The organism is Kerstersia gyiorum, from assembly GCF_004216755.1.
Taxonomy (GTDB): domain Bacteria; phylum Pseudomonadota; class Gammaproteobacteria; order Burkholderiales; family Burkholderiaceae_B; genus Kerstersia; species Kerstersia gyiorum.
The window spans coordinates 1-114259 of record NZ_SGWZ01000002.1; the positions used below are offsets into that span (position 1 = coordinate 1).

A 114259-nucleotide genomic window follows, 5' to 3' on the forward strand; every position below is an offset into this window, starting at 1 on the left:
GGTTTGCCTGCCCAGGTGCCGCAAGGCCTCCACGACCTGACTCAGCAGCAAACGACCCAGGCCATGGCCTTCGTCTTCCGGTAGCAAAGCCAGCATCATGATTTCGCCTGTGCTTCTGTCAGCAAAGCAGTAACCGGCCATGCGTGTGCCAGCCCAGGCGATCAGGCCAATCAGTTCTCCGCTTTCGACACCTGCCCGCCAACTTGCTTCCGTGATGCCCTGCATGTCACTTACGGTTTTCCGGAGCGTCCCACTGATAGCCAGGCCCTGAGGGCGGGTTCGATCAATGAATTCAATGCCTGTTTGGATGCGCCATCACGTGCCTGGAATGAAATGGCCTGCATTACGCCGTGCAGAAACATTGCCATTTGCTCTGTGTCGGTATCGGGGTCAAGCTCGCCTTCTGCCTGGCCACGTTTGAGCCGGGTGTTGATGAGTTCGCGGGTTTGGCGGCGTGCGTCTAACAGGTGCTGTCTGGCGATAGTATTGTCCGGCAGATCATCGACGGCGCCGAGGACAAGCAGATAGCCACCAGGCCGCCGGGAAAGGGCAACTTCTATACTGCCCTCGAGCATGCCCTGGAGTCCCAGGCGCAAATCCGGTGCGTTTTCCAGGGCCAGCATGGGGGGATTTGCCCACAGTGGTCGACGGCTTCGCAGAATGCGGCGGCTTTCGAGCCGAATGCCGCGTAGAAGCTGGGCGGTGCGATGCCGGCGGCTGCCGTCAGTTCCACCAGTGTGGCAGCCTTCTATGCGCAACTGCGCACCCAGATCAGTTCCGAGCGTTTCGAGCTGAAAGACACCCTGGCGCAGGGGACGCGGGTGCTGGGCATTGGTGAGTTGGCGTCCCGAGTGAAGCGCACAGGAAAACTGATCGAGTCGGAATTCATTTTCGATTTCACGGTCGAGCGTGGCCTCATTACGCGCGTGCGTCTCTTTGAGGATAGCCATGCAGTCGCGCAGGCATGCCGCTGATTCCTGTTGTGTGACGTAGCGCTTGTACGCTGCCGAACGCTGGACGGGCAAAGAAAAAGCCCTTTGCAGTGGCTGCAAAGGGCTTTTCGAATTTGGCTCCCCGACCTGGGCTCGAACCAGGGACCTGCGGATTAACAGTCCGTCGCTCTACCGACTGAGCTATCGGGGAATTGAAGAAAAGGATATTAGCACGACTCTCGTTTTTTTGCCAGGTGTGAGCCGTTTTTTTTGATCCCATCCATCTGATGGTACGCCATTGCTGGCGGGGAGGGCACGGCGTGGTGGGCGATGCCTTGCCCTCCGCTGAATGGTGCCGCGTTTCTCATTGATAGGGGGCAAAGAAAAAGCCCTTTGCAGTGGCTGCAAAGGGCTTTTCGAATTTGGCTCCCCGACCTGGGCTCGAACCAGGGACCTGCGGATTAACAGTCCGTCGCTCTACCGACTGAGCTATCGGGGAATTGAGAAAAAGATAATAGCATGCTTTTTTTATAAAGTGCAAGTCGCGTTCGCCCCAACAGTAGAAAATTCGTGCTGGTGACATAATGGAAGCCCTTTATGCTGCAATGCAGCGAAGCGTGGGCGACTATGTACCAGCTATATATTGCCAACAAAAATTATTCCTCCTGGTCTCTGCGGCCGTGGCTGCTGATGCGCGAGTTGCGCATCCCGTTCGAAGAGCGGCAGGCGCCGTTTTCCGGCGTTCACAGCTATGATGCGTTCCGCGTTTTTTCACCGACGGGGAAGGTGCCCTGCCTGGTGGATGACGATCTGGTTGTTTGGGATTCGATGGGGATTATTGAATTCCTGGCGGAGCGCCATCCGGATGTCTGGCCGCATGGGCTGGAAGCTCGCACCTGGGCCCGCTGCGCTGCTGCCGAGATGCACGCGGAGTTCGTTGCAATGAAGGAAGCCTGCCCGTTCAATTGCGGCATCAAAGTGCGTTTGGGGCAGATGGGCGAAGGCCTGGAGCAGGATCTGGCGCGTATCACAGAGTTGTGGTGCGAGGGCTTGGACCGCTTTGGGGGGCCGTTCCTGGCCGGGCCCCGCTTCGGTGCGGTGGATGCCTGCTATGCACCGCTGGCATTCAGCCTGCAGACTTACGGATTGAGCCTGCGTTCGGCACGGGCGGATGAGTATGCGGCCCGTTTGCGGGCGCTGGCGTCGATGCGGATCTGGTATGTGGAGGCGCTTTCCGAGACCTTGAGGGAGTCCGCCCACGAAGAGCGCGCCCGTCAGGCGGGCGAATGGCTGTCGGATCAGCGTGCCACGCGCAGCTTGCTGGCACCGGGCTGATGTTTGCCGCCGCTTGCCTTGGGGCAGCCCTGCCAACGGCTGATTTGCCAGTCATGCAGGCAGACGTTCTGATTAGTACGCAGCACGCGCATGAATGGCCTGGCGTTTCCGGTTCTCGCTTGAATGAGACACGATTTTTGACGCTTCTTGATTCGGGCTGGGCGAGTGTGGTGGGTTCAAGCGGCTACGATGGGTCTATCGCCGTGCTTTCTGGCGTACTGGATGTGGCCGGCAGGGTTCTGTCTGTCGCATTGTCCTGGCATTCAAGGAGAAATCAGCATGAAAAAATCATTCCGTCTGGCCCTGGGTCTGGCTGCCGCGCTGGCATTCGCATCGGGTGCCGCGCAGGCGCAATTGCTCGATAGCGTGAAGGGCGCCTTGGGTGGTTCTTCGTCCGGCTCCGCGCAAGAGGCGCCGGCGGCGTCTTCCGGTGGCAGCGGGCTGTCCGGGCTGGGCAATCTGGGGTCCGTCGGCAATCTGGCCGGAGATGCCGCCGGTTTGGGCCTGCCTTCGCTGGCGTCTGCCGGTACGGGCAATGTGGCCGGCCTGCTGCAGTTCTGCGTCAAGAATAACTATCTGTCCGGCAATGCCGTCGAAAATGTCCAGGAGAAACTGCTGGGTTCGCTTGGGGGGCAGAAGAAAGCCGAGAGCAATCCGGATTTCCTGAGCGGCCTGCAAGGCAAGGTGCTGGGTAGTGATGGCAGCGTTGATCTTAGCGGTGGCGGTTTCAAGGAAGAGCTGACCCGAAAGGCGTGCGATCAGGTGCTGGAACATGCTGGTTCGCTGATCTGAAACACGTATTCTGGCGTTTTCATGGTGCCAGAATACAGAGTTTCGGTTTCAAGTCTTTGGTGCCGATGGCATAAGGCTTGAAACCGTACGCGAGACACGCGCGCAGCGGGTTATCGCAGGAACAATCCAAGAATCCTGTCTCCCGTGGTAGGCCCCTATGCCGCTTGGGCCGACGCCGCCAAAAGGCAGGTCTTCCTGCGCGTAGTGCGTGAGCGATCCATTGACCGTGACATTGCCAGAGGTCGTGCGCGACAGTACTTTGCGCCGATCGTCGTCGTCATGGCCAAAGTAATAGAGGGCAAGAGGGCGCGGATGTGAATTGACATAAGCGATTGCCTCATCGAGCGAATGGTAGGTCTTGATTGGCAGGACCGGTCCGAATATCTCTTCCTGCATGATTTTCATGTCATCGGTCACGTTCAGAATGAAGGTCGGTGCTAGCGTGTGTGCGCTGGCTGCTTTCATGACTGCGCGGCCAACTGCCGTGCTGCCGGTAAACACCTGGTGATCGAATGGCAGCGCCGAAAAGGCAGCACCCGTTCGTGCATCGCCTTGTATTACTGCCATTTGCTCTTCCGAAAAAATGTCAGCCAGTAGCCTGGCCAGCGCCACGCGGCGGCGCGTCGGCCACATGGCGGCGCAGGTGCTTGTGTAGATAGTCGATTCCCATGATGAGCGTCATCAACTTCATGATGGCAGTCTCGTATCGAGAGCGATGCCCGAAATCGCTGCTGATCGCCGTGGTGATCTCGTCCTTGTTGGCCAGGATGGCGCTGCGCAGCTTTGTCAGGTCGGCTCGGCGACGTTCCAGTGATGAGGCATGGTCACGCAGGAAGGCTGTGCGCTGCCGCATGAGGGTACGTTCGAGCTGAAGGGCATCGTCATTTTTATTCATGGCGGATTCTTATGTTGACAGTGACAACATTGTGGGGCCTATGCGCTTGAAAGTGACTTGTGTCAACATCGAGTTGTCAGGAGATAGCTATCAAGGAAACCAATGTCGAACATTGTCGATCGTCCTTATCACCACGGAGATCTGAAGCGTGCGCTGATTGACACCGCCATGGCGATGTTGCATGAGGACAAAAATTGGCAATTCACCCTGCGTGAGGTGGCGCGTCGAGCGCAAGTCAGTCATGCCGCGCCCTACACGCATTTTGCGGATAAAGCCGCGTTGCTGAAAGAGGTCTCGCGCATCGGTTTCGATCAGTTGCGGGCGGCCCTGGCTCGTGCGACCGATGCCGGAGAGGCCTCTTTGCGTGTAGCGATTTTCGCGATGGCACAAGGCTATATTTGTTTTGCCACCACTAACCCAGGCCTGTACCGTCTGATGTTCAGTGCGGATGCCGGCTCCGGGACGGAGATTCATTTGAGCGAGCGGGCGCTTTCCACGCTGGGCGTTTTGGTGGATTTACTGGAGCGCGGCCAGGCCGACGGGCAATTGCGTCCAGGCGACGTACGCGCCCAGGTGGCGGCATGCTGGGCGATGGTGCATGGCTTGGCCTTGCTCAGTATGGATGGGCTGCTTTTGCCTGAGAAAGTTGGACCCCATGCGCTGGAAGGTGCGCTGACGGTCCTGTTTGATGGGCTGGGGAATGTCTAGGCCAGTCATGCCTGCAGTGCCCTGGGGCGTGGCAGGCCGCAGGCAGAAGCCGGAGCGTGTTGCGCCGCCGCCGTCCATGCAGGAGCATGCACGGCGGTAGGTGGGTTCAGTGCCAGCGGCGCGCGCGGTAATGATTGGCGAGCATGAGCAGCAGCACGCCGCCTACCAGCGGAAAGACCAGCAGGTTGAGGCTGTCCCATCCGGAGGTGCTGAGCAACTGGCCGGACGAGAACGACGCAATGGCGACCACGCCGAACATAATGAAGTCGTTGGCGGCCTGGACTTTGGCGCGTTCCGCATGGGTATGCGTGGCGGTGATCATGTCGGTGGCGCCGATGAAACTGAAATTCCAGCCTACGCCCAGCAGTACCAGCGCCAGCCAGAAGTGAGACACGCTCATGCCGTTGAGGGCCGTGGCTGCAGAAGCGCCAATCAGGATCAGCCCCAGTGCGGCGATGTTGACGCTGCCGAAGCGCTGTATCAATTTACCTGTGAAGAAGCTGGGGCCAAACATGGCCAGGATATGCCACTGGATGCCCAGCGAAGCATCTTTCAGGGAATGGTCGTGACCGACCATCGCCATGGGCGCGGCCGTCATCAGGAAGCTCATCAGGCCGTAGGAGGCGACACCTGTGGCGATGGCAGTAATGAATGGCAGCGAGCTGGCGATTTCGCGCAGCGGCCTGGCGGCTGGCGCGTCCTCGGTCGGGTGGATTTTGTTTTTTTCCGGGGCCCGCAATATGGCGAGCAGGGGCAGCGCCAACAGGGCCAATACCGATTGGCCGATGAAGCTGGCGGCAAAAGGGGTGTCAGGCCAGATGTCACGGGTCAGGATGACGATCTGCGGGCCGATGATGGCCGCGGCCAGGCCGCCTACCATGATCCATGAAATGGCGCGCGGACGTTGGATGGCATCGAGTCCGTCGGTGGCGGCAAAACGGTAGCTTTGCACGTAGGCGCTATAGAGTCCGGCAATGATGGTGCCCAGGCAGAATAGCGCGAACCAGCCGGACAGAATGGCATAGGCGGCAAGCAGTCCGCTGATGATGCCCATGCAGGCGCCGATGAGGTAGGCATTCCTGCGGCCCAATCGGTGCATCAGGTAGGCGGCGGGCAATGTGCCGAGCGCCAGTCCCGCCTGGAAAGTGCTGACGGGCAGCGTGGCGAGCGCCGGGTTGGCGGAGAGGTTCTGGCCGACTAATCCTCCCAGTGAAATGATGATGGCGGGGCTGGCGGCGCCCAGCGCCTGGGCGCCGGTAAGCACGGCGACATTGCGCTGACGAGTCGGAGAAAGTGTGGCGGGCATGGGAAATGGGATGGGATAAATTTATAAATAAATTATATATTGAAATATATATTGTTATGGGTTTGCTTATGTGCCATCCGATGAAAGATAGCCGATTTGCGTGCGCGGCAGGAAGCCATGGAATACGCGTGGCGTACTGGTTTGGGTGGGAGCGGATGGGGCGCGTGGGAGGCGTTGCCAGGCTAGGTGGCAGCGTTGGGCGGGGCGGTGCTCGCGGCCGGCATGTGGCGGACGTCCGAGCTATGCCTGAAGAGAAAGGCCTGGCATGTGGATGGCAGGCATGCTGCAGCTCAGGGGCAGGCGCCGAGACGCCGCCCTCTGGTGTCCCGCAGCAGAGTTGCTGCGGGCGATGGTGAGTCGCATATCCCGATAGATGTGGGCTGCGATAGTGGGTCTTAAGTGATGGGACTCAGAGGATGCGGGCGGCTTCGTCGAAGGGCAAGCGGGGGCCGCGCGGGAAGCCCGCACCAGGAGCGGCATAGCCGAGGTTGACCAGGAAGTTGCTTTTCCATTTGCCGTCGGGGAAGAATTCGGCGTCCAGCTTGGCTGCATCGAAGCCGCTCATGGCGCCGACCGACAGGCCCAGGGCGCGGGCGGCGATGATCAGATAGGCGCCTTGCAGCGAGCTGTTGCGGAAAGCCGTCGGGTCGAGCAGGCCGGGATTGTTGATGAACAGGCTGCGCGCGTCGTAGCCGGGGAACTGGGTCGGCAGTTGTTCGTGGAACGCGGAGTCCTGGGCGATGATGACGGTGACCGGTGCGGCCAGCGTCTTGTCCAGGTTGCCTGCGGCCAGCGCTGGCGCGAGACGTTGCTTGGCTTCCTGGCTGCGTACGAAGACATAGCGGCCGGGCTGCGCGTTGAACGCGGTGGGGCCCCACTTCAGCAGTTCATAAAGCTGGTGCAGGGTGTCGTCAGTGACGGGCTGGCTGGTGAACTGATGGATGCTGTGCGCATCAGTGAACAATTGCGCGATGGCATCCTGCGGCAGAGGTGTGCTCATGGAGAGTGTGTCCTGTCTCGATCTGTGTGATGAGGAAATGCGTTTTTATTGTATCTGGGCGGTGTGTTTCCGATAGGGTGTTAGCTTATTACCGCAAGGGAAATAGAAACGGTTTTGAAGGCGCCTGCAACAGCTGTTGGGCGTTGGATGAATGGGTTGCACACAGCTTGAGGCATTGCCGTTATAATTCGCCCATAGAAAGCAGGGTTTCTGTATGCGCCGCTTGCCGGTAGCTGCGTCCATCGGACGCCGCCGGCGGTGTATCCATGCATCGTCCTGCTGTTTTCCAGGCGCCGCCCCTGAGCAGTTTCAGCAGGGTTCTTGACGGGTCTGGATTCCGGTAATTGAAAGTAGCAACTACTCCGACATCTGCCTTAACGGCAGAATGGAAGTGGTCTGCACCTGCCGATAGATAAAGTTTTGCGTCCAGGTTTGTGCCGTTCTTCCCCGTCCTGCGGGGAGGTTGCGACGGTACATGCGTTGCCTTACGCATTGGGATTTCATGAACGACGACGAGGCTGTAGTAGTGCTCGAGGCGGCGCTGTTATGCGCAGAGGCGCCTATGTCGCTTGCTGAATTGCGCAAGCTATTCGGTGCGCCATTGGTCGAGAGTGCCCAGGTGCGTGCCTGGCTGGAGCATTTGCAGGTGCGTTGGGAGGGGCGGGGTCTGGTCCTGACGGAGCTGGCTTCGGGTTGGCGCTTCCAGTCCACGCCGGCGATGCAGCCTTTCCTTGAGCGGCTGAACCCCGAGCGTTCGCCCCGGTACTCGCGGGCCGTGATGGAAACCCTGGCCATCATTGCATGGCGCCAGCCAGTCACCCGGGGTGATATTGAAGATATTCGCGGCGTGACGGTGTCGACGCAGATTATCCGGGTGCTGGAAGAACGCGGCTGGATAGAGGTCGTGGGTCATCGTGAGGCGCCGGGGCGGCCAGCACTGCTGGCGACCACGCGGCAGTTTCTGGACGATCTTGGCCTGCGTGCGCTGGACGAATTGCCGGATCTGCGTGCGCTGGATGATGCCGAACTGGCTGCCATAGGGCAAGGTTTGCTGGACGCGGCGCCGGAAGCGGCGGGCAGCGTGGAAATGGCTGAAGCAGGACAGCAGGACGATGTGCCCAGCCAGGCTGTTGGCGCATCGGAAACCGGAGATCCCGGTTTGCCGGCAGGAATCAATTCTGCGCATCAGGCAGAAGCTGATGGCATGAGCCGTGCGCAAGCTGCCGGCCAGTTGCCCCTGCAGCACGAAATGGAAATGCATGAGGCGCCCGAAGCAACGGGCGTCGCCGAAGCGGATGGCGCTGCAACAGCAGCCGATGCCGCCGGGGCTGACAATAAACAAGATAATTGAAATACGGAGTTTGGGTCGATATGGACAATGACTTGCAGCAGGACGGCGTGGTAGCCGAAGCCGGGTCTGGCGATGCGCCCGAAGGCGTGGCGCGTACTCGGGGGCGAAAATTGCGCACGCCGTTCCGCCGTCGCCGCACGGATAAGGGGGCGTCCTCGCAGCCTGGTGAGGGTGCCGAAAGTGCTGAGGGCGGCGTGACTGCAGTTGCTCAGGACGGCACGGCTGCGCCCGCTGCAGAGGGGGGTGCTCCTGCTGCCCCGCGCCGCCAGCCTCGGGCCCGCTCGGCGGGCAAGGGTGGGGCAGCCCGCTCGAAGGCGGGGGCTCAGGCGGCGCCGGCGGAAGGCAAGGCAGTGGTTGCCGGCACTGAAAAAGAAGCCCAGGAAGCGCTGGCCTATCTGGAGAGCTCTGCGCAGACGGCTCAACGGCTGGGCAAGTTCATGTCCAGCGATGCCGTGATGCCCAAGCTGCACAAGGTGCTGGCGGATGCGGGCATCGGTTCTCGCCGCGACATGGAAGAGTTGATCGTTGCCGGCCGTGTGTCCGTCAATGGCGAGCCGGCGCACATCGGCCAGCGCGTCAAGCCTGATGACCTGGTGCGTGTGAATGGCAAGCCGATCACGCGCCCCAACGCCAAGAAGCCGCCGCGCGTCATCCTGTATCACAAGCCCGCAGGGGAAATCGTCAGTCATGATGATCCGGCTGGCCGCGCCAATGTGTTCGCGCGCCTGCCCAAAATGAAGGTCGGCAAATGGCTGTCCGTTGGTCGCCTGGACCTGAATACCGAAGGGCTGCTGATTCTGACGACTTCCGGCGATATGGCCAATCGCCTGATGCACCCCCGCTATGGTGCGGAACGTGAATATGCGGTGCGTGTCCTTGGTGATCTGGGCGACGATCAGCGCCAGGCGCTGCTTGATGGGGTTGAGCTCGAGGATGGGCGTGCCGCATTCAACAGCCTTGAATTCATCGGTGGAGAAGGCAGCAATCGCTGGTATCGCGTCACCCTCAACGAGGGCCGTAATCGCGAAGTGCGGCGCATGTTCGAGCAGGCCGGCGTGACCGTCAGCCGGCTGATCCGCACCCGCTTCGGTGATGTCGTGCTCCCGCGCAATCTGAAGCGTGGTCGCTGGGAAGAGCTGGATGCGCAGGTCGTGACGGCCTTGCTGGTCAGTATGGGGCTGCTGCGCGATGAAGAAGGAACGGGCAAGGGGCGGCGCCCCGCCCAGCCTCTGTCGCATGACAGTGCGCTGCCGCCGGGATTCGGCACGATGGAGCGCAATGGCATGAGCGGCGCACGGGTAGGCAAGCGCGGCAAGTTGCAGGGTGGCCGCAAGGATGGCAGCCTGGATCCGTTTACGTCGGGTTTGATGATTTCCGGTGGTTATGCCAATGGGCATCCGCTGGCCGGGCAATCTCAAGGTGCTGGCAAGCCCAAGGGGGGTGCCGGTCGCGTGGCCAAGCCGGGTGGCCGGGCCGGCAAGCCGGCGCAGGGGCAAGGTCAGGGGCGTGGCCCGCGTGCTGCCGCTGAGGGGGATGCCGTGGCGACCCAGTCTCAGCAACCGCGTCGCCGCGCAGGTGCCGGCGGCAAGCCGGCCGCCAAACAGGCAGCCAAGTCGGGGACAGGCGCCGCACCGCGCCAGCAGAAGGCCGCCAAGCCGCAGTCCCAGGGCCGCAAGCCGCAAGGCCGCGCCCGCGACAAGGGTGATGATTGGCAGCCCAAGGGGCCGGCGGCGCACGAGTCGCGCCTGGGCTTCCTGTCCGGCGGCCGCGAAGGGCGCTAAGCATTTCCGCGGCCCGTGGCGGGAGTGCCTGATGATGTTGCAGGCGCCTGCCCATGGCAGGCAGGTGTCTTGCGGCGGGCCGTAGCGTTCATGCTTTCGCGGTGGATGGCATCTTGCTGCTGCAGGCCGCCGGATTCTGTGGTTTTGGTACATCGAACGCCTACTTTAGGCGTTCAGTGGCGATTTCTGCTAAAATCCACTGTTTTCATGGTCTTGTCGGATTTTGTCTGCGCTGCATTGGTTGGCGTGGCAGACGGCAGGCGCCATGCGCAGGAGCAGCGCCGGTCGTCGGCGTGCATCCGGCCTTCAGGCTGGCGCGCCGCTGCCGGCTCCAGGTAATTCCTGGTCGCTCTCAACGGCAATGATGGTGCCTGGCACAGGCGCAACATATGGGCTGGGCGATCACAGCCCATTTTTTTTGAATATGGCAGATTTATACGCATTGACGGAAGCTGCCCTGGCGGGCATGGGTGTCGAATTGGTCGACGTCGAACGTGCCGCCCAGGGGTTGCTGCGAGTAACCATTGACCGCGAAGGCGGTGTGACCCTGGAAGACTGCGAGCAGGTATCCAGGCAGCTTTCGCGCGTTTTCGAGGTCGAGAACATCGACTACCAGCGGCTGGAGGTCAGTTCTCCCGGCGTCGACCGGCCGTTGCGCCGTGAGGCGGATTTCGTCCGTTTTGCGGGCGAGCGGGTCGAAATCAAACTGCGCGAGCCGCTGGAGAACCGCAAGGTGTTTTCTGGCGTGTTGCGAGTGGCCGAAGCCGAGGGCGGCGACGCCGCCGGGTTTGAGCTGGAATTTGAGGCAAAGAAGGGCGAGGTTCAGGTCTTGAAGTTCGTGTTCGACGACGTCGAGCGCGCCAAGCTGGATCCGCTTCTGAATTTCAAGGGCAAAAAGCGATGAGTCGCGAAATTCTTTTGTTGGTCGATGCGCTGGCGCGTGAAAAGAACGTGGCCCGTGAAGTGGTCTTCGAAGCCGTCGAGGGCGCCTTGGCCTCGGCCATGAAGAAACGTTTCAAGGACGACGCGGACATCCGCGTGTCGATTGATCGTACGACGGGCGAGCACGAAGGCTTCCGCCGGTGGCTGGTTGTGCCCGACGAGGCCGGCCTGCAGGCACCGGATCGCGAAGAACTGCTGTCCGACGCGGAAGAGGCCGTGCCTGGCATTCAGGTGGGCGAGTACATCGAAGAGCCGCTCGAGCCGGTCGAGTTCGGGCGCATCGGCGCCCAGGCAGCCAAGCAGGCTATTCTGCAGAAGATCCGCGACGCAGAGCGCGAACAGGTGCTCAATGACTTCCTAGAGCGCGGTGAAAGCATCGTGTCCGGCGCGGTCAAGCGTATGGACAAGGGTGATTGCATCATCGACCTGGGCCGTATTGAGGCGCGCCTGCCGCGCTCCGAGATGATCCCCAAGGAAAACCTGCGCATCGGCGACCGCGTGCGTGCCTATGTGAAGACGGTGGATCATGCTGCACGTGGCCAGCAGGTCATTCTGTCGCGCACGTCGCCCGAATTCATCAAGGAACTGTTCGAGAATGAAGTGCCCGAAATCGAACAGGGCCTGCTGGAAATCAAGGCGGCCGCGCGTGACGCCGGCATGCGTGCCAAGATTGCGGTGGTCGCCTATGACAAGCGCATCGACCCCATCGGTACCTGCGTTGGCATGCGCGGTTCGCGCGTGACCGCCGTGCGCAACGAGCTGGGCGGAGAACAGGTCGACATCGTGTTGTGGTCGGAAGATCCGGCGCAGTTCGTCATCGGTGCCCTGGCGCCGGCCAATGTCGAATCCATTGTGGTCGATGAAGACCGCCATGCCATGGATGTCGTGGTGGACGAAGAAAACCTGCCCAAGGCCATCGGCGCCAAGGGCCAGAACGTGCGTCTGGCCTCCGAGCTGACCGGCTGGCAGATCAATATCATGACGCCGCAGGAAAGCCAGGACCGTGCCGAGACCGAACGTGCGGCCTGGCGTGAGATCTTCATGGGCAAGCTGGATGTGGATGAGGAAATCGCCAACATCCTGATCGACGAAGGCTTTACCGGCCTCGAGGAAGTGGCCTATGTGCCCATCCACGAGCTGCTGGAAATTGAGGCCTTCGACGAAGATACCGTCAACGAATTGCGTGCCCGTGCCCGCAATGCGCTGCAAGAAGAAGCCGAGCGCAACGCCAGCCAGGAGCCGGATCTGGCCCTGGACACGCTGGAAGGCGTGACGCCGGAACTGTTGGCAGTTCTGGGTGCGCATGGTGTGAAGGACCGCGATGATCTTGCGGAACTGGCGACCGACGAATTGGCCGAACTGGCCGGTATCGACGCCGAGACCGCCAGCGAGCTGATCATGCGCGCCCGGGCCCACTGGTTCAATGATGAGGGCAGCGCGTCTGCTGATTGACGCGTGTCTGCTGTCATGAGCCATAGATAGAATAGAAGTCATCAGGTTGAGAGAGAGCCGAATGTCGAGTAATACCGTCGCCCAGTTCGCTAGTGAGCTGAAAATATCTGCAACTGTGCTGCTTGAGCAGTTCAGGGGAGCAGGTGTTGACCTCAAATCGGTAGACGATGCCGTCACTGATAGCGATAAGGCGAAGCGGTCGGATTGGATGCGCCGCAAGGAAGGTTCTGCGGAGGGGGGGCGGAAAATCACGCTGACCCGTCGGCAGACTTCCGAAATCCGCCAGGCCGATGCCAGCGGACGTTCGCGCACGATTTCCGTGGAAGTCCGCAAGAAGCGGGTTTTCGTGAAGCGCGATACGCTGGATACGTCGGCGGCGCCTGCCGAAGCGGCAGTTGCTCCCACACCGGTAGTCGCGCCGGAATCGGCTGCTCCCGCACCTGTCGTGGCGGCCAAGCCTGACGCTGCTCCGGTCCAGGCCGCACCGGTTGATACGCCGGTGGCTGAGTCCGTGGCTCAACCTGAAGTCCAGACGCCGGCGCAGGCGCCCGAACCCGTTGCGGTGGAAGCCGCACCGGCGGCGCCCGAAGTCGTCAAGCAACCCGAGGTGCCGGCCGAGCCCGCGCCCGTGGTTGAAAGTGCCGCTGCCGAGCCCGCAGCGGTAGTTCCAGAAGAGAAACAGGAACCGGAAGCTCCTTTGAATAAGATTGTTGCGCCGTCCGTCGCGGATCGCGGCGAGACCCAGTCGTCCAGGCAAGATCATGAAGCCGGCCGCGCTGCTGCGCCCCAGGCACGGCAGGAAAACAAGAAACCTGCAGCGGCTGCACAGCCTGCTGCGGGCCGTCCTGCCGCGCCTGCGGCAGGCGCTCCGGCCGGTGCCCGCAAGCCCGCGCTCAGCCCGTTGCGCAATCTGCGCCGTGGCGAGCCGCCTGCTTCCGCACCGCGTGCCGCTGCAACTGAAAACGAAGGTGGCAATTCCGATCGCGAAGCGGCTCGCCGCCGCGCCGAAGCGGAAGCTGCCGCCCTGCGCGAGATGCTGAACCGTCCGCGCAAGGTGTTGCGTGCGCCGGAACCGGAAACGAAGCCGGCGACGACGCTGCACAAGCCTGCTGCTGGCAAGGGCAAGGAAAAGGACAAGGCCGCCAAGGAAGAAACCGGTGGCAAGAAGGTCGTCAAGGCAGCCGAGCTGTCTTCGTCCTGGTCCGATGAAAGCGCCCGCAAGAAGCCGGCCGACAAGGCCGCTCCCGGCGCCCGCGAAGGCTGGCGTGCCGGTGGCAAGGCAGGCAAGGGCAGCAAGGGTGGCAAGGGCGGCCGTCGTGGTCAGGGTGACCGCAATTCGGCGCAGCAGCCCGCTCAGGCAGAATTCATTTCGCGTGAAGTCCACGTGCCGGAAACCATCACTGTGGCCGACCTGGCCCACAAGATGGCCGTGAAGGCAGCCGAGGTCATCAAGCAATTGATGAAGCTGGGCCAGATGGTGACGATCAACCAGGTGCTGGATCAGGAAACCGCGATGATCGTGGTCGAAGAGCTCGGCCACAAGGCAATCGCCGCCAAGCTGGATGATCCGGAAGCCTTCCTGATCGACCAGGAAGCGGAACAATCCGAAGTGATCGAGCTGCCGCGTGCGCCGGTCGTGACCGTCATGGGCCACGTCGACCACGGCAAGACCTCGCTGCTGGATTACATCCGCCGCACCAAGGTTGCCACTGGCGAAGCCGGCGGCATCACCCAGCATATCGGCGCGTACAGCGTGGATACGGAACGTGGCATGGTGACCTTCCTGGACACCCCGGGCCACGAAGCCTTTACCGCAATGCGTGCCCGTGGCGCCAAGGCCACTGACATCGTCATCCTGGTGGTGGCGGCGGACGACGGCGTGATGCCGCAGACCCGCGAAGCCATTCACCACGCCAAGGCGGCGGGCGTGCCCATCGTCGTGGCGATCAACAAGGTCGACAAACCCGAAGCCAACCCCGAGCGCGTCAAGCAGGAGTTGGTGGCAGAGGAAGTCGTGCCGGAAGAATACGGCGGCGATATCCCGTTCGTGCCTGTGTCTGCCAAGACCGGCCAGGGCATCGACGACCTGCTGGAAAACGTGCTGCTGCAGGCAGAAATGCTGGAGCTCAAGGCGCCGGTCGATGCACCGGCCAAGGGCCTGGTCATCGAAGCCCGCCTGGACAAGGGCCGTGGCGCCGTGGCAACCATCCTGGTGCTGAGCGGCACCCTGCATCGTGGTGACGCCGTGTTGGCGGGTGCCAGCTACGGCCGTGTCCGCGCCATGCTCGATGATACGGGCAAGCCGACCAACTCGGCCGGTCCCGCCATCCCGGTGGAAATCCAGGGCCTGACCGAAGTTCCTGCCGCTGGCGATGAACTGATGGTGCTGAACGACGAGCGCAAGGCGCGTGAAATCGCGCTGTTCCGCCAAGGCAAGTTCCGTGACGTCAAACTGGCGCGTCAGCAGGCTGCCAAGCTGGAATCCATGTTCGACAACATGCGCGAAGGCACGCAGACTCTGTCGCTCATCATCAAGACCGACGTGCAGGGTTCGCAGGAAGCACTGGCGCAGTCGCTGCTCAAGCTGGCAACCGACGAGGTCCGAGTGCAGGTGGTCCACGCCGGCGTGGGTGGCATCAGCGAAAGCGACATCAACCTGGCCATCGCCTCCGGCGCCGTCGTCATCGGCTTCAATGTCCGTGCCGACCAGAGCGCCAAGAAGCTGGCCGAAAGCAACGATGTGGACGTGCGCTACTACAACATCATCTACGACGCCGTGGATGAGGTGAAGGCTGCCATGTCCGGCATGCTGGCACCGGAAAAGCGCGAAGAGATCATCGGCCTGGTCGAGATCCGCGAGATCTTCAGTGTGTCGCGAGTGGGCAACATCGCCGGTTGTATGGTGCTGGAAGGCCTGGTGCGCCGCGATTCGCAAGTGCGCCTGTTGCGCCGCAACGTGGTTCAATGGACCGGCCAGCTGGATTCGCTGCGCCGCTTCAAGGACGACGTCAAGGAAGTCAAGTCTGGCTTCGATTGCGGTCTGACGCTGCGTGGTTACAACGATATTGAAGTGGGCGACCAGCTCGAAGTCTTCGAGATCAAGGAAATTGCCCGGACGCTGTAAGAACGAATGAGCCGACATAAAAGCAAGTCCATCCCAGGCCGCAACCTCAGGCTGGCCGAACAGATCCAGAAGGATCTGGCCGGCCTGATCCAGCGCGAGTTCGACGTATCTCGCGTCGGCCTGATCACGCTGTCCGGTGTCGAGCTGACGCCGGACTACGCCCATGCCAAGGTGTATTTCACCGTGCTGGGCGCCGAACCCGACGCCACCCAGGTCCTGCTCAACGAGAAGGCTGGCTGGCTGCACTCGCAGCTGTATCGCATGCTGCACATCCACACCGTGCCGACGCTGCATTTCCTGCATGACGACCAGATCGTCCGCGGCCTGGAAATGTCCCAGCTGATCGACCGTGCCATGCGCTCGGGTCCCGACAGCGGCGTGCCTGACGAGCCTGACGACAAGGCCTGAGCGGCCGTCGTTTGCATTTCCAAACTTTCCGGACAAACAAGATGGCCAGACGACGCGGGCAGATGCTCGATGGAGTGCTGTTGCTGGACAAACCCGTGGGCCTGTCCAGCAACCACGCCTTGCAGCGCGCCAAGCGTGCGCTGGATGCGGCCAAGGCCGGTCATACCGGCACGCTGGATCCCTTTGCCACGGGCTTGTTGATCTGCTGCATGGGCAAGGCGACCAAAATTGCCGGTGCCATGCTGGATGCCGACAAGACCTATGTGGCAACCCTCGCTTTTGGCGAGGAAACCGACAGTGGCGACCTGACTGGCAATATCGTCAGCCAGGCGCCCGAGTCGTTCAGCGGTGTTGAAGCGGCGGCGCTGGACGAAGTGTTGTCACGATTCCGTGGCACATTGCAGCAAATACCGCCTATGTATTCCGCCCTGAAGAAGGACGGCAAGCCGTTGTATGAGTATGCGCGTGCGGGGGTTGAAATTGAACGTCCTCCGCGCACCGTCACGATTCACCGGCTGGAGTTGCTGGAATTCGACGGTCGCAGCGCCGTCATCGAGGTGGCCTGCAGCAAGGGCACCTATATCCGCACACTGGCCCAGGATATCGGCCGGGAGTTGGGCTGCGGCGCTCACCTGACGGCATTGCGCCGGACCCAGGCGGGGCCTTTCACACTGGATCGTGCCGTGGAACTGGAAGCATTGCAGTCCATGGACGATCCCAAGCAGGCCCTGATCGGCCTGGAAGAATTACCCGCGGGCCTATCCCCCGCGTCTCGAACCTAAAGGACTTTCTATGACCCGCGCATTGCGTAATGTTGCCATCATCGCTCACGTCGATCACGGCAAGACCACGCTCGTCGATCAACTGTTGCGCCAATCGGGCACGTTCCGTGAGAACCAGCACCTCGATGAGCGTGTGATGGACTCCGGCGATATCGAAAAAGAACGTGGCATCACGATTCTGGCCAAGAACTGTGCGGTGGAGTACGAAGGGACGCATATCAACATCGTCGACACCCCGGGGCACGCGGACTTCGGTGGCGAAGTCGAACGCGTGCTGTCCATGGTCGATGGCGTGCTGCTGCTGGTGGACGCGGTCGAAGGCCCCATGCCGCAAACCCGTTTCGTGACGCGCAAGGCGCTGGAACTGGGCCTGAAGCCCATCGTGGTGGTCAACAAGATCGACCGTCCGGGCGCGCGTCCGGATTTCGCCATCAACGCAACGTTCGACCTGTTCGACAAGCTGGGCGCGACCGAAGAGCAGCTGGACTTCCCGGTGATCTACGCATCGGGCCTGTCGGGCTATGCCGGCCTGACCGAAGACGTGCGCGACGGCGACATGCGTCCGCTGTACGACGCCATCCTAAAGTACGTGCCGCAACGTAACGATGACCCCAACGGCCCGCTGCAACTGCAGATCGTGTCGCTGGACTACAGCAGCTACGTCGGCAAGATCGGCGTGGGCCGCATCAATCGCGGCCGCGTGCGTCCCGGGATGGATGTGGTTTATCGTTTCGGCCCCGACGGCGAAACGGGCAAGGGCCGTATCAACCAGGTGCTGAAGTTCCGTGGTCTGGACCGCGTGCTGGTGGATGAGGCCGAAGCTGGCGACATCGTACTGATCAACGGTATCGAAGAGCTGGGTATCGGCTGCACGGTCGTGGACCCGCTGAACCAGGAACCGCTGCCGCTGCTGCGCATCGACGAGCCGACGCTGGTCATGAACTTCATGGTCAATACCTCGCCGCTGGCAGGTCGCGAAGGCAAGTTCGTCACCAGCCGCCAGATCCGCGAGCGCCTGGACCGCGAACTGAAGTCCAACGTCGCGCTGCGCGTGCGTGATACCGACGACGATACCGTGTTCGAAGTGGCGGGCCGGGGCGAATTGCACCTGACCATTCTGCTGGAAAACATGCGCCGCGAAGGTTATGAGCTGGCGGTTTCGCGCCCGCGTGTGGTGTTCAAGGAAATCGACGGCGTGCGTCACGAGCCGTTCGAAATGCTGACGGTGGACCTGGAAGACGGCCATCAGGGCAGCGTCATGGAAGAGCTGGGCCGCCGCAAGGGTGACCTGCAGAACATGGTGCCGGACGGCCGTGGCCGTACGCGCCTGGAATACCGTATTCCGGCCCGTGGCCTGATCGGCTTCCAGAGCGAGTTTCTGACCCTGACCCGCGGCACCGGCCTGATGAGCCACATTTTCGACAGCTATGACGTCGTGCGCGAAGGTAGCGTGGGTGAGCGTCGCAATGGCGTGCTGATCAGCCAGGACGATGGCGAGGCCGTGGCCTACGCCCTCTGGAAGCTGCAGGATCGCGGTCGTATGTTCGTGAACCCGGGCGATCCCCTGTATGAAGGCATGATTATCGGTATCCATAGCCGAGAGAATGACCTGGTGGTCAACCCCGTGCGCGAAAAGAAGCTCACCAACGTGCGTGCTTCCGGTAAGGACGAACACATCGACCTGGTGCCGACGATCAAGCTGACGCTGGAATATGCAGTCGAGTTCATCGACGACGACGAGCTGGTGGAAGTGACGCCGAAGTCGATCCGTCTGCGCAAGCGTTACCTGCAAGAGCATGAGCGTCGCCGTATGGCGCGCGAAGGCGCGAATTAAGCGGCCGCGAGTTAAGCTGCCGTTACGCGCGCAGTCGCGCTGAGCTCATGCCAGGACAGTCCCGTCAGGGACGTCCGGCAGCCGTATCCGAAACCGGGCGCCCGTACAGGCGCCCGGTTTCGTTTTCTTCGCCAGTCCCTGCGGCTGGCGTGGTTTTTCCTGTCGCCGGGCACTATCCTGGGGCAAGCTGTCGGCACGGCCGGACAGCCGGTTCCAACAGGGCGCGGTCTTTTTTAGCGGGGTTACATGTTTCGATGGTTCGAGAAGAAGCTGCCGCCTTTCAGTGCGGCGGAATCCGCTGCGGCGCAGGCCAGTGGCCGGCCCTTGCCAACCGGCGTGATGTCGTTCATATGGGCTTGCACGGCAGGTGCGCGGGGCTGGCTGTTGTTGATGGTGCTGTTCACGGCGCTTTGCGGCGCCTTCGAAGCTGCACTGTATGCAATGCTCGGCAATCTGGTGGACTGGATCGCCAAGGTCCAGCCCGACCGGCTCTGGCCTGACGAGGGCGGGACACTGCTGTTGCTGGGGGCGGTGATCCTCGGCAGCATTGTGCTGATCGCCTTGCAGACGGTCATCAAGCATCAGGTGTTGGCCGGCAATTTCCCCATGATGCTGCGCTGGCGCTTCCATCGCTGGCTGCTGGACCAGAGCCTGGCATTCTTCCAGGACGAATTCGCCGGACGAGTGTCGGCCAAGGTCATGCAAACGGCGCTGGCCGTGCGGGATATCTGCATCATCATCGGCGACGTGCTGGTGTTCATGTTGATCACCGCCACGACCATGGCCTATGTGATCGGCGGCTTCGATGCGATATTGCTGTTGCCCTTCGGGCTATGGGCGCTGCTGTATCTCAGTTGCATCGTGTGGTTCGTGCCGCGGCTGGCGCGCACGGCGTCGGCGCAGGCCAGCGCCCGTTCGCTGATGACGGGCCGGATTACCGATGCCTATACCAATATTGCGACGGTCAAGCTGTTTTCCCATGCCGGTCGCGAGGCGGGATATGCGCGTTCGGCAATGACGGAGTTCCTGTCTACGGTGTACCGGCAGATGCGCCTGGTCAGCGGTTTCGAGATCGTCAATCACTCGCTGATGGTGCTGCTGATCCTGTCTACCGCCGGCATGGCGTTGTGGCTGTGGGTGCAGGGTCAGGTCGGCCCGGGGGCAGTGGCGGCGGCCACGGCGATGGCCTTGCGCCTGATCGGCCTGTCGCACTGGATTCTGTGGGAAGTGGCGGCCTTGTTCGAACACCTGGGAACGGTGCAGGATGGTCTGAATACCATTGCCAGGGAGCAAAGCATCCGCGATGCCAAAGACGCCCAGCCACTGCGCATCGCACGCGGGCACGTGCAGATCGAGTCCGTGTCCTTCGCCTATGATGCCCGGCATGATCACGAGTCTGGCAAGAAGCAGGGCGGTGAGCCCTATTCGGGCCGCCTGGTGCTGGACGATCTCAGCCTGGATATCCGGCCCGGTGAAAAAATCGGCCTGGTCGGCCGTTCCGGGGCAGGCAAGTCGACGCTGGTGAATCTGTTGCTGCGCTTTCACGATGTCAGCGCGGGCCGCATTCTGATCGACGGCCAGGATATTGCGTCCGTTACCCAGGAAAGCCTGCGGGCGCAGATCGGTATGGTGACGCAGGATACGTCCTTGCTGCATCGCAGTATCCGCGAAAACATCCTGTATGGCCGTCCGCATGCCAGCGACGAGGAAATGATGGCTGCGGCGCGCCAGGCCGAGGCCCATGATTTCATCATGACGCTGCGCGATGCGCAGGGCCGCACCGGCTACGATGTGCAAGTGGGGGAACGCGGCGTGAAGCTGTCCGGTGGGCAGCGCCAGCGTATTGCCATTGCGCGTGTCATGCTGAAGAACGCGCCGATTCTCCTGCTGGACGAAGCCACCAGCGCGCTGGATTCTGAGGTGGAGCAGGCGATCCAGTCCAGCCTGGATACCCTGATGGAAGGCAAGACGGTGATTGCAATTGCCCACCGCCTGTCGACCATCGCTGCCATGGACCGGCTGATCGTGCTGGAGCGTGGCAGGATCGTGGAAATGGGATCACATGCTGAATTGCTGGTCCAGGGCGGCATCTATGCCCGGCTGTGGAAGCACCAGAGCGGCGGCTTCCTGACCGAGGAACAGGCCGAGGTGTAATGAGGGCAGCAGGCGCCGCCACGGCAGCGGACTGCTGCCGTGGCGGCGGCAGGGCCTCTCAGGTGGGCATGGTCGGGGCGTAGTCGACGCTGGAAGGCAGGCAGTTGCAGCATTCGGTGATGTGCTTGACTACCTGTTCCGGGTCGTCGGCCAAGAACAGCAGATCGGCTTCTTCCTGGCGGATGGTGCCGGTTTCCACCATCTTGGTGCGGACCCATTCGATCATGCCGGCCCAGTATTCGCTGCCCATCAGCACGATCGGGCCCTTGGGGATCTTGTTGGTCTGGATCAGCGTCAGGGCCTCGAACAATTCGTCAAGCGTGCCAAAGCCGCCGGGCAGCGTGATATATGCGGCGCTATGCATGAAAAACGTGGCCTTGCGCGAGTTGAAATACTCGAAGGTCAGCGCGATGGTCTGGTAGCCGTTGTGATGCTGCTCATGCGGCAGCACGATGTTCAGGCCGATACTGGTGCCATTGGCTTCGATGGCGCCTTTGTTTGCGGCTTCCATGATGCCGGGGCCGCCACCGGCGATAATGGCGAAACCCGCCTTGGCCAGCCGCTGGCTGATATCTTCGGCCATGGCATAGTAGGGGGAGTCCCGGTGAATGCGGGCACTGCCAAAAATGCTGACAGCCGGCCCTACGTGGGCCAGGGCTTCAGCTGCTGTTTCTATCTCTGACATAATGCCGGGTGTTTGCCGGCCGACCGGTGTAGCCGTCTGTTTTTTTTGAGTGGTCATGAATAAAACCTTGTTGCTGGTCGATGGATCGAGCTATCTCTACCGCGCCTATCACGCCATGCCGGATCTGCGCAACGCCCAGGGCGAGCCCACAGGGGCATTGTATGGGGTGATCAATATGCTGCGGCGGTTGACTCAGGATTATCAGGCGGATTATGCGGCTTGTATATTCGATGCGAAAGGAAAAACCTTCCGCGACGACCTTTATCCCGAGTACAAGGCGCAGCGTCCTTCCATGCCGGAGGACCTCGCCGCCCAGATCGAGGCGATTCACGAAACCGTGCGGGCGCTGGGCTGGCCGGTGCTCAGCATAGGGGGCGTCGAAGCCGATGACGTGATCGGCACGCTGGCCTTGCAGGGTGAGCAGGCCGGCATGGATGTGGTGGTTTCAACTGGTGACAAAGACCTGGCGCAGTTGGTGACGCCCAAGGTCACGCTGGTCAACACCATGAGCGGCGAAGTGCTGGACCCGGAAGGCGTGAAGCAGAAGTTCGGCGTCGATCCAGACCACATCGTCGATTACCTGATGCTGATCGGCGATACCGTCGACAACGTGCCGGGCGTGACCAAGGTCGGGCCCAAGACGGCCGTGAAGTGGCTGGACGCGCATGGCGACATCGCCGGGCTGGTTGCAGCGGCGGCCACGATCAAAGGCGTGGCCGGCGAGAACCTGCGGCAGGCCATCGACCAGTTCGGCATGACCCGAGAACTGCTGACGGTGAAAACGGATTGTGCGCTGGACCCGGCCATCGCCAGCCTGGACGCGCTGAAAATGCGTGCGCCGGATACCGACAAGCTGATCTCCCTGTATGACCGCTACGGGTTCCGTACCTGGCTGCGCGACCTCAGCGGCGACCAGGCACGCATTCCGGAGGGTGATAGCCGCATTGCCGTTGAATCGGTGGCCCCGTCCGCCGTGCAGGCCGAGTACGAAACCGTGACGACGCCCGAGCAGTTGCAGGCCTGGGTGGACCGCATCAACCAGGCGGAACTGGTGGCCCTGGACACGGAAACCACCTCGCTGGATGCGATGCAGGCCCGGCTGGTTGGTCTTTCGCTGGCGGTGCGGCCGGGCCAGGCTTGCTACATTCCGGTGGCGCACCGAGGCCCTGACCAACCTGAACAATTGCCGTTGGCACAGGTGCTCGGTGCTCTGCGTCCCTGGCTGGAAGACCCGTCCAAGGCCAAGCTGCTGCACCATGCCAAGTACGATACCCATGTGCTGGCCAATGAAGGCGTCCGCTTGCTGGGCGTCAGGCACGACACCATGCTGCAGGCCTATGCGCTGGAATCACATCGCAGCGTCGGCATGAACGAGCTGGCGCAGCGCTGGCTGGGACGTTCGGGCGTGGCCTACGAAGACCTGTGCGGCAAAGGTGCCAAGCAGATCGGTTTCGACGAGGTGCCGCTGGAACAGGCCGCGCACTATGCCAGCGAAGATGCGGATTTCACTTACGCCCTGCATGAAGCGCTGTATCCGAAGGTGTGCGAGCAGAAGGGCCTGTTGGCCATCTACGAACTGGAAATGCTGGTGTTCCACGTGTTGTGGCAGGTGGAGCGCAACGGTGTGCTGATAGACGCCGCCGAACTGGGGCGCCAGAGCCACGAAATCGGCCAGCAACTGGTGACGCTCGAGCAGCGGGCCTATGAAATTGCCGGCCAGCCGTTCAACCTCAACTCACCCAAGCAACTGGGGGAAATCCTGTTTGGCCGCATGCAACTGCCCGTGGTGCGCAAGACGGCAGGCGGCGCCCCGTCGACGGACGAAGAAGTGCTGACCAAGCTGGCGCAGGACTATCCGCTGCCGCAAGTGCTGCTGGAATACCGTGGCCTGGCCAAGCTGAAATCCACCTACACCGACAAGTTGCCGCGCATGATCAACCCGGCCACCGGGCGTGTGCATACCAACTATGCCCAGGCTGCCGTCATCACAGGCAGGTTGGCCTCGTCCGACCCCAACCTGCAGAATATTCCCGTGCGTACCGAAGCCGGACGGCGGGTGCGGCGGGCGTTCATCGCGCCGGCCGGGCGCGTCATTCTGTCGGCTGACTATTCACAGATCGAATTGCGCGTCATGGCGCATATTTCTGGCGACAAGAACCTGCAGCAGGCGTTTGCCGACGGCAAGGACATTCACCGTGCCACGGCCTCGGAAGTGTTCGGGGTGCCGCTCGAAGCGGTGTCGGCCGAGCAGCGGCGCGCCGCCAAGGCGATCAATTTTGGCCTGATCTATGGCATGAGCGCCTTCGGGCTGGCGGGCAACCTGGGTATTACCCGCGACGCCGCGCAATCGTATATCGACCGCTATTTCCATCGCTATCCCGGTGTCGCCCGCTACATGGACGAAATCCGCCAGCAGGCGCGTGAACAGGGTTATGTGGAAACGGTGTTCGGCCGCCGTCTTTGGCTGCCGGAAATTCGTGGCGGCTCTGGTCCACGTCGTCAGGCTGCCGAACGGGCGGCCATCAATGCGCCCATGCAAGGCACTGCGGCAGACCTGATCAAGAAGGCGATGGTTGCGGTACAGGATTGGCTGGTTCAGGAAAAGCTCGACAGCCTGCTGATCATGCAGGTGCATGACGAACTGGTGCTGGAAGTGCCTGAGGCCGAACTGGAGCGGGTGCGCCAGCAATTGCCGGGCCTGATGTGCGATGTGGCGACGCTGGCCGTGCCGCTGGTGGCCGAAGTGGGCGCCGGGCAGGATTGGGAACACGCGCACTGAGTCTTCGTGCCTGGGGCCAGGCGTGTGTCTGGCCTTGTCGTGCCTGCTCATCGCCTGGCCGCTGCATATGAAAAAGCCGGGTCCCCAAAAAAGCGGGGAACCGGCTTTTTTGCAAGTTCTGGCGCCAGGACAGTTGCGTCAGGGTTGGTTGTTTTGTTGCAGGGCCTCGATCCGCTCGGGGATGGGCGGGTGGGTGGCGAACAGGGCAGCGATGCCCTTGCCGCCAGTGATACCCGAAGCTTCGAAGTTCTTGGGCAATTCACCAGCCTCGACGCCGCCCAGGCGGCGCAGCGCACGAATCATGGGTTCGCGTCCGCCCAGCAGGCGGGCGGAACCAGCGTCGGCACGGAATTCGCGTTGGCGCGAGAACCAGGCCACGATGATAGAGGCCAGGATGCCGAACAGGATCTCACAGACGATGGTGGTGGCGAAATAACCGATGCCGCCACCCTCTCGGTCATTCTTCAGCAACACGCGGTCCACGAAATAGGCCACGATGCGGGCGAAGAAAACCACGAAAGTATTGACCACGCCCTGAATCAGGGTCAGCGTCACCATGTCGCCATTGGCAATATGCGCGACTTCATGGGCCAGCACGGCCGCGACTTCTTCTTCCGTCATGCTTTGCAGCAGGCCGGTGGATACGGCGACCAGGGAGTCGTTGCGGAATGCGCCAGTGGCGAAGGCATTCGGTGCGCCCTCGTAGATGGCGACCTCGGGGCGGCCGATGCCGGCTCGGTCAGCCAGTTGGTGCACGGTTTCGACCAGCCATGCCTCGCGGCCGTTGGCAGGGGCCATCGGGTCGATGACGCGCGCGCCAGTGCTGAATTTGGCCATGGGCTTGCTGATCAGCAGCGAAATGATGGCGCCGGTGAAGCCGACAACCAGCGAAAAGACCAGCAGCGCGCCGAAATCCAGGCCTTGCTGAGTCATGTAGCGGTCTACGCCCAGCAAGCGCAAGGTGATGCTGAGCACGACGATGACCGCCAGGTTGGTCAGGAGGAATAGAGCGATTCGTTTCATGGCATGTTTTCTGTTTTGCTTGAGTCGGACAGGTTCCCGCGTTGGACCTGTTACGGCTGGAGGTGTTCCGTGGCGTGGCGGTAGGGCATCTGTGGCGCGATGGCAGCCATGCGCCGTTTCCTGGATCGGAGTGCTTCACGCTCGACACGGAGCAAGAGTATAGTAGGGTCGTTATGCCATTTTGCAATGGTCATATGTCGCATTTTTAGGGCCGCTGCCCCTCATTTTTCTGGATTACGCCGCAATATGCAGGCCTTGTGGATGCTGCTGGCCTCGGCCATGTTTGCCCTGATGGGGGCGTTCGTCAAACTGTCCTCGGAACATGGCGCATCACTGGCCCAGGTTGTGCTGCTGCGTGGGCTGCCCTCGGTGGTCTTTCTGTTGATCTGGGCCAACATCAATCACTACAGCATTGCTCCCAAGCGCTGGAAGCCGCATATCCTGCGCAATCTCGCCGGGGTGACCTCCATGTGGTTGGGGTTCTATGCGCTGTCGCAATTGCCATTGGCCACGGCGACCAGCCTCAGCTACACCGCACCGCTGTTCATTGCCGTATTCCTGATGGTATCGGATGGCAAGAGCCGCGACTGGATGCGGATAGTGGCAGTGCTGCTGGGCTTCGTGGGCGTCTTGGCGGTGTTGCGCCCCAGCATCGGGCCACAACAGTTGGTGGCCGCTGGCGCCGGCATGGCCTCTGGTGCACTGGCGGCCATCGCCATGTTGCAGATCCGCCAGTTGGGCCGGGAAGGGGAGGCTGAATGGCGTACTGTGCTGTTTTTTTCCTGTGCGGTGTGCCTGAGCAGCGTAGTCGGGTTCTGGATCACCGGCTGGGGTGAAACCGACTGGAAGGGCTGGTTGATGCTGCTGGGGGTCGGCAGCAGCGGACTGGTCGGGCAATTGGCCATGACGCGCGCCTTCGGCGCGGGCGCTGCATTGCTGACGGCAGCCCTGCAATACACCACGATCATTTTTTCCGCCTTGACTGGCATGGCGCTGTGGCATGACGTTCCGGATGCCATGGCCTGGGCCGGTATGCTGGGCATCATTGCCGCCGGCTTGCTGTCGGCTTGGCGCACCATGGTGGAAAGCAAGCGGGCCCTGGCCCGGGCCGATGCCGAAGCCGAGGCCTCCGCTGCCGCAGCGCTGGCGGCGGAGGTCGTGGAAACGTCCACGGTGTCGATTGCCGAGGCAGAGCCGGGCGCACCGGCGGCGCGAGTGTCCGCGCCTTAAACTGGCTTGCTGGCTGGGTGCTGGCTTGGGCCGCTGCGCCGGGCAACAGGCAGACGGATCGCCGGCCTTGCCTGGCGTCCGTCCTGTCACCGCCTGCTGTTATTCCCCGGCATGGCCCATGGCGGGATCGCTGATGGCATCCTTGCCCGTTTCCACCCGGCCGGCAAAACGTCGCGTCCAGCCTTCCAGGCCTTCCACGGTGACGCTGAAGTCATACCAGTGGCCACAGCCTGACAAGTCCCAGTGCAGTTGCGCGGGTGTGTCCCCGGCGGGAACGTCGATTTCCCGCGTGGCTTCGTCTCCGAGATAGGCATTGGCGCGCACGGTTGCGCGATACGGTTCACTGCCCCGGTTGAGCAATTCCAGGTAGACATCGCCGCTGGCGATGTCGTAGCAGACACGAATCTCCGGTGCCGCCACGCCGGGCAGCATCTGCTGGTTGGTATTGCCCTGGAAATGGCGGTGGAAGCCGTTGGGGCCCAGTACCCAGAGGTCGTAGCGGCCGTTGTCCTGGTCCACGGTATTCCAGAAACCGTTGAGCTGCCGGTTTGCGCCCACGGTATAGCGGCGCGGCACGCGATCCAGGTGCAGCTTGTCATAAACGTGGAAGACGCCGGCCTGGGTACCGGTATTGGAGAACAGCAGCCAGATGCCGCCGGCGGCAGGTTCCGTCCTGGCGCTGGTATGCATTTCATAGGGCAGCGCGCGCGATGGCCGGATGGCCAGCGCTTGCACCGGTGTCGACTGCGCGCTGACCGATGGCACGGGAACCGGCAGTTTCAGCGCCTGCGACAGGCGAATGCGGTCGGCTGCTTCTTTTTCCAGTTTCACCAGTTCCGGCAGGGGGCCGGTATTGGGGCTGCTGAAATCAAAGCAGCTGCTCAGGTCGCCCATGACGGCACGGCGCCACGGGCTGATGTTGCTTTCGGCAACGCCGAAGCGTGCTTCCAGGAAGCGCAGCACGGAAGTGTGGTCGAAGGCCTGGGAGTTTACCCAGCCACCACGGCTCCAGGGCGATACGACATACATGGGTACGCGCGGGCCCGGGCCGTAGACCTTGCCATCGGCCTTGTCGTGCGCGGAGTCGACGCGGTGGTATTCGGCGGAGGTATCTTCAGTCGAGTCGCCGGCCACGCTGCCATCCGGGTTCAATGAGGGCGCGGCGGGGGAAGGCACGTGGTCGAAGAAACCGTCGTTCTCGTCGAAGTTGATGATCAGGACGGTCTTGCTCCATACCTCAGGGTTGGCGGTCAGGGCATCCAGGACTTCAGAGATGTACCAGGCGCCCTGGATCGGGCTGGAAGGCAAGGGGTGTTCGGAATAGAACGCGGGGGCGACGATCCACGATACCTGGGGCAGCATGCCGCTGGCGATATCCTCACGCAGGGATTGCAGGAATCCGCCGTCGGGCATGGTGTTGGCCACGCCCTTGTAGAGCGGATTGCCGGCGTCGAAGGCAGGCTGCCAGGCGGGGTAGGGAAGGCCGCCGTTCAGGTTGCCATGGTCCTTGTTGGCCTGGCGGTACTGCTGGAATCCAGCCAGCGGGTTGTCGGTGAAGTTGTCCGGCAGGTTCTGGTAGAGCTTCCAGCTGACACCGGCTTCCTGCAGCCGTTCGGGATAGGTTTTCCAGGTCCAGCCGCTGCGCGGGGAGTCCAGCGAATCGAAACGGTTGCGGGTGGATGGGCCATTGCCCTGGCCGTAGGGGTCGTTGGTGCCGCTCCAGTGAAACAGGCGGTTGGTGTTGGTGCCGCCGTGGAAGGCGCAATGGTAGGCGTCGCAAATTGTGAAGGCGTCGGCCAGGGCAGCCTGGAATTCGACTTCCTGCTCCTGGTAATAGCCCATGGAACGGTCGGTTTTCTCGGCTGGCCATTGCGTCATGCGTCCGCCGTCCCAGGCCTTTTGGGCATCCGGGTAATCGTGCGGTGTGCCCAGTACGCGCTGGGCATTGCCTTTCTCGCTGTCCAGGTGATAGGGCATGACGATGCGCTTGCCGTTGGACTGTTCCCAGACGCTGCGGCCTTCGGGCAGCGGAATGGTGATGCGGTCGGCAAAGCCGCGCACGCCGGGAAGCGTGCCGAAGTAGTGGTCGAAGGAGCGGTTTTCCTGCATCAGGATGACCACGTGCTCGACGTCGCGGATGGTGCCGGTGCGGTTGTTGGCCGGAATGGCCAGCGCCTTGCGGATGGCGGGGGGAAAGGCGGCCAGGGCGGCGCTGCCGCCCGCACCATACAGCGTGTTGCGCAGGAAGCTGCGCTTGTGGCGGGAGAATGCCTGGGATGCTTCGTGTTTCATCGTTTCGTCGCAAAGGTCTGGAGTCAGGGCATATGGTCGGCGTCACGGGTGAAGCAGGCATGACGGCGAAGGCAAAAATCCTGATCGTCTAATCAAGTATTTTTCAATGTGCCAGAATAAAAAAAGCAGGCAGCCAGCCCGGCCTGAGGGGACGGGAGGCTGCCTGCAAAGCCGCCGCCGCCAGTTTGGCGGGTGCCTTTCGGGCGACGGCGGAAGGGGACGAATAAACTTTGAAGGGATGGGCTGGCGGATCAGGCGTGGCCCATGGCCGGGTCGCTGATGGCGTCGCGGCCGGTTTCGACACGGCCGGCGTAGCGGCGGCTCCAGCCGGCGGCGCCATCCACGGTGACCGTGAAGTCATACCAGTGGCCGCAGTCCGACAGGTCCCAATGCTGCTCTGCCAGGCTCAGCGCAGCGACGTCCAGCTCCCACGACGCATCGGCGAAATAGGCATTGGCCTGGATGCGTGCGCGGAAATCGGTGTTGCCGCGGTTGAGGACTTGCAGATAGACATTACCGTTGGCGATGTCGTAGCACACACGGACTTCCGGGTTGACGGCCTCAGGCAGCGCCAGTTCGTTCACATTGCCCTGGAAGTGGCGATGGAAGCCGTTGGGGCCCAGCACCCAGAGGTCGTAGGCGCCACTGTCCTGTTCCACCGTGTTCCAGAAGCCGTTGAGCTGTTTGCCCGGTTCCACGGTGTAGCGACGCGGCACGCGATCCAGGTGCAGCTTGTCATAAACGTGGAAGACGCCGGCCTGGGTGCCTGTGTTGGAGAACATCAGCCAGATGCCGCCAGCCGAGACATCGGCGCGGGCGCTGGTGTGCATTTCATAGGGCAGCGCGCGCGACGGGCGGATGGCCAGCGGTTGTACCGGTAGCGATTGGTTGTTGACGCTGGGCACGGGCACCTGGGACAGACTGCCCTGGGCGGCGCGAATTTGATCGACTGCCTGCTTTTCCAGCTTGACCAGTTCCGGTAGCGGGCCGTTGTTGGGAGTGGAGAAATCAAAGCAGCTGCTCAAGTCACCCAGCACGGCGCGACGCCACGGGCTGATATTGGTTTCCGGCACACCGAAGCGTGCTTCCAGGAAGCGCAGCACGGAAGTGTGGTCGAATGCCTGGGAGTTGACCCAGCCGCCGCGGCTCCAGGGCGACACGACATACATGGGCACGCGCGGGCCGGGGCCGTAGACCTTGCCGTCCGGGCCATCCTGGCGCGACGCGACCAGGTGGTGGTCCAGCGTGGAATCCACGGTGGTATCGCCGATCAGGTTGCCGTCGGCATCCATGGAAGGCGCCGCAGGCGGCGGCACGTGGTCGAAGAAGCCATCGTTCTCGTCGAAGTTGATGAGCAGGACGGTCTTGCTCCATACCTCGGGGTTGGCGGTCAGCGCATCCAGGACTTCGGAGATATACCACGCGCCCTGGATCGGGCTGGAAGGCCCGGGGTGTTCGGAATACGTGGCCGGCGCGACGATCCAGGATACCTGCGGCAGCGTGCCGTTGGCGACGTCGTCGCGCAGGGATTGCAGGAAGCCGCCATCGGGCATGGTGTTGGCCACACCCTTGTAGAGCGGGTTGGCCGCGTCGAAGGCGGGTTCCCAGGCGGGGTAGGGGCTGCCGTTGCTCTGGTTGCCGTGCTGCTCATTGGCACGGCGGTACTGGCGGAAACCGGCCAGCGAGTTGTCGGTGAAGTTGTCCGGCAGGTTCTGGTAGAGCTTCCAGCTGACGCCCGCTTCCTGCAGGCGCTCGGGGTAGGTGGTCCAGGTCCAGCCGCTGCTGGACGAACCCAGCGAGTCGTCCTGGTTCTGGGTCGAGGGGCCGCCGTGCGTGCCTTGCGGATCGTTGGTGCCGGTCCACAGGAACAGGCGGTTGGTGTTGGTGCCGCCGTGGGTGGAACAGTGATAGGCATCACAGATCGTGAAGGCATCGGCCAGGGCAACCTGGAACGCAACTTCCTGTTCCTTGAAGTAACCCATGGAGGTGTTGGTCTTGTGACGTGGCCATTGTTCCATGCGGCCGCTGTCCCAGGCCTTCTGGGCATCCGGGTAGTTGTGCGGCGTGCCGCTGACGCGCTGGGCGTTGCCTTGCTCGCTATTCAGGTGATAAGGCAGGACGATGCGGCTGCCATTGGACTGCTCCCAGACGCTGCGGCCTTCGGGCAGCGGAATGGTGATGCGGTCGGCAAAGCCGCGCACGCCGGGAAGCGTGCCGAAGTAGTTGTCGAAAGACCGGTTTTCCTGCATCAGGATGACGACGTATTCGACGTCATTGATGGTGCCGGTGCGGTTGTTGGCCGGAATGGCCAGCGCCTTGCGGATCGCGGGCGGGAAGGCGGCCAGGGCCGCGCTGCCGCCTGCGCCGTACAGGGCGCTGCGCAGGAAGTGCCGCTTGGGAGCGGAAGTGGGGGCGTTGTTCTTTGCCATGGTCATCGTATTCAGCTGTGGCCGCTCGCTCAGGGGGCGCAACGCAGTTCGGGGCGCGGCGTTTCCGGATCGGTGGGGTTGGTGGGCGTTTCGGGGTCGCCGCCGTTGCCATTGCCATTGCCGTTATCGTCGTCGCTGCCGCCACCGCCGCAGGCGGCCAGCAGGGTGATCAGTGCCGCGGAAGCCAGTGCCATGGGAACCCGGCGCAGCCAGGCAGGAGTGTGGGTAGAGAGGGTCATGATCTTTGCTCGCTTTATTGCAGGAGTTCGCGCACGGATTTGCCGGACAGGGCCAGGGAACGGATTTCTTCCTCGCTCAGGGCGCGGCCCCAGAACGTCAGGTCGGAGAAGTCCATGGTGTAGGCGCCTTTTTCATAGCTGCCCAGCACGTTGTAGGTACCCTTGCCGTCTTCGTTCAGGCCGAAGTGGGCGCCCAGGACACCCGCCAGCTTGCTCAGGTCGACCGCGCCGGTGGACGTCGAGCGCACGCTCAGGCCGTTGGTCGGGTCAAAGACCGCTGCCGTCATTTTCTTGCTGGTCTTGTCGATGCTGAACAGCAGGTAGGCCCATTCGTTGGGCGTGAAATAGAAGCCGTTCAGGTCGGCGCGGCCGCTGCCGCCGATGTTGAAGCGGACTTCATTGCCGTTCCACTGGGCGATGGTGATGCCGGCGTTGCCGCCACTGTTGTAGTCCTTGTTCGCGACGATGGGCTTGTCGTTGGCATCGCCCTTGGAGCGGTACCACAGGCCGATGGTGACGGCATCCAGCGAGTCCAGGCTGCCGGCCGGGTATTCGAGCTTGTAGCCGCCCAGATTGATGTTCTCGCTGCGGCGGTCCTTGCGCTCGGCACGGAAAGCCTTGCCGAAGGGGCCGTCATCCAGGAACACCGGTTGCTGTGAACCATCGAACGGCACGATCTGGGTCTGGCCGCCGATGTCGTTGATGTTCTGGTCGAACGAGTAATGCATCAGCACGCCTACCTTCAGGCTGGGCATGAGCAGCACGGGCTTGGTGTACGGAATCTGCGTGCTGATGGACAGCGAGCTGTCGTCGGCGCGGATTTCGTAGTTCAAGGTATGCAGGCCATCTTCCTCGAAGGCGAAGCTGTCGTCGGTGTACTCGCTGGTGCCGGACTCGAGCGTGGCCAGCACTTCGCCGTCGCGCAGGAGGGTGACATTGCCGGCGGGCTGGCCTACGGTCGTCCAGGAGATGGTGACGCTCTTGTAGTCTTCCGCCGGCGTGGCGCGGGGGCGGCGCAGCGCACCCGGCGCGGCAAGGTTGCTGCCCGACAGGGCAGGCATGCCGCTGGCGGCATCGAGGTGGGCCAGGACGGTAGGCGCGAGGTCGGCTGCCGATGGCAGAGTTTCCCAGGCGTTGTCCCAGGCGGCATTCAGGTCCACGGCCTGCTGGTCAGCACCCAGGATGGTGGGCAGGCTGGTGGCGTAGAAGGTGGTCTTGCTGCTGGTGCGCGGCAGGCCATCGTAATTACCGCCGTCCCCCAGGCCGGCAGCCGAGGTCACGATGACTTGCCAGTCTTCGCCGCTGTGCTGGCGCTGGCGTTCGCGCACGGCGTCCAGCAAGCTGCCCAGCGCCTTGTCGGTCTGCTCGACAGTGGCCTTGTAGGTGGCGCTGCTGGCCGGGCCGCGCAGATTGGCCAGCGGCGCGGCGAACTGGGCCAGCACGACATCGTAGCCGGAGGAAATCATCTGGCCGGCGGCATCGGTAACACAGGCGTCGATCTGGGCGCAGTCCGTGAGTGTATCCAGGTAGCCCGCGCTGCGCTCGGCGCTCAGCAGGCTGGCCAGGCTGGCGCTGTGCACGGCGCTGCCGGTCTTGCTGCCGGGCAGGGTGTTCTTGACCTGTTCGAACAGGGTGGTGGCGCGGCTTTGCTGGTTCAGGGCGTCGGATCGCACCTCATGCACGGTGGCCCAGGAGCCCGTCAGCAGCGTGGCCCAACCCGGGGTGAGCAGCGTGGGTTGCTGCGTGCCGGTTTCCAGGGTGCCACCGGTCCAGGCGCGGCTCAGCGTCAGCGACGCCAGATTGGGCAGGCGATTCTGCTCGATCCCGGCCAGCAAGGCGTCGTAGCGTACGCCGTCCATGCCGATGACCAGGGTCTTGGGCTGGCGCGGCTCTTGCGGCGTTTCCGGGTCGGTAGGCTGGGCGGGGTCCGAATCGTTGCTGGAACCGCAACCCGCCAGCGCGAACGCGGCGACCAGGCAGTAAACCAGCTTCTTCATGTGTGCGAGGGGCATTTCGTCATCTCCAATCACAGACCCGAGAAAGGCCTGTACGGGGAGCAATGCTCGCCCCTGGGGATGAAGCCCCCATGACGGGACAAACAAAAATCCCGATCATCTGATCGGGATTTTGTGGCTATGGCCTCCTGGTGCAGGCCAGGCAGAGGGGAGAGGGCGCTTGCCAGGCCATTGCCGGGCAACTGGCCGTATCATATGACTGTCGTGGAAATGCAACATTTCCAGCTGTCTGAACCGGCAGCGCCGCAGCCTGAGCGCCACGACTGGCGATAGCTGGCCAGTCAGGCTCAGTGATCGGGCAGCGGCGTGACCAGTTCCAGGAAGCGCGCGATGCTCTGCACCTGCATGCGTTCCTTGAGGCAGTACAGGTATTCCTCGGTCTGGATATCGGCATCGGCGATATCCAGACAGACCAGATCCGGATGGGGCGGCGCTTCGTGCGCCGGGATCAGGCAGCAGCCCAGGCCGTGCACGACTGCCTGGATGATGGCTTCGCGATTGGCAATTTCCAGGATCTCCGCCGGCTGCACGCCAGCGCGTTCCAGCAGGCGCTCGGATACCTTGCGTGTCATGGAGCCCGGTTCGCGCTGCAGCAGCGTTTCCGGCGCGATATCGGCCAGATGTACGTTGCCGCGCCGCGCCAGGCGGTGGTCGCGCCGCACGGCCAGGCGCAGGTCGTCGCGCGCCAGGGTGACGCGATGCAGCTCCGGGCCTTCGGCGCGCACGGAGGAACTGGCCAGTTCCAACTGGTAGTCGCGCAGCGCCTGCAGCACCGATTGCGAGTTGGCGACGCTCAGGCTGAGCGAGATGCCGGGAAACTGGGAGCGGTAGCGCGCAATGACGGGCATCAGGTAGTAGGGGCCGGTCAGTCCGAGCCGCAGAGAACCGTGGCTGAGCGCACTGGCGTCACGCAGGTGGAAGGCGATTTCCAGTTCCTTTTGCACCAGTTGCTCGGCCATGGGCAGCAGCCGCCTGCCGTCTTCGCTGAGTTGCAGCGCCCGGCCGCGGCGGTGGAACAATTCCAGTCCGTAGCGTGCTTCCAGCGACTTCAACTGGCCGGTGACCGTCGGCTGGCTGACGCCAAGCTGTTGCGCGGCGCGCGTGACATTGCCGGCGCGGGCGACGGCATAAAAAGACTTGAGTTCCGTAATGAGCATGTCTACAGGCCCTAAGGCGGTGCCAGGGCTGCGGAAATGCAGCCAGTTTGGCCGACAGTGTAGCGCTGGCGCCGCTGATTCCGGCCCGGCTAGCGCCATCGGGCCAGTCCGGCAAGAAAAAATGCGATGGGCTTATCAGCGTATTTCTATTTGGTGTCACATTCTTTACACCTGGGCTGCCCATACTGCACCCTCATGAATACGCCGAAACATTCCCAGAACGAACCGCCGCCGAGCTTTCTTTCGCTGCGGGACATCAGTCTGTCCTATGGACCCACGCGGGTGCTCAACGATGTGTCCCTGGATGTCACGGCAGGTGAAATGCTTTGCCTGCTGGGACCATCCGGTTGCGGCAAAACGACGTTGCTGCGGGTGATCGCCGGTCTGGCGCGCCAGGACCAGGGCAGTCTCAAGCTGGCAGGTAGGGATATTTCCCGCGCCGCGCCCCAGGAACGCAACTACGGCATTGTGTTCCAGTCCTATGCGCTGTTCCCCAACCTGACCGTGGCCGCCAACGTGGCCTATGGGCTCAGCTCGCGCCATGGCGATCGGGATGCCGTGGCGCGCCGTGTCGAGGAAATGCTGGATCTGGTCGGTCTGCCCGGTTCGGGCCGCAAGTATCCCGGCCAGTTGTCCGGCGGCCAGCAACAGCGCGTTGCCCTGGCGCGCGCCCTGGCACCGGCGCCCATGCTGCTGTTGCTCGACGAGCCTATGTCTGCGCTGGATGCCAAGGTGCGCGAACACCTGCGCAGCGAACTGCGCAGCCTGCAGCGCCGCCTGTCGGTGACGACCATCATGGTGACGCACGACCAGGAAGAAGCGATGTCCATGGCCGACCGCATTGCCGTCATGAACCGGGGTAACCTGGAACAGGTCGGCACGCCGCGTGAACTGTACCGGCACCCGGCCTCCAGCTTTATTGCGGGCTTCATCGGCGAAGCCAACTGGTTGCCGTACGAACGGCTGACCGACGGGCGCGTGTCCATCGGCCGCTGGACCGCGCAAACCGCGAATGATCTGGAATTGCCGCGCGGGCGCCTGTTCGCGCGTCCCGAAGCGGTCCGCATCCTGCCGGGCGGCACGCTGCCGTCCGGCGACAACGTGTTCGCCGCCGAGATCCAGGACGGCATTTTCCTGGGGCGCCAGTACCGCTTGAGGCTGGCGCTGGAAGGCGTGCCTGGCGTCGATCTGCATGCCTTCGTCAATGCCGAGCAGGGCGATGCGTTGCTGGCCCGCACGGCGGCGCGCCGTTGCTGGCTGAGTATTGCTCCTTCCGCCTTGCGCGCCTACGAGTCATAGGACATGAGCGTGGGATCTTCCATCATTCAAGCCGGTCCGCAACAGGACGTGGCGCAGCGCCCGGATGCCGCCCCTGCTGCGGCGCCTTCCCCCATTCCATTTGCCCGCCTGCCTTCGTCGCCACGCCTGGAAATGCTGGGCCTGAGCAGCCTGCAACTGGCCTTGCTGGCCTTCATGCTGATTGCGCTCGTGCTGCCGGTCGGCGCTGTGCTGCTGCGAGCCGTGCAGGATACCAACGGCCAGTGGGCCGGCCTGGCGCCGCTGCAACAGGCGCTCGATATTCCCGGCTTTGGCTCGATGCTCTGGCGCAGCATGGCCGTGGCGCTGACCACGACCCTGCTGGCGGTGCCGGCTGCCTATGCCTTTGCCTATGGCCTGGCGCAGACGCGCATGCCGGCCAAGCGCCTGTGGCGTTCGCTCGCTCTCATTCCCTTGCTGGCGCCGTCGCTGCTGCCCGGTATTGCACTGATCTACCTGGCTGGCAATCAGGGTCTGCTGCGTGACTGGCTGGGCGCAGGAACGGTCTATGGCTTCTGGGGCATCGTCATTGGCGAGGCCTTCTATATCTTTCCCCACCTCCTGATGGTGCTGACCAGCAGCCTGGCGCTGTCGGACGGCCGTTTGCATGACGCCGCGCGTGCCATGGGGGCGGGGCCGTGGCGCACGTTCATGACCGTGACTCTGCCCGGAACGCGCCATGCCATCTTCGCTGCCTGCTGCCTGTCCTTCACGCTGGTCATCACTGATTTCGGCGTGCCCAAGGTCGTCGGCGGCGATTACAACGTGCTGGCCGTGGAGGTCTACAAGGCGGTGGTCGGGCAGCAGAATTTTCCGCGCGGCGCGGCATTCGCCATGCTGCTGCTGATTCCCGCCATCCTGACGTTCACGGTGGATACCTGGTTGCGCCGGCGCCAGCATTCCTTCCTGGATGGCCGCATCCAGCCCTACCAGCCGCAGCCGTCCCGGGTGCGCGACAACGCATTCCTGATGCTGGCCGTCGTGATCTGCCTGGGCCTGCTGCTGATTGCCGGTACTGCGGTCTGGGCTTCCTTCATCCGCATGTGGCCATACAACCTGTCGCTGTCGCTGCGTTCCTATGACTTTGCGAATATGGACGGCGGCGGCTGGCTGGCCTGGCGCAACAGCGTGCAACTGGGCTTCTGGACGGCGCTGGCGGGAACCATCACGGTATTCCTGGGCGCATGGCTGACAGAGCGCCTGGCGCCCCTGGGCCGGCTGGCGCGCTCCGGCGTGGCGCTGTTGCATGCCGCGGCGCTGATCCCGATGGCGGTGCCCGGCCTGGTGCTGGGCCTGGGATACATCTTCTTCTTCAACCATCCGGGCAATCCGCTCAATGGCTGGTACGGCACGATGGGCCTGCTGGTGCTGTGCACCGTGGCGCACTTCTATACCAGCGCCCACCTGGCTGCGACTTCCGCGCTGGGGCAGTTGGACCGCGAGTTCGAGTCGGTGTCTGCCTCGCTGGGCGTAGCCCGGCTGCGTACCGGGCTCAAGGTCGTGTTCCCGATGAGCCTGCCGACCGCGCTGGACGTGGCCCGCTATCTGTTTGTTTCTGCGATGACGACGGTATCTGCCGTGGTGTTCCTCTACCGCCCCGATACCGTGCTGGCATCCGTGGCCGTTCTCAACATGGATGACGCCGGTTTCCCTGGCGCTGCGGCCGCCATGTGCACCCTGATCATGATTACCTGCGCCGTCGTATCGCTGCTGCTGTACGGCGCCAGCCGCGCCGTGATGGCCCGCACCCAGGCCTGGCGCCGTCCAGCTGGCGATTGATGGCCATGTTTTACCCGTCTTCCTTTTTCCAGCCGCTGCCGGCATCAGGCCGCCACGTTTTTCCAGCCGCTGCCGGCATCAGGCCGCCACGGCACAACTGCAAGCAAGTCGTATCCGGAGATCCTCATGTCCAAGTTCCGCATTTCCGCCGCGCTGGCGCTGGCCGCTGCCGCTTTCGGTGCCCAGGCCGCACCCGTGACCCTGACGGTCTACACGGCGCTGGAGGCTGACCAATTGCGTGCCTACCAGGCCGCGTTCGAAGAGGCCAACCCCGACATCCGCATCCAGTGGGTGCGTGATTCCACCGGCATCATCACGGCAAAGCTGCTGGCCGAGAAGGATCGTCCCCAGGCCGATGCCATCTGGGGCCTGGCAGGTTCCTCGCTGGGCGTCCTGGCCGGGCAGGGCATGCTGGAACCGTATGCTCCCCAGGGCCTGGAGCAGATTGCTCCCAAGATGCGCGACGGCGCCAACCCGCCCGCCTGGGTCGGCATGGACGGCTTTGCCGCCGCACTGTGTTTCAACACGGTCGAGGCCGCCAAACACAACCTGCCGGTTCCCAAGACCTGGAAGGATTTGACCAAGCCGGTCTATGAAGGCAAGGTCGTGATGCCCAACCCGAATTCCTCGGGCACCGGCTACCTGGATGTCAGCGCCTGGCTGCAGATCTTCGGTGAGAAGCAAGGCTGGGAGTTCATGGACGCCCTGCACAAGAATATCGGCACCTACACTCACTCGGGTTCCAAGCCTTGCAACCTGGCGGCTGCCGGCGAATACCCGATCGGCGTGTCCTTTGAATACCGCGCTCTCAAGCTGAAGGATGACGGCGCACCGGTTGAAGTCGTGCTGCCGGAAGAAGGCCTGGGCTGGGAAATCGAAGCCATGGCCATCGTCAAGGGCACGAAGAACCTGGACGCCGCCAAGAAGCTGGCCGACTTCTCGGCCTCGCGCGAAGCCAACGAGCTTTACAAGAAGGGCTTTGCCGTGCTGGCTATCCCTGATGTCAAGGCAGAACTGCCGGGCCTGCCCGCTGACTTCCAGGAGCGCCTGATCGACAACGACTTCACCTGGGCCGCTGAAAACCGCGAGCGCATCCTGGCCGAATGGGCCCGCCGCTACGACGGCAAGTCGGAAGCCAAGAAGTAAGCACCGTATCCTGTTGCCAGCCTGGCTTGGCAAGCGGGCGGTAGCATGAATGAAAACGCGCAGCCAGCCAGCTGCGCGTTTTTCTTTGGCGGTATGCGCGTATGGGGCAGTAGGGGATGCGGGGCCGGAACCGGGACAACCTGCGGATCTCGCCATGCAGGTATGGCAAACAAGCCATCGCCCATGCCGGACGGTGTGAATCCGGCATAGCAGAGTTGCCTGAACGCCATGTCCAGCCTTACATACGCCCGGATAGATGGCGCCGAAGGAATGGCCCTGTGACTGATTCCGGTGCGTTCATCATGGCAGAGGGCGGGCCTGTGAAAATAATTCTTCCGCCTCGTTTTCCTGCGCCAGGCCCCATCTCGATCAGCCAGTCGGCATGGGCCATGACATCCAGGTTGTGCTCGACCACGATGACGGTCGCGCCTCGCTGTGTGAGGCTATCGAAAATGGCAAGCAGCCGGTCGACATCGGACATATGCAAGCCAGATGTCGGTTCATCGAAAACATACAACTGGCCTTCCTCGGCCAATCTGGATGCCAATTTCAAGCGCTGGCGCTCGCCGCCGGACAATGTGCTCAAGCGCTGTCCTAGCGATAGATAGCCCAATCCCACCTTGGCGAGCCTATCCAATGGCCTGGCGATGGCCGGGCAGGGCAGGAAGTGGCGCTGCGCTTGTTCCACCGAGAGGGCCAGCGCCTGGGCAATATTGCAGCCCATCCAGGTGATCCCTCGCGCCGTCTTGTTGAATCCCGTGGCGCCGCAGGCATCGCAGGGCGTCTCCACGCTGTCCATGAAGGCCAGATCGGTTTGGATGGCTCCCAGTCCCTTGCAGGCTGGGCAAGCCCCCTGGGCGTTGCTGCTGAACAGACTGGCCGGCTCGTTGCTGGCCTTTGCAAAGCCCGCGCGAATCTCGTCCAGTACGCCGATATAGCTTGCGACGGACGAACGCCGTGTTCCTCCCAGACCTTTCTGGTCGATCAGGATGGCGTGCGGGCAGTGGCGGGGCAGCAGGCGGTTGACCAGTGTGCTTTTACCGGAACCGGCGACGCCCGTCACGACGGTCAGTACGCCTGTCGGTATGCTGACGCTGATATTGTGCAGGTTGTGCAGCGAAAGGCCTTGCAAGGTGATCTGCCCTATCGCGGGGCGTGGCTCGCGCCGTATGGGCACTGCTCGCCGCAGGCAGCGTCCCGTCAAGCTGTCGGCCTGCTGCAGGCCGGCCACATCGCCCTGGTACACCACATGACCGCCGTCCGTCCCGGCGCCCGGCCCCATGTCCACGACATGATCGGCAATGCCTATGACGTCCGGGTCGTGCTCCACCACCAGCACGGTGTTGCCCTTGTCGCGCAGTTCACGCAGCAAGGTGTTGAGCTGGTGGACGTCGCGCGGATGCAGCCCCACGCTGGGCTCGTCGAAGATATAGGCAATGTCGGCCAGGCTGCTGCCCAGATGGCGGACCATCTTCACGCGCTGGGATTCGCCGCCCGACAGGCTGGCGGTCTCGCGGCCCAGGCTAAGGTAATCCAAGCCGATGGCACGCATCTGCTCCAGCCTTTCGATGATGGCGGCCAGCACTGTTGCGACGGGTTCGGCGCGGATTGCCCAAATAAATTCCAGGAGCTCGGAAATCTCCAGGCTGGCAGAATCGGCGATGGAGAGCCCGTTGATCTTGCAGGACAGGATGCCTGGGTTGAGGCGTGCGCCGCCACAATCCGGGCACCGCTGGCGCGTGATGACGCGGGCGAGCCCGTCGCGTTCGGCCTGGGTCAGGCGACTGGGTTCATGATCCAGATAGGCGCGCCGAAAGCGCGGCACGACACCTTGAAATCGCGCCGATGCCGGCCATCCGGGCAGGGGGTTGGTCACGGTCAGATCGTCTGCATATAACAAGGTCTGCCATTCGTCCGGGCTGTAGTCGGCCAAGGGCTTGTCGCAATCGAACAGGCCGGAGCAGGCGTAGCGCTTCCAGCGGAACGTGTCGCGAGCAAATGTGGGGAACAGGATCGCTCCTTGGTTCAGGGATTTGCTGCGGTCAAACAGGAGATCAAGGTCCAGCTCGTCCACCACGCCCAGCCCTTGGCATTTGGGGCACATGCCTTGCGGGTGATTGAAGGAGAACACATTGGAATAACCTACGAATGGCGCGCCGATACGGGAGAACAGCAATCGCAGCAAAGGCTGGATGTCGGTCGCCGTTCCAACCGTTGAACGGACATTGCCGCCCAGGGGCTTTTGATCGACAACGATGGATGCTGGCAGATTGCGCAAGGCGTCGGCCTGCGGCTGGCCGTAATGCGGCAGCCGGTGCCGGACAAAGGCACTGTGGCTTTCATTGAGCTGGCGCTGGGATTCGGCGGCGATCGTGTCGAATACCAATGAGGACTTGCCTGAACCCGACACGCCGGTGAACACCGTGATGCAATGCTTGGGAATCCTCAAGGTGACGTTGCGCAGATTGTTGTTACGCGCCCCGATGATCTCCATGTCGCGGTACGGGGAATGTGAGGGGGGCATGAGCATCTCTCTTATTCGGCGTCATGCGCGCCCAATGCCGCGCTGACCTTCTCGCAGAGTTCGGTGAACATGGCCTGTTCGCCGGGCGTCAGCGTGGCCATGACGCACTGTGCCGCATCACGCCTGCCTGTGGCCGCGCGCACAAGGAAATCCCGCCCTTGGCGCGTCAGCGTGGTGACCTGTGCGCGGCGATCGCCATCGCCCTGTATCTGCTCCACCAGGTTGAGGTCCTTGAGCACGCGCAGCGACTTGGAGATGCCCGTGCGCGCTGCACCCAGTCTTTCACCCAGCAGGGACGGCGTCATGGGGCCTTGCAAGCGCAGGAGTTCAAGAATGTCGTACTGGGCCCAGCTCACCGCCTCCGGGGTATAGCGGGTGCGCCGCGCGACAAGGATGCATTGGAGGTGTGAGAGCGCATTCTCCAATGCTCCGGGTTCTTCGGTGGATTGAGTTAGGGTGGGCATGGCGCTTATAGATTTCTTGAAGGCAATCTTATTCGGTTAAATATGCCTTTATTCTACATATTTAATTTCTTTTGGGAAATCAATTTTGGCTCGGAGGCAAAGCGGGATTTCTGGCGGACAGGCGCCTCGACCTTCCACCTTAGTCCAGCAACTGCGCCTGTCAGCGAGGCTGCCGTCGTTGCCGCGATGCATACGGCCTAGCCATTGGAAAGCGCGGCAGCGACCGCGGGCAAGGCAACGCATCTGCATGGCGCGGTTGCACAGGGCCGGCGCGCACGATGCCAGCGGAGTGGTTTGTTCCTCTGCGCTCAGGGCGTTAACACGGATATAATCAGAAGCTGAGGACGACCTCGGCCTGCGGGCTTCCCTGCCGTCCGGGACGACCCGGCTCTTTTGATACAGGAGAGCCATATGGCTTGGATTTATCTGGTCGTCGCGGGTCTGCTCGAGGTCATCTGGGCCTATACGATGAAGCTGTCGGACGGCTTCACCCGCCTCAATTACTCATTCATCACCCTTGTTGCCATGATTGCCAGCTTCGGTCTGCTGGCGGTGGCGATGAAATCCCTTCCCCTGGGCACGGCCTATACCATCTGGACAGGCATCGGCGCTGTCGGCGCCTTTGTCGTCGGCATTCTCATGCTGGGCGAAGTGGCCAGCCCGATGCGCATTCTGGCGGCAGGGCTGATCGTGGGCGGCCTGGTGCTGATGAAACTGTCCTCGTAAACACATGCCAGCGGCGTGCCAGCCTTTATCGGAGACGACGCATAGGGGCGGCGTCGCCGTGTGCGGCATGGCGTTGCCCACGCGTGCGGGGGGCGGTCCGATCCCGGCGCACCTTGGCGCAGGACGGATGCTTGCAGCGCTGGCGTCATTGCGAAAAAAGCCCCGCCAGGCTGAGCCGGCGGGGCTGTTGGGCTTGCAAGCCGTGCGCCGTTTATTCGGGCGCCGGTTCGCCCATGATGCGGCGATACCATTCGTGGAAGTGTTTCATGCCATCTTCCATCGGTGACTGATAGGGGCCCGCCTCGCTGACACCGCGTTCCATCAGGGCGCGGCGACCGGCATCCATACGTTCGGCGATTTCATCGTCCTCAATGGCGGTTTCCATGTAGGCGGCCTGCTGGGCTTCGACAAATTCGCGTTCGAACGCTGCGATTTCTTCCGGGTAGTAGAACTCGACGATGTTGACCGTGCGCTGCGGTGAAACCGGGTAGAGCGTGGACAGCACCAGCACGTGCGGGTAGATCTCGATCATGTGGGTCGGGAAGTAAGTGACCCAGATGGCGCCGAAATCCGGGGCCTGGCCCTCGCGGAACTGCATCAGGTTGTCATGCCACTGGCGGTACACATCGGAACCGGGCTGCGCCAGCGCCTGGTGTACGCCGACGCGCTGAAGGCTGAACCAGTCGGAGAATTCCCAGTTCAGGTCGTCGCAGGTGACGAAGTGTCCCAGGCCCGGGTGGAAGGGGCCAACGTGGTAATCCTCCAGATAGACCTCGATGAAGGTTTTCCAGTTGTAGTTGCACTCATGGACTTCCACGTGATCCAGGACATAATCCGAGAAATCGAATTCAGGGCGCTGGAACAGGGCGCCGAGATCGTCCGCCGGATTGCGCGGCCCTTCGAACAGCAGGCCGTTGCATGGCTTCAGCGGAAAGCGCTGCAGGTTCATACAGGGTGTGGTTTCGAACTGCGGCGCGCCGATGAGCGTGCCCTGGTCGTCGTAGGTCCAGCGGTGCAGCGGGCATACCAGATTGCCGCCGGTCTGCTTGAGATTGCCCTCGCGTGGTTCTCCGGTGGTGACGTTGCCCGCCGAGCCGCCCAGGATGAGGGCCTGGCGGTGGCGGCAGACGTTCGACAGCAATGACACGGCACCGCCCCGGTCGCGCAGCAGGATGCGGCCACCGCGTTCCTGCGCCAGTGCGCGCCAGTCGCCGGGTTCGGGGACGAGCTTTTCGTGGCCCACGTAGATGGCGGAGTTCTTGAAGATGGCGGCCTGCTCGCGAGCGAAGCGGGCCTCGTCGAAGTAGGCGCTGACGGACAGCTGGCTGCGTTCGGCGGCCAGAAGTAGGGTTTGGCTCATATTGCGGATTCCTGTCGCCCTGGCGACGGCGCTGCGTCGGCGTCCGGGAGTTCCGGCCATATCATGCGGCAGGAGCGCATGGGCAGGCGGGTGTGTTGGCTGGCAGCCATGGTTCCCTCCGCGCGGACAAGAGCGCCGGGCCTGTGGGCGGCGCGACGAAGAAAAAACCGGCGCTCCTGCGATAGCATCATCGTGGCGTGCCGGCAGGCAATGGACGCGTCCGCGCACTGCGCGCGCGTCTGTAATCCAGTCGAAGGATTGATTGTAGCCCGCCCCGAGCCTCTGGGGAAATGCCTGATGGGGGTCAGTTCCCGTACAATGCGCCCTTGGACCTATTGTGCAATGGTTGTTCCCCCTATGACTAGAAAACTTGGCCCCGATTCGGCCGATGCCGCCGCCAGCGCTGCGCAGGAAGCCACTGGCCTGCCGCAGGATTTTGAATCCGCGCTGGCAGAGCTCGAAGCCCTGGTGTCTGCCATGGAAAATGCGTCGCTGCCGCTGGAGCAGTCCCTGGCTTCGTATCAGCGTGGCGTGGCGTTGTCGCGCATCTGCCAGCAGCGCCTGGCTGCGGCCGAGCAGCAGATTCAGGTGCTGGAAGGCGAGTTGCTGCGGCCCCTGGATGCTTCGACCCTGGGAGAGGATCAGCGATGAAGGCGCGCACTGCCATGGATTTTCCCGCCTGGATGCGGACCTGTGCGGAACAGGTGGAGCGGCGCCTGGGGGCGTTGCTGCCCCAGGATGATGAAGCCCCGGCCCATTTGCACGGCGCCATGCGCTATGCGGTGCTTGGAGGGGGCAAGCGCGTGCGTGCGCTGCTGGTGCTGGCTGCGGGCCATGCCTGCCAGCCGGCGGGCAAGCCGGTGGCCATTGTCACGGCGCTGGAAAGTGCCGCGGCCGCAGTGGAAATGATCCATGGCTATTCGCTGGTGCATGACGACCTGCCTTGCATGGATAATGACACCCTGCGTCGTGGCAAGCCGACGACGCACGTAGCCTATGGCGAGGCTGCCGCCCTGCTGGCGGGCGATGCGCTGCAACCCCTGGCTTTCGAGACCCTGGCAGGCATGCCCATTGCGCCGGCCCTGATCGTGCAGTCCGTGCAGGTGTTGGCGCGCGCATCCGGCAGCCTGGGCATGGCGGGAGGGCAGTTCATCGACCTCGATAGCACGGGCCATGGCCTCAGCCTGGACCAGTTGCGCGGCATGCACACCATGAAGACCGGCGCGCTGTTGGCGGCTAGCGTGACCCTTGGCGGTGTTGTGGCGGGGGCCAGTTCGCCGCAGCGCCAGGCGCTGGAAAAATATGCGGCGGCGATCGGCCTGGCGTTCCAGGTCGTGGATGATATCCTCGATGTCACGGCGGACAGTGCCAGCCTGGGCAAGACAGCTGGGAAAGACGCGCAGGACAACAAGCCGACCTATGTATCGCTAATGGGGGTCGATGCGGCTCGCGAACTGGCCGCGCAGTTGCGCGACGACGCGCATCAGGCGTTGCGACCCCTGGGCGAGGCTGGTGCTTATCTGGCTGCGATGGCGGATTTCATCGTCGCGCGGGAATATTGATCCGGCGCACTGAACCGTGCATCGCGGAATGAATGCAATGAATACTACTGATCTACTCGACCGCATTGAATCTCCTGCCGACGTGAAGCGTCTGGAACGACGCGAGCTTAAGCGTCTGGCGGAAGAGTTGCGCGGTTTCCTGCTGGACAGCGTGTCGCGCACAGGCGGGCACTTGTCATCCAACCTGGGCACGGTGGAACTCACCATCGCGTTGCATCATGTGTTCGATCTGCCGCATGACCGCCTGATCTGGGATGTGGGCCATCAGTCCTATGCCCACAAAATCCTGACGGGCAGGCGCACGGGCATGCCCCGCCTGCGCCAGCAGGGCGGCATTTCCGGCTTTCCGCGCCGCAGCGAGTCCGAGTACGACGCCTTCGGCACGGCACACTCGTCCACGTCCATTTCCGCCGCGTTGGGCATGGCGGTGGCATCGCGCAACGCAGGCATCATGCGCCAGCATATCGCCGTCATCGGTGACGGCGCGATGAGCGCGGGCATGGCCTTCGAGGCGATGAATAATGCCGGCGTGACGCCGGATATCAATCTGCTGGTGGTGCTCAACGACAACGACATGTCGATTTCGCCGCCGGTCGGGGCGCTCAACCGTTATCTGGCGCGCCTGATGTCGGGGCGCTTCTATGCCACCGCGCGCAACGTGGGCAAGGCCGTGCTGCAGCACGTACCGCCCATGCTGGAGATGGCGCGGCGCTTCGAGGGCCATGCCAAGGGGCTGGTGACGCCGGCGACGTTGTTCGAGGAACTGGGATTCAATTATGTCGGGCCGATCGACGGCCATGACATGGATGCCCTGGTGCCCACCTTGCAGAACCTGCGTTCGCTCAAGGGCTTGCAGTTTCTGCACGTCGTAACCAAGAAAGGGCAGGGCTACAAGCTGGCGGAAGCCGATCCGGTGCTGTACCACGGGCCGGGCAAATTCGATCCTGCCGTTGGCATCCAGAAAAGCAGCGCGCCGTCGCGCCAGACCTTCACCCAGGTGTTCGGTCAATGGCTGTGCGACATGGCGCAGGCCGACGAGCGCCTGCAGGGCATCACGCCTGCGATGCGCGAGGGCAGCGGCATGGTGGCGTTCGAACAACGCTTCCCGCGCCGTTATTTCGACGTGGGCATTGCCGAGCAGCATGCGGTGACCTTTGCCGCTGGCATTGCCTGCGAAGGGCTCAAGCCCGTCGTGGCGATTTATTCCACGTTCCTGCAGCGCGGCTACGATCAGTTGATTCATGACGTCGCGCTGCAGAACCTGGACGTGACTTTCGCGCTGGATCGCGCCGGCCTGGTTGGCGCCGATGGCGCCACGCACGCCGGCAATTACGACATCGCCTATCTGCGTTGCATTCCGAACATGGTCGTGGCGACGCCTTCCGATGAAAATGAAACCCGCCTGCTGCTGACTACCTGTTATCGCCATGCAGGCCCGGCCTCGGTACGTTACCCGCGCGGCTCGGGCGTTGGCGCGGAAATGACGGCAGGGCTGGACGAGGTGCCGCTGGGCAAGGGCCGCCTGGTTCGTGAAGGCAGTCGCATCGCAGTCCTGAATTTCGGCACCTTGCTGCCTGCTGCACTGCAGGCGGCCGAACAACTGGGGCTGACGGTCGCGGACATGCGTTTCGTCAAACCCCTGGACCTGGATCTCGTGCGCCAGCTGGCGCAGGACCACGAGGCGCTGGTCACCCTGGAAGAAGGCTGCATCATGGGTGGCGCGGGCAGTGCCGTCAGCGAAGCCCTGCACGAGGCAGGTCTGGATGTGCCCGTGCTGCAACTGGGCTTGCCGGATCGTTTCATCGACCACGGCGACCAGGCTGCATTGCTGGCGCAACAGGGACTGGATGGCGCCGGCGTGGAAACTTCCATCCGCAAGCGTTTCGCCGGTCTGCTGGAAAGCGGGCGAGCGGCATAAGGCGGCTCGCGGCAGCGCTCATGGCCTTTGCCCATATCCTTATTCATCCATGGGTAAAAGGGTCTTTGGGGCGCGCATGCTACGCTATCGGTAATATTGGTACTTTGATTCTTTTACCGTGCCGTCATTGACGGCGGCACAGCACAGGTTATTGCTCATGACTTCCATCGTTGAATCCGCCGTCGTCATTCCCGACGTACAGAGCTTCGCGGACGTGCGCCAGATTCCCATCCAGCGGGTCGGAATCAGCGGTGTGCGCCATCCCATGGTCGTGGCCGACGGCAGCGGCGCCGCTCATCCTACCGTCGCGGAGTGGACGTTGACCGTCGCACTGCCGGCGGAAGAGAAGGGCACGCACATGTCGCGTTTCGTTGCGCTGCTGGAAAAATACCGTGCAACGCCGCTGACGCCTGCGCTGTTCAGCGCCATGGCTGGCGAAATGCTGCCGCTGCTGCATGCGCAATCCGGTGATATCACCGCGTCCTTCCCGTATTTCATCAACAAGACCGCCCCGGTGTCCGGCGTGCGCAGCCTGCTTGATTACGCCGTGGTCTGGACGGCGCGCGCCAATGGCGATGCGGTCGAGTTCGAACTGACGGTGACGGTGCCCGTGACCAGCCTGTGCCCGTGCTCCAAGAGCATCTCCAAGTATGGCGCGCACAACCAGCGCTCGCACGTCACGGTGCGTACCATCGTGACGGACGGGGCCGCTTTCAACCTGGACGATTTCATCAGCCAGATCGAAAAGCAGGGTTCTTGCGAATTGTGGGGCCTGCTCAAGCGTCCCGACGAAAAGTACGTCACCGAACATGCCTACGAGAACCCCAAGTTCGTCGAAGACATCGTGCGTGATGTCGCCGCTACGCTGAATGCGCATGCGGGCATCGCCGGCTACCGCGTAACCGTGGAGAACTTCGAGTCCATCCACAACCATTCGGCCTACGCTGTGGTGGAAGGCCACGGCAAGGGCTGATTCCGATACGTGTCTAGCCCTCCGGGTGCTGTTGCCGGAGGGCGTCACGATCAGAGCCGCATCAGGACGATGCGGCTTTTTTATTGCTTTTTCCAGCAGCAAGTACGATAATCGAAGGCTTTCTTGCCCGATTGCCTTGGCATCGGTGTCCTATGGTGCGCGGAATCCCTGATTCAAGGCGGCCAGCGGCGCTCTGCCAGGTGGCGGGCTGTTCCGCCGATTGGAATTTTCCAGTCGGTGGTCATCCACGGGAGTATCACTCTAATGCGTCACTACGAAATCGTATTTATCGTCCATCCGGACCAAAGCGAGCAAGTGCCTGCAATGGCCGAGCGCTATCAGGCGATCGTCACGGCCCAGGGCGGCAAGGTGCATCGTCACGAAGATTGGGGCCGCCGCCAACTGGCTTACCCGATCCAGAAGCTCGTCAAGGCTCACTATGTTTGCCTGAACATCGAGTGCGGCCAGGAAGCCCTGGACGAACTCGAACATGCGTTCCGCTACAACGACGCCATCCTGCGTCACCTCGTCGTCAAGACCAACGCTGCCCCCGCTGGTGCGTCCGTCATGATGAAGAGCGTCGAGCGTGAAGAGGCTCGCAAGGCCAGCGCCGAAGCCGCCAGCACCGCTAGCGAAGCCGAGGCCGAGTAAATCCGTCAGGATACAGTCGTTATCGCTACCGGCATGGCTGATATGGCCAACCAGGTGCGGCTGGATGCAAACGTTATTGCTTCCGGGCCGCTGCGCTACAGCCCCGCAGGGCTTCCCATCCTCGATATGACGCTTGCGCATCAATCGGAACAGATGGAAGCCGGCAGGATGCGCAGGGTAGAACTGGAAATTGCTGCTGTCGCCATGGGGGATCTGGCATCCGTACTTGCCGATACCCCGTTGGGATGTGCAGTGCGAGTCGAAGGTTTCCTCCTTCCGGCACGCAAGGGTTCCCCTCGTATCGTGCTGCATCTGCAGCGGGTGCAAAGGCTGCTGGCGACGGACACGGTAATGACCGCCTGACAGATTAAACGCATATACGATATCCGCCGGTTCAGGCCGGCAACGAAATAGAAAGAGACTTACTATGGCTCACTTTGGTAAACGCAAGGAAAAGCGCAAGTTCACGCAACAGAATCCTCTGTTCAAGCGCCGCAAGTTCTGCCGCTTCACGGTGGCTGGTGTCGATCAGATCGACTACAAGGATCTGGACACGCTGCGTGACTTCATCCAGGAAAACGGCAAGATCATCCCGGCCCGCCTGACCGGCACCAAGGCGCACTATCAGCGCCAGCTGGACACCGCCATCAAGCGTGCTCGCTTCCTGGCCCTGTTGCCGTACACCGACAACCACAACTAATCCCGGGGGCTTACTGTCATGCAAGTTATTCTGCTCGAAAAAGTCGCGAACCTGGGCAACCTGGGTGACGTCGTGCGTGTCCGCAACGGCTATGCGCGCAACTACCTGATCCCCCAGAAGATCGCCCGTCGCGCTACCGACGCTGCTTTGAAGGAATTCGAAGCCCGTCGCGCCGAACTGGAAAAAATCCAGGCTGAAAAGCTGGCTGCCGCCCAGGCTCTGGGCGAGCGCCTGAACGGTCAGGAAGCGCTGATCTCGCAAAAGGCTGGCGTCGATGGCCGCCTGTTCGGTTCCGTGACCAACGCCGACATCGCTGGCGCCCTGGTTGCTGCCGGTTTTGCTGGCATCGAAAAGGCTCAAGTGCGTCTGCCCAACGGCCCGCTCAAGAGCATCGGTGAATTCGATGTGCAGGTCGCTCTGCACACCGACGTCATCGTCGACATCAAGGTCCGCATCCAGCCCGAACTGGCCTGATTGCTGCCTGTCTGTTGCACGCCCCGGCTTTGTTCGGGGTGCGAGAAAAGCCCTCCTTGCGGAGGGCTTTTTTGCATTTGGCTGATCCGGAATCCGGCAGCCTTCCTGGCGCGGGGTTGGGGCGGACGCATTTGGTCTGGGAGGGCGCGATAACGAAAATAGGGGTTTTCCTGGGGGGCGGTCGGGCATGTCTGAATAGTTTGTAGGGGTGGGCTATACTTTGTTGGTTTTTCACCATGCGGATCGTCTGAAACGTGCGCGGTATGCTTCACGCCAGATTTGGAACAGTAGTCCCTTGTTCATTGCCACGGGCAGGAACGGGGTATTGCTTTTCAATGGCAGCGGAAAGCGGGCTGCCCCGGACGCGCATCAAAGCCGATGGACGCCGAGCCTGCGATGACGCAGTTGCACAGGGCGTTACCGTCGGCTTTTCTGTTTCTGCCGGATCGCGGCATGATGCAAGAATGGTCCCTGACGCCCGGTATTCGCACGCGGACGGCAGGGTAGGATCCACTGACTCTCATACGACCTGACAGGTATCACATGAAAATCCACGAGTATCAAGGCAAGGAACTGCTCAAAAAGTTCGGCGTGCCCGTGCCCCGCGGCATTCCGGCTTTTTCGGTTGACGAGGCTGTTGCAGCCGCCGAAAAGCTGGGCGGCCCGGTCTGGGTGGTGAAGGCCCAGATTCACGCAGGCGGCCGCGGTAAGGGCGGCGGCGTCAAGCTGGCACGTTCGCTGGACGAAGTCCGTCAACTGGCATCGCAGATTCTGGGCATGCAACTGGTCACGCACCAGACTGGTCCGGAAGGCCAGAAGGTTAACCGCCTGTACATCGAGGACGGTGCCGACATCCAGAAGGAATACTACGTTTCCGTCGTGACCGACCGCGGAACGCAGAAAGTCGCTTTCATCGCTTCCAGCGAAGGCGGCATGGATATCGAGGAAGTGGCCCACTCCACGCCCGAGAAGATCGTTACCGAATACATTGACCCGCTGGCCGGCCTGACCGACGAGCAGGCGGCGAAAATCGCCGCCGCCATCGGCCTGGAAGGCGAAGCCGCCAGGCAAGCCGTCGATGTGTTCAAGAAGCTGTATCAGTGCTACATGGAAACCGACGCGTCGCTGGTTGAAATCAACCCGCTGAACCGCGACAGCAAGGGCAACATCATCGCCCTGGACGCCAAGTTCAACTTCGATTCCAACGCACTGTTCCGTCATCCTGAAATCGTCGAATACCGCGACCTGGATGAGGAAGATCCGGCTGAAATCGAAGCCAGCAAGTTCGACCTGGCCTACATCCAGCTCGACGGCAACATCGGCTGCCTGGTGAACGGCGCCGGTCTGGCCATGGCAACCATGGACACCATCAAGCTGTTCGGCGGCGAGCCGGCCAACTTCCTGGACGTCGGCGGTGGCGCCACGGCTGAGAAAGTGACCGAAGCCTTCAAGATCATGCTGAAGAACAAGGATGTGAAGGCCATTCTGGTCAACATCTTCGGCGGCATCATGCGCTGCGACGTGATCGCCGAAGGCGTCATCACCGCTTGCAAGGCCGTGAACCTGAGCGTGCCGCTGGTCGTCCGCATGAAGGGCACCAACGAAGAACTTGGCAAGAAGCTGCTGGCTGAATCCGGCCTGCCCATCATCAGCGCTGACACCATGGCCGAAGCGGCCACCAAGGTTGTCGCTGCTGCTGCCTGAACCCTATTGCCGAGGATTTCAAGAAAATGTCCATCCTGATCAATAAAGACACCAAAGTCATCACCCAGGGCATCACCGGCAAGACCGGTCAGTTCCATACCCGTGCCTGCCGCGAATACGCCAATGGCAAGGAAGCTTTCGTTGCTGGCGTGAACCCCAAGCGCGCCGGTGAAGATTTCGAAGGCGTGCCCATCTTCGCCACCGTCAAGGACGCCAAGGCTGAAACCGGCGCGGAAGTGTCGGTGATCTACGTGCCGCCCGCAGGCGCTGCCGCTGCCATCTGGGAAGCGGTCGAAGCCGACCTGGATCTCGTGGTCTGCATCACCGAAGGCATCCCCGTGCGCGACATGCTGGAAGTGCGCAACAAGATGAAGGCCAAGGAAGCGGCCGGCGGCAAGAAGACGCTGCTGCTGGGCCCCAACTGCCCCGGCCTGATCACCCCGGATGAAATCAAGATCGGCATCATGCCCGGTCACATCCACCGCAAGGGCCGCATCGGTGTGGTCAGCCGCTCCGGCACCCTGACCTATGAAGCCGTGGCGCAAGTTACCGAACTGGGCCTGGGCCAATCCAGCGCCGTCGGTATTGGTGGCGACCCCATCAACGGCCTGAAGCACATCGACGTCCTGAAGCTGTTCAACGACGATCCCGATACCGATGCCGTCATCATGATCGGCGAAATCGGCGGTCCGGATGAAGTCGAAGCCGCGCGCTGGGCCAAGGACAACATGACCAAGCCGGTCGTCGGCTTCATCGCCGGCGTCACGGCACCTCCGGGAAAGCGCATGGGCCACGCCGGCGCGCTGATCTCCGGCGGTGCCGATACGGCCGACGCCAAGCTGGAAGTGATGGAAGCTTGCGGCATCCGCACGACCCGCAACCCGTCGGAAATGGGCAACTTGCTGAAGTCGGTGCTGTAAAAACCGGCAGTACAGTTCGCATGCCGGCGTTTGCCGGCATGCCGCGCCAGTGTGCAGTGATGCCTTGAAGGCAGGCTGGGCTGGCGCAGACAAGGAAGGCTGGAGAAATCCGGCCTTCCTTTTTTATTGGTGGCTGTGTCGGTTGCGGTGCGGGCGCTTTGTGCTGAGGCGGGTGGGCAGCGTATGATTGGGGCTGCCGTCGGGCGCGCGCTTGTCATGGATCAAGCCGCCAGCCGGGATGGCATGCTCAAATGCCCTGCGGACCTGCTGCGCCGATGGGCAAGCCGGAAGCGTAGGCAACCGGGAGCGTACAGGCGAGATGTCTGGAAACAACGGGAGTTGAAAATGGGTATTACCAAAAAAGACAAATCGACGGACTCGGGCCTTAGCCTGCTGGGCGGCCTGGGTATTTTGGCCATTATCGGTATCGTTGCGGCGATCGTCCTTAAGTCGCTGCTCTGATATGACGGTGGTTTCTTCCCCGGATCGGCTGGTCATTGCAACCCGGGTAAGCCGGCTGGCTCTCTGGCAGGCGCATCATGTGCGGGATTTGCTGCAATTGCAGTATCCCGCCTGTCGCATTGAGCTGCTGGAAATGACGACCCAAGGCGACCGCATCCTGGATCGCAGTCTTTCCAAGATCGGTGGCAAGGGCCTGTTCGTCAAGGAACTGGAGAACGCCCTGCTGGACGGCAGGGCGGATCTGGCAGTGCATTCCCTCAAGGACGTGCCGGTGCTCATGCCGTCCGAATTCAGCCTGACGGCCATTTTGCCCAGGGCGGCGGCCCAGGATGCTTTTGTATCCCCGGAATACCGTCGTCTGGAAGATTTGCCAGCAGGCGCCGTGGTTGGGACGTCCAGCCTGCGCCGTGCGGCGCAGTTGCTGGCGGCCTACCCTCATCTCGAGGTGAGGCCCCTGCGCGGCAATCTCGATACCCGTCTCTCCAAACTGGACCGGGGGGATTACGACGCCATTATCCTGGCGGCAGTCGGCTTGCGGCGCCTGGGCATGGCGACGCGCATCCGCGAAGTCCTGTCCCCGGACATCTCCTTGCCCGCCGTAGGGCAGGGCGCGCTTGGCATAGAAATCCTCGCCGGGCGCGCGGAACTGGCGGCGCAACTGGCGCCGCTCAATTGCGAGCAGAGCTGGCGTCTGGCACAGGCCGAGCGCACCGTGTCTGCCGTGCTTGGCGGTTCCTGCCAGGTGCCGCTGGGTGCCTATGCAGAACAGGATGGCACCAATATCCGGCTGCGCGCGTTGGTCGCCAGCGTGGATGGTACGCGGTTGTGCCGGGCCGACGTATCCGGGCCGGAGACGGACCCGGTTGCGCTGGGACAGCGGGCTGCCGACGAGCTGATCGCGGGCGGCGCACGCGAATTGCTGGCCGAGTCGCAATCCAGCCAGGACGATGGCGCCTGAGATGCGTTTGTCGGCAGGCCGGGGGGCGGCTTTGGCACCCCTGGCTGTGCTGACCCGGCCGCAGGGGCGCAACGATACCCTGGGCGAGGCGCTGTCCGGCCTTGGTTTTGAGGTTGTGCATCTGCCTGCATTGGAAATCCGGGATGCTCCGTCAGCTGGCATGAGTGTGCCCGACCCGGCTGATTTCGACATGCTGTTATTCGTGAGCGGCGCGGCCGTTCGGGCATACCGGCGCCTGTGCGCGGCCCAAGGCAGGGATAGCTGGCCCGAAGGGGTCTGGGCGGCGGCCGTCGGCCCGGCGACTGTGGCAGCCTGGGAGGAAGACATGGCCGGCCCGGTGGCGCCGCGCTGCTGGCGCATCGCCCCGGCGCCGGATGCCGTCAGCCACGATTCCGAACATCTGCTTCAGGAAATGGATGCGCGCGGCCTGAAGCCCGAACGCGTGCTGCTGGTGCGAGCCGGGCAAGGCCGCGATTGGCTGGCCGAACGCCTGCGCGAACGTGGCGTGCAAGTGACGGCCTATGCGGCCTACGACCGCGTGCCTGCAACCTGGAGTCCGGCGCAGCAGGCGTTCATGCAGGCGGCCGCCGCAGGCCGGCGGACTGCATTCTGGCTTGCAACCAGTGGCGAAGGACTGGATGCCATCCGTGCGCAGGCTCGTGCAGCCGGCATTCTGGCCTGGTGGCAGCGCAGCGCGCATGTCGTGACGCATCCGCGCTTGGCCGAACGCCTGTCTGGTGATGCGACTGGCGCAGTCCCTCGTGCAATGGTAAAAATCTGTTTGCCGCAGGATTCCTCAATTTTGCGAGCATTTACGGCGCTACGCGCAGAATTGGACTAATCCTGCAAGGAAACCGACGGTGCTCTGGCGTCGGCCGCAGCGGGCTCTGGGATTACAATCGCACCATGACTAAAGAATCAATCAACCATGATGCGTCGGTGACGCAGCACCCTGTTCCGGAAAAGAGCGCGGCGGAGCCGTCCAAGGCGCAGGCGGCTGCTGTCCCGCCATTTCCGGTATCGTCATCTTCTGCCGAGTCGGGCAAGTCTGCCGCAGACAAGGTGGTGTCGGCCACCGGCAAGGTGGAGGCCGGTACGCGGCTGGACGGCAAGGGCTCGGCATCATCCGCCGCTCCGGCTGCTCCGGCTGCTCCGGAAGCGGTTCGGCCGAAGTCAGCCGATGTGCCACCACCTCCGCCGGATGGCGGCAAGGCACGCACGGGCGACAAGGGGGGCAGCGGGCGCGGCAAGCGCGGCGGTTTCTCGCTGGGCTGGTTGTTGGCCCTGATTCTGGTGCTGGTCGTACTGGCACTGGGTTATGGCGCCTGGCAGCAAAGCCAGGAATTCGATAGCGCCGGCCGTGAAGTTGCGACGCGCCTGGAAAATCTGGAACGTGAATTGGCCGGCACGCGCCGCGAGGCGCAGGAAGCGCTGGCCCTGGCTCGTGCGCAGGATGCCAAGGTGCGTGCCAACGACGCTGCGCTACAAGAAGCGCGCAGCCAGTACCTGGCGCTGGAGCAGGCCTGGCAGCGCTTCAGCAATGGCACGGATGACCATTACCTGCTGGACGACGTGGCGCGCGCGCTGGAAATCGCCGACCAGCAGTTGCGCCTGGCCGGCAGTGTCAGCAATGCGCTGGTAGCGCTGGAAGCTGCCAGCGCTCGTCTGGCAGACACCGACCGGCCCCGCTTCCAGGCCCTGAAGGCCGCGCTGGACACGGATCTGGAACGCCTGCGTGCCGTGCCTGTGGTGGATGTGCCGGCGATTGCCGCACGCCTGCATCGCCTGCAGGCCCTGCTTGCCACTGCGCCACTGATGGTGCCTGACGAAGCCGCTCCCCGTCCCGTCCAGCTGGACGAAGAACAGGCGCCTATCGCTCGCCACAACAGCAGCGAAACCTTGCCGGAAGATGCGGCCTGGTGGACGCGCTGGCAGGCCGTGGTCAGTGACTGGGCCGGCGACGTGACGGATGCCATCGGTCAAGAACTGCGTGGTTTTGTCAGTATCCAGCGTGTTGGCAACCCGGATGCGCTGCGCTTGTCGCCCGAGCAGGGCGCCTACCTGCGCAATGGCGTGCGCACCCGTCTGCTGACGGCGCAACTGGCGCTGATGATGCGCCAGGCAGAAGTCTGGAAGGGCGAGATCGAAGCCGTTCGCAGTATCGTCGCCGATTACTATGACGGCCGTACGCCGGATGCGGTGGCGGCGCTGCGCAGCCTGGATGAATTGCTGGCGACCAACGTGGCCCAGCCTCTGCCCAGCCTGGATGCCAGCCTGGCGGCGCTGGAAAGCCTGCGCGCCGAGACCCGTAACGCTGCTGGCCTGCAGGAGGATTGATTCCATGGCAACCTGGTTCAAGTCCCTGCTGCTGCTGGCGCTGGCAGTCACGGTCGCGGTACTGTTGCGGCGCTACGAGGGCGATGTTCTGATCCTGCTGCCGGACTGGCGGGTTCAGCTGCCGCTGGCGCGGGCAGTCGCGGTGGTGCTGCTGACATTCGTCCTCTTGTATATCGTGCTGCGCCTGCTGTCCTGGGCGTTGGCCATTCCCGAACGCGTGCGCGGCTGGCGCCAGCGCCGCGTTCAGAAGCGTGACATGGAACTGCTGGAGCAGGGCTGGATCACGCTGCTGGAAGGGCGTTACGCCCAGGCCGAGAAATCGCTGACTGCACTGCTGGATCAGGCCAAGCCCCAGCGCCGCAAGGTACTGGCGGCCCTGTCGGCAGCGCGTGCCGCCGATGAGCTCGGGGAGTTTTCGCGACGCGACAGCCTGCTGGCCTCGGCCGCTGAACAAGCGACCGGCGATGAATCGTTGTCCCAGGCCGTGATGCTGGTGGGCGCTGACATGCTGCTCGACCAGGGCAAGCCGGCGGAAGCGCTTGAACGCCTGGCGCCGCTGCAGGAAAATGCCTCGCGCCATCTGCATGCACAGCGCCTGTTCCTGCGAGCGCACCATGCGTTGGGCCACCATGACCAGTCTTTCGCATTGGCTCGGGCCCTGTCTCGTCGTGGCGTGCTGGGTGTGGCCGAAGCCAACGCTATCCTTGGCGCAGCGGCGGCGGCCCGTTTGCGCGGTAGCCAGGGCGACGATTGGCGCAAAGTCTGGAAGGATCTGAAGTCGGAAGAACGCCTGGTACCCGAGGTGGCGCTGGCGGGGGCCTACTGTTTCGACGCTGCCGGCCAGGCGGACGAGGCCGGCAAGATACTGGAAACGGCGATCAACGACAGTTTCGATCCCCGCTTGATCGAGGCCTATGCCCAGTGTGATGCGGACCAGGTGCCGCGCCGCCTGGAAAAAGCCGAAAAATGGCTGCAACGCAATGCGGACCAGCCGGAACTGCTGCGCGCGCTGGGGGCTTTGTGCCTGCAAGGGCAGTTGTGGGGGCCGGCGGAACGCTATCTGGTGCGTAGCGTGCAGCTCAAGAACGATCCCCGTACCCACGTTCTGCTGGGCAGCCTGTACGACCGCCTGGGCAAGCGTGAGGAGTCGCTGCGTCACTGGCGCCTGGCAAGCAAGGCTCACTTGGGCCGTCTGCCAGAGCTGCAGCAGAAATCCTTCCTGCCGCCGGCAGATACCCAGGCAGACCCCAAGATACGCGACGCTGACGACTCCTTTGGTTCGCTGGCTCGGTATCCGGCTGCTGCCGCTGCGGCGCCCGTAGCCGTTATGCTCGACGAGTTCGAAGCCAATGCCGTCGCTACTCCCCGGGTGGCTACCGATGACGAGCTGGAGGCAGACGCCATGGTAGTGCCGCCTGCCGAGGCGGCCAGTGCCGTCGCGGCCGACGAAAGCACCGATACATTCGCCGCTGGCCGCAGCTACGACGAATCAGCTGATGTGCCGCCTGCCGATGCCGTGGCCGGACATGACGACTTCGAAGAATATTTCGACAGTGCACCCTTGCCTTACCACCCGGTGGACGCACAGGGGGCGGAGGCATCGGACGCTACTGACGCCGTTGATGGCCGGAATGACGTGGTACGCCCGGGCCAGTCCGGCGCCGCGCCCCGGCAAGATAACAATTCCTGATTTCTTCAATTCCTACTGATAAACAAGGTTGGTCAATGAGCTTAGATCGTGTCGCCGCCGGCAAGAACCTGCCGGAAGACTTCAATGTCATCATCGAAATTCCGGCCAATGCCGATCCGGTCAAGTACGAAGTCGACAAGGACTCGGGCGCCGTGTTCGTGGATCGCTTCATGCTGGCTGCCATGCACTATCCGTGCAACTACGGCTACATTCCCCAGACGCTGTCGGACGATGGTGACCCGGCCGACGTGCTGGTGATCACCCCGTTCCCGGTGCAGATTGGTTCGGTAGTGCGTTGCCGCGCCATCGGCGTGCTGAAGATGGACGACGAAAGCGGTGGCGATGCCAAGCTGCTGGCCGTGCCGGTCACCAAGCTGTACCCGCCGTATCGCCACATCGAAAAGCCGGAAGACCTGCCGGAAGAAGACCTGGCTCGTATCAAGCATTTCTTCGAGCACTACAAGGACCTGGAGAAGGGCAAGTGGGTCAAGGTTCAGGGCTGGGAAGGTCCGGAAGCTGCTCGCAAGGAAATCGAGGATAGCGTGCGCCGCTATCAGGAAACCGCCAAGGGCTGATTGCCCTGAGATCCTCCCGGGTAGATCTTTCATGTCGCCCGGAAGATAGAAAGCCAGCGGCTGCTGTGTGCAGCCGCTGGCTTTTTTGGTCTGCGCCAGTGTGCAGGTGTGCTGGTGCGTGGTTTCGTGCCAGGGGCCGACAGACGGCCCCGTATGCCTGAGGGCTCAGGCGAAGGCAGCCAGAATGGCGGGAACGGATAGCACGGCGGTGTAGTAGCCCATGAATTGCACGCCGATATTGAAGCTGACGATGCGTTCCAGGAAGCCGCCAAGCATGCCGACCGACAGGATCACCAGCAGCCCGAGCAGGCCACCTTCCCAGATGCCGATGACCAATACCAGCCCGATGAAGGTCGCGATGACCGCTTCATGGCTGACCTTGCGGGCGACGAAGGTTGCGGCCCGGTGGGCATAGTTCATGGCAAACGGATAGGCCACCAGCAAGGCAACGATCACCGCCATCAAGGTAAAGCCGAAGAACTCGGAGATGCTCAGCAAGTTGTGGAGGTTGTGGATTTCTCCGGTCCCGGCATCGACCGAGAAGCGCGGTGGTGCGTTGAACAGCGGGGCTGCGGGGCCAGCGGCCACCGGGCTGAGCGGCAGGCCGAATGCGATCAGGGGAATCAGCGCCTCGGCGATGTAGGTGGATTCGGAAATGCCGTTGCGGGCGGTGATGACGGTGGTGACGCGTTCATAGGCATGCTTGATGCGGCCGCCGATGATTTCGCCCAGGACGACGGCCATCGCGACCGGGCTGAACACGAAGGTGGCGCTGGAAACTGCGGCAGAGGCTGCCGTGACACGGGTCTGGCGTCGGCTCATGACCTTTAGCGGATTGGGGAAATAGCCCTCCCAGGCCTTCATGTCCGGTGCCAGGGAGAATACGCGGAACTTGTCCCGGCGCATGTTTTCCCGCGCCTGCGGCGACAGCAGGGTGAACAGAGAGGCGATGAGCGGCGCTACTGCAATGCCGAGAAAATAGCTGACCGACAGTTTGACGCCATATTTCAGGGTCAGGTTCTGCAGCGCCACGATCAGCAGGACGAACGGCACCAGCGCCAGCATGGCTGCCCAGCGACCGGCGGAAAAGAAGGCGATCAGCAGCGCAGCGCACAGGAATACCCAGGGCGCGAACTGCTTGATTGCCTCACCGAAGGGGGCGAGTACCACGGCGAACGCGATGGATACCGGCACGGCGATCAGCGCCGAGAGCGCGCCACCGGACAGCATTTTCCTCAGGGCGATATGCGGCACGCCCAGTCGTCGCAGCTGATTGGCGTCGCCTATCAGAGCAACGGCAGAGGTGTCGCCGGGAATGCCCAGCAATGCCGTGGGCACGGCATGGGTCATGTGCTTGGCGACGGCGCCGGCGATGAAAAAGCTGAGGATGGAAGCCGGGGGCGCACCCAGCAACACGACCAACATGGTCAGGGGCGCCAGGGTGGTGGTTTCATCCGTGCCCGAGACCAGGCCAATGGCGGAAAACAGCACGGCGCCCAGCAGGCCGAAGGCCAGCGCATTGAGGATTTCAGCAAACAGGGGATCCATGTTCAGCCTCCCTTGGTGCCGGCTTGCGGTGCGGCCTGGCTGTCCTTGGCGCTGTGCTGCGCGTCGCTGGCCTGCGCGAACATTTCATACAGGCCCAGTTCCTGCAGTTCCTCGGCAACTTCCGGGGATAGATCATCTATGCTGCCAATATGCCCGTATTGCTTGCGCAGGTCGGCCAGTACCGCCTGGCGGAACTGTTCGTCGACGACTTCTTCGACCACGGTGCGTTTGGGCTTGAAAAGCATGGCGCTGACCACCCCGCCAGCCAGGCAGCCGACGATGCCGCCGAGCATGGAGTATGCATGGACCATATGGGTATCCTCGATGACGAGGTTCAGGCCCCAGCGCGTGAGGACATAGGCGCCCAGGCTGATGGCGGCGCCGATGACGATGGCGCTGGCCAGGTGGCGCGCATCTATGGTGTCGCCCCATACCTCGAACAGGTTGTAGCTCTGCTCGGAAGCCAGGCTGCCTGATCGTAGCAGGGGCGGGGAATGGTGGGTCGTGGAATATTGCACGTTGTCTTCTCCATCTGTTTTTTTCGGTATGAGACATGGACTGCGCTGGTTCAGCGAAAGGCAACTCCTGGGTGGTGGCGGTGCATCCTTCTTGAGGCAGTTATGGTTGGGGTGAAAAGGTAGCGCGGCGTACCGTGGCGTGTGCCACGGTGGTGGCGTGGCCGTCAGTGCGACTGACCTGCAGGGTGAACGTGACGGTGGCGCCATCGACGCCAGTCACGGTGCCGCCGCAGGTCAATGGTTCTTCCAGATAGGCGGCTAGCCGGTTCTGGTAATCGAAGGCGATCAGTTCATCGTCGGGCGCCATGAACTCATAGATCAGCTGGGTAAGCCAGTCCCCCTGCAGCGGGCCGTCCACGACCAGTGCGGGGTGATGTTCGACGTCCTGGGCGTATGGGGCGTCGTAGTGGATGCGGTGTGCATTCCAGATGGCAGCGTTGTAGAGGAAGAGCTGTACCGTCCCGACTCGGTAGACGCGGGAGGGGAGTGCTTGTCCGGGCTGGGCGCAGGCAAGGGAGAAGGCAGTCATCGTGCGATCCTCGTGAGTTTTTCGATCACGACGGGGGAGCCGTCCTGGCGTTCGTAACGGTTTTCCAGTATCAGGAAGATCAACGGGCCGCTGGCGCCTTCCTTTTCATGTATGTCCAGGATGCGCTGCCTGACAGTCAGCGTTTCTCCACCCATGATGCGTCCCAGCACCTGGAATTCGCTGCCCCCGGCCATGATGCGCTTGAGGGGCAGGACAGGGATCAGCGGATTGTCGGGATGGTGTCCGTCCGGCCGCAGTTGTTCGAGCGGCGTGCGAGGGATCATGGCGCTGAACAGGAACAACAGCGGTGCCTCGTCCCCGGAAAGGAAACGGGGGTTGCGCTGGCCGGTGGCGATTGCATATTTACGGATGTCGTTGCGGCTTACCTCGAAGTCGAAGGGGGGCAGGCTGGTGCCGATATGGCGCGTGATGTCAGGGGTCAGCAGGCTCATGTGATTCTCCCGAAGGTGGCGCGACTACAGCACGCCTTGCTGTTGCAGGGCGTCATAGCGTTCGGGGGCCAGTCCGAGCCAGTCGAGATAAATGGCCTGGTTGTGCTGGGCCACAGCCGGTGCGCTGGCACCATGCTCGCGGGTGCCGCCGGACAGTTTGATGGGGTTGCCGAAGACCGAGAATGTCGCGTCGTGGTAGTTCACCGGCACCAGCATGTCGCGGGCCTGCAGATGCGGATCTGCCACTACTTCGTCTATGCCCTTGATCGGCGTGAGGGGGAAACGGTCGCCTGCCATGGCTTCGAGCTCGGCTTTGGTATGGCGGCCGCACCAGCGCCGCACGGCAGGGTCCACCTTGCGCTCGTAGATGTCCTGCTGGAAGCGCTGCGCCATGGTGGCGGTTTCGGGGTCGTTTTCCAGATCCGTATCGCCGAATGTGCGGCAGGCCTCCTGCCAGAATTTATCCGTATAGGCGCCGAAAAAGACGTAGCCGTCCTTGCAGCGGTAGCGTCCGTAGGGCTTGACGAAGGGGTGGCCATTGCCGGCGGGGACGGTCACCTTGCCGGTCTCGGTGTAGGTGACGATCGCGTTTTCGGTCAGGGCCACGATGGAGTCCTGTTGCGATACATCCACCATCTGCCCCTGGCCGCTGCGTTCGGCCTGCCGCAGCGCGGCCAGGATGCCGGTCGCGGCAAACATGCCGGCGGACAGGTCGCCCAGCACGGTGCCCACGCGCATGGGTTCTTCCTCCAGGCCGTTCATGGACCATAGGCCGCCAGCGGCCTGCGCTGTGCTGTCGTAGGCTGGACGGCGGCTGTTCGGGCCGGTCTGGCCAAAGCCGCTGATGGCGGCATAGACGATTGCCGGGTTGTGCGCCTTCAGCACCTCATAGCCCAGGCCCAGCCGTTCCATGGTGCCGGGCCGGAAATTCTCGATGACGATATGGGCCTGCGCCACCATGTCGAGGAACAAGGCCTTGCCTTCCGGATGCTTGAGATCCAGGCTGACGGCCAGCTTGTTGCGGTTGTACTGGGCAAAAAAGCCGCTGGCCGGATCGGCTGGGCCTGTATTCTGGCGCATCGGCGGGAATTCCCGAGTGAGATCCGGGTCCCTGGGGTGTTCGATCTTGATCGCGGTTGCGCCAAGATCGGCCAGCATCATGGCGCAGTAGGGGCCGGCCACGACGCGCGTCAGGTCGAGGATGATGACGCCGCTCAGGGCGCCTTGCTGCGTAACGCCTGATGGAAAGGGAAGCCGGTTTTGCATGTCTTTGTCTCCTTTTATATCTGCCAGCATGTTCTGGCGGCCCATATTGTCCTGCGTAATCCCGGCGTGGGGCCGGGCCGCGTGCTCAAACGCGCACGGTACGTGCCGCCAGCCTGGCGCGCGCGACTCTGGAAGCGGTCTGGCGTTCCAGCACGGTATCTATCCAGGCGCCGGCATCGACCAGGCTATCCAGGTCGATGCCGGTAGGCAGGCCCAGGCCTTCGAGCAGGTAGACCAGGTCCTCGGTGGCGAGGTTGCCGCTGGCGCCTGGAGAGTACGGGCAGCCGCCCAGGCCGGATACCGATGCATCGAAAACGGTGATGCCCGCTTCCAGCGCCGCCAGGACATTGGCGACCGCCATGCCATAGGTATCGTGGAAATGGCCGGCCAGCATGGCGAGCGGAACAGCGGCGGCGCAGGCATCGACGAGCTGGCGGATCTGGCGCGGCGTGCCGGCTCCGGTGGTATCGCCCAGGCTGATTTCGTCGCAGCCGAGCTGCTGCAGTTTCAGGCAGAGATCGGCCACGCGTCCGGGGGCGATTGCACCTTCATAGGGACAATCGACCACGCAGGAAATGTAGCCTCGCAAGCTGACGCCGTGTTCGCGGGCGAGCGCCGCGACCGGCTCGAAACGCACCAGGCTTTCGTCGATGGAGCAATTTGTGTTGCGTTGCGAAAAGGTTTCCGAGGCGGCGGCGAAAACCGCGACTTCGCGGCAGCCGCAGGCCAGCGCGCTGCGCATGCCCTGTTCATTGGGCACCAGTGCGCTGAGGTGCAGGCCGGGCTGCTCGAGAAGCAGCCACAGGACTTCATCACTGCCGCGCATCTGCGGTACCCAGCGCGGCGAAACGAAGGCGCCCGCCTCGATGTGGCGCAGGCCGGCCTGCGCCAGCATCTGTACCAGCTGCGCCCGTGTGGCCGGCGGCAGGATGCGAGCTTCGTTCTGCAGGCCGTCGCGGGGCCCGACCTCGACGATCCGTACCGGATGCATGGCGTGTTTCAAGGCTTCTTGCATGGCTATTGCCCACGCAGTTCCGCAAGCAGGGCGCTGGCCCGGTCGGCACGCACATCCTTGTTCCGTACCATGGCATCGACCACCTGCCCGATTTCATTGCCGGTCGCGCCTGCCAGCATGGCGATGTTGCGGGCGTGCAAGGCCATGTGACCGCGTTGTATGCCTTCTGTAGCCAGCGCGCGCAGCGCGCCCAGGTTCTGCGCCAGCCCGACGGCGACTGCGATTTCCGCGAGTTCCTGGGCGCTGCCCACCCCGAGAATGCGCAAGGATAGCTGTGCCAGCGGATGGGTCTTGGTGGCGCCGCCTACCAGGCCGAGCGCCATGGGCATTTCAATGGTGCCGACCAGGTGGCCCTGCTTGTCTTTTTCCCAGGTCGTGAGCGAACCGTAGTGCCCCTGGCGGGCAGCATAGGCATGCGCTCCGGCTTCTATGGCGCGCCAGTCGTTGCCGGTTGCCACGACCAGCGGATCTATGCCGTTCATGATCCCCTTGTTGTGGGTGGCGGCGCGGTAGGGGTCGATCGCGGCAAAGGTATAGGCTTCGATGATGCCGTCGATAACCTCGCTGCCCCGGTACTGGGCGCTTTCAAACACTTCCGGTGCAAAGCGGGCCTGGGCCCGTGCCAGGCGGAGGTCTGCCAGATTCGACAGGATGCGCAGGCGGACCTTGCCGCCAGTGGTTTTCTCGACCAGGGGGGCGACTGCTTCAGCCATGGTGTTTACCGTATTGGCGCCCATGGCGTCGCGCACGTCGACGATCAGGTGCAGCACGACCATCGGGCCCACAGGGCTGCTCTCGAAGGTATGGATTTCAATTTCCCGGCAGCCGCCGCCCAGTTTCTGCAGCAGTGCGTCGCGGCTGTTGGCCAGCGCCAGGATTTCGTCGCGCTTGCGCAGCAGGGCATGGCGCGCGCCATGCGGGTCGCTCACGCCGGTCAGCTGGATCTGCGCACGCATCAGCGGCGCGCTGCTGGAGGTCTGGAAGCCGCCGCCGGGCCGGGCCAGTTTGGCCATGTACGAGGCGGCGGCAACGATGGAGGGCTCCTCGACGACCAACGGCACCAGGACATCGCGTCCATTGACCTGGAAGTTGGAGGCAACGGCGTAGGGCAACTCAAATTTCCCCAGCACGTTTTCGATCATTCCGTCGGCGATATCCAGTGGCAGTGCGCCGGGTTGCGTCAGCAGGGCAGTGTCTTCAGCGTTCAGGTGCAGCAGGCCGGCGATGTGATCGACACGTTCGGCGGGGCTCAGGTCACGGAAATTTTTCAGGCGTGAATCGAGGGGCATTTGTCTCTTCCTGGTTGATTGTGGAATTCATACTACCTGCCACTGTCACCATAAAAAAGGTACAGTTGGAGCCAGACAGTCCACTTCCAGACCCTTGGTAAACCCCCATGGCAAAACCTACACTGACCGAGCAGATCGCAGCGGAAATCACCCGGCAAATCCATGAAGGACTGCTGAAGGCAGGGGACCGGTTGCCGTCCCTGAGGCAGTCGATGAAACTGCACGGACACTCCAAAAACACGGTGGTGACGGCCTACGAAATGCTGGCTTCGCAGGGGCTGGTGGAGGCACGCCACGGCCAGGGCTTTTTTGTGCTCGACGTGGTGCCGCCGGCGGGGGATGACAACGATCTGCAACCGTACGACCGGGCGCTGGATACCATCTGGATGATGCGCCAGCAGTTCGTGCGCGACCCGGGGCATTCGCATCTGGGGGAAGGCTTCCCGCCGGTGGCGTGGCTGTCTGGCCTGCGGCTGGATCGCTATCACCGGCAGGTCGTTCGCGACGCCGGACTGACGCTCTACCGCTATGGCTCGCGGCTGGGTAACATGGGCTTGCGGCAGCGCCTGGCACGCCGGCTGGCGGATCATGCGATCCAATGCACGCCGCGCCAGGTACTGACGACTTTCGGCGCCAATCATGCGCTGGACATCATTATCCGGCGCTATCTCAAGCCGGGCGATCCTGTACTGGTCGACGACCCGGGCTATTACCCGCTGTTCGGCAAGTTGCTGATGCACGGCGCCCGGATGCTGGGCGTGCCGCGCCAGCCGGACGGGCCTGACCTGGGCGTGCTGGAGCAGCTGGCGCGCACGCATCGGCCCCGCGTGTTTTTCGTACAGACCTCGGCACACAATCCTACGGGCTCGGATATTTCCCGGGCCAGGGCGGAACAGATCCTGCGGATCGCCAGCAAGTACGCCGTGCTGGTGGTGGAAAACGATGCCCTGGCCGACTACAAGCCAGCGTCCACCGTACGCTTGTCGGCACTGGATCAACTGCGCAATACCCTGTATGTCGGTACGTTTTCCAAGTCGGTGTCGGCGGCACTGAGGGTAGGTTATATCGCTGGCAGCCTGGAACGGGTGGAAGAACTGGCGGACATCAAAATGCTGGTGCACACCACCGGTTCGGAGTACGCCGAAAGAGTGCTGGACGCCTTGCTCACGAGCGGCCAGTTTCCGCGCCAGGCCCAGCGCCTGCAGGCCCGCTTGCGGTTGGCGACCCGGCGCGGCCTGGAAACATTGGACCGCCTGGGGGCGGAAGTGTTCTGCCGGCCGGAGCAAAGCCTTTATCTGTGGGCGCGCTTCCCAATGCTGGAAGATGCGAACCAGCTGACGGAACATTGTTTGCGGCAGGGCGTGGTGCTGGCGCCCGGCCCCATTTTTTTCGTTGACCGGAGCGTTCCGCAACCCTGGACCCGCCTGAATGTGGGCTACCTGGACGACCCTGCGTTTGCCGCCAGCATCCGCCATGCGGTGCAGGCGGCGCGGCGTCCTTGAGCGCGACCGGCAGCGCGGGCTTTTTCATCTCGCAGCGGCGAGGTTCAATAGAATAGATATTTTGGGAGAAATGACATGGTTGATTATGTGATCGCGCCGCCGGCCGTCCCCACCTTGCCCGTCGTTGGGGAAAGCGGGCGTTTCCCGGTGCGCAGGATTTACTGTGTGGGCCGCAATTACGCGGCCCATGCCAGGGAAATGGGCTTTACCGGCAGGGAAGATCCGTTTTTCTTCTGCAAGCCTGGCGATGCGTTGCTGGCAGTGCCGCAGGGCAGCGTGGGCGAAATGGCCTATCCGCCGCAAAGCCGCCATGTGGACCATGAAATCGAATTGGTGCTGGCGTTGGGCAAGGGCGGGCGCGATATCCCGGCCGAACAGGCGCTGGAGCATGTATGGGGCTATGCCATCGGCCTGGATATGACGCGGCGCGACCTGCAATCCCAGGCCAAGGAGGTGGGCCGTCCCTGGGAATTGGGCAAGACCTTCGAGCACAGCGCGACGGTTGGCGCCCTGCAGCCTCGCAGTGTTTGCGGCGACCTGGAAGCTGGCGCTATCTGGCTGGATGTGAATGGCCAGCGCCGCCAGTCGGGCGATTTGTCACAGCGCATCTGGACGCCGGCGGAAACCATTGCCTTCCTTTCGCGTTATTTCACGCTCGAAGCCGGTGACCTGATTTTCACCGGTACGCCGGAAGGTGTGGGCCGGGTGGAACGAGGCGACCACCTGTTGGGGCATGTCGATGGTCTGGGCGACCTGGAAGTGCGCGTCGTCTGAGTTTCCCCTGGCCTGTCGCCTGCCTGCGCTGCTGTGCGGGGCCGGCGGCAGGCGCTGCTGCGTCTGAGAGCCTTGGCGCGGGCTTGCTGCCTGGCGCTGTGGGCTGGGGGGCGGTTTAAGGCCGGGGCAGTCAACCGGTGCGGGCTCCTGCGCCCGCAATGGGTACAAACCGCCGGCCGGTAAGTCCGCCTAGGCCGCGCACGGCTGCCGGAACAGAATCCTTCTGTCGAACACAGGAGGATGAAATGTCCAAAGTCAGGCAGGCCGGCCAGGCCATGACCGAATATGTGATTATCGTCGCCCTGGTGGCGGTGGCTGCCATTGCCGTGTATCAGCTGTTCGGACAGGTTATCCGTGCCCAGACCGCTGCCATGGCCAGAGAATTGGCTGGCGAGGATGGTTCCGCCGAATCCGCGGCTGCGCAACAGGCTGCCGATGGGGCAGCCGCCCAGGCGGCCGCGCGCACGCTCAAGTCGTTTACCGGCAACGCCGGACAGGCGGGACAGCCATGAAGCCGGTCGTTCGCGCAAGAGGCCAGGCTTTGCCGCTGGGCGTCCTGCTGCTGGCAGCCCTGGCATTGGCCTGGGTGCATGGCTACGGCTTGAGGCAAGTTGCCGGCGCCAGGGCACGGCTGTCTCATGTCGCTGATGCCGTCGCCTACAGCGGGGCCTTGTCCCAGGCCCGCAGCCTGAATCTGCTGGCCTGGATCAGCCGGACGCAGCTCGCCCACCAGATGGCCATGGCGCATGTCGCCACCCTGGCAGCCTGGGCCGATTTCGGCAGCCGACAGGCCACGCAGCAGGGGCGGGGAAATCCGCCTGCCCACCTGATCACCAGTCTGTTCGGCGCTCGCCATGGTGCGGCCTACCGCGCTGCTTCAGCCTTGGCCGGGCAGCGGCAAGGGGCCGGCTGGGCGCAGGCTTATGCCCGCCATGACAGCCTGATCCATGACGTGCTGGAGCAGGTGCGCCAGGCCACGCTGGCCGATCTCGTGCAGACGCGCCAGGATGCCATGGCCTGGGTACTGGCGCGCAATCTGCAGGGTGATTTTTCCGGCCTGGCCGGCCGGTCTGCCGCCGCCGGCAGCCGGTTGGTGCTGTATGACGACACCCTGGCCGATGGCATCCGCCTGAGCGCCGCCGGTGCCGGGCGCGGCAGCTATGACTGGCTGGCGCACCAGGCCGCCGCGACCCCGTTCCTGGCACCACGCAACGGGACGGCGCGCAATCAATACCTGGTGTCGCCTCGTTGTCCGCATCTGCGCCATGAACTGCGGCGCAGGGGGGAAACGGCACTGGATGCCGCCGGCCACTGGCAGGCGCTGGATACCTTGTCCTTCAAGGCCTTGCGCAGCAATCGCTGGGTGGGCTGCTATTTCCGGCCTTATCCCATGGGGTGGGCCTGGGCGGCGCCGGCGGACAGGCGGCCCGGCGAGGCTCATGTGGACGGCGCTCCCGCCAGCTTCGGCGATGCCGCTTTCTGGCGCTGGCTGCAGACCCACACCGACTGGCCCCTGACTGGCAGCGCAGGCAATCCTCTGGCAACGTCCTATGCCGTGGCGGAACCTCTGGCCTTGCGCGGGCGCGGCCTGGTCGCGGATATCTCCATCGGTGTTGCAAACCCGGCTTTTTCCATCGGCCTGGCGGTACCTGCAGGGGCTTTGCTGACCACCGGTGGCGCCAGTCGCGTTGCCATGACGGGCGCCTGGCGTTTCGGTGCATTGCCCGTCGACGGCTGGTTGCGTGCGGATAGTGCCGCTGCAGTCGAATACGTCAGGCCTCACGCCAGGTCGCGCCTGCCACTGGAAGCGGCCAACCTCTATCTGCCTTACTGGCAGGCGCGGCTGACGCCAGTACCGGTGCATACCAGCAGGGCAGGGGGGCAGCGATGAAAACCTCGCTGGCAACCCATGGCCGTTGGCTGCAGGCCGGGCAGGCCTTGTTCGAATGCCTGCTGCTGGCGAGTTGCCTCATCCTGCTGTGGTTGGCCGGGCAGTGGCTGGGGCTGGCGCAACAGCGCGCGTTCAGGGTGGGAACGGAGGCACGCCGGATGGTTTTTCAACTGGCGGCAGGGATGGCAGCGCAGAACTTGTTGCGGCCGCAGGAGATGGCGCTTTCGGTGCACGAACCACAGGCAGGGCCGGTGGGCAGCGCAGCAGGCTTGCCCCAGGTCGGCGGCGCGGCAGCCGAGGCAGCCGCCTTGCGGCAGGAATTCGGTGTGCAAGCCGGGATCGCATCGGTGTATGCCCAACTACCGGCGCCGCCTCTGCCGCATTGGTTGAATATTGCGGATGCGCGGCAGCTGCCGGCCTTGCCTGGCGCATTGACGCTGCTGTCTGGTGCGGGCAGTGGTGCCGGTGATGCCTCCGTACAGCAGGATATTGCGGCAGCTGCCAGTGCGTGGCGTGCCGCAGCACATGTTTCCCTGGCCCGCGCCCAGGCGCTGGATCATGTCATGCACAGGGTGGATGCGCCCTGGCGGCCGGCTCATGACCCCGCTGCCTGGCTGCAGCACTGGGCTGGCGCGGTTCCCGAGCCAGCCGGGGTCGGCCGGAGGCTGCAATGATCCGGCGCCGACATGGGGGGCGCGCAGTGGTGTGCCTGTGCATGGCCCTCACTGGTCATGCGGCAGCTGGATGGCCGGCATCTGTGCACGCGGCGCTGTCTGGGGGGCTGGTGTCCGGCGGCGGGCTGGCCGTCGCTGGGCAAGATGGCCCGGTCTCGAACACAAGCGCTGCGCGATGGCTGGCGGCTTTTCCCTGGCCGCCGGGCGTGCACTCGCAGCATGTATTACGCGGTGCTCGCTGGCAGGGATGCCCGCTGGATGCCGTGTTGTTTACCAGTGCTGCGGCACCGCAACAACTGGCGCGTCAGCTGGCAGGCGTCCTGAATACGCGGCCAGGTTTGCTGCTGGAGCCCGAGACCTTGCGCATGCATTGGTATGACACAGGCAGGCATCAGGTACTGACCCTGGCGGCCCAGCCCGGCGGTGGCAGTATCGGCAGCTTGTCGAGCCTGATGCTGGACGGGTGCGGCGGGGCAGCAGGCCAGGCAACGGTTGATATCGTGGCTGCGCTGCGCACGGCTGATGCTGCCTCAGGTGCCGCCACCCGCCAGGCGCAGGAAGAGCTCGGGCCTCGCCAGGCGCAGGACACAGCCCGGGTGCTGCTTGATATCTCCGACCAGGTGGCCGAAATCCGGGTGCGCCAACGCCTGTATCTGCACGATGGCTTGCCGGGTGAAATCTGGCAGGCATGGGTGGACGGATTGAGGAGCGCCGGCTGGCAGGCGGCCGCGACAGAGCCGGAGGCCGGCAGCCTGGGCCAGCGACAGGCCGGCATCTGGACCAGGGACAGGCGGCGCCTGGTGTTGCGTCTCCTGCCTGCCGGCGATGCGACGGTGGCCTGGCGTCTGGATGAGGAGACCGCGCCATGAGCCGCATCGGGAGTTGGCTGGCAGGAAGCCCGCGCGTCCGGGACCGGCTGCTGCGTTTGCGTCCGGCATGGTCCTGGATGCTGGCGTTTCTGGCAGCAGGGTGTGCGGCCTGGGCGGCGCAGCGTTACCTGGACCAGCAGACAGAACGGCTGCGTCTGGCAGGCCGCAGCGTTATGGTGGAGCGTCTGGTCGCGGGCCAGCGGCTGGATGCCGGCGTGACGCTGCATTCGGCCCATCTGGCACTGCGACAGATGCCGGTGGAGTGGATGGCCAGCCATGGGTTGGTGCCGGGAGATGTGGCGCGGGTGACGGGAAAAACCTTGCGTTGGGGCCTGCAGGCGGGCGAGGCGTTGACGGAAATGCATCTGGCGGAGCCATCTCCGGTACGCCTGTCAGAGCGGCTGGCGCCGGGCCGGCGAGCCTTGACCATTACAGTCACCCAGGCCAGCACGCAATCGGGCTTGTTGCAGCCCGGGGACCGCATCGACCTCTTCGTGGCACTGCCCCGGCAGGGGCGTCGATCCACGACGTCCTTGTTGCAGGATGTCGTGGTGCTGGCTACCGGTGCGGAAATGGACGGAGACGGGCTGGCCGGTAGCGGCGTGGCGCGTGCTTACCGTACCGTGACACTGGACGTATCCCAGGATGATGCCTTGCTGCTGCTGGCGGCAAGGCAGGAAGGCGATATGGTGGCCATCCTGAGAGCCAGCGGGGACAGCGGTGCTGGCCAGCTGCGCCGCAGCGTTTCCCTGGATCAGTTGCTGGGGATCGCCGCGGCACCCGTGCCAGCGGAGCCTGCCGTGCTTTATGGCAATCACCGCACCTTGCATGTACCGCCGCTCGACGGCCTGGAACCGGGAGAACAGGAGTGATCCATTGCATCGGCGCCAATCGCAGGCCTTTGGCGAGGCCGGAGCCAGGGCGGGGGCGCAGGGGAAGGATGGCCCGGCGGGCAGGTACGGGCTTGTTGCTCCTGCACCTGGCCGCCGGGGCAGCCGGCGGCGCGTCAGAAGATGGGACGCTGAGCCTGGAGGCCGGCCAGACGCATGTATTGGACGTTCCTGACCTGGGCCGCGTTGCAGTCGGTGACGGCGCCATTGTGCAGGCGGTTGCCGCCGATGGTCGCGAAGTCCTGATATTCGCCCGCCGCCAGGGTATGACCACCTTGCATGTCTGGACGCGTGCTGGCGAGCGCCAGGCCTACCGGATCGAGGTCGGGGCGGCGGGGGCGCAGCGCATGGAGCAGGAAGTGGCTGCCTTGCTGGCGCGTATCCCGAACGCGCGCAGCAGCAGGGTGGGCGGACGTCTGTTGATCGAAGGCGAGGACCTGTCGGATGCCGACCAGGAGCGTATCGGCGCGCTGGTACAGCGATATCCGGCGCTACTGGATTTTACTGGCCAGGTGGGCTGGGACCGCATGGTTTTGCTGGATGTCCAGGTCATAGAAGTGCCGCGTTCGGAGCTGCTGGAGTATGGCATACGCTGGGATGGCAGTACGCAGGGCGGTTTCGTGGGTGGTGTGGCATGGGACCTGGCCAGCGGCCGGGCGCTGGCTGCACGCCCAGGCAGCGAACTGCCGCTGGACCTGCCCTTGCCGGTGCGTTCGGCGCAATCCTATTTCGGCTTGAATGCCATGCTGGCGTCCCGCATACACGCACTGGCGCAACAAGGCGAGGCCGTCATGCTTGCCCAGCCGCAATTGCTGGCGCGCAGTGGCGCCACGGCCACGTTCCTGGCTGGCGGGGAGGTGCCGTACGTAACGGTGGATGCCAACGGCAATTCCACCACGATATTCAAGCCCTATGGCGTATCGCTGGCGATCACGCCCAGGGTGGAGCGCAATGGCGCGGTCCGTTCCCGGATCGAGGTGGAGGTCAGTGCCGTCGATGCCAGTGTATCGGCCAATGGCGGTCCGGCCATGAAAACCCGGCGCGCCGCGACTGAATTCAACGTGCGGTCCGGGCAGACGCTGGTGCTGGGCGGCTTCATTTCGCGGGAGCAACTACGCGACAAGGATGCGTTGCCGGGGTTGGGCAGCTTGCCCATTATCGGTGCCCTGTTTGGTTCCCGGCGTTTCCAGCAGCGTGAAACCGAATTGGCGATTCTGGTGACGCCGGTGGTGGTGTCCCAGGACGACCCCGGCCTGCAGCGGCGTGTCCATGCGGCACGGCAGGCCGTAGATGCGGCATTTCCAGATGGCCCGGCGATCAACGTGCCGGTCATGCCTGGTGTACCGGAGGGGCGGCGCTGGGACCCCTATGCCGGTGACGGCTCGCAATGGCAGCAGGAAGCCGCAGTCACTGCACCGGGCAATGTCTATGACTTCGATGAGTGAGATGCGCATGGTGGAAATCGAGATCATCCAGGACGACGGCCCGGTCGAACGCCGCGTGCTGGCCTTGCCTGTCCTGATCGGCCGCGACGAGCGGTGCGATCTGCGTCTGCGCTCCTGGCGAGTGGCGCGCATGCACGCCAGGCTGAGCGCCCATGCGGGCGATCTCTTGCTGGAGGATCTGGGTTCCTGGCACGGGACCTGGGTTAACCAGCGAAGAATTGCCCGTTATGGCCCTTTGATGCCGGAAGACCTGGTTGTCATCGGCGCCTGCCGCCTGCAGGTGCGACGCCTTGCGCCGCAAGTGGATGGGCAGGGTCGGCAGGGTGATGGCGGAAGTGGTGCGGCGGCGCAGCTTGGCATGCCGGTTTTCCCGGCAGGCCAGCCGGCTCAGGGGCTGACCATTGCAGGCGATGCTGCTGGCCCTGCCGCAGCCGGGGCTATTCCCCAGGCAATGCCGCTGCCCCAACACCTGCCGGCAGTGGATGGCGGCCTGGTGCGCCGCTTGCATGGCGTGCTGCTGCAGGAACTGGATCTGCGCCGCCGCAATGTCGAAGACATGAACGATGCCGCGCTGCGCAGCCAGGCGCACGAGGTTCTGTCCGCGTGGTTGTCGCAACATGGTCGACTGGACGTAGAGGAGGGGCCGCATGGCGTGCCCGAAGGCGGACGTCTTCCTGCAGATGCCGCGGGGCAGCGGGCATTGCTGGAGCGGGTGCTGGACGAGGCGCTGGGCTATGGCCCCTTGCAGCCCCTGATGGCAGAAGACGGTATTACCGAGATCATGGTCAATGGACATGAGGAAATCTATGTCGAACGCCAGGGACGCTTGCAGCGCCACGATGCCGTGTTCAGCAGCGAAGCGGCGCTGCTGGCTGTGATGGAACGCATGGTGGCGCCCGTGGGGCGACGGCTGGATGAGAACATGCCGCTGGCTGATGCGCGCCTGCCGGATGGCTCCCGGGTGCATGCGGTCATCCGGCCGATTGCGGTGCAGGGCCCCAGCCTGACGATACGGCGCTTTCCCCGGCGCCGTCCGGGGCTGGACGAACTGGTCAGCCTGGGAGCGCTGGATCAGGGCATGTCGTCGTTTCTGGCGCAATGCGTGCGCTTGCGCTGCAATATCATTGTTGCCGGCGGCACCGGGTCGGGCAAGACCACCTTGCTCAATGCCTTGTCGCATTGCATTGCGCCGCATGAGCGCGTGATTACCATTGAGGACGCTGCCGAATTGCGCCTGCAACATGCGCATAAGGTGGTACTGGAAGCCCGCCCGCCGAACCAGGAAGGCAAGGGCGCCATCAGCATTCGTGAACTGGTGCGCAATGCCTTGCGCATGCGACCGGACCGCATTGTCGTGGGTGAGTGCCGCGGGGCCGAAGCCCTGGACATGCTGGCGGCCATGAACACCGGGCACGAGGGGTCGCTGACCACCCTGCACGCCAATTCCCCGCGTGATGCCCTGGCTCGGCTGGAAACCATGGTGCTGATGGCGGGCATGGCGCTGCCACTGGCGGCCGTGCGCGAGCAAATTGCCGCCAGCGTGGATTTGCTGGTGCAACTCGTGCGTTTGCCGGATGGCCGCCGTGTCATTGCCGAAGTCACCGAACTGTGCGGCATCGAAAGCCAGTGCCTGCAGACTTTGCCGCTGTTCAGTTTTGATCGCCGTTCAGGCAGCCATCGTCGCGGTGCGTCCGTTCCCACGTTTTTTGAAAGCTGGCGCAAGCAGGGCATTGATTTCGATCCCACATCCTTCCCGGGGCCGGGCGACGACACGACGGCAGAGAACGGCTGGCACGACAATACAGTCGGCCTGGCGCCGACACCGCCAGGCATGCTGTTGCCGGCATCTTCCTGGGCGGATGATGGGCCGGGCCGGAGGGCCACGCCATGAATCCGGGCTGGGTCGTTCTGGCGGCTGCGCTGGCGGCGGCGGGCCTGGCCTGGGCGCTGGCGCAGGGGATGGCCGGCTGGCTGCAGCGTTATCGCGATGCCTTTGCTGCGGGAGCGCGCTATCGGATGGATGCCTTCTTTCTGTCCATGGACTTGTCGCGGTTCTGGTTGTCGGCCTTGCTGGCCGCCTTGGGCGCTGGCCTGGCGGGGTATGCCTGGAGCGGTTCCTGGCTGCTGTGTTTTACCCTGGCTGGCATTCTGATGCTCCTGCCGCGCGGACTGGCCCGTTGGGGGTGGCAGCGGCGCGGGCGCCAGCTGGATGCGCAGTTGCCGGAAATATTGCTGGCGCTGGCATGGGCCATGCGTGGTGGCGCCAGCCTGCATGGGGCCTTGCGTGCTGTCGTGGTTGAAGCCGAGGCGCCGGCAAGGCAGGAGTTTGGCCTGCTGCTGCGGGAGCAGCGCATGGGTGTGAATTTCGAGCAGGCCCTGGGCAACCTGTATCGCCGTGTCCAGACACAGGAGCTGGCATTGCTGGTAGCGGTCCTGGGCATTGCCGCGCAGTCTGGCGGGAATCTGGCCGACGCCCTCCAGGGCTTGGCTGAAACGCTGTCCGAGCGTTTGCGCATTCAGCGCCGTTTGCGGGCCATGACGGCGCAGGGCGTCCTGCAGGCGTGGATCATGGGTGCCTTGCCGGTGTTTCTGCTGGCCGTGCTGCAATGGCTGGAACCAGAGGCCATGCACGGTCTCTGGCATACACCTGTCGGCTGGGCAACGCTGGGTGTACTGACCGTGCTGCTGGCGGTCGGAGGCTGGTTCATCCGGCGTATCGTGAGCATTGCGCCATGAACCCGGCCTTGCCGGAAGGTGGCGCTGCCTGGATGGTGCTCTGCATGGCGTGTACCGCGCTTGCCGTGGGCATTGCCATCCGGCAGGGACGGGGCAAGCGCCTGGGCGGCGAGGCGTCGGGGAGGCGGCTGGCAAGCGCTGGGGGCGGCTTGCCATGGGTATGGCGCCTGACCTTACCCGGGCTGCGCCGCATGTCGTGGTGTGCGCGGCCGGTTCTGGGGTGGCATAGCCGGCCTCGCCTTGAGACACTGCTGCAAAGCGCAGGTCTGGCGTCAGTGCTGGACCCGCTGGTACTGAGGACGGCGCAATGCCTGCTGACAGCGCTGGCGATGCTGGCGGGTATCGCTGCCATGCTTTTGCAAGAGGCCGCTGCGGCGTCCGCCTGGTACTGGCTGGGCGTGGCGGCGGGGGCGCTGGCAGCCTGGCACTGGCCCTGCCTCAGGCTGGTTGCCAGGGCGCGTGAGCGGCGGCGGCAGATGTCCGCCGATCTGCCCCTGGTACTGGAAATGCTGGCCCTGTGCCTGGCTGGCGGCCAGCACTTCAATGGCGCCATGCAGCAGATTGCCAGGCATGCCCCGCGTGGCGCCTTGCACCAGGAGTTCCTGCTGGCCCTGGCAGAGATATCCCAGGGCCGTTCTAGAGTGGATGCGATCCGGTTGCTGGCACGCCGTACCGGCTTGCCGGCGTTGCGGCGCTTTGCTGCCGTGCTGGCGCAGGCGGATGGCCTGGGCATGGCGCTGGGCCCCTTGTTGAGGGCGCAGGCCAGGCAAATGCAGGATGAACGATTCCAAAGGGCGGAAAAACAGGCCATGGAAGCGCCGGTGAAGATGCTGTTGCCCTTGATGACTTGCATCTTTCCCTGCACTTTCTTGGTCCTGGCCTATCCCATCATGCATTATTTGCAGCCCGGGGCCATAGGATGACACACAAGGTGGATGCTTGCACAGGTGCCGGCCAGGTAGCTGCCGACGCCTTCAGCGCCGGCGGCAGGCCTGCACGGATGATAGTGGCAGCAACCTGGTGGCAGCGCTTGCGCGGCTGGTTCTGGCGTGATTCGCAAGCCGGCACTGCCGCCCTGTTGTTGCTGCCCTGTCGCGCGGTGCACAGCTGCTTCATGCGACGAGCGCTGGATGTGTATTTTTTTGATGTCCGCGGACGTTGCGTCAGGCGTGTGCGGACGATGCGGCCGTGGCGTTGCGCCTGGCATCCGTCTGCGGTGGCGGTGCTGGAGTTGCGCGCGGGGCAGTCCTGGCCAGGTGGCTGGCGCGAGTTGCGGCAGGTGGTCCGGCGCGAGCTGCGCCGGTGGTGGGCGCCTGAACCGCTGGTTCAGGCGCCGAGGGTGGCATCAGGCGTCCGGGCCGTCGGTCCTATTGGCCTGTGCACGGCTGGCAGCACCGAATACCGTGGCGTAGTTCACATAGGCGCTGCAGGACCAGACGGCGGCAGCGAACAGATTGACCGCCATGGCCAGCGCAGCCACCACGGAACTGAGGCCGGGCATGGCAAACGCCAGCATGTTGGCGATGAAATGCACTGCATAGAGCATGATGCCCCAGGTGGCGGCATAGAGCAGGAACGCCCATTTATTGCGCCAGCAAGCGACCAGGGAGAAGAAAATGGCTCGCGTGACTGGTAACTGGTGCCACGCGACCAGCAGGGGCGTGAACCAGAACAATGCCGAAACGCCCGCATACAGCACGCCGAAAATGATGGCAGGCATGCGCATGGCATCCAGGAAGGGGGCGATGTTTTCTTCCTGCATGGCGCGTTCCAGCTCCATGGTCAGCGTGTCGGAGAACGGCATGAACGCCAGCATGGCGGCCAGCAGGATCAGGCCGAATTGCAGGCCGCCCACCACCAGCAGGCGGGCGGGCACGCCGGGCTCGCGCAATGGCTGCACCCAGGCGGCAGGGTGGGCGGGCTGGCCGCTGGCGAGCGCCCGGCAGCCGCTGAGCGTCATGACGGTGATGAAGGGCACGAAGAACTGGGCCAGCAGGGGGCCTATGGGCGCCAGGTTCATCGCCAGCATGCCCAGCATGGTGATGAACATCATCCATGTGAAGAGTGGCAGGGGTTGGCGTCGGAATAGCCGGTACCCCTGACTGATCCAATACCAGCCCGCGGAGGCAGGCAGCGTGGAGGCTTGCATGTTGCTTGGGTCCTTTATGCGTTGGCGTCAGGGCAGGGGGACCAGGGCATCACCCTGGCGTTGCAGCAGAACGCGCTCGAAGTGCGTCGGGTCGTGCGGCTTGAGGGTCTGTGCCGGGCGCGGCAGGAAGAAGTCGTAGAGGCGCGAGAGCCAGAAACGCAAGGCTGCGCCGCGCAGCATGGCGGGCCAGATGTCGCGCTCTGCTGCCGTGAAAGGCCGTTCGCTGGCGTAGGCTTGCAGCCAGGCGCTGGCCAGCGCCGGGTCCAGTTGGCCGCTGGTCCTGTCTATGCACCAATCGTTGACGGAAACGGCAACGTCGAACAGCCAGGTGTCGCAACCGGCGAAATAGAAGTCGATGATGCCCCCCATGATGGGGACCTCATAGGTGCCGGCGAACAGGACATTGTCACGGAACAGGTCGCAGTGCGCCGGGCCGGACGGCAGACTGGCGTAGGCGGCGCCAGCAGCCAACGCTTCCTGCTCGGCCAGCGTGCGGTCCAGTAGTTCAGCCTGCCGGGTGTCCAGGAACGGGCGCACGGTGGGAGCGGTCTGGCGCCACCAGGGCAGCCCGCGCAGATTGGGCTGATGCAGGGCGAAATCCTGCGCAGCCAGGTGGGCGCGAGCCAGCGTCTTGCCGATCAGGGCGCCGTGGGCGGCGCTGGGGGCAGGTTCATAGCCGCCGGGCAGACGGCTCACGATGGCGCAGGGCTTGCCATTGAACGAACAGAGCCGCTCGCCGGTCTTCAGCGTCTGCGGCTCCGGCACGGGGATGCCGCGCTGCGCCAGGTGGTGCATCAGTTCGATATAGAACGGCAGTTGTTCCAGCGTGAGGACTTCGAACAGCGTCAGGACGAATTCGCCGCGGGTCGTGCTCAGGAAAAAGTTGGAATTCTCTATGCCGGCGGTAATGCCGCGCATGGATACCAGTTCGCCCAGGTCGTAGCGTTCGAGCAATTCGCGCGCTTGTTGGTCGGAGACAGGAGTAAAAACGGCCATAGCGTGAATGCGGCGCGGCACGGATGCCGAAAGAAAATGGTCAGGGAACTCCCTCAGGACAGCATGTTCTGGCAGCCGAAAGGGCGGCCAGTGCAGCGGCGGGAGCAGGCGTAACTGGACATTTTAGTGCATACGGCGGGTCCGCTGGACGCGTCTTTGCCGCAAGCCGGGCGCGGTACTGGCGGGACGCCTGCGTTTTCAGGTCTAATACTCGCCTGGCTCGCGCGTTGCCATGCCGTTCCCGTTCCGCATGAGCAGCGGCCATGCAGGCCAGGCCGCTGCCGGCAGGCTGGTTCGGCCTTTCCCGCGGGCGGGTATTTCCGGGAAGCTTTTCCCTGGGCAAGGAATTTTCATGACCTCACCATCACACGCAGATCTGCCGTCCTCGCAAACAGGCGCTCTTCCGGATGCGTCCGAAACCGGCGGCGACCGCCTGGCCCAGGCGCTGGCGCGTATCCAGGAGCTTGAAATCCGTTCGACGCTGGCCGACGACATGCTGGAGCAGCTCAACCAGGAGGTGTTCCGCATGCAACGCCAGTTGGAAGCCGTGCAGCGCCAGCTGGCCGACCTGCGCGACCAGATTCCTGCGGACAGCACGACATTCCGCAGCCTGCGCGACGAACTGCCGCCGCATTACTGATTGCTCTGCCGGCCGCCAGCCGCGTCCGGGCACGCGGCCCTACAATGGCGGTCTTTTCCCGTCTTCAAGAGAATGTTCCGTATGTCCTGGGTCTCCCCGGAATCCTGGCGCCTGTGCGTGGCGCCGATGATAGATGTGACGGATCGCCACTGCCGTTTTTTCCACCGCTTGCTGGCTCCGCGTGCGCTGCTTTATACCGAGATGATCACCACCGGCGCGCTGCTGCATGGCGATGCCGGGAGACACCTGGAATATGATGCGGCCGAGCATCCCGTGGCCTTGCAGCTGGGGGGCAGCGAACCGGATGCGCTGGCGCGGGCCGCCAGACTGGGCGAGCAGGCTGGCTATGACGAAATCAACCTGAACTGCGGTTGTCCTTCGGAACGGGTGCAGCAGGGCGCTTTTGGCGCCTGCCTGATGGCGGAGCCCCGGCTGGTGGCCGATTGCATTCAGGCCATGCGTGAAGTCGTGCAGGTGCCTGTGACGATAAAGCATCGCCTGGGCCTGGACGACGAGCAGAGCTATGGCTTTGTCCGGGATTTTGTCGGCGTCCAGTACGAAGCCGGCTGCCGGGTGTTCGTCGTGCATGCGCGCAATGCCGTCCTGAAAGGCCTGTCACCCAAGGAAAATCGCCAGATTCCGCCGCTGCGTTATGCATTCGCGCGGCAACTGAAACAGGATTTCCCTGATTGCGTCATCGTGCTCAATGGCGGGCTGGCGACTGCCGAGCAGGCCGAGGCTGAAGGGCAGGGGCTCGACGGCGTGATGCTCGGGCGCGCAGCCTGGCACCAGCCGGAAGTGTTGCGTGAGTTGTCGCAGCGTTTCTGGCCCGGCGACGCCAGTCTGGACGATACCGATGTATTGCAGCGCTATGCCGCCTACACGGAACGCATGGTCGCCCAGGGGGTGCCCATGCGCATTCTGGTCCGGCCGCTGCTGGGCTGGGGCAATGGCCGCAAGGGGGCGCGGCGCTGGCGTCAGATGCTCTCCGACCATCGGCTGCTGGGGCAGGAAGATCCCGGGCTGCTGTTGCGCGCCTGGGAACAGGTGGCCTGAGCCACTGGGGCGTTCAGGGAGGGCGCCGGGTTTTCCTAGGCAGCCAATGAAAAACGCCTGGCCGGCAGGGCCGGGCAGGCGTTTTCAGGCAAGGCAGGCGCTTATTGCTCGTCTGCCGGTGCTGGGTCTTCGTTGGGCCAGGCGCGGATATAGGCCTTGAGCATCTTGTTTTCGAATTGCTGTGCCGAAACGACGGCCTGGGCCATGTCGAAGAAAGAGATCACGCCCTGCAGCGTAGGGCCATCCATTACGGGGACATAACGCGTGCGGTTTTCCAGCATGAGTCGCTGGACTTCGTCGGCGCTGGTGTTGGGCGATACGCTGATGGGGGCGTCGTCCATGATGGAGCGGATGGTCGTATCGCCGACATCGCCCGCCCGCTCGTTCAAGAGCCGGATGATTTCACGGAAGGTCAGCATCCCGGCCAGGGTGCCATGCTCCATGATGACCAACGAACCGATATCGTGCTCGCTCATGGTGGTGATGGCCTGCGCCACAGGCGTGTCCGGGGTTGCGGTGTAGAGCGTGTCGCCTTTGACACGCAGGATTTCACTGACTTTTAGCATGATGGGACTCCTCGCTGTTTATCGAGGGACGGGATAGGAAAGCGGAGATCGGGGGGGCATCCTGGTCATGCCTCAGGCCCGCGGCAAGCGTGTCTGCGAGGTCGCCGGACAACAGTTCGTCCAGGGTGGCTTCAGGCCCGTATTGGCCCAGTGCGTTCGCGGTGGCCTGTATCAGCTGGGCGCCGTCTTGCTGGGCAAGTGCGGTCGTGCGGGTCAGCAGCAGGCGGTCGATCAGCGGGCCGATGGTGGTGCGGCGCGGGTCGCTGCTCAGTACCCAGCGTTCCTTTCCGCGTATGCGGGCGGGGGCTGCCAGGCCGAGATCCTGCAGCGCCGCCAGGGCAATATCCAGGTCTTCGGGGTGCATGGCGAGCGTGGCGCAGGATTCCCGCTGGCTGATGCCCTGGCCTTGCTGGCTCCAGTCTGCATATAGCGCCTGCAATACAGTAATGGTATCGAGGTAGGCTGCGCCGGCAGGCCGGGTGTCGGTGGTCAGGCCATACAGGCGGATGCCGGGCAGTGATGCCGTCAGCACTGCGCCGGCCACGACCGTCAGCCAGGATAGATAAATCCACAGCAGGAAGACGGGGACGGCGGCGAAAGCGCCATAAATGACGGTATAGCTGGGGAACTGGCTGATGTAATAGGCAAAGCCCGCCTTCATTGTTTCCAGCACGATGGCGGTCGCAAAGCCGCCGATGGCGGCGTCGCGCCAGCTGACGGTGCGATTTGGCACGACCACGAACAGGGCGGTGAAGGCCAGGCCGGTCAGCAGGACGGGCAACACGGAAAGCCCGATGTTGACCAGTGGCGAGAGGTCGCCAGCCAGCCCCATGGAGGTGCGTGCCAGGATCGACGTGGCCCAGAGGCTGGCCCCCATGACCAGCGGCCCCAGGCTGATCACGGCCCAGTAGACCAGGATGCGCTGGTGCAGGGGGCGCTGGCGCGACACGTGCCAGATGTCATTGAGCGCGGAATCTATGGTCATGATGAGCATGACCGAGGTGACGATCAGGGCCATACTGCCGATGGCCGTCAACCGTGAGGCCTGCTGCGCGAACTGGTTGAGGTACTCCATGATGTCGGCCGACACTTCGGCGGGCATCAGGTTGCTGGCCAGGTAGTCTTCCAGCGCCTGCCTGAAATCGGAAAAGAGGGGGAAGGCGGTGAACAGCGACAGCACCACAGCCAGCAGCGGCACGATGGCGAGCACCGTGGTGAATGTCAGGCTGGACGCGACCTGTGTCAGTCGCTCGCCGGCAATGCGGTCAACGGCAAAACTCAGCACGCGTCCGACCCTGCCCAATGGGCCGGGGCTGGGGGACTGGGGGCTGACGATAGGTTGGTCAGTGGCGCTCATTCGAAGATAATAGCAGCATGAATGCTCAACTCAAGCCCCAGGCGGGCACTGCCGCATCCCTTGAACATTTGACGGTGCGCAACAGCTACGCCGCCTTGCCCGAGGATTTCTATTCCCGGGTGCGGCCCATGCCCTTGCAGACCGCCAGAATGCTGCATGTGAATCCGGAAGGCTGCGCCTTGCTCGGGTTGACGCCGGAGGCGTTGCGCACTGATGCTGCCTTGCAGGTCTTGTCCGGCGCTGCGCCGTTTCCGGGCGGGGAGAGTGTCGCCGCAGTTTATAGCGGCCACCAGTTCGGGGTCTGGGCAGGGCAGTTGGGCGACGGGCGTGCGCACCTGATTGCGGAAGTGCAGGGCCCGCAGGGTAGCTGGGAAGTCCAGCTGAAAGGGTCGGGGCGCACCCCGTATTCGCGCATGGGTGACGGGCGTGCGGTATTGCGTTCATCGGTGCGCGAATACCTGGCCGCGGAAGCCATGCATGGCCTGGGCATCCCGACCACGCGTTCGCTTGCATTGGTGGCCTCGGATGACCCGGTGCGCCGCGAAACCATGGAAACGGCGGCGATCGTCACCCGGCTCGCGCCCAGCTTCGTGCGCTTCGGTTCATTCGAGCATTGGTATGCGCAACGCCGTGCTGGCCTCCTGCAGCGCCTGTGCGACGACATCATCGACCGTTTCTACCCGGAGTGCCGCGCCGCAGGCGGTACTGGCGATGTTGTCATCGCCCGCTGGCTGGCGGCAGTAACCGACCGTACTGCCGCGCTGATGGCCGATTGGCTGGCCGTCGGCTTCTGCCATGGCGTCATGAATACCGACAACATGTCCATCCTGGGCCTGACGATGGACTACGGCCCCTATGCCTTCATGGACGGCTTCAAGGCCAACCATATCTGCAATCATTCCGACCACGAAGGGCGCTACGCCTGGAATGCGCAGCCCGCCGTGGCGCATTGGAATCTGTTTCGGCTGGCCGAGGCCTTGCAGCCGCTGGTGCCGGACGTGGAAATGCTGCGGGATGCCGTGCGTGGCTTCGAGGCGGCATTCATGACGCATTGGCGCGAACGCCAGCGCCGCAAGCTGGGGCTGGCGCAATGGCGCGACGAAGAAGACGATACCCTGATGGATGGCCTGTGGCGTCAGATGCACACTTCAGGGGCGGATTTCACCCTGACCTTCCGGGCGCTGGCTGGTGTGGCGGCGGGGGATACCGGGGCGTTCCTCGATCAGTTTGCCGATCGCGCCGGGGCGGCGCAGTGGCTGCAAACCTACCAGGCGCGGCTGGCGCAGGATGGGCTGCCGCCGGAGGCCGTGGCGGCGGGCATGAATCGCGCCAATCCTCTCTATGTATTGCGCAATCACCTGGCCGAATTGGCCATACGCGCGGCCGAGCAAGGCGATGCCAGCGAGATTGAAAACCTGCTGGAATGCCTGCGCAATCCGTGGGAATCCCGGCCAGGCTTCGAGCACTATGCACGGCAGGCGCCAGATTGGTCCGCCGGGCTGGTCATCAGTTGTTCGTCCTGAAAATGTCATAATGCGGGCGTTGCGCGCACTGCCGCCAGGCGGGGCTGCGGCGTTCTCCTGCCTGCCGGACTCAACCCTGTCCGGCCTTTGTCTTCTTTGGCGTCCGTCTTGCATCGGCGCCTTGCGTCCTTAGAGTCCTGCTTATGTCCGGTAACACCCTAGGAAAACTGTTTTGCGTGACAAACTTCGGCGAGTCCCACGGCCCGGCCATCGGCTGTGTGGTCGACGGCTGCCCACCGGGGCTGCCCCTGTCGGTCGAGGATATCCAGTTCCAGCTGGACCGCCGGCGCCCAGGCACGTCGCGGCATGTCACGCAGCGCCAGGAAGCGGATCAGGTCGAGATCCTGTCAGGTGTCTATGAGGGCGTCACCACAGGCACGCCCATCGGGTTGTTGATACGCAACACCGACGCGCGCAGCAAGGATTACGGCAACATCCTGGATACCTTCCGGCCCGGCCATGCGGATTATGCCTACTGGAAAAAATACGGCGTGCGCGATCCGCGCGGCGGCGGTCGTTCGTCGGCCCGCCTGACCGCGCCCACCGTGGCGGCTGGCGCCATTGCCCGCAAATGGCTGGAAGCCAGTCATGGCGTGCGCGTTCGCGGTTACATGAGCCAGCTCGGCCCTATCCGGATTCCCTTCGAGTCGTGGGATGAGGTCGGCAACAACCCCTTCTACGCGCCGAATGCCGGCATCGTGGCGGAACTGGAAGCCTATATGGATCAGTTGCGGCGTGATGGCGACTCCATCGGCGCGCGCATCGAGGTCGTGGCTGAAGGCGTGCCGGCGGGCTGGGGGGAACCCATCTATGACCGCCTGGACGCGGACATCGCCCACGCCATGATGGGCCTGAACGCCGTCAAGGGTGTTGCCATCGGCGCAGGCTTTGAATCCATTGCCCAGCGCGGTTCCGAACATGGCGATGAAATCACGCCGGACGGCTTCCTGAGTAATCATGCGGGCGGCATCCTGGGCGGTATTTCCTCAGGGCAGTCCGTGACGGTGTCTCTGGCCATCAAGCCCACGTCCAGCATCCGGGTGATGCGCCAGTCGGTCAACCGGGCGGGCGAACCCGTGGAAGTGCAGACCCTGGGGCGCCATGACCCATGCGTGGGCATACGCGCTACGCCGATAGCCGAGGCTCTGCTGGCGCTGGTGCTGGCGGATCATGCGCTGCGCCAGCGCGGCCAGGCAGGCGAACCGGTCCGGGGCTGAGGCCCTTCGGATACAGGTGGCCGGCAGCCGCCTGTACACCCAGGCATTTGTTTTCGCAGTAGAATTTTCCTGCGACGAACGGCCCCCTGCATGACACTCTGTGTCATGCAGGGGGCCGTTCTGCTTTCCATGCTTGGCATAATGATTTCATGGCCTCACCGGATGGCCGCCGGCGCGATCCGCGGCAGCCGTCCTCCACGAAGCGAGTGAAAACATGGCATTGACCCTTTATGACAAGCTCTGGCGCGACCATCTGGTGCACCAGGAATCCGACGGCTCCTGTCTGATCTATATCGACCGGCAATTGCTGCACGAAGTCACCAGCCCGCAGGCCTTCGAAGGCCTGGCGCTGGCTGGCCGCAAGCCGTGGCGCGTCAGTGCCAACCTGGCTGTGGCCGACCATAATGTGCCGACCAAGAACCGCAGCGCTGGCATCGAGGATCCGATCTCCAAATTGCAGGTCGATACCCTGGACAGCAACTGTGCGACCTATGGCATTACCGAATTTCCCATGAGCGACGTGCGGCAGGGCATTGTCCACGTGGTCGGCCCGGAGCAGGGGGCAACCTTGCCCGGCATGACCGTGGTGTGCGGGGATTCCCACACCAGCACGCACGGCGCCGTAGCGGCCCTGGCTTTCGGTATTGGCACTTCCGAGGTCGAGCATGCGTTGGCGACCCAGACCCTGACCATGAAAAAGAGCCGCAACATGCTCGTCAAGGTCGAGGGCAAGCTGCCTTTCGGCTGCACTGCCAAGGACGTCGTTCTGCATGTGATCGGCATTATCGGTACGGCGGGCGGCACGGGCCACGCCATCGAATTCGCCGGCAGCACGATTCGCGAACTGTCGGTCGAAGGCCGCATGACCATCTGCAACATGGCCATCGAGGCCGGTGCGCGTTCGGGTCTGGTGGCTGTCGATGACAAGACTGTCGACTATTTCCGTGGCCGTCCCTTCGCGCCCAGTGGCGTGCTGTGGGATCAGGCCGTGGCCTACTGGCGCACACTGCATTCCGACCCCGGCGCGCATTTCGATCGTGTAGTGGAAGTCGACGCGCGCGAAATCAAGCCGCAGGTCAGCTGGGGCACCTCTCCGGAAATGGTGTTGCCGGTGGACAGCCGCGTGCCGGATCCTGACCGTGAGCGCGATGACGTGCGCCGCAGTGGCATGGAACGGGCGCTGGAGTACATGGGCCTGACGCCGAACACGCCGCTGGTGGACATCCGCATCGACCGTGTATTTATCGGTTCCTGCACCAATTCGCGTATCGAGGACTTGCGTGCCGCTGCGGAAGTGGCGCGTGGCAAGCGTGTGGCCCGCAATGTGAAGCAGGCCATGGTCGTGCCGGGTTCAGGGTTGGTGAAGCTGCAGGCCGAGCGCGAAGGCCTGGACCGCATCTTTATCGACGCGGGTTTCGAATGGCGTGAACCGGGCTGCTCGATGTGCCTGGCCATGAATGCCGACCGGCTGGAGCCGGGCGAGCGTTGCGCATCCACGTCGAACCGTAATTTCGAGGGCCGCCAGGGCATGGGTGGACGTACCCATCTGGTCAGTCCCGCCATGGCCGCCGCCGCAGCCATTGCCGGCCATTTTGTCGATGTCAGGAATTTCAGGTAAACCAACATGCAAGCATTCACCGTACACGAAGGCCTCGTTGCCCCCCTGGACCGGGAAAACGTCGATACCGACCTGATCATCCCCAAGCAGTTCCTGAAGTCGATCAAGCGTACCGGCTTTGGCCCCAACCTGTTCGACGAACTGCGCTACCTGGACCACGGCGAACCGGGCATGGATAACAGCAAGCGTCCGCTGAACCCGGATTTCGTGCTGAACCAGCCGCGCTACGCCGGGGCCTCCATCCTGCTGGCGCGCAAGAACTTCGGCTGTGGCTCCAGTCGCGAACACGCGCCCTGGGCGCTGAGCCAGTATGGTTTCCGTGCCATCATTGCGCCGTCGTTCGCTGATATCTTCTTCAACAACAGCTTCAAGAACGGCCTGCTGCCCATCATCCTGTCGGAACTCGATGTGGCCCGCCTGTTTGATGAAGTCAAGGCCTTCCCGGGCTACAAGTTGACGGTGGACCTGGCGCGCCAGGTGGTCGTCAAGCCCGAAGGCGGCGAGTTGCCGTTCGATATCGACGAGTTCCGCAAGCATCGGTTGCTCAACGGGCTGGACGACATCGGCCTGACCCTGCAGAAGTCCGACATGATCCGCCAGTTCGAAGCAGAACGCCTGGCGCGTCATCCCTGGCTCGAAAGTCGCCAGTTGCGCTGAGTCTGGCCGGTCCGGTTGCCGGTGCTGCCAGGCGCTGGCAGCCGGACCGGATCGCAACGGGGGCGGCTCTTACCATAGTTGAATGCATATAATTTTCCATTAACTTCTCGCAAAACGATCTCTCATGGCTCACAAAATCGCAGTGCTCCCCGGTGATGGCATCGGCCCCGAAATCGTCGCCCAGGCGGTCCGCGTCCTGCAGGCGTTGAATCTGCCGCTCGAAATCGCGCAAGCACCGGTCGGTGGCGCTGCCTATGACTTGCACGGCCATCCGCTGCCTCCTGGTACGCTGTCGCTGGCGCAGGAATCGGATGCCATCCTGTTTGGCGCCGTGGGGGATTGGAAGTACGACAAACTGGCACGTGAACTGCGTCCGGAACAAGCCATTCTGGGCCTGCGCAAGGCCCTGGGCCTGTTCGCCAACCTGCGTCCGGCTATCCTCTACCCGGAACTGGCAGCGGCATCGACGCTCAAGCCGGAAGTGGTGTCCGGGCTGGATATCCTGATCCTGCGCGAACTGACCGGCGACATCTATTTTGGCACGCCGCGTGGTGTGCGTACGGCCGAAGATGGTGCGTTCCAGGGGCAGCGTGAAGGTTTCGACACCATGCGCTACGCCGAAAGCGAAGTGCGCCGCATTGCCCACCTGGGCTTCCAGTCGGCCCAGAAGCGCAATCGCAAGCTGTGCAGTGTGGACAAGGCCAATGTGCTGGAAACCTCGCAGTTCTGGCGCGATATCGTGATCGACGTGGCGCGTGACTACCCGGATGTGGAACTGAGCCATATGTATGTGGACAATGCCGCGATGCAGCTGGTGCGTGCACCGCGCCAGTTCGACGTGATCGTGACCGGCAACCTGTTCGGCGATATCCTGTCCGACGAAGCCGCCATGCTGACCGGTTCCATCGGCATGCTGCCTTCGGCCTCGCTGAACGAAAAGCGCCAGGGCCTGTACGAACCCAGCCATGGTTCGGCACCCGACATCGCTGGCCAGAATCTGGCCAATCCGCTGGCCACCATTCTGTCGGCTGCCATGCTGTTGCGCTATTCGCTGGATCTTGGCGAACAGGCAGACCGCGTCGAAGCCGCTGTCCGCAAGGTGCTGGCCGATGGCCTGCGTACCGCCGATATCTATGAAGAGGGCACGCGCAAGGTCGGCACCAGCGAGATGGGCGACGCCGTTCTGGCCGCACTGTAAGCCGCCGTCACCGGGCCCCTGGGCGGGCCCGGTGGTGCGGGTTCCATGACGAGGCAGGCCAGCCGGCCCTTACCGGCGGCCTGCCTTGTTTGCCTGGCGCTCGCAGGCGGGAGCCAGACGGCACCTGGAGATTGTTGCGTCCGCTTTACGTCACCCTCGAAAATGGCGCATTATTTCGCGGAAAATCCAGGTAAACCCTGGCAATTCTGATACATTCTTATACCTAAGGGCCATAACGTCAGGAGAGGGCGGGATGGCTTGTTCTTCACACATAAAACAGAGCGAATACAGATGACTCAAGCCGTCGGTCTGGTCGGCTGGCGCGGCATGGTGGGATCCGTCCTCATGCAGCGCATGCGCGACGAAAACGATTTTTCCCTGATTGAACCCGTGTTCTTCACGACCAGCCAGGTGGGTGCCGCTGCGCCGTCCTGGGCTGCTGGCGCGGGTCCGTTGCAGGATGCCTACGATATTGATGCATTGGCGAAACTGCCGATCATTGTGACGGCGCAGGGCGGCGACTACACCAAGGCTGTGCACGGCAAGTTGCGCGCCTCCGGCTGGAAGGGCATCTGGATCGACGCAGCCAGTTCGCTGCGCATGAATGATGATTCCATCATCGTGCTGGACCCGGTGAACCGCAATGTCATCGACGCGGCGCTGAATCGCGGCGTGCGTGATTTCATCGGCGGCAATTGCACGGTCAGCTGCATGCTGATGGGCCTGTCCGGCCTGTTCCAGCACGACCTGGTCGAGTGGATGACCAGCATGACCTATCAGGCGGCTTCCGGCGGCGGCGCGCAGCACATGCGCGAACTGCTGACCCAGTTCGGCCTGGTCAATGAATCCGTCCGCCCCTTGCTCGACGACCCGGCTTCCGCCATCCTGGAAATCGACCGTGGCGTGCTCGACCTGCAACGCAGCGGCAAACTGCCGACCGAGCGTTTCGGCGTGCCGCTGGCCGGCAACCTGATTCCCTGGATCGACTCCGACCTGGGTAATGGCGTTTCCCGCGAAGAATGGAAGGCCGAGGCCGAAACCAACAAGATCCTGGGCCGTGGCCCGGCCTTCGGTGGCGAACCGACGCCCATCGACGGCTTCTGCGTGCGCATTGGCGCCATGCGCTGCCACAGCCAGGCACTGACAATCAAGCTCAAGCGCGATGTGCCGCTCGATGAAATCACCGACATCATTGCGCAAGGCACGGACTGGGCCAAGGTCATCCCGAATGACAAGGAATCCACGGTCCACGGCCTGACGCCGGTTGCTGTCACGGGCACGCTGGATATTCCGGTGGGCCGTCTGCGCAAGCTGTCCATGGGCAAGGATTACCTGGGTGCCTTCACCGTGGGCGATCAGTTGTTGTGGGGCGCCGCCGAGCCGCTGCGCCGCATGCTGCGCATCGCCATCGGCGAGCTGTAATCGAAGCAGGAGTCAGGGAAGGCCTGCAAGGGCCTTCCCGGAAGGGAGTGAGCTTTGGACGCGCAATTTGGGCAGGGCTATGGCCTGGTGTTGGGCACCGTCCTGCTGGCAGTAGTGGCATTCTGGGTGGCTTTCCTGATGCGCCGTGCCGGCGCCAGGCAAGACACCGAAGACAGCGGTCATGCCGATCATGGCAGTGAAAATACCGATGTTGATGATGGCGCGGACGACGCTTCGGAAGATGATGCCGTGGCCCCGGAAGCCGCGGCAGCGTTCCCCAGCGATGGTATCCAGGCGCAACGCATGGAACAGGCGCGCCAGAAGTTCGAGCAGCAGCTATCTGCCATCGACCTGGACCTGGATGCGCCGCCGGCCGAGGCAGACGTTCCCGCTGCAGGCCGCTCCGGCAAATCCGGAGAGCGGCGCTGATGGCGCGCCGCAGGGTGGCGCTGGGACTGTCCTATGAAGGCTCTCCCTGGCTGGGCTGGCAGACACAGCCCGGCGGTAACACGGTACAGGATGAACTGGAAAAGGCCTTGATGGCCTTTACCGGCACACATGTGCCGACGATTTGCGCGGGCCGCACCGATACCGGAGTACACGCATGTCTGCAGGTGGTGCATCTGGATACCGATCTGCAACGACGCGATGTGGCCTGGATTCGTGGCCTGAATGCTCATTTGCCGGAAAGCATTGCGGTGCAGTGGGCTCGGGAAGTCCCTGAGGATTTTCATGCGCGCTTTTCTGCCCAGGCGCGTACCTACGTGTATCTGCTGTGGAATCGTCCTTATCGTTCGCCCTTGTGGGCCAGGCGTGCAGGCTGGTGCTTTCGTCCGCTGGATGTGGAGGCCATGCGTGCCGCTGCCGCGTATTTGCTGGGCGAGCATGATTTCAGCAGCTTTCGTTCTTCGCAATGCCAGGCGGCGCATCCCGTGCGTGTCATGCAGCGCCTGGATATCCAGCGTCATGGCGACATGATCGTATTCGTGCTCAAGGCGAATGCTTTTTTGCACCACATGGTGCGCAATATCATTGGTTCGCTGGTCTACGTGGGGCAGGGACGCTATACCGTCGAGCGCATGCGGGAGTTGCTGCTGGAACGGGACAGGCGCCGCGCCGCACCGACGTATTCGGCTGCCGGGCTGTACCTGTGTGCGGTCGATTATCCGGCCTTTTACGGCTTGCCTTACCAGGACGGCCTGGAAATCATGCCTGGCCTGGCACTGTCGCCCGGTGGCGAGCTGATTGCCGCAGCCGGTCATCTAGGGTTGGCCGGTGCCGGGCAGAGCAAGGAAAATCATGACAAGGATCAAGATTTGCGGCCTGACTCGGCCTGAGGATGTGCTGGCGGTCGTGGATGGCGGCGCCGACGCGCTGGGTTTCGTGTTCTATCCGCCCAGCAAGCGCTACGTGACACCCGAGCAGGCTGGCGCCCTGCGCGCCCTGGTGCCGCCCTTCGTGACGGTGGTGGCCTTGTTCGTCAACCCTGTCCGTACGGAAGTCGAGGCGGTTTTGCGCGAGGTACGTCCGCACCTGCTGCAGTTCCACGGAGATGAAAGCGCACAGGAGTGCATGTCCTACGGACATCCCTGGCTCAAGGCGCTGCGCGTGCCCAAGGAGGGCGGCGTGACGGGCGAGTCCCTGGCGCGGCAGATGCAGGACTATGCTCGGGCCGATGGCTGCCTGCTGGATACGGACAGCCCGGGTTATGGCGGCAGCGGTACGGTATTCGACCACGGCCTGCTGGATGGCTGGAAAGAGGAGAACCGCAGGCGCCTGATTCTGTCCGGCGGTCTGAATGAAGGCAATATCGGGGCGGCAATTCAACGCGTGCGTCCGGTTGCCGTTGATGTCAGCAGTGGCGTCGAGGATGCGCCTGGCATCAAGAATGCACTGAAAATCCGCCGTTTCATAGAGGCCGTGCGCGCGGCACAGGCCTGATGCTGGGCAGCCCGAGCGAGGCCGCAGATGGCAGGGATGGCCCGCCGTCTCGAGCCTGCTTGCCTGGGCGGGCTGCCCAGGGCTGATCAGATGGAATCGCCTTCTTCGCCTTCTTCCGATGCCGCGCCCTTGGCTTCTTCCACGGCCTGGTGGAAAGTCGACAGGCTGGCGCGGATGGCCGAAATGTTGCGGTTCATGGTGGCGCGCAGCAGGTCCGGGTCCGGGGATTGGTCGGCCGGTGCAATGAAGCATTCGATCTGGGCGCTGACGTTCCAGGTGTTGTCGCTGTTCATGTAGCTGACGGTGAGCTTGGCGGCCTTGTTCTTGATGTTGACTTCGTTTGCCAGTTCCAGCAGCTGTTCGCGTGACAGGCCAGTGCGCTCGTCGTCCGCGAAGTTCGGGAATACGAGACGCAGGAATTCCGGGTCGCCTTCCGCGTCGATGGAAATGTAGAACACACCCATTTCCGGGTGGCGGAAGCGCACATCGCCGTCGTCGTCGATGTCCGATTTGTAGTCAAGAACCTCTTGGTACAGCTTTTGCAGGTCTTCAGTCTTGGAGCTCATGAGAGGGGTTCCTTTTCAAGGTTGCGGAAATGGCGGGCTGCCCTGCACGCGCTCGGCGCATGCAGGGCAGCCCGGGTATGACGTAGATGGCGGCGTTGTTCATGCGGCGCCGTTTTTTTGCTCTTCGATGAGCTTGAGCACAGCCTGGCCGTCCAGTGTTTCGTCCTGCAGCAGTTGCTCGGCCAGCTTGGCGATGACTGCCCAGTGGCTTTCCACCAGTTTTTCGGTGCGTTCCCGGGCCTGCTGTAGCCAGATGTCCACACGGGTCTGGGCGCGCTCCATCCAGGCCGGCGGCAGCGGGTTGTCGAAGGGGGCCAGGGAGAGCCAGCCGAAGCTTTCGTCCAGGCCCCACTGGGTGACGGCCAGCCACGCCATTTCGGTGGCCTTGGCCAGGTCGCTGGCAGCGCCGTTGTCACTGCCGCCGGACGATTCGGATACGGGGAATTGCCGCAGCTGGGCTACCCGTCCAGCCAGCTTGACGCAAAGATCGTTCATGGCCTCGTTGCGGTTCATGGGGCGGAGGGCATGTTCGTCGTCGCGGGAAAGGGCGACAAAGCCGTGTGCATCACCGCGCCCGGCAATGGTGACCTGCTCCAGCGGGCGTTCGGGATGCAGCAGCGCAGCCAGCACGGCGTGTCCGGCTTCATGGTAGGCAACGGCGGCGAGGTATTCCTGCAGCGGTTTGCGACGGCTGCGCTCGCCGTATTTCACGGTATTGATCTGTTCCAGCAACTGCTCGTAGCTGACGTGGCCATCTTTGCCGTCCTGGCTTTGTTGCTGGGATAGCAGCAGTTCGCGATAGACCTTTTCAAAGTCGGCGCCGCTCATGCCGGCCGTCATGGCCACCAGTGCGTCGATGTTCCAGGCTGCGGCGGCGCCGGCCTGCGGGTGGGGCAGCGAGCACAGCCGCGACTCGATGAAGTGGCGGCGCGCTTCGCGGTCCAGCAGTGGCACTTCCATGAGCAGGTCCAGGCGCCCGGAACGCAGCAGCGCCGGGTCGACATTGGCCAGGAAGTTGGTGGCGGCGATGATGAAGACGGGATGTTCCGAACGCGAGCCAAAACCGTCGATCTCGGCCAACAATTGATTGATGGCCGGTTCCATGCCGCGCATCCCGCGTATGCCCAGGGCGTCGATTTCGTCGATGAAGACGATGCTGGGGGCATAACGCCGCGCCCGGCTGAAAATCGAGCGGGTCAGGGCGGGGTTGAACAGTTGCGGGCCGGCGACGGAAATGAACGGCACGCCGGCTTCCGCCGCCAGTGCCTTGGCCAGCATCGTCTTGCCGGTGCCGGGGCGGCCGTGCAGCAGCATGCCCTTCGGGGGCGGCGTTTGCTGGGCGTCTGCGGCCGACGTGGCCATGGCCGGGGCATTGAACAGCTGAATGATTTGTTGCAGCCTTTCCTTGGCTCGCGTATGCCCCTTGATGTCGCTGAAACGCAGGTCTGGAATCTCAATGGCAAAGCCATCATCGGCGCCATAATCCTTGCGGCCCTGTATGCGTTCCAGGCGTACAGCGCTGATGACCAGCTTCAGCACGCCGTCCTGGCGGTGTGGGCTGAGGTCGTAGCGCAACACCTCCCGGCGGCGAAACTGGTTGCGATGCAGGGCGTCCAGCGGGTGTTCTGCGAACCAGTCGGTCACTTCCTGGGCAACGCTGACTTCAACGCGCTCCGGCAGTTGGCTGCTGGCGGCAGTGTCTGCAAAGCAGGCTTCGGTAAGCCAGTGCGTGCCGGCTTCTGCCAGGTCCAGCGGTGCGATGTCGGGCCCGAAGGACAGCGTGATGATTGACGAGATCAGGTCGAGGTTGTCGAACTCGACCGGAATGGCCTGCTTGCTGAATAGCTCGGCAAAGTTCGCCAGGGATTTTCTGGCGATACGGGTCAGCGAGTCTATCGTCAGTTCTGCGAACGGCAGAATAGTGGCGTTGGCAAGGTAGCCTGCCAGATAGGCGGAGATGCTGCCGTTTTCGCGGCTGCTATCCAGGCTGTCATCGCTGTCCCGGCGGGCCAGCATGTCTTCGGCGAGCAGGGTGGCTGCCTGTGCCGGATTTTCCCGGATCAACGTGGAAAGCGTATTATCTTCGGCTAGTTCCGGGCTGGGACGCAGCGTGAAAATCAACTGGGCCGATTTGAAGGATACCCGTCGGCTTTCCGCGCGCGAGCGTTCCTTTTCATTGCCGAACCCGTACTCATCTTCGAGATAACCGTCGCTGAGCAGATTGGCCAGAATGTTCTGGACGTTGGGGTGGGCGCGGTCTACATCGTCAAAGACCACCACCGCGCGCGGATGCCGGCGCACGAATCCTGTCAGTCGGCCGGGGCCGGCGTTGCTGTAGCCTTCGCGTAGGCCGGTCAGTCCGAAGCCTTCGTTGTGGCTCTGGAAGCTGGCCATGTTCAGTATCAGGCCTTTGCCGTCGTTGGCGTCGGCCAGCTTGCGTGCCAGCAATGACTTGCCGGTGCCGGAGGGGCCGACGCAAACCAGCAGGCGAGGCTTGCCCGGCGTATTCAAACCCAGCGCGCGTGCCAGCAGTTCCGTGCGCAGGCGGGCCAGGGCGGCAGGCTGGCCGATGATCGTGGCTTCCAGCTCTTGCAGTTGCTCATCAACCTGTTTCAGCGCGGCGGGAACGCGTTCCTCTCGGGAGATGGTGGTGCTGCTGTCCTCTGCTGCCTGCGCTTCCTGCTCTTTGCCTGTGCCAGGAGCGGGTTCGCCGCTGGCGGAGCTGTGTCCGGGATGGTTGCGACGGTCGTGCTTGTTGCTGGTTTCGCTGGACTTCGTTGCCCTGGGCGGCGCGCCAGATGCGGGCAGCCGCAGCGTAAGGGTCTCGTCCTTGAATTGTTCAAGAAGTGCCGCGACTTCGTTGCTCAGGGGCAGGGGTGGTTCGGCGGGCGCGCCGGCCAGGCAGGTGATGCCATCGGTACGCGCCGCAGGCTTGCCCGTGATGCCCAGCAAGGCCGCGTGATGCAGCCCCACGCCGCTGGTATCTACATACAGTGCCAATGCTTCGCGCAAGGAGCTGACGGAAATCGTGTCGCGGCCGCTGGCAGTGGCCTGTTGCCCCGCCAGTACCAGGCATTCCTGCAGCGTGACCTCGCGCCCTTGGGCAGATTCTTCCGGGGTTATGCCGGGCACGGTCCCGGATGCATTGTCCGAGCAGATGGCGGGATCGGCGGGGGGGAGGGGGGCGTTGTTGGTGATGTCGTCGGCCACGTCCGGGGGAGCGGTATTCGTGTCCTGTTCCGGCAGGAACAGCCCGGCGACAGGATTGGCGCCATATTCGTTACGCAGCGAAGAAACGTCGGCAGTGAGCGAGACGGATGGTTTGGCCGGGGACTCGGCCAAACGCTGGATGCCATCCTTGCGTTTGGGGGCCTTCTTGTCCTTGGGGTCCAGGCCGAACTTCCAGGCGACTTCGTCAGGGAGATCCGTCGTGTCGACAAAAGTCTTCAGTGTCTCGCTGACGATATCCATGTTGATGCGCATAAGACCATGTTGCAGCGCGGTGACTTTGGATAGCTTCAGGATGTCTAGGAAGGTGATCGGCTTGATAGGGGGCATGCTTGAGGGAAATGCTGGGGGTGTATGGCATGACCCTGAAGTATAGGCATTCCGCCGGCTTGTTGCCTGACGTGCAGTGCTTCCAGTTGTGAGTGAATTCTTGTTTTCGTTGTCACACTTGTGCCATTCTGTGTGAGTTGTAAATGTTCATGCGCATCACCCGAACGGGCCATTTCCGCCGTCGGAACAAGCGCAACTGCCGGGTGTGCGCCGGCGAACGAATTTGTAACCGCAGGCCCTTTGGCGGTGAGGCAACAGTCCGGGTTTTGAATCTCCCACGTAACGTGATAGAATCCGACGATTCAGTATGCACCTCATTCCATCCATTTTTTAACTGCGTAATAGAATTCATGCCTATTGTTCGCCTGAAAGAAAACGAGCCGTTTGAAGCCGCTCTGCGCCGCTTCAAGCGCACCATCGAAAAGACGGGTCTGCTGACCGAACTGCGTTCGCGCGAGTTCTACGAAAAGCCCACCGCTGAGCGCAAGCGCAAGCATGCTGCCGCCGTGAAGCGTCATTACAAGCGTATCCGCAGCCAACAACTGCCTCCGCGCCTCTACTGATCTGTTCAGTGAGTGATTCCTGATTCTTTCATCCAGGAACTTCTCGCCCGGGTCGATATTACGGATGTCGTCGGGCGTTATGTGCAGCTGCGCAAGGGTGGGGCGAACCTTTTAGGTCTCTGCCCCTTCCATAACGAAAAATCCCCTTCCTTTACTGTCAGCCCCACCAAACAGTTCTACCACTGCTTTGGTTGCGGAGCGCATGGCAGCGCGATTACCTTCCTGATGGAGCACACCGGGGCCAGTTTCCCGGAAGCTGTGCGTTCGCTTGCCGCTTCGGCAGGCATGAACGTGCCGGAAGAGCCGCGCAGCCCGCGCCAGCAGGCCGAGGCCGCCAGGCGCAAGGAAGAGGTATCGCGGCATACGCAGGCACTGGAAAAAGCCCAGGAATACTATCTGGCGCAGTTGCGCCAGTCCGCCCAGGCGCGCCGCTATCTGCAGGGGCGCGGGCTGACTGGCGAGATCGCCAAGCGCTACGGCCTGGGCTGGACCGGCGACGATCGCCGGGGCTTGTCCAATGTCTTCGAGCGTTACGATGATCCCGTGCTGGTTGAGGTCGGGTTGGTCGTGGAAGCGGACGACGGGCGCCGTTATGACCGCTTCCGCGAGCGCGTCACCTTTCCCATTCGGAACGCCCGCGGCGCGCTGATAGGCTTTGGCGGCCGCATCATCGGCAAAGGCGAGCCCAAGTACCTGAATTCCCCGGAAACTCCTTTGTTTTCCAAGGGGCAGGAATTGTATGGCCTGTGGGAAGCGCGCCAGGCGATCCGGGCCGCCGGCCAGGTACTGGTGGTGGAAGGCTACATGGATGTGGTTGGCCTTGCGCAACTGGGCGTGGAGCATGCCGTGGCTACGCTGGGCACGGCAACGACGCCTCAGCATGTGCAGAAGCTGCTGCGCGCCAGCGAGAACGTGGTGTTCTCCTTCGATGGCGACAAGGCGGGGCGTCGTGCGGCCTGGCGGGCGCTCAATACCTGCTTGGCCTTGCTGCGCGATGACATTTCCATCCGCTTCCTGTTCCTGCCGGAAGATCACGATCCGGATTCCTACGTTCGCGCCTTCGGGGCCGAAGCATTCCGTGCCACGTTGGCCGAAGCCCAGCCGTTGTCGCGTTTCCTGCTCGATGAGCTTGCTGCGCGCCATGTCCTTGACGAAGTTGAAGGGCGCGCTGCCTGCATCCACGAAGCCCGGCCGCTGTTTGCCGAGATTCCGGATTGCGCGCTGAAGGTCCAGCTGCACAATGAATTCGCGCGGCAGGTGCGGCTTACCCCTGAGGAGCTGCATGCCATGTTCCGCGCGGGCGAGGCCCAGGCGCCGGGGCGGCACGCCGCGCCGGCAGCTGGTGCAGCCGAGGCTCACGCCGGCGGTAGTCACGCAGACGGGCGCCATGGCGTGGCGGAAGCGCCGCCACCCTGGATGGTCGCGCCAGATGATGTGGTTCCCGATGACATCGGTTTCCAGGGCGGCATGGATCACGAAGGCGGCTATTGGCCGGCACAGGAAACCTTCCAGGCGCTGCCGCAGCCGGGCACCGGCCGCCGGACATGGAATGGCAGTGGCAGGGATGGGGATCGGGGTAAGCGGCGCAAGGACGGCGGGCGCTGGAATGAAGGACGGAACCGGGGAGTGCCGCCCTTGAGCGGCGGCCAGCAAGTGGCCAGCCTGCCACGTAAATTATTGCGGTTGCTGGTGAGCCATCCCGGGCTGGTCGACGAAATGGGCGAGCAGCAGCTTGAAGTTCTAGATGGCAGCCCCCATATGCGTATGGTCAGGGAGTTGGTGACGCTGCTTCAGGATTCGGGAGCGAGGCATATCGGCGCCATGATGGAAGCCGTGCCTGCTGAATCCGAGTTGGCGGGCATCCTGCATGACCTGTCGCGCGACGTGCTTGGCAGCGAAGAGCTGCCCGACCCGCAACTGGAGTGGGAAGGGGGCTTGCGCAATGTCGAGCGCGAGGCGCTGAAGTTGGAACTGGATGCCCTGGTGGCGTCCGGCCTGACGGATGATGAGTCGAAAAAGTTATACCAGGATCTGACGCGCCGCCTGAGGGCCTTGGGGAACGCTTAGTGTAGTGTTCCCGCAAATAAGTTAAGATTCAGGGGTTTGCGATGTCTGCCCCGAACCTTTTCTCGGAGTTGCGGTCGGATGATGCTGCGGGTCTTAGCCCGCCTGATGCCGGAAGTCTTGTTACTTCCGGCTTTTCGGCGCTTGATGCCGAGTTGTTCTCGCTCTTTTTTGTCCTGTTCACTGTTTGGGCTGTCGGCAGAATCAGACAGCCCTCCCGTTTTGTGGCGGCAACTTCGCTACGGAAACCATTATGACCCAATCCAAAACCGCAAAAAGTTCGAAGGCAGACCAACAGACGCATATCGACGTGCCGGATACAGGCAGTGCGGCAACGACTGGCGCCCGCAAGGTGACGCGCGCCGCTGCCAAGACGCCGGCCAAGGCTGCGGTCAAGGTGGCAGCAGCAGGCGCGGCCAAGACGACGAAGACGGCAGCCAAGAGCGCGACCAAGACGGCAGCCAAGAAGGCTGCCGAGCCCAAGGCAGCGGCTGCGCCCAAGGTTGCCGGTACCGGCCGTCGCCCCGGCCGTCCTGCCAAGAGCGCTAACGTCAGCGCGGATTTCGATGACGACATGGATCAAGACGGCGAAATCGTTCCTGATTTCAAGCCGGCCAAGCGCGGCAAGCGCGGCAAGGCGGATCCCAAGGATCTGATCGCGCGCGGCCCCGTGTCGCCCGAGGAATACGAAGCTCGCCGCAACCGCCTGAAGCAGCTCATCAAGCTGGGCAAGGATCGCGGCTACCTGACCTACGGCGAAATCAACGATCATCTGCCGGATGATCTGGTGGACGCCGAAGCCATCGACGGCATCATCAGCACGTTCAGCGACATGGGCATCGCAGTCTATGACCAGGCGCCCGACGCTGAAACGCTGCTGATGAGCGAAAACGCGCCGGTGGCATCCAATGACGACGATGTTGAGGATGAAGCGGAAGCTGCGCTCACGACGGTGGATTCCGACTTCGGCCGTACGACCGACCCGGTGCGCATGTACATGCGCGAAATGGGTTCTGTCGAACTGCTGACGCGCGAAGGCGAAATCGAAATTGCCAAGCGTATCGAAGATGGCCTGAAGCACATGGTCATGGCCATTTCCGCGTGTCCGACCACCATCTTGGAAATCCTGGCGCACGTTGCCAAGGTACGCGATGGTTCCAGCCAGGTTGACGAAATCGTCGACGGCCTGCTGGACCAGGACGGTGAAGAGTATGCAGGCGCCGGTGTGACTGACAGCGGTGACGACGGCCCCGCAGGCGGCATGAGCAGCAAGCAGCTGGAAACGCTACGTGTTGAAACGCTGGAAAAATTCGATCGCGTCGAAAAATGGTTCGGCGTGATGCGTGAATGCTACGAGACCGGCGGCTACCGTTCGGCCCGTTACCTTGAGGCGCAGGAAGGTATCCAGGAGGAGTTCCTGGGCATCCGCTTCACGGCCAAGATGGTCGAGCGTCTGGCTGACACCTTGCGTTCGCAGGTGGAAGAAGTACGCCAGCTGGAGCGTGCAGTGCTGTCGGTTTGTGTGGATCGCGCCGGCATGCCGCGCAGCCACTTCATCAAGGTCTTCCCGGGCCAGGAAACCAATCTGGAATGGGTGCAAAAGGAAGTGGATGCCGGCTATCCGTATTCGGAAACCCTGGCACGCCATATTCCTGACGTGCAGGAGCTGCAGAACAAGCTCATTGAGTTGCAGGACCGCGTCGTGCTGCCGCTCAAGGATCTCAAGGACGTCAACAAACGCATGGCAACCGGCGAGGCCAAGGCCCGCAAGGCCAAGCGCGAGATGATAGAGGCCAACCTGCGTTTGGTGATCTCCATTGCCAAGAAGTACACCAACCGCGGCCTGCAATTCCTGGATCTGATCCAGGAAGGCAACATCGGTCTGATGAAGGCGGTGGACAAGTTCGAATACCGCCGTGGCTACAAGTTCTCGACCTACGCCACATGGTGGATCCGCCAGGCCATCACGCGCTCCATTGCCGATCAGGCGCGCACCATCCGTATTCCGGTCCACATGATCGAAACGATCAACAAGATGAACCGGATCAATCGTCAGATCCTGCAGGAAACCGGCGCCGAGCCGGATCCCGCAACCCTGGCGGCCAAGATGGACATGCCGGAAGACAAGATCCGCAAGATCCTGAAGATCGCCAAGGAGCCCATCTCCATGGAAACGCCGATCGGTGACGACGACGATTCCCACCTGGGCGATTTCATCGAGGACACGGCCAATCTGGCACCTGCCGAAGCCGCGCTGCATGGCTCCATGCGCGACGTGGTCAAGGAAGTGCTGGATTCGCTGACGCCGCGTGAGGCCAAGGTGCTGCGCATGCGTTTTGGTATCGAAATGAGCACCGACCAGACGCTGGAAGAGGTCGGCAAACAATTCGACGTCACCCGCGAGCGCATCCGCCAAATAGAAGCCAAGGCCTTGCGCAAGCTGCGCCACCCCAGCCGTGCGGACAAACTGAAGAGCTTCCTGGAAGGGCAGTAATGGAAGCCTTCCTGCAATGAGCTGGGCGGATCCGACGATACTGTTGTTGCTGGCGTTTGCCGTTCTCGGCTACGTCAGCCACAACATGGCGGTATCCATCGCCATGCTGGTGCTGTTGTTTGTACGGCTGACGCCGCTACAGGCGCATTTTCCCTGGGTGCAGAAATACGGCCTCAGCGTGGGCATCATCATCCTGATGGTAGGCGTGATGACACCCATTGCCAGCGGCCGCATCAGTGTCAGCGACCTGCTGCACTCCTTCGTGGAATGGCGTTCTTTCCTGGCGGTGCTGGTTGGTATCGGCGTGGCCTGGCTGGGCGGGCGGGGCGTGGTCCTGATGGGCAACAGCCCGCAGATCGTGGCTGGCCTGCTGATGGGAACCCTGATCGGTGTGGCATTCTTCCGTGGCGTACCGGTGGGGCCGCTGATTGCAGCGGGCTTGTTGTCCCTGTTGATAGGGAAATCCTGACCCGGCCACGGGTGGCGGGTAACAGATTTCCAGGGGATTTCCAGGGCGCTACTGTTTTGCAATGGCCACCAAGCATGTCATAATAATGAGCTTGGGGGCCGTTAGCTCAGTTGGTTAGAGCAGAGGACTCATAATCCTTTGGTCGCTGGTTCAAGTCCAGCACGGCCTACCAGTATTGATGCGGCTCACAGCGATGTGGGCCGTATTTTTTTGTCCTTCAATTGCATAGGTTCGTGCATGCTGGCCGCCGCCCGGCGTGAAGCAGCGGTCGGGCGGCATCCAGGAAGTCTGCTGAAAGTGCTGTTGCGCTTATTTAGGTTGGCACTGGTTGGTGGGAGCGCGGCCCTGGAATCTGGCTTCGGCCCAGTCCGGGAAGCGCTTGGCGGCTTCTGGTACCACGGCGCTGTGGTCGTGGTCGGCGAAGGTCAGGAATTCTGCGGCAGCACCGGCTTCACAGATGGCGTCCCGCTCCCGAAGCGTCAGTTCGATAGGCGTGTCCTTGTCCGCATCTCCCTGGAAGATGATGAAGGGCATGTGGCCGCTGGGTTTGAAGTTATCCACCGCCGACATGGCTTGCCACCATGGTGATCCTTCCACCAGTGCATCGGGTTGATAGGGGGCGCTCACGTTTGCTGCTGCGCTCCAGACATCGAAGCAGCCATCGGCCATGGCAGGAAATTGTTCCAGGCCTTCCGTCGTGAGGAAGTCGCGGTAGCGCAGCTCAGGGAAATATGCCTTGATGCCAGGCAGGGTGGATATGACATACCCGGCCAGCGATGTGTTTTTCATCGAGTTGAGCGTGAGGTCCTTGATTCTTACGCCCGGGGCAATCAGTGCGGCACCCAACCCGGTGAAGTCCGGTACGTACTGCTGGGCGATGGATTCGGCCCACATGGTGGTCTGCCCACCTTGCGACCAGCCATACATGACATAGCGCTTGGATGCCTTGATGTCAGGAATCTGTTGCGCAACCCTCAGCATGTCGAGCGAGGCCCGCGCATTGGGCTGGCCGGCCATGTAATAGGCCGGGCCGGGCAAGCCCTGTCCGGGGTAGTCGCTCATGACCACGATATAGCCCTTGGCCAGCAGTGCCTTGATCGCTGGAATCCGTTCTTCGTCGGTGTCCCGGCGGGATGGCGCGCAGGCATCGGCCACGCCGGTGGTTTCGTGGTTCCACAGGATAACGTCGCGTTCCTGCGCCACGCTTTCCTGGGGAGCATAGATTTCTCCCGACACATAGGCCAGTTTGCCCTGGGCGATTTCCGAGACGTAGATCACGTTCCAACCCTTGGCGCCAGTCGGTGCATCCGTGCGGGCCTGGATGTAAAGGATGTCGCCTGCTTTGGCAGTGGCGGGCGGGCGGCGATAGACATCCCAGAACGCCGATCCCAGCGGGCCGACCTGCAGTTCAGGTGCTGGCGCGGCATGGGCGTCTCCAGAATTGCCGTCGCCACCACATGCGCTCAGGACGACGCTGGATGCCAACGTGGCAATGAGTGCTGCCAGCGTACTCTGGCGATGGTTCGTTTTCATGTATGTTTCTCCTCCAGTATTGGATTTGCATAATATTTATATTTTGTAAGTTATTTTCCAGAAAATCCCTTTTAAGGTCTGGAATTTAATTATTTTATATAAATATAAAATCCGAAAGACATGGTTTCCCCGAGGTCTTGCTCATGATCGCGAGCGGGTGGCCGGGGACGGAGGGGCGTGCGGGCGGGGGCGACGGGGGCGCTTCCGGCCCTAAGCTGTGTCTGCTGGTCACGATGGCGCCGATTTGACACCTGATACCGGGTGAAGTGTTCTACGATTGTCTTGCACCCAACTCTCGCAATCTTCGACAGGAGTTTGTTCATGTCTCGCTTTGATGGAAAAATTGGCATCATCACTGGCGCTGCCAGCGGTATTGGCAAGGAAATCGCAGTGCGTTTCGCGGCGGAGGGTGGTACGTCCGTTATCGCCGACCTGAATTTGCAGGCCGCGCAGGCAACGGCTGAGGAAATTCGCAAGACCGGCGCCGATGCATTTGCCGTCGCGATGAATGTGACGGACGAAGCGCAGGTGGAACAGGGCATTGCAGAAGTGATCGCCAGGTACGGCAAGATTGATGTGCTGGTCAGCAATGCGGGTATCCAGATCGTCAAGCCACTGGTTGATTTTCCTTATGAGGAATGGAAAAAGCTGTTGGCTATCCATCTGGACGGCGCATTCCTGACCACGCGCGCTTGCCTGAAGCATATGTATGCGGCCAACTACGGCCGCGTGGTGTATATGGGGTCGGTGCACTCCAAGGAAGCTTCCAAGCTGAAGGCGCCCTATGTCACGGCCAAACACGGCCTGATCGGTCTGGCCAAGGTGTTGGCCAAAGAGGGTGCAGAACACAATGTGACGGCCAATGTTGTTTGCCCCGGTTTTGTGCGTACGCCGCTGGTCGACAAGCAGATTCCGGAGCAGGCCCAGGAGTTCGGGATCACCGAAGAGCAGGTCGTGAAGACGATCATGCTCAAGGACACTGTCGATGGCGAATTCACGACGACTGCGGATGTCGCCGAGGCCGTGCTGTTTTTTGCCGGTGCCAGCAGCAATGCGCTGACCGGACAGTCGCTGGTCGTCAGCCACGGCTGGTTCATGCAATAGGTATGGCGCAGGTGTGCTGGCCATGTGCGCCGGGTGGCCGGCGCGCACCAGCCGCATGTTGATTCGCACCCTGGCAGCAGTCGCAAGGCCATCAAACCGGGCAAGTCGGGACGGGAAAACGAAGGTTGGCGTTCTTGACTACAATTTCCTTGACGCTTCCGCACGCGGCGGCAGCGGCTGGTCATGTGCACAGGCCAGTTTCATGGTCAATCCGAGCCACTTCCTAGGAGTTTTCGTGCGACGTTCCTATTTCTTTCCCTTGTTCGCCGCTGCCGGCTTGCTGGCAGTTTCTTCTGTGTCGGCGCAGCCGCGTTCCGTGGACGCGCGCGAGTTCGATGTGGCGGGCGTGAAGACGGGCATGGGCCTGGACGCAGTGCGTCAGGTCATGGCCAGGCATTTCAATATTGCCGCCGATGCGGTGAAGTCTGACCCTTATCCGTCGGTGAATCCGGTGACTGGCACCAAGTTGCCATCCTATCTGGTGTATGAAGCCGGCAATGAAAAGCTTCTGGTGCATTTCGAACCCAGGGTGCCCGTCAATGCTGCCGATCCGCTGGCCGTGTCGCAGATCATCTATGAAATTCCCTGGACGCAAAGCAATGAGGCTGCGATGGCGCAGCGTGCGGTGACCCGCTATGGCGAGCCATCCAATGCGCCCAATTCGATGAAGCAGGAATGGTGCGAATCACCCAGCGATAATCCCGGCATGGGATGCTCGATGAGGCAGCAGGCCGTTCTGTCGGTGTCGGGCACCAAGTTGCAATTGCATGATCCGGCCTGGAGCCAGGCGCGCATCGAGTTCCTGCGCAACCAGCAGTCGGCGAGCCCGGGTTTCTGAGGCTGCCTGGCCGCGTTGGCAAAGCCGGGCCGGTACAGGCTTGGCCTGGCCTCGGTCTGCACCCGTTCCGGCCTCGGGCCCACCCCTCCGCCCCCACTCAGGCAGCTCTGGGGCATGCGGTGCGCCAGCCATGCAGCGAGGCTTTATTCGCTGCGTCATCATGAAGCAGGAAAACGGTATGACGCCTTCCAAGCACTGGTCCAGGGTCGAGTATCTGCACGAGAGCGTACGGAACCCGAATATCCACATCCGCGGCACCCATAGCTACTACAGCGACGCCTGGAGCGGTTCTTTCGAGCAAAGCGTGGTGCGCTACCTGTATGGCGACGAATACAGCCTGCAGGCCTGGGACCCGCTTTGGCCCATAGATCAGCTGTATATCGGCGATTATGTCTGTATCGGCGCGCAAGCGGTGATCCTCATGGGGGGCAACCATACCCATCGCATGGATTGGTTCAGCCTGTACCCTTTTGTTGAAACGCTGGAGCAGGCCTATGTGGGCAAGGGCGATACGACCATCGGCGACGACGCCTGGATAGGTATGCGGGCCATGATCATGCCGGGCGTGACGATAGGGGAAGGGGCTGTCGTTGCATCCGGGGCGATCGTGACCAAGGACGTGGCTCCCTATACCGTGGTAGCGGGCAACCCGGCTGTGCCCATCCGGCAGCGCTTTGCGGCGGCAACGGTGGAGTCCGTCCTGGCGCTGGGCATCTATCGCTGGAGCGAGGAAAAGTTCGAGGCGCTGCGTCCCTTGCTGTGCGGCAGCGATTTTGGCGCTTTGCTGGCGGCCGCCGAGCATTTCGATGCAAGCAGGACCTCATCGCGATAGTCGTGGCGCGAGTCCTGCGTAATTTTTTGATGTTGCAGTGCGATAATCACGGGGTCGGGCCCGAGAGCAAACGGGCCATCAATTTCCTACCGGAGAAGCCCTGTGAGCAGTCATACCGCCACGCTGCCTGATGCCGCCGTCGAAACCGCGCCGGTGACGCAGGATGCCTTGCGCATCAATGATGTACGCATCAGCGCCGTGCGCCCCCTGATCTCGCCCGCCCTGCTGGAAGACGAATTGCCCGTGCCGGAATCCGCGCACCATTCTGTGCAGCAGGCGCGGGACGCTATTGCCGATGTTCTGCATGGCCGCGATGACCGTCCTGTGGTAGTGGTCGGGCCATGTTCTATCCATGACCATGGGCAGGCCATGGAGTATGCACACCTGCTCAAGGGGGCTGCGGAGCGCTTTCGCGATGACTTGCTGATCGTTATGCGCGTGTACTTCGAAAAGCCGCGTACGACGGTGGGCTGGAAGGGCTACATCAACGATCCGCGCCTGGATGGGAGCTTCTGCATCAATGAAGGCTTGCGCCGTGCGCGTAAGCTGCTGCTGGAAATCGCGCAGCTGGGCTTGCCAGTCGGCACTGAATTCCTGGACTTGCTTAGTCCGCAGTTCATTGCCGATCTGATTGCCTGGGGTGCGATCGGTGCCCGGACGACCGAAAGTCAGAGCCATCGCCAGCTGGTGTCGGGCCTGAGCTGCCCCATCGGATTCAAGAATGGCACCGATGGTGGCGTGCAGGTGGCGGCGGACGCGATTGTTGCGGCCAGTTCCAGCCATGCGTTCATTGGTATGACCAAGATGGGTGTGGCGGCGATCTTCGAAACCCGCGGCAATGAGGATGCGCATGTCATTCTGCGTGGCGGCAAGCCGGGCCCGAACTACGATGCTGCCAGTATCGAGGCATGTTGCGCAGTGTTGCGCAAGGCCGGCCTGCGTGAGCAGGTCATGGTGGACTGCTCGCACGCGAATTCGAACAAATCACACCAACGCCAGATCGACGTTGCTGCGGATCTCGCGGCGCAGATCGCCGCTGGCGACCAGCGCATTACTGGCATCATGCTGGAAAGCAATCTGGAGGAAGGGCGGCAAGACCTCAAACCTGGCGTCTCGCTGCAGCGCGGCGTTTCCATTACCGATGCCTGCCTGGGCTGGGGGCAGACGGAAGGGGTGCTGGAAACGCTTGCCGCTGCCGTGCGCCAGCGCCGTGGGCAGATTTGATCACTGTTCATACATGGCGGAGGCCGCAGGACGTACTGCCTGTGTGAGTTTGCCGTGATTTAGGATACAATCTCTTTCTTAGTCGGGGCGTAGCGCAGTCTGGTAGCGCATCTGGTTTGGGACCAGAGGGTCGCATGTTCGAATCATGTCGCCCCGACCACAGAATGACAAGCAACGGGGGTGACGGCATAGGCCGTCACCCCCGTTTTGCTTTTTGGCGCCAGCGGTGCGCCATTGATTTCGTCTTCGCAATTAAGTGCGATTCACACGCATTTGATAATTCATCTTTTTTGCAATTCGGTTGATTTAAATCAAATGGCTCCTTGCTTTGTCATGGACTATTTTTATTTCAGCAAATACGACTATTTCGTGGTTTTCCCTGAGAATGATTGTGAATCTCTGATGAAAAACGAGGTTATCATTTCTTGACTGGAATAAAACAACGATTGCCAGGCAAACTACGCGTTTGGCCGGTATCTGCAATAAAGATTTACGTTTTGTCGGTTGGGATAAGTTATAGTGAGAAAGATCTGAAACCCCGAGGGCGAACATGATTTACGAAGTCACCACGATTCATATCCACCCTGGTCAGCAAGCCGATTTCGAAGCGGCAATCAAGCAGGGTGCAGATACCATCATTGCCAAGTCCAAGGGGTTTCTGGGCTATAGCGTCCGCCGAGCAATAGAGTCACCCGAACAATATCAATTGCAGATCAAATGGGAGACGCTGGAAGACCACATGGTGGGTTTCCGGGAATCGCCCGCGTTCCCTGCGTGGCGCGCCATCATCAGCCCCTTCTTCGCCTCAGCGCCGACGACGGTGCATGTCGAGGAAGTCAGCCGGGGCTGACACCGTCAGCAGTCCAGATGACGGCGCCGGGTTCTCGAAGGAACGGCGCCAGAAGACTCAATTCATCGGCCCTCGGGCCGAAGCAGAGTATTAAGCGTAATTGCCGATAGTATTTTTGCGCAGTCTGGTCGGGTTGTTAAGTCTTGTCCGTAATGAACATTATTGCCTGTGTGAATTTCACACGGGGGTTTCTTTGCGTGTGTCTTCGGTGAATGGCTGTGTGTTTCACAGGCGAAATGCAAACAACCAGCAATGCTGAATTGTCGTTCTGTCATGTTGGCACGCCATCATGATGAGGTTTTTTATTGATTGTTTTCCGGTAATGAGGGCGCCCTTGCGTCCATAAGGAACTGCAGGTTTTTCGGCACCCGGTTTTTTGCCTATTCAGAAACGCAGGAGAGTGTAAGAATGTTGACGCAGATTATTATGGCGGCCTTGGGGCCTATTGTTGTCGGGGGGGCCGTCGGTTGGCTTTCCGGTAAGTATGGCTTCATCAAGCGAGATTATTCGCAGGCATTCGCCGATTTTGTCGTCAAAATCGCGCTGCCTATCGCGCTGTTCCTGGCGGCGTTGAGTTCTTCGCCTTCCTCCATCCTCAATGCAGACTTCGCGCTTGCCATGGCGGCCGGTCTGGTGCTGGCTTATGTCGTGGCCTATGTCGTCGGCAAGGTGGTCTACAAGCACAACCGTGCCGATGCAACGATGCAGGCCCTCTCGGCGTCTTTTCCTGACATGGCCTACTGTGGTCCTCCCATCCTGCTGGCAACCGTGGGTTCGTCCGGCTTGATCGCCATGGTGATCGGCAACCTGATCTATACCGTCATCATCCTGCCCATTGCGCTGATGATGATCGGTGGCGGCAACAAGGGCCAAAGCGCCTGGAAGTCGTTTGGCAAGTCCTTGTCGCAGCCGTTGGTGTTCCTGCCCATCCTGGGTGCTGTGCTGGCAATCGCTGGCGTGGAAGTGCCGGATGTCATCAAGAACTCGCTCAACGAACTGGGCAAGACTGCTGGCGGCGTGGCGCTCTTCTTCCTGGGCCTGTTCCTGTCGGGCATCAAGATGAATCTGCGCTCCGAGATTGTGTTCAACGTCATTATCAAAAATATCCTGCAAGGGGCAGTGATCCTGGGCGTCGGCCTGGCGCTGGGCCTGGAAGGCATGTTGCTGAAGTCGGCCTTCATCATCGGCATCCTGCCGACGGCGACGGCGACGCCGGCGCTGGCTGTGGCCAACAACGTCTACAAGGACGAGGCAGCTTCCACCGTGCTGCTCAGCACGCTGGTATCGCTGGTGACGATGACGCTTGGCATCGTGGTGGTGTCCGAGTGGCTGTAAGGCTGGTGTGAACCTGCGCGTCGCAGCGCTGGCCCCGGTGCGGGCGTGCGGCGCGAGGTGTTCCAGGCCGCCTGTCTTGAAATCGGGGCGGGCGGCGGGCAAGGCAGGCGGGCGCTCAGGCGCCTGCAGCCACGTCTGGCAGCCTGGGCTTGCTCTGTTTTTTCCCATGGTTTGCCGTGCAGGGATGGCATGGGAAAGCGTAGACGCACTCGATAGACACTTTGTTGGCAAGGAGAGATTTTCAATGATCCGTTGTGTTCACCTTTTTACTGGCGCTGACGGCCAGTCGTATTTCGAAGAAGGTTTGATTGATCTGCCCAAGGGCGAGCGCGGCGACACCCTTAGCGCCGTGGCCGGGGCAGTCAGTATTTCGTTTCGTGAAACCAGCGAGGGCGGCAGCTTTGATTGGCATGAAGCGCCGGCGCACCAGTTAGTGCTTACGCTGAGTGGCACGCTGGAATTCGAAACGCGCGGCGGAGAACATTTTCAATTGTCCCCGGGCGATGTGCTCTGGGCTGAAGATACGACGGGCGGCGGGCATCGCTGGCGCCTGATCGGGAACGACCCCTGGCGCCGGGCCTATGTGATTCTGGCCCAGGATGCCAAGGTGCTGTTCGCACCGGCCAAGGCCGGCAACTGACGAGGAATGATAGATATGTCGAATAATGTGAACCTGCCGGAAAGTGCCGATATCGTCATGATCGGCGCCGGCATCATGAGCGCCACGCTGTCCACGGTCCTGAAGGAACTCGAGCCTTCGCTGAAAATCGTGATCGTCGAAGCATTGGGCGATTGCGCTCAGGAAAGTTCTGATGGCTGGAACAATGCGGGCACCGGTCACGCAGCCAATTGCGAAATGAACTACACCCCGGCCCGTGCGGACGGCACAGTGGACATTTCCAAGGCGCTGGAAGTCAATACCGAGTTCGACCTGTCGCGCCAGCTGTGGTCCTACCTGGTGAAGAAGGGGGCTATTCCCGACCCGCAGGCTTTCATCCACCCTTGTCCCCACATGAGTTTCGTCTGGGGCAAGGACAACGTGGCCTACCTGCGTGAGCGTTTCAAGGAAATGTCCGCGCACCATTGCTATCACGGCATGGAGTACAGCGAAGATCCCAAGCAGATCGAAGAATGGGCGCCGCTGATCATGGAAGGCCGCACGGGTGACGATCCGGTTGCCGCTACGCGCATTATCACTGGCTCGGACGTGGATTACGGCGCGCTGACGCACCTGTTGATCAAACAGGTCAGTGCCCAGCCCGACGCCTCGGTGCATTACTTCAAGCATGTCGACGACCTGAAGCGCGCAGCCGATGGTAGCTGGCGCGTCGATCTGAAGGACACCAAAACGCACGAGCGCCAGAGCCTGACAGCCAAGTTCGTGTTCATCGGTGCCGGTGGTGGTGCGCTGGAACTGCTGCAGAAGTCCGATATTCCCGAAGGCCACGGCTACGGCGGCTTCCCGGTCAGCGGCATCTGGCTGCGTTGCGATGTCGATAGCATCAGCGAACGCCACCACGCCAAGGTCTATGGCAAGGCGCCGCATGGTTCGCCTCCCATGTCCGTACCCCACCTGGATACGCGCGTGATCGGCGGCAAGAAATCCGTGCTGTTCGGGCCTTATGCGGGTTTCTCGACGCGCTTCCTGAAGCATGGTTCGCTGACCGACCTGTTCCGCTCGGTGCGTCCGGGCAACATCCTGCCCATGCTGGACGTGGCCAAGGACAACTGGCAACTCAGTGAATACCTGATTTCCCAAGTGCTGCAAAGCGCCAAGGATCAGTTCGAGATGCTGCGCCAGTTCTATCCCAATGCCAAGACGCCGGACTGGACGACCGCCGTGGCGGGCCAGCGTGTGCAGATCATCAAGCCGGGCACCGAGAAGGAAGGCGTTCTGGAGTTCGGCACCGAGCTGATCGCTTCCGGCGACAAGTCGCTGGCCGCGCTCTTGGGCGCTTCGCCCGGCGCTTCGACCGCCGCCTTCATTGCGTTGGAAGTGCTGCAGAAGTGCTTTGCCGACAAACTGACTGACGATGGCTGGCTGCCCAGGCTGAAGACCATCATCCCGACCTATGGGGTGGATCTGAAGACGGACGCCGATGCTTGCCGCGAAATCCGCAAGTCGACGGCTGCCACGCTTAATCTGGAATTCATCTGAGGGTTGCCATGAGTATCAAGAATGTTGCTGAGTATGTAGTTGGCACGCTGGCGGAAGGCGGCGTCAAGCGTATCTATGGGATCGTTGGCGATAGCCTGAACGGTCTGACCGAAGCGTTGCGCCAGCAGAAAGATGTCGAGTGGGTCGGTGTGCGCCACGAGGAAGTGGCGGCGTTCGCGGCTTCCGGCGAATCCCAGATCACGGGCGAACTGTCGGTTTGTGCCGGCTCTTGCGGTCCTGGCAACCTGCACCTGATCAACGGCCTGTTCGATGCGCATCGCAGCCGCACGCCGGTGCTGGCCATTGCTGCGCATATCCCGTCAGCCGAAATCGGTAGCGGCTATTTCCAGGAAACGCATCCGCAGGAACTGTTCCGCGAGTGCAGTCACTACTGCGAACTGGTGTCCGACGCCAGCCAGATTCCCTATGTGCTGGACAATGCCATCCGCGCGGCCGTCGGCAAGCGCGGGGTTGCCGTGGTGGTGCTGCCGGGCGACGTAGCGCTGCAGGCCTCGCCGCGCAAGAGCGTGACGTCGCGTCGCGGCCTGCTGCCGCCGCAGCCGAAGGTCACGCCCGCCGATGAGGAAATCACCGCGCTGGCAGACCTGCTCAACGATTCGTCCAAGGTGGCGATTTTCGCGGGCCGTGGCTGCGCGGGTGCGCATGCCCAGCTGCTGCTGCTGGCCGATGCGCTCAAAAGCCCCATCGTGCACGCACTGGGCGGCAAGGAGCACGTTGAGTACGACAATCCCTTCGACGTTGGGATGACGGGTTTCATCGGTTTTTCCTCGGGCTATGCGGCCATGCATCATTGCGACACGCTGCTGATGCTGGGCACGGATTTCCCGTACAAGCAATTCCTGCCTACCGATTGCAAGATCGTCCAGGTGGATATCCGGCCGGAAAGCCTGGGCCGCCGCGCCAAGCTGGATCTGGGGATCGTCGGCGATGTGGCACTGACCATCGACGCGTTGCTGCCCAAGTTGAAGGCGCGTACCGACCGCAAGTTCCTGGACGCCGCGCTGGCGCATTACAAGGATGCGCGCGCCGGCCTGGATGAACTGGCGCAGGGCACCGCCGGCAAGCCGCCCATTCACCCGCAATACCTGGCCAGCCTGCTGAGCCAGCACGCGGATGAAGATGCCGTGTTCACGGCGGACGTCGGCACGGCCACGGTATGGGCGGCACGCTACCTGAAAATGAACGGCAAGCGCCGTCTGATCGGTTCGTTGACGCATGGCTCCATGGCCAATGCGCTGCCGCAGGCCATCGGCATCCAGGCATGCCAGCCGCACCGGCAAGTTGTGACTTTCTCCGGCGACGGCGGTTTTTCCATGCTGATGGGCGACCTCATCACGGTCAAGCACCGCAACCTGCCGGTGAAGATTGTTGTTTTCAATAACGGCGTGCTGGGTTTCGTGGCGCTGGAAATGAAGGCGGCGGGCTTCATCGACACGGAAGTGGATCTCGATAACCCCGATTTCTCTGCCGTGGCGCGTGCCGTGGGCATCCATGCCGTGCGCGTGGAAGATCCGGGCGACCTGGAAGCGGCCGTGAAGGAAGTGCTGGCCCATGACGGCCCGGCGTTGCTGGACGTCGTGACGGCCAAGCAGGAGCTGGTCATGCCGCCCACGATCGGTATCGAACAGGTCAAGGGCTTCAGCCTGTGGGGCTTGCGTGCTGTCATGGATGGCAAGATGAGCAACGTCATTGACCTGGCCAGGACCAATCTGCTGCCCCGGTAATACCGGCAAGCAGAGGTCTTGATCCTAGGCATCCAGGAAGGGCGCGGGCCGGTAATTGGCTCGCGCCTTTTAGGTAAGTACCGGCAACAGCTTCCGGGCCGGGCCGGTCCCGCCTTTTCCGGGATCCTTTATCACAAGGAGTAAACGTGATGGTAGATGATGCAGTGGTCGATTTGTCGCGGCTTCAGTTCGCGGCAACTGCGCTTTATCACTTCCTGTTCGTCCCTCTGACCCTGGGACTGTCCATCCTCATCGCCGTCATGGAGACGGTGTATGTGGCCACGGGCAAGGAAGTCTATCGCC

The 114259-nt window shown here is 62.8% G+C and carries 100 protein-coding genes, 4 tRNA genes and 1 pseudogene (1 of these 105 cut by a window edge); 73 read left to right on the plus strand and 32 right to left on the minus strand.

Annotated features, from left to right (window positions below; translation table 11 throughout):
- On the minus strand, positions 1-225 hold a 225-nt coding region (locus tag EV679_RS06345; RefSeq protein ID WP_130486791.1), incomplete at its 3' end, for a GNAT family N-acetyltransferase.
- 5 nt (positions 226-230) lie between these two features.
- Positions 231-623, minus strand: a complete 393-nt coding sequence (locus EV679_RS06350; RefSeq protein WP_130486792.1) for a TetR family transcriptional regulator C-terminal domain-containing protein — start codon at positions 621-623, stop codon at positions 231-233.
- Positions 624-707: 84 nt separating this feature from the next.
- Between EV679_RS06350 and EV679_RS06360 the strand changes: the two genes are divergently transcribed.
- Positions 708-974 (plus strand): nuclear transport factor 2 family protein, encoded by a 267-nt coding sequence (locus EV679_RS06360; RefSeq protein WP_193755166.1) that lies wholly within the window; start codon positions 708-710, stop codon positions 972-974.
- Positions 975-1067: 93 nt separating this feature from the next.
- On the opposite strand, the gene EV679_RS06365 is transcribed toward EV679_RS06360, so the two are convergent.
- Together EV679_RS06365 and EV679_RS06370 are read right to left on the minus strand one after the other, a co-directional pair.
- Positions 1068-1143 (minus strand) — tRNA-Asn (locus EV679_RS06365).
- A 212-nt stretch (positions 1144-1355) separates the two neighbouring features.
- Positions 1356-1431: transfer RNA gene (locus EV679_RS06370), tRNA-Asn, on the minus strand.
- Between the two features lie 128 nt (positions 1432-1559).
- Between EV679_RS06370 and EV679_RS06375 the strand changes: the two genes are divergently transcribed.
- Both EV679_RS06375 and EV679_RS06380 read left to right on the plus strand, forming a co-directional pair.
- Positions 1560-2267, plus strand: coding sequence for a glutathione S-transferase N-terminal domain-containing protein (locus EV679_RS06375; RefSeq protein ID WP_068369470.1), 708 nt, complete (start codon positions 1560-1562; stop codon positions 2265-2267).
- A 279-nt stretch (positions 2268-2546) separates the two neighbouring features.
- Positions 2547-3059, plus strand: a complete 513-nt coding sequence (locus EV679_RS06380; protein WP_165389976.1) for a DUF2501 domain-containing protein — start codon at positions 2547-2549, stop codon at positions 3057-3059.
- Positions 3060-3107: 48 nt separating this feature from the next.
- Here EV679_RS06380 and EV679_RS06385 read toward each other — a convergent pair whose 3' ends face one another.
- On the minus strand, positions 3108-3626 hold the full coding sequence (locus EV679_RS06385) for an aldehyde dehydrogenase family protein (RefSeq protein ID WP_242611440.1): 519 nt from the start codon (positions 3624-3626) through the stop codon (positions 3108-3110).
- A 19-nt stretch (positions 3627-3645) separates the two neighbouring features.
- Positions 3646-3954, minus strand: a complete 309-nt coding sequence (locus EV679_RS17720; protein ID WP_207224903.1) for a hypothetical protein — start codon at positions 3952-3954, stop codon at positions 3646-3648.
- 102 nt (positions 3955-4056) lie between these two features.
- Here EV679_RS17720 and EV679_RS06390 point away from each other — a divergent pair, with 102 nt between their 5' ends.
- On the plus strand, positions 4057-4662 hold the full coding sequence (locus tag EV679_RS06390; RefSeq protein WP_130486794.1) for a TetR/AcrR family transcriptional regulator: 606 nt from the start codon (positions 4057-4059) through the stop codon (positions 4660-4662).
- Positions 4663-4768: 106 nt separating this feature from the next.
- Here EV679_RS06390 and EV679_RS06395 read toward each other — a convergent pair whose 3' ends face one another.
- Both EV679_RS06395 and EV679_RS06400 read right to left on the minus strand, forming a co-directional pair.
- Positions 4769-5968, minus strand: a complete 1200-nt coding sequence (locus tag EV679_RS06395) for an MFS transporter (protein WP_068369171.1) — start codon at positions 5966-5968, stop codon at positions 4769-4771.
- A 409-nt stretch (positions 5969-6377) separates the two neighbouring features.
- On the minus strand, positions 6378-6968 hold the full coding sequence (locus tag EV679_RS06400; RefSeq protein WP_068369168.1) for a malonic semialdehyde reductase: 591 nt from the start codon (positions 6966-6968) through the stop codon (positions 6378-6380).
- Positions 6969-7470: 502 nt separating this feature from the next.
- On the opposite strand from EV679_RS06400, the gene scpB reads away from it, so the two are divergent.
- The 9 genes from scpB to EV679_RS06445 all read left to right on the plus strand — a co-directional run bounded on the left by scpB (position 7471) and on the right by EV679_RS06445 (position 20796).
- A complete protein-coding gene (scpB, locus tag EV679_RS06405) occupies positions 7471-8319 on the plus strand; it encodes an SMC-Scp complex subunit ScpB (RefSeq protein ID WP_083969492.1) in 849 nt (282 codons plus the stop codon).
- A gap of 20 nt (positions 8320-8339) precedes the next feature.
- Positions 8340-10100, plus strand: a complete 1761-nt coding sequence (locus EV679_RS06410) for a pseudouridine synthase (protein ID WP_130486795.1) — start codon at positions 8340-8342, stop codon at positions 10098-10100.
- Between the two features lie 424 nt (positions 10101-10524).
- Positions 10525-11004: a ribosome maturation factor RimP gene (gene rimP / locus EV679_RS06415; protein WP_068369469.1), complete on the plus strand. Its 480-nt coding sequence runs from the start codon at positions 10525-10527 to the stop codon at positions 11002-11004.
- A complete protein-coding gene (nusA, locus tag EV679_RS06420; RefSeq protein WP_068369162.1) occupies positions 11001-12494 on the plus strand; it encodes a transcription termination factor NusA in 1494 nt (497 codons plus the stop codon). Before rimP ends, nusA begins: the two co-directional genes overlap by 4 nt.
- A 61-nt stretch (positions 12495-12555) precedes the next feature.
- Complete coding sequence (gene infB, locus EV679_RS06425; protein ID WP_130486796.1) at positions 12556-15618, plus strand: translation initiation factor IF-2; 3063 nt, start codon at positions 12556-12558, stop codon at positions 15616-15618.
- A gap of 6 nt (positions 15619-15624) precedes the next feature.
- Positions 15625-16026: a 30S ribosome-binding factor RbfA gene (gene rbfA, locus EV679_RS06430; RefSeq protein ID WP_068369155.1), complete on the plus strand. Its 402-nt coding sequence runs from the start codon at positions 15625-15627 to the stop codon at positions 16024-16026.
- A 41-nt stretch (positions 16027-16067) separates the two neighbouring features.
- A complete protein-coding gene (gene truB, locus EV679_RS06435) occupies positions 16068-16808 on the plus strand; it encodes a tRNA pseudouridine(55) synthase TruB (protein WP_068369151.1) in 741 nt (246 codons plus the stop codon).
- Between the two features lie 10 nt (positions 16809-16818).
- Positions 16819-18642, plus strand: a complete 1824-nt coding sequence (gene typA / locus EV679_RS06440) for a translational GTPase TypA (protein WP_068369149.1) — start codon at positions 16819-16821, stop codon at positions 18640-18642.
- A 246-nt stretch (positions 18643-18888) separates the two neighbouring features.
- Positions 18889-20796, plus strand: a complete 1908-nt coding sequence (locus tag EV679_RS06445; protein WP_068369146.1) for an ABC transporter ATP-binding protein — start codon at positions 18889-18891, stop codon at positions 20794-20796.
- A 58-nt stretch (positions 20797-20854) separates the two neighbouring features.
- On the opposite strand, the gene EV679_RS06450 is transcribed toward EV679_RS06445, so the two are convergent.
- A complete protein-coding gene (locus tag EV679_RS06450) occupies positions 20855-21538 on the minus strand; it encodes an LOG family protein (protein ID WP_462805499.1) in 684 nt (227 codons plus the stop codon).
- Between EV679_RS06450 and polA the strand changes: the two genes are divergently transcribed.
- Positions 21537-24260, plus strand: coding sequence for a DNA polymerase I (gene polA / locus EV679_RS06455; protein ID WP_068369139.1), 2724 nt, complete (start codon positions 21537-21539; stop codon positions 24258-24260). The genes EV679_RS06450 and polA overlap by 2 nt on opposite strands.
- 138 nt (positions 24261-24398) lie before the next feature.
- Here the strand turns inward: polA and htpX are convergent, their stop codons facing one another.
- Entirely contained in the window at positions 24399-25283 is an 885-nt protein-coding gene (gene htpX / locus EV679_RS06460; protein ID WP_068369137.1) for a protease HtpX, read from the minus strand.
- Positions 25284-25529: 246 nt separating this feature from the next.
- On the opposite strand from htpX, the gene EV679_RS06465 reads away from it, so the two are divergent.
- The gene (locus tag EV679_RS06465) at positions 25530-26513 is read left to right on the plus strand and encodes a DMT family transporter (protein ID WP_130486797.1); all 984 of its coding nucleotides are present in this window, start codon (positions 25530-25532) and stop codon (positions 26511-26513) included.
- 99 nt (positions 26514-26612) lie between these two features.
- On the opposite strand, the gene EV679_RS06470 is transcribed toward EV679_RS06465, so the two are convergent.
- From EV679_RS06470 to EV679_RS06490, 5 genes are all read right to left on the minus strand, one after another.
- Entirely contained in the window at positions 26613-28805 is a 2193-nt protein-coding gene (locus tag EV679_RS06470) for a phosphocholine-specific phospholipase C (protein ID WP_068369131.1), read from the minus strand.
- 251 nt (positions 28806-29056) lie between these two features.
- Positions 29057-31234, minus strand: a complete 2178-nt coding sequence (locus EV679_RS06475; RefSeq protein WP_068369467.1) for a phosphocholine-specific phospholipase C — start codon at positions 31232-31234, stop codon at positions 29057-29059.
- A 29-nt stretch (positions 31235-31263) separates the two neighbouring features.
- Positions 31264-31473 (minus strand): hypothetical protein, encoded by a 210-nt coding sequence (locus tag EV679_RS06480; RefSeq protein WP_127773496.1) that lies wholly within the window; start codon positions 31471-31473, stop codon positions 31264-31266.
- Positions 31474-31487: 14 nt separating this feature from the next.
- Complete coding sequence (locus tag EV679_RS06485) at positions 31488-33485, minus strand: nucleotide pyrophosphatase (RefSeq protein ID WP_130486798.1); 1998 nt, start codon at positions 33483-33485, stop codon at positions 31488-31490.
- Positions 33486-33775: 290 nt separating this feature from the next.
- Positions 33776-34645 (minus strand): LysR substrate-binding domain-containing protein, encoded by an 870-nt coding sequence (locus EV679_RS06490; RefSeq protein WP_130486799.1) that lies wholly within the window; start codon positions 34643-34645, stop codon positions 33776-33778.
- Between the two features lie 195 nt (positions 34646-34840).
- On the opposite strand from EV679_RS06490, the gene EV679_RS06495 reads away from it, so the two are divergent.
- The 3 genes from EV679_RS06495 to EV679_RS06505 all read left to right on the plus strand — a co-directional run bounded on the left by EV679_RS06495 (position 34841) and on the right by EV679_RS06505 (position 38887).
- Positions 34841-35944 carry a putative 2-aminoethylphosphonate ABC transporter ATP-binding protein gene (locus EV679_RS06495; RefSeq protein ID WP_068369123.1) on the plus strand — a complete coding sequence of 368 codons (1104 nt, stop codon included), beginning with the start codon at positions 34841-34843 and terminating at the stop codon, positions 35942-35944.
- 132 nt (positions 35945-36076) lie between these two features.
- Entirely contained in the window at positions 36077-37741 is a 1665-nt protein-coding gene (locus EV679_RS06500) for a putative 2-aminoethylphosphonate ABC transporter permease subunit (RefSeq protein ID WP_127775560.1), read from the plus strand.
- A 126-nt stretch (positions 37742-37867) separates the two neighbouring features.
- Complete coding sequence (locus EV679_RS06505; protein WP_130486801.1) at positions 37868-38887, plus strand: putative 2-aminoethylphosphonate ABC transporter substrate-binding protein; 1020 nt, start codon at positions 37868-37870, stop codon at positions 38885-38887.
- 238 nt (positions 38888-39125) lie between these two features.
- On the opposite strand, the gene EV679_RS06510 is transcribed toward EV679_RS06505, so the two are convergent.
- Both EV679_RS06510 and EV679_RS06515 read right to left on the minus strand, forming a co-directional pair.
- On the minus strand, positions 39126-41411 hold the full coding sequence (locus EV679_RS06510) for an ATP-binding cassette domain-containing protein (RefSeq protein ID WP_130486802.1): 2286 nt from the start codon (positions 41409-41411) through the stop codon (positions 39126-39128).
- An 11-nt stretch (positions 41412-41422) separates the two neighbouring features.
- On the minus strand, positions 41423-41875 hold the full coding sequence (locus EV679_RS06515; RefSeq protein ID WP_068369120.1) for a MarR family winged helix-turn-helix transcriptional regulator: 453 nt from the start codon (positions 41873-41875) through the stop codon (positions 41423-41425).
- 411 nt (positions 41876-42286) lie between these two features.
- Between EV679_RS06515 and sugE the strand changes: the two genes are divergently transcribed.
- A complete protein-coding gene (sugE, locus tag EV679_RS06520; protein ID WP_068369117.1) occupies positions 42287-42601 on the plus strand; it encodes a quaternary ammonium compound efflux SMR transporter SugE in 315 nt (104 codons plus the stop codon).
- A gap of 211 nt (positions 42602-42812) precedes the next feature.
- Here sugE and EV679_RS06525 read toward each other — a convergent pair whose 3' ends face one another.
- Positions 42813-43961 carry an aromatic ring-hydroxylating oxygenase subunit alpha gene (locus EV679_RS06525; RefSeq protein WP_068369114.1) on the minus strand — a complete coding sequence of 383 codons (1149 nt, stop codon included), beginning with the start codon at positions 43959-43961 and terminating at the stop codon, positions 42813-42815.
- A gap of 357 nt (positions 43962-44318) precedes the next feature.
- Here EV679_RS06525 and EV679_RS06530 point away from each other — a divergent pair, with 357 nt between their 5' ends.
- The 15 genes from EV679_RS06530 (at position 44319) to ppa (ending at position 58885) form a co-directional block, all read left to right on the plus strand.
- Positions 44319-44612 carry an exodeoxyribonuclease VII small subunit gene (locus EV679_RS06530; RefSeq protein ID WP_130486804.1) on the plus strand — a complete coding sequence of 98 codons (294 nt, stop codon included), beginning with the start codon at positions 44319-44321 and terminating at the stop codon, positions 44610-44612.
- Entirely contained in the window at positions 44609-45523 is a 915-nt protein-coding gene (locus tag EV679_RS06535; protein ID WP_068369105.1) for a polyprenyl synthetase family protein, read from the plus strand. Before EV679_RS06530 ends, EV679_RS06535 begins: the two co-directional genes overlap by 4 nt.
- Before the next feature lie 37 nt (positions 45524-45560).
- On the plus strand, positions 45561-47441 hold the full coding sequence (dxs, locus tag EV679_RS06540; RefSeq protein WP_068369102.1) for a 1-deoxy-D-xylulose-5-phosphate synthase: 1881 nt from the start codon (positions 45561-45563) through the stop codon (positions 47439-47441).
- Between the two features lie 157 nt (positions 47442-47598).
- Entirely contained in the window at positions 47599-48414 is an 816-nt protein-coding gene (folE2, locus tag EV679_RS06545; protein ID WP_130486805.1) for a GTP cyclohydrolase FolE2, read from the plus strand.
- Positions 48415-48678: 264 nt separating this feature from the next.
- Positions 48679-49065: a 30S ribosomal protein S6 gene (gene rpsF, locus EV679_RS06550; protein ID WP_068369096.1), complete on the plus strand. Its 387-nt coding sequence runs from the start codon at positions 48679-48681 to the stop codon at positions 49063-49065.
- A 33-nt stretch (positions 49066-49098) separates the two neighbouring features.
- Positions 49099-49428, plus strand: a complete 330-nt coding sequence (priB, locus tag EV679_RS06555; protein WP_068369093.1) for a primosomal replication protein N — start codon at positions 49099-49101, stop codon at positions 49426-49428.
- Between the two features lie 64 nt (positions 49429-49492).
- Positions 49493-49765, plus strand: coding sequence for a 30S ribosomal protein S18 (gene rpsR, locus EV679_RS06560; protein ID WP_068369089.1), 273 nt, complete (start codon positions 49493-49495; stop codon positions 49763-49765).
- A gap of 18 nt (positions 49766-49783) precedes the next feature.
- Positions 49784-50239 (plus strand): 50S ribosomal protein L9, encoded by a 456-nt coding sequence (rplI, locus tag EV679_RS06565; RefSeq protein ID WP_068369086.1) that lies wholly within the window; start codon positions 49784-49786, stop codon positions 50237-50239.
- A 543-nt stretch (positions 50240-50782) separates the two neighbouring features.
- Entirely contained in the window at positions 50783-51943 is a 1161-nt protein-coding gene (gene sucC, locus EV679_RS06570) for an ADP-forming succinate--CoA ligase subunit beta (RefSeq protein WP_068369083.1), read from the plus strand.
- Positions 51944-51969: 26 nt separating this feature from the next.
- Positions 51970-52863, plus strand: coding sequence for a succinate--CoA ligase subunit alpha (gene sucD / locus EV679_RS06575; RefSeq protein WP_130486806.1), 894 nt, complete (start codon positions 51970-51972; stop codon positions 52861-52863).
- A gap of 463 nt (positions 52864-53326) precedes the next feature.
- Complete coding sequence (gene hemC / locus EV679_RS06580) at positions 53327-54283, plus strand: hydroxymethylbilane synthase (protein WP_068369073.1); 957 nt, start codon at positions 53327-53329, stop codon at positions 54281-54283.
- A 1-nt stretch (position 54284) separates the two neighbouring features.
- Positions 54285-55124 (plus strand): uroporphyrinogen-III synthase, encoded by an 840-nt coding sequence (locus tag EV679_RS06585; protein ID WP_165389977.1) that lies wholly within the window; start codon positions 54285-54287, stop codon positions 55122-55124.
- A gap of 65 nt (positions 55125-55189) precedes the next feature.
- Entirely contained in the window at positions 55190-56620 is a 1431-nt protein-coding gene (locus EV679_RS06590) for a uroporphyrinogen-III C-methyltransferase (protein WP_083969488.1), read from the plus strand.
- A 4-nt stretch (positions 56621-56624) separates the two neighbouring features.
- Positions 56625-58310, plus strand: coding sequence for a heme biosynthesis HemY N-terminal domain-containing protein (locus tag EV679_RS06595; RefSeq protein ID WP_165389978.1), 1686 nt, complete (start codon positions 56625-56627; stop codon positions 58308-58310).
- A 35-nt stretch (positions 58311-58345) separates the two neighbouring features.
- Entirely contained in the window at positions 58346-58885 is a 540-nt protein-coding gene (gene ppa, locus EV679_RS06600) for an inorganic diphosphatase (RefSeq protein WP_068369065.1), read from the plus strand.
- Positions 58886-59050: 165 nt separating this feature from the next.
- Here the strand turns inward: ppa and EV679_RS06605 are convergent, their stop codons facing one another.
- The 7 genes from EV679_RS06605 to EV679_RS06635 all read right to left on the minus strand — a co-directional run bounded on the left by EV679_RS06605 (position 59051) and on the right by EV679_RS06635 (position 65502).
- The gene (locus tag EV679_RS06605; protein WP_068369062.1) at positions 59051-60433 is read right to left on the minus strand and encodes a tripartite tricarboxylate transporter permease; all 1383 of its coding nucleotides are present in this window, start codon (positions 60431-60433) and stop codon (positions 59051-59053) included.
- Positions 60434-60435: 2 nt separating this feature from the next.
- The gene (locus EV679_RS06610) at positions 60436-60951 is read right to left on the minus strand and encodes a hypothetical protein (protein WP_205704144.1); all 516 of its coding nucleotides are present in this window, start codon (positions 60949-60951) and stop codon (positions 60436-60438) included.
- Positions 60952-61051: 100 nt separating this feature from the next.
- Positions 61052-61480: an HTD2 family dehydratase gene (locus tag EV679_RS06615; RefSeq protein ID WP_130486809.1), complete on the minus strand. Its 429-nt coding sequence runs from the start codon at positions 61478-61480 to the stop codon at positions 61052-61054.
- Positions 61477-61932 carry an FAS1-like dehydratase domain-containing protein gene (locus EV679_RS06620; RefSeq protein WP_068369056.1) on the minus strand — a complete coding sequence of 152 codons (456 nt, stop codon included), beginning with the start codon at positions 61930-61932 and terminating at the stop codon, positions 61477-61479. Before EV679_RS06620 ends, EV679_RS06615 begins: the two co-directional genes overlap by 4 nt.
- A gap of 24 nt (positions 61933-61956) precedes the next feature.
- Entirely contained in the window at positions 61957-63198 is a 1242-nt protein-coding gene (locus tag EV679_RS06625) for a CaiB/BaiF CoA transferase family protein (protein ID WP_068369451.1), read from the minus strand.
- 85 nt (positions 63199-63283) lie between these two features.
- On the minus strand, positions 63284-64213 hold the full coding sequence (locus EV679_RS06630) for a hydroxymethylglutaryl-CoA lyase (RefSeq protein ID WP_083969486.1): 930 nt from the start codon (positions 64211-64213) through the stop codon (positions 63284-63286).
- A 2-nt stretch (positions 64214-64215) separates the two neighbouring features.
- On the minus strand, positions 64216-65502 hold the full coding sequence (locus EV679_RS06635; protein WP_130486810.1) for a hydroxymethylglutaryl-CoA reductase, degradative: 1287 nt from the start codon (positions 65500-65502) through the stop codon (positions 64216-64218).
- A gap of 107 nt (positions 65503-65609) precedes the next feature.
- On the opposite strand from EV679_RS06635, the gene EV679_RS06640 reads away from it, so the two are divergent.
- The 12 genes and pseudogenes from EV679_RS06640 to EV679_RS18030 all read left to right on the plus strand — a co-directional run.
- Positions 65610-67004, plus strand: a complete 1395-nt coding sequence (locus EV679_RS06640) for an aminotransferase-like domain-containing protein (RefSeq protein WP_130486811.1) — start codon at positions 65610-65612, stop codon at positions 67002-67004.
- Between the two features lie 75 nt (positions 67005-67079).
- Positions 67080-67778, plus strand: a complete 699-nt coding sequence (locus EV679_RS06645; RefSeq protein ID WP_068369044.1) for a fumarylacetoacetate hydrolase family protein — start codon at positions 67080-67082, stop codon at positions 67776-67778.
- 245 nt (positions 67779-68023) lie between these two features.
- Positions 68024-68290: a hypothetical protein gene (locus EV679_RS06650; protein ID WP_068369042.1), complete on the plus strand. Its 267-nt coding sequence runs from the start codon at positions 68024-68026 to the stop codon at positions 68288-68290.
- Entirely contained in the window at positions 68287-69669 is a 1383-nt protein-coding gene (locus tag EV679_RS06655; protein WP_068369039.1) for a hypothetical protein, read from the plus strand. Before EV679_RS06650 ends, EV679_RS06655 begins: the two co-directional genes overlap by 4 nt.
- Positions 69666-70343 (plus strand): hypothetical protein, encoded by a 678-nt coding sequence (locus EV679_RS06660; protein ID WP_068369036.1) that lies wholly within the window; start codon positions 69666-69668, stop codon positions 70341-70343. Before EV679_RS06655 ends, EV679_RS06660 begins: the two co-directional genes overlap by 4 nt.
- 263 nt (positions 70344-70606) lie before the next feature.
- Positions 70607-71212, plus strand: a complete 606-nt coding sequence (locus EV679_RS06665) for a hypothetical protein (protein WP_130486812.1) — start codon at positions 70607-70609, stop codon at positions 71210-71212.
- The gene (gene cpaB / locus EV679_RS06670; RefSeq protein ID WP_130486813.1) at positions 71209-72084 is read left to right on the plus strand and encodes a Flp pilus assembly protein CpaB; all 876 of its coding nucleotides are present in this window, start codon (positions 71209-71211) and stop codon (positions 72082-72084) included. Before EV679_RS06665 ends, cpaB begins: the two co-directional genes overlap by 4 nt.
- Before the next feature lie 92 nt (positions 72085-72176).
- Positions 72177-73547 carry a type II and III secretion system protein family protein gene (locus EV679_RS06675; RefSeq protein WP_242611441.1) on the plus strand — a complete coding sequence of 457 codons (1371 nt, stop codon included), beginning with the start codon at positions 72177-72179 and terminating at the stop codon, positions 73545-73547.
- A complete protein-coding gene (locus tag EV679_RS06680) occupies positions 73531-75438 on the plus strand; it encodes a TadA family conjugal transfer-associated ATPase (protein WP_165389979.1) in 1908 nt (635 codons plus the stop codon). Before EV679_RS06675 ends, EV679_RS06680 begins: the two co-directional genes overlap by 17 nt.
- Positions 75435-76283, plus strand: coding sequence for a type II secretion system F family protein (locus EV679_RS17725; RefSeq protein ID WP_130486815.1), 849 nt, complete (start codon positions 75435-75437; stop codon positions 76281-76283). Before EV679_RS06680 ends, EV679_RS17725 begins: the two co-directional genes overlap by 4 nt.
- Positions 76280-77206, plus strand: coding sequence for a type II secretion system F family protein (locus tag EV679_RS06695; RefSeq protein ID WP_165389981.1), 927 nt, complete (start codon positions 76280-76282; stop codon positions 77204-77206). Before EV679_RS17725 ends, EV679_RS06695 begins: the two co-directional genes overlap by 4 nt.
- A gap of 77 nt (positions 77207-77283) precedes the next feature.
- Positions 77284-77517: pseudogene (locus EV679_RS18030) on the plus strand (DUF192 domain-containing protein); the annotation flags it as partial.
- Between the two features lie 111 nt (positions 77518-77628).
- On the opposite strand, the gene EV679_RS17820 reads toward EV679_RS18030, so the two are convergent.
- Together EV679_RS17820 and EV679_RS06710 are read right to left on the minus strand one after the other, a co-directional pair.
- On the minus strand, positions 77629-78432 hold the full coding sequence (locus EV679_RS17820) for a BPSS1780 family membrane protein (protein ID WP_242611442.1): 804 nt from the start codon (positions 78430-78432) through the stop codon (positions 77629-77631).
- A 27-nt stretch (positions 78433-78459) separates the two neighbouring features.
- Complete coding sequence (locus tag EV679_RS06710; protein ID WP_068369009.1) at positions 78460-79428, minus strand: homoserine kinase; 969 nt, start codon at positions 79426-79428, stop codon at positions 78460-78462.
- 352 nt (positions 79429-79780) lie between these two features.
- Between EV679_RS06710 and EV679_RS06715 the strand changes: the two genes are divergently transcribed.
- Both EV679_RS06715 and dusA read left to right on the plus strand, forming a co-directional pair.
- Positions 79781-80068 (plus strand): SlyX family protein, encoded by a 288-nt coding sequence (locus EV679_RS06715; protein ID WP_083969482.1) that lies wholly within the window; start codon positions 79781-79783, stop codon positions 80066-80068.
- 81 nt (positions 80069-80149) lie between these two features.
- Complete coding sequence (gene dusA / locus EV679_RS06720) at positions 80150-81124, plus strand: tRNA dihydrouridine(20/20a) synthase DusA (protein ID WP_130486818.1); 975 nt, start codon at positions 80150-80152, stop codon at positions 81122-81124.
- Positions 81125-81225: 101 nt separating this feature from the next.
- On the opposite strand, the gene EV679_RS06725 is transcribed toward dusA, so the two are convergent.
- Complete coding sequence (locus tag EV679_RS06725) at positions 81226-81690, minus strand: CBS domain-containing protein (protein ID WP_068369007.1); 465 nt, start codon at positions 81688-81690, stop codon at positions 81226-81228.
- Positions 81674-83047 carry a YihY family inner membrane protein gene (locus tag EV679_RS06730; protein ID WP_068369004.1) on the minus strand — a complete coding sequence of 458 codons (1374 nt, stop codon included), beginning with the start codon at positions 83045-83047 and terminating at the stop codon, positions 81674-81676. The genes EV679_RS06725 and EV679_RS06730 overlap by 17 nt, the downstream gene beginning before the upstream one ends.
- Before the next feature lie 17 nt (positions 83048-83064).
- On the opposite strand from EV679_RS06730, the gene EV679_RS06735 reads away from it, so the two are divergent.
- From EV679_RS06735 to EV679_RS06775, 9 genes are all read left to right on the plus strand, one after another.
- Positions 83065-84570, plus strand: a complete 1506-nt coding sequence (locus tag EV679_RS06735) for a protein adenylyltransferase SelO (protein WP_068369001.1) — start codon at positions 83065-83067, stop codon at positions 84568-84570.
- 143 nt (positions 84571-84713) lie between these two features.
- A complete protein-coding gene (aroC, locus tag EV679_RS06740) occupies positions 84714-85787 on the plus strand; it encodes a chorismate synthase (protein ID WP_068368999.1) in 1074 nt (357 codons plus the stop codon).
- 214 nt (positions 85788-86001) lie between these two features.
- On the plus strand, positions 86002-87405 hold the full coding sequence (leuC, locus tag EV679_RS06745) for a 3-isopropylmalate dehydratase large subunit (protein WP_068368996.1): 1404 nt from the start codon (positions 86002-86004) through the stop codon (positions 87403-87405).
- A 6-nt stretch (positions 87406-87411) separates the two neighbouring features.
- Entirely contained in the window at positions 87412-88062 is a 651-nt protein-coding gene (gene leuD, locus EV679_RS06750; protein ID WP_127773530.1) for a 3-isopropylmalate dehydratase small subunit, read from the plus strand.
- Between the two features lie 124 nt (positions 88063-88186).
- Positions 88187-89260, plus strand: coding sequence for a 3-isopropylmalate dehydrogenase (gene leuB, locus EV679_RS06755; protein ID WP_130486819.1), 1074 nt, complete (start codon positions 88187-88189; stop codon positions 89258-89260).
- Positions 89261-89551: 291 nt separating this feature from the next.
- Entirely contained in the window at positions 89552-90682 is a 1131-nt protein-coding gene (gene asd / locus EV679_RS06760) for an aspartate-semialdehyde dehydrogenase (protein WP_068368986.1), read from the plus strand.
- A gap of 54 nt (positions 90683-90736) precedes the next feature.
- The gene (locus EV679_RS06765) at positions 90737-91111 is read left to right on the plus strand and encodes a hypothetical protein (protein ID WP_068368983.1); all 375 of its coding nucleotides are present in this window, start codon (positions 90737-90739) and stop codon (positions 91109-91111) included.
- Positions 91111-92019 carry a tRNA pseudouridine(38-40) synthase TruA gene (truA, locus tag EV679_RS06770; protein WP_130486820.1) on the plus strand — a complete coding sequence of 303 codons (909 nt, stop codon included), beginning with the start codon at positions 91111-91113 and terminating at the stop codon, positions 92017-92019. Before EV679_RS06765 ends, truA begins: the two co-directional genes overlap by 1 nt.
- A complete protein-coding gene (locus tag EV679_RS06775) occupies positions 91979-92623 on the plus strand; it encodes a phosphoribosylanthranilate isomerase (RefSeq protein WP_068369440.1) in 645 nt (214 codons plus the stop codon). The genes truA and EV679_RS06775 overlap by 41 nt, the downstream gene beginning before the upstream one ends.
- Before the next feature lie 86 nt (positions 92624-92709).
- On the opposite strand, the gene EV679_RS06780 is transcribed toward EV679_RS06775, so the two are convergent.
- Positions 92710-93189 (minus strand): hypothetical protein, encoded by a 480-nt coding sequence (locus tag EV679_RS06780; protein WP_130486821.1) that lies wholly within the window; start codon positions 93187-93189, stop codon positions 92710-92712.
- 99 nt (positions 93190-93288) lie between these two features.
- On the minus strand, positions 93289-96747 hold the full coding sequence (locus EV679_RS06785) for an AAA family ATPase (protein WP_130486822.1): 3459 nt from the start codon (positions 96745-96747) through the stop codon (positions 93289-93291).
- A gap of 350 nt (positions 96748-97097) precedes the next feature.
- Here EV679_RS06785 and rpsU point away from each other — a divergent pair, with 350 nt between their 5' ends.
- The 5 genes from rpsU to EV679_RS06810 all read left to right on the plus strand — a co-directional run bounded on the left by rpsU (position 97098) and on the right by EV679_RS06810 (position 102509).
- Complete coding sequence (gene rpsU / locus EV679_RS06790) at positions 97098-97310, plus strand: 30S ribosomal protein S21 (protein WP_006218592.1); 213 nt, start codon at positions 97098-97100, stop codon at positions 97308-97310.
- 12 nt (positions 97311-97322) lie between these two features.
- Positions 97323-99377 carry a DNA primase gene (gene dnaG, locus EV679_RS06795; RefSeq protein ID WP_130486823.1) on the plus strand — a complete coding sequence of 685 codons (2055 nt, stop codon included), beginning with the start codon at positions 97323-97325 and terminating at the stop codon, positions 99375-99377.
- Between the two features lie 250 nt (positions 99378-99627).
- Complete coding sequence (gene rpoD, locus EV679_RS06800) at positions 99628-101868, plus strand: RNA polymerase sigma factor RpoD (RefSeq protein WP_068368968.1); 2241 nt, start codon at positions 99628-99630, stop codon at positions 101866-101868.
- Between the two features lie 16 nt (positions 101869-101884).
- On the plus strand, positions 101885-102337 hold the full coding sequence (locus EV679_RS06805; RefSeq protein WP_068368964.1) for a DUF441 domain-containing protein: 453 nt from the start codon (positions 101885-101887) through the stop codon (positions 102335-102337).
- Between the two features lie 95 nt (positions 102338-102432).
- Positions 102433-102509 (plus strand) — tRNA-Ile (locus tag EV679_RS06810).
- A 137-nt stretch (positions 102510-102646) separates the two neighbouring features.
- On the opposite strand, the gene EV679_RS06815 is transcribed toward EV679_RS06810, so the two are convergent.
- Positions 102647-103870 carry an alpha/beta fold hydrolase gene (locus tag EV679_RS06815; protein WP_127773536.1) on the minus strand — a complete coding sequence of 408 codons (1224 nt, stop codon included), beginning with the start codon at positions 103868-103870 and terminating at the stop codon, positions 102647-102649.
- 321 nt (positions 103871-104191) lie between these two features.
- On the opposite strand from EV679_RS06815, the gene EV679_RS06820 reads away from it, so the two are divergent.
- The 11 genes from EV679_RS06820 to EV679_RS06870 form a co-directional block, all read left to right on the plus strand.
- On the plus strand, positions 104192-104974 hold the full coding sequence (locus tag EV679_RS06820) for a 3-hydroxybutyrate dehydrogenase (protein WP_127773537.1): 783 nt from the start codon (positions 104192-104194) through the stop codon (positions 104972-104974).
- A 235-nt stretch (positions 104975-105209) separates the two neighbouring features.
- Positions 105210-105812, plus strand: a complete 603-nt coding sequence (locus EV679_RS06825) for a hypothetical protein (RefSeq protein WP_130486824.1) — start codon at positions 105210-105212, stop codon at positions 105810-105812.
- Positions 105813-105990: 178 nt separating this feature from the next.
- A complete protein-coding gene (locus tag EV679_RS06830) occupies positions 105991-106644 on the plus strand; it encodes a CatB-related O-acetyltransferase (RefSeq protein WP_130486825.1) in 654 nt (217 codons plus the stop codon).
- Positions 106645-106746: 102 nt separating this feature from the next.
- Complete coding sequence (locus EV679_RS06835) at positions 106747-107868, plus strand: 3-deoxy-7-phosphoheptulonate synthase (RefSeq protein ID WP_127773539.1); 1122 nt, start codon at positions 106747-106749, stop codon at positions 107866-107868.
- Positions 107869-107951: 83 nt separating this feature from the next.
- Positions 107952-108028 (plus strand) — tRNA-Pro (locus tag EV679_RS06840).
- 390 nt (positions 108029-108418) lie between these two features.
- Positions 108419-108718: an antibiotic biosynthesis monooxygenase family protein gene (locus tag EV679_RS06845; protein ID WP_068368956.1), complete on the plus strand. Its 300-nt coding sequence runs from the start codon at positions 108419-108421 to the stop codon at positions 108716-108718.
- 408 nt (positions 108719-109126) lie between these two features.
- Entirely contained in the window at positions 109127-110053 is a 927-nt protein-coding gene (locus tag EV679_RS06850; protein WP_068368953.1) for an AEC family transporter, read from the plus strand.
- A gap of 244 nt (positions 110054-110297) precedes the next feature.
- The gene (locus EV679_RS06855) at positions 110298-110693 is read left to right on the plus strand and encodes a cupin domain-containing protein (RefSeq protein WP_130486826.1); all 396 of its coding nucleotides are present in this window, start codon (positions 110298-110300) and stop codon (positions 110691-110693) included.
- A 15-nt stretch (positions 110694-110708) separates the two neighbouring features.
- Complete coding sequence (gene mqo, locus EV679_RS06860) at positions 110709-112211, plus strand: malate dehydrogenase (quinone) (RefSeq protein WP_130486827.1); 1503 nt, start codon at positions 110709-110711, stop codon at positions 112209-112211.
- Between the two features lie 8 nt (positions 112212-112219).
- Positions 112220-113956 carry a ubiquinone-dependent pyruvate dehydrogenase gene (gene poxB / locus EV679_RS06865; protein WP_130486828.1) on the plus strand — a complete coding sequence of 579 codons (1737 nt, stop codon included), beginning with the start codon at positions 112220-112222 and terminating at the stop codon, positions 113954-113956.
- Positions 113957-114105: 149 nt separating this feature from the next.
- Positions 114106-114259, plus strand: partial view of a cytochrome ubiquinol oxidase subunit I gene (locus EV679_RS06870; RefSeq protein ID WP_130487088.1) — the 5' portion only. 1424 nt of this gene lie beyond the right edge of the window; only the first 154 of its 1578 coding nucleotides appear in the window; the start codon lies at positions 114106-114108; its stop codon lies off the right edge, out of view.

Excerpts from the sequence above, each read along its gene's own strand:
- EV679_RS06350 (WP_130486792.1), bottom strand. The coding sequence starts at position 623 with ATGCTGGCCCTGGAAAACGCACCGGATTTGCGCCTGGGACTCCAGGGC.
- EV679_RS06360 (WP_193755166.1), top strand. The coding sequence starts at position 708 with ATGCCGGCGGCTGCCGTCAGTTCCACCAGTGTGGCAGCCTTCTATGCG.
- EV679_RS06375 (WP_068369470.1), top strand. The coding sequence starts at position 1,560 with ATGTACCAGCTATATATTGCCAACAAAAATTATTCCTCCTGGTCTCTG.
- EV679_RS06380 (WP_165389976.1), top strand. The coding sequence starts at position 2,547 with ATGAAAAAATCATTCCGTCTGGCCCTGGGTCTGGCTGCCGCGCTGGCA.
- EV679_RS06385 (WP_242611440.1), bottom strand. The coding sequence starts at position 3,626 with ATGGCAGTAATACAAGGCGATGCACGAACGGGTGCTGCCTTTTCGGCG.
- EV679_RS17720 (WP_207224903.1), bottom strand. The coding sequence starts at position 3,954 with ATGAATAAAAATGACGATGCCCTTCAGCTCGAACGTACCCTCATGCGG.
- EV679_RS06390 (WP_130486794.1), top strand. The coding sequence starts at position 4,057 with ATGTCGAACATTGTCGATCGTCCTTATCACCACGGAGATCTGAAGCGT.
- EV679_RS06395 (WP_068369171.1), bottom strand. The coding sequence starts at position 5,968 with ATGCCCGCCACACTTTCTCCGACTCGTCAGCGCAATGTCGCCGTGCTT.
- EV679_RS06400 (WP_068369168.1), bottom strand. The coding sequence starts at position 6,968 with ATGAGCACACCTCTGCCGCAGGATGCCATCGCGCAATTGTTCACTGAT.
- scpB (WP_083969492.1), top strand. The coding sequence starts at position 7,471 with ATGAACGACGACGAGGCTGTAGTAGTGCTCGAGGCGGCGCTGTTATGC.
- EV679_RS06410 (WP_130486795.1), top strand. The coding sequence starts at position 8,340 with ATGGACAATGACTTGCAGCAGGACGGCGTGGTAGCCGAAGCCGGGTCT.
- rimP (WP_068369469.1), top strand. The coding sequence starts at position 10,525 with ATGGCAGATTTATACGCATTGACGGAAGCTGCCCTGGCGGGCATGGGT.
- nusA (WP_068369162.1), top strand. The coding sequence starts at position 11,001 with ATGAGTCGCGAAATTCTTTTGTTGGTCGATGCGCTGGCGCGTGAAAAG.
- infB (WP_130486796.1), top strand. The coding sequence starts at position 12,556 with ATGTCGAGTAATACCGTCGCCCAGTTCGCTAGTGAGCTGAAAATATCT.
- rbfA (WP_068369155.1), top strand. The coding sequence starts at position 15,625 with ATGAGCCGACATAAAAGCAAGTCCATCCCAGGCCGCAACCTCAGGCTG.
- truB (WP_068369151.1), top strand. The coding sequence starts at position 16,068 with ATGGCCAGACGACGCGGGCAGATGCTCGATGGAGTGCTGTTGCTGGAC.
- typA (WP_068369149.1), top strand. The coding sequence starts at position 16,819 with ATGACCCGCGCATTGCGTAATGTTGCCATCATCGCTCACGTCGATCAC.
- EV679_RS06445 (WP_068369146.1), top strand. The coding sequence starts at position 18,889 with ATGTTTCGATGGTTCGAGAAGAAGCTGCCGCCTTTCAGTGCGGCGGAA.
- polA (WP_068369139.1), top strand. The coding sequence starts at position 21,537 with ATGAATAAAACCTTGTTGCTGGTCGATGGATCGAGCTATCTCTACCGC.
- EV679_RS06450 (WP_462805499.1), bottom strand. The coding sequence starts at position 21,538 with ATGACCACTCAAAAAAAACAGACGGCTACACCGGTCGGCCGGCAAACA.
- htpX (WP_068369137.1), bottom strand. The coding sequence starts at position 25,283 with ATGAAACGAATCGCTCTATTCCTCCTGACCAACCTGGCGGTCATCGTC.
- EV679_RS06465 (WP_130486797.1), top strand. The coding sequence starts at position 25,530 with ATGCAGGCCTTGTGGATGCTGCTGGCCTCGGCCATGTTTGCCCTGATG.
- EV679_RS06470 (WP_068369131.1), bottom strand. The coding sequence starts at position 28,805 with ATGAAACACGAAGCATCCCAGGCATTCTCCCGCCACAAGCGCAGCTTC.
- EV679_RS06475 (WP_068369467.1), bottom strand. The coding sequence starts at position 31,234 with ATGGCAAAGAACAACGCCCCCACTTCCGCTCCCAAGCGGCACTTCCTG.
- EV679_RS06480 (WP_127773496.1), bottom strand. The coding sequence starts at position 31,473 with ATGACCCTCTCTACCCACACTCCTGCCTGGCTGCGCCGGGTTCCCATG.
- EV679_RS06485 (WP_130486798.1), bottom strand. The coding sequence starts at position 33,485 with ATGCCCCTCGCACACATGAAGAAGCTGGTTTACTGCCTGGTCGCCGCG.
- EV679_RS06490 (WP_130486799.1), bottom strand. The coding sequence starts at position 34,645 with ATGCTCATTACGGAACTCAAGTCTTTTTATGCCGTCGCCCGCGCCGGC.
- EV679_RS06495 (WP_068369123.1), top strand. The coding sequence starts at position 34,841 with ATGAATACGCCGAAACATTCCCAGAACGAACCGCCGCCGAGCTTTCTT.
- EV679_RS06500 (WP_127775560.1), top strand. The coding sequence starts at position 36,077 with ATGCTGGGCCTGAGCAGCCTGCAACTGGCCTTGCTGGCCTTCATGCTG.
- EV679_RS06505 (WP_130486801.1), top strand. The coding sequence starts at position 37,868 with ATGTCCAAGTTCCGCATTTCCGCCGCGCTGGCGCTGGCCGCTGCCGCT.
- EV679_RS06510 (WP_130486802.1), bottom strand. The coding sequence starts at position 41,411 with ATGCCCCCCTCACATTCCCCGTACCGCGACATGGAGATCATCGGGGCG.
- EV679_RS06515 (WP_068369120.1), bottom strand. The coding sequence starts at position 41,875 with ATGCCCACCCTAACTCAATCCACCGAAGAACCCGGAGCATTGGAGAAT.
- sugE (WP_068369117.1), top strand. The coding sequence starts at position 42,287 with ATGGCTTGGATTTATCTGGTCGTCGCGGGTCTGCTCGAGGTCATCTGG.
- EV679_RS06525 (WP_068369114.1), bottom strand. The coding sequence starts at position 43,961 with ATGAGCCAAACCCTACTTCTGGCCGCCGAACGCAGCCAGCTGTCCGTC.
- EV679_RS06530 (WP_130486804.1), top strand. The coding sequence starts at position 44,319 with ATGACTAGAAAACTTGGCCCCGATTCGGCCGATGCCGCCGCCAGCGCT.
- EV679_RS06535 (WP_068369105.1), top strand. The coding sequence starts at position 44,609 with ATGAAGGCGCGCACTGCCATGGATTTTCCCGCCTGGATGCGGACCTGT.
- dxs (WP_068369102.1), top strand. The coding sequence starts at position 45,561 with ATGAATACTACTGATCTACTCGACCGCATTGAATCTCCTGCCGACGTG.
- folE2 (WP_130486805.1), top strand. The coding sequence starts at position 47,599 with ATGACTTCCATCGTTGAATCCGCCGTCGTCATTCCCGACGTACAGAGC.
- rpsF (WP_068369096.1), top strand. The coding sequence starts at position 48,679 with ATGCGTCACTACGAAATCGTATTTATCGTCCATCCGGACCAAAGCGAG.
- priB (WP_068369093.1), top strand. The coding sequence starts at position 49,099 with ATGGCTGATATGGCCAACCAGGTGCGGCTGGATGCAAACGTTATTGCT.
- rpsR (WP_068369089.1), top strand. The coding sequence starts at position 49,493 with ATGGCTCACTTTGGTAAACGCAAGGAAAAGCGCAAGTTCACGCAACAG.
- rplI (WP_068369086.1), top strand. The coding sequence starts at position 49,784 with ATGCAAGTTATTCTGCTCGAAAAAGTCGCGAACCTGGGCAACCTGGGT.
- sucC (WP_068369083.1), top strand. The coding sequence starts at position 50,783 with ATGAAAATCCACGAGTATCAAGGCAAGGAACTGCTCAAAAAGTTCGGC.
- sucD (WP_130486806.1), top strand. The coding sequence starts at position 51,970 with ATGTCCATCCTGATCAATAAAGACACCAAAGTCATCACCCAGGGCATC.
- hemC (WP_068369073.1), top strand. The coding sequence starts at position 53,327 with ATGACGGTGGTTTCTTCCCCGGATCGGCTGGTCATTGCAACCCGGGTA.
- EV679_RS06585 (WP_165389977.1), top strand. The coding sequence starts at position 54,285 with ATGCGTTTGTCGGCAGGCCGGGGGGCGGCTTTGGCACCCCTGGCTGTG.
- EV679_RS06590 (WP_083969488.1), top strand. The coding sequence starts at position 55,190 with ATGACTAAAGAATCAATCAACCATGATGCGTCGGTGACGCAGCACCCT.
- EV679_RS06595 (WP_165389978.1), top strand. The coding sequence starts at position 56,625 with ATGGCAACCTGGTTCAAGTCCCTGCTGCTGCTGGCGCTGGCAGTCACG.
- ppa (WP_068369065.1), top strand. The coding sequence starts at position 58,346 with ATGAGCTTAGATCGTGTCGCCGCCGGCAAGAACCTGCCGGAAGACTTC.
- EV679_RS06605 (WP_068369062.1), bottom strand. The coding sequence starts at position 60,433 with ATGGATCCCCTGTTTGCTGAAATCCTCAATGCGCTGGCCTTCGGCCTG.
- EV679_RS06615 (WP_130486809.1), bottom strand. The coding sequence starts at position 61,480 with ATGACTGCCTTCTCCCTTGCCTGCGCCCAGCCCGGACAAGCACTCCCC.
- EV679_RS06620 (WP_068369056.1), bottom strand. The coding sequence starts at position 61,932 with ATGAGCCTGCTGACCCCTGACATCACGCGCCATATCGGCACCAGCCTG.
- EV679_RS06625 (WP_068369451.1), bottom strand. The coding sequence starts at position 63,198 with ATGCAAAACCGGCTTCCCTTTCCATCAGGCGTTACGCAGCAAGGCGCC.
- EV679_RS06630 (WP_083969486.1), bottom strand. The coding sequence starts at position 64,213 with ATGCAAGAAGCCTTGAAACACGCCATGCATCCGGTACGGATCGTCGAG.
- EV679_RS06635 (WP_130486810.1), bottom strand. The coding sequence starts at position 65,502 with ATGCCCCTCGATTCACGCCTGAAAAATTTCCGTGACCTGAGCCCCGCC.
- EV679_RS06640 (WP_130486811.1), top strand. The coding sequence starts at position 65,610 with ATGGCAAAACCTACACTGACCGAGCAGATCGCAGCGGAAATCACCCGG.
- EV679_RS06645 (WP_068369044.1), top strand. The coding sequence starts at position 67,080 with ATGGTTGATTATGTGATCGCGCCGCCGGCCGTCCCCACCTTGCCCGTC.
- EV679_RS06650 (WP_068369042.1), top strand. The coding sequence starts at position 68,024 with ATGTCCAAAGTCAGGCAGGCCGGCCAGGCCATGACCGAATATGTGATT.
- EV679_RS06655 (WP_068369039.1), top strand. The coding sequence starts at position 68,287 with ATGAAGCCGGTCGTTCGCGCAAGAGGCCAGGCTTTGCCGCTGGGCGTC.
- EV679_RS06660 (WP_068369036.1), top strand. The coding sequence starts at position 69,666 with ATGAAAACCTCGCTGGCAACCCATGGCCGTTGGCTGCAGGCCGGGCAG.
- cpaB (WP_130486813.1), top strand. The coding sequence starts at position 71,209 with ATGAGCCGCATCGGGAGTTGGCTGGCAGGAAGCCCGCGCGTCCGGGAC.
- EV679_RS06680 (WP_165389979.1), top strand. The coding sequence starts at position 73,531 with ATGACTTCGATGAGTGAGATGCGCATGGTGGAAATCGAGATCATCCAG.
- EV679_RS17725 (WP_130486815.1), top strand. The coding sequence starts at position 75,435 with ATGAATCCGGGCTGGGTCGTTCTGGCGGCTGCGCTGGCGGCGGCGGGC.
- EV679_RS06695 (WP_165389981.1), top strand. The coding sequence starts at position 76,280 with ATGAACCCGGCCTTGCCGGAAGGTGGCGCTGCCTGGATGGTGCTCTGC.
- EV679_RS17820 (WP_242611442.1), bottom strand. The coding sequence starts at position 78,432 with ATGCAAGCCTCCACGCTGCCTGCCTCCGCGGGCTGGTATTGGATCAGT.
- EV679_RS06710 (WP_068369009.1), bottom strand. The coding sequence starts at position 79,428 with ATGGCCGTTTTTACTCCTGTCTCCGACCAACAAGCGCGCGAATTGCTC.
- EV679_RS06715 (WP_083969482.1), top strand. The coding sequence starts at position 79,781 with ATGACCTCACCATCACACGCAGATCTGCCGTCCTCGCAAACAGGCGCT.
- dusA (WP_130486818.1), top strand. The coding sequence starts at position 80,150 with ATGTCCTGGGTCTCCCCGGAATCCTGGCGCCTGTGCGTGGCGCCGATG.
- EV679_RS06725 (WP_068369007.1), bottom strand. The coding sequence starts at position 81,690 with ATGCTAAAAGTCAGTGAAATCCTGCGTGTCAAAGGCGACACGCTCTAC.
- EV679_RS06730 (WP_068369004.1), bottom strand. The coding sequence starts at position 83,047 with ATGAGCGCCACTGACCAACCTATCGTCAGCCCCCAGTCCCCCAGCCCC.
- EV679_RS06735 (WP_068369001.1), top strand. The coding sequence starts at position 83,065 with ATGAATGCTCAACTCAAGCCCCAGGCGGGCACTGCCGCATCCCTTGAA.
- aroC (WP_068368999.1), top strand. The coding sequence starts at position 84,714 with ATGTCCGGTAACACCCTAGGAAAACTGTTTTGCGTGACAAACTTCGGC.
- leuC (WP_068368996.1), top strand. The coding sequence starts at position 86,002 with ATGGCATTGACCCTTTATGACAAGCTCTGGCGCGACCATCTGGTGCAC.
- leuD (WP_127773530.1), top strand. The coding sequence starts at position 87,412 with ATGCAAGCATTCACCGTACACGAAGGCCTCGTTGCCCCCCTGGACCGG.
- leuB (WP_130486819.1), top strand. The coding sequence starts at position 88,187 with ATGGCTCACAAAATCGCAGTGCTCCCCGGTGATGGCATCGGCCCCGAA.
- asd (WP_068368986.1), top strand. The coding sequence starts at position 89,552 with ATGACTCAAGCCGTCGGTCTGGTCGGCTGGCGCGGCATGGTGGGATCC.
- truA (WP_130486820.1), top strand. The coding sequence starts at position 91,111 with ATGGCGCGCCGCAGGGTGGCGCTGGGACTGTCCTATGAAGGCTCTCCC.
- EV679_RS06780 (WP_130486821.1), bottom strand. The coding sequence starts at position 93,189 with ATGAGCTCCAAGACTGAAGACCTGCAAAAGCTGTACCAAGAGGTTCTT.
- EV679_RS06785 (WP_130486822.1), bottom strand. The coding sequence starts at position 96,747 with ATGCCCCCTATCAAGCCGATCACCTTCCTAGACATCCTGAAGCTATCC.
- rpsU (WP_006218592.1), top strand. The coding sequence starts at position 97,098 with ATGCCTATTGTTCGCCTGAAAGAAAACGAGCCGTTTGAAGCCGCTCTG.
- rpoD (WP_068368968.1), top strand. The coding sequence starts at position 99,628 with ATGACCCAATCCAAAACCGCAAAAAGTTCGAAGGCAGACCAACAGACG.
- EV679_RS06805 (WP_068368964.1), top strand. The coding sequence starts at position 101,885 with ATGAGCTGGGCGGATCCGACGATACTGTTGTTGCTGGCGTTTGCCGTT.
- EV679_RS06815 (WP_127773536.1), bottom strand. The coding sequence starts at position 103,870 with ATGAAAACGAACCATCGCCAGAGTACGCTGGCAGCACTCATTGCCACG.
- EV679_RS06820 (WP_127773537.1), top strand. The coding sequence starts at position 104,192 with ATGTCTCGCTTTGATGGAAAAATTGGCATCATCACTGGCGCTGCCAGC.
- EV679_RS06830 (WP_130486825.1), top strand. The coding sequence starts at position 105,991 with ATGACGCCTTCCAAGCACTGGTCCAGGGTCGAGTATCTGCACGAGAGC.
- EV679_RS06845 (WP_068368956.1), top strand. The coding sequence starts at position 108,419 with ATGATTTACGAAGTCACCACGATTCATATCCACCCTGGTCAGCAAGCC.
- EV679_RS06850 (WP_068368953.1), top strand. The coding sequence starts at position 109,127 with ATGTTGACGCAGATTATTATGGCGGCCTTGGGGCCTATTGTTGTCGGG.
- EV679_RS06855 (WP_130486826.1), top strand. The coding sequence starts at position 110,298 with ATGATCCGTTGTGTTCACCTTTTTACTGGCGCTGACGGCCAGTCGTAT.
- mqo (WP_130486827.1), top strand. The coding sequence starts at position 110,709 with ATGTCGAATAATGTGAACCTGCCGGAAAGTGCCGATATCGTCATGATC.
- poxB (WP_130486828.1), top strand. The coding sequence starts at position 112,220 with ATGAGTATCAAGAATGTTGCTGAGTATGTAGTTGGCACGCTGGCGGAA.